Below are 113,093 nucleotides of genomic sequence, written 5' to 3'. Positions count from 1 at the left end.
CACCTACTCCCGCTGGGAGGTCGCCCGCTGGCTGGGCGCGACCCCGCGGGTCCTGGAGTCGCCCGCCGAGGTGCCCGCCGTGATCGACCGCTGGCGGCAGCGCTCGGCCGACCCCCGCTACGGGATCTGGGCCCTGGAGCGCAGGGACACCGGCGTGGTGGTCGGTTCGGTGATCCTGATCCCGCTGCCGGACGAGGACGGCAGCGGCGACGGCGAGATCGAGGTCGGCTGGCACCTGCACCCCGACTCCTGGGGCCACGGCTTCGCCACCGAGGCCGCCGGCGCCGCCCTCGCCAAGGGCTTCGCCGACGGCCTCACCGAGATCCACGCCGTGGTCCGCCCCGGCAACGACCGCTCCGCCGCCGTCTGCCGCCGCCTCGGCATGACCGCACAGGGCCGCACCACCCGCTGGTACGGCGCCGAGTTCGACGCCTTCCTTGCCACCCGGCCCTGAGGCCGGCGGCGCGGGAAGGGCGGCGCGGGAAGGGCCGCGCAGGAAGGGCCGCGCAGGAACGGCGGCCCTCCCGGGCCCGCGCCGGGCCCCTTACGATGGGGCAGCCGACCGGGCACGCACCGGAAGGGGACCGGCACGGGGGCGGCCGGCACGACGGGGGGCGGGGAATGACGGGTCCGGAGCACTCCTCCGAGGTGACGAACACGATCCACGGCTCGACGTTCCACGGGCCGGTGATCCAGGCCGGGCAGGCCACCGTGACCCTGCTACCGCCCGGGCCGCCCGGGCGCCGGTTCCGGCTCTGGCACGGCGCGGTCGCGGTGGTCCTCGCGAGCGCCCTCGCGTTCGGCACCCACGTCGCGCTCAGCACCGACCACGGCGTACCCGGGGTCACCGCCCGGTACCTGCTGGAACAGGCCGACCCTCCCGTCCACACCGTCCTCCCCCGTGCCGCGCGCGCCAACGAGATTCCGGCGGAGGCCGCTGGCTGCTCGGGCAGCCGGACCTGGGCACACCGGCAGGGCGGCATGGACTACGGCACCTCAAGGCTGGCCGTCACCGCAGTCGGCGGCGTGGGACGTTCCGTCGTCATCGACAGCGTCCGGGCCGAGATCGTCGGAGCACCGCGCGACCCCGAGCCCGGCACCGTGCTCGCCTGCCGGGGCCAGGGCGAGGGCGACTGGACCGAACTCGGCATCGACCTCGACTCACCCGATCCCGCCGCTCTGATCGCCGGCTCCGACGGGGTCTCCTACGCTCCGTACTTCCGCAACAAGTACCTCTACCTGGAGTCCCTGAAGCCCGAGCTCATCGGCCTCACCGTGCTCGCGACCGACCACAGCTACGACTACGTGCTGGTCGTCGAGGGTTCGGTCGACGGGAAGCGGCACAGCTGGCGGCTCCAGGACGACGGCCGACCGTTCCGGATCTCCGGCGTCCGCAAAGAACGCGCGAACACCCTGCACAGCATGGTGCTCGGCTGGGCCACCTCCTACGACACCGACTTCGGCGCGGGTGAGCGGTGCAATCCCTGCCACGAGGCGGGCGAGGTCCTTCCCGGGACCGAGGTCAAGGGTGCTCCGAAACCCGCGACAGGCTGGCCCCGGACTCCCCCACCGCCTCCGCCGGCCGGTACGGCACCGGTCCTCGTGGTGGACCGCAGGGACCCCGAGTCGGTCGCGACCGCCTGGGCCGTGACCCGGAGCTCGTTCGATCAGGCGCTCGGCGACCCCGGCCCGGACGGCGGGATCGCTAGGGCCGTGCCGTACCTCGTCCCCGCGCTGGCGGCTTCCCCGGCCTCCGCCCGCCCGGGGCGGGCGGAGGCAGCCACCGGGGCCGAGGACGTACAGAGCCATCGCGCGCGGTCGGTCGTAGCATCGGCCTTCGTCTATCCCGACCGTCCTGACCCCCACCCGACCGGTCAGCTGGACGAGCCCGTGGTCAGGCTCACCGCTTCGGTATGGGGCGCCTACTACGCCGAGGACGGCTGGACCGCGCCGCTTGCCGCAGGTGCGAGCGGAAGCATCGTCTGGAATCTCGTCCTCAGCAGGCAGTCGGACGGGAGTTACCTGATCTCGGCGATCACCTGATCCCCGGTCGGCCGGACCGCCGTCAGCGCGCGCCGTCCGGGTCGGTCCAGGGGGCGGCCGGGTGGCCGGAGGCGCGGTGGGTGAGGGCGGCGACGGCGAGCAGCAGGGCCAGGGCGGCGGTGAGGGCGGCCGGGACGGTGGCGTGCAGGACGAGCACCGCGCCGAGCAGGGCGCCCGCGAACATCCAGGCGGCCGAGGCGAGACGGCGCGGGCCCGCCCGGTCGGCGGCCAGCGCGGTGAGGGTCATCGTCAGCACGGTGGTGGTCAGGTCCGGCACCTTGAGCGCGCGCACCACCGCGTTCTGCAGGCCCATCGCGCCGCCGAGCACGCCGATCAGGGTGTAGCGGACCGGTTCGGCGGTGTGGCCGAGGAACGCGGTGAGGACGGCGCAGCCGGCGAACAGCGCCGCCTGGAGCGCCACGGCGAGCACCAGCAGCCGGCCCCGGTGGCCGGGGCGGCGGCGGGCGAGGTGCCCGCCCGCGAGCGAGCCGGCCAGGAAGGCGGCGAGGGCGGCGAGCGAGGCGCGCGCGGAGAGGCCGGGCGCGCCGGCCAGGGCGAAGCCCAGGAAGATCACATTGCCGGTCATGTTGGCGACGAAGACGTGCCCGAGGGCGAGGTAGCTCACGGCGTCGACCAGTCCGGTGACCACGGTGAGCACCAGCAGCATCGCCACCAGCGGCCCGTGCCGGGGGTCGCGCATCCTCGCCCTCCTGCCGCTGCGCCGGTCCTCGCCTCACGGCAGCCTAAGCCCCGGCGGCCCGGCACGCGCGTGCCGGGCCGCCGGAGGGACCGTCAGACGGCGAGCGCCGGGCGGTGGTGGTCCAGCCAGAGGGCGAGGTCCACGACCCGCTCCAGCCTGAGCCGGTGGCCCCACTCCAGCTGGTCGGCCGGCGTGTCCAGGCTGGCCTTGATCACCGTCTCGTCGGCGATGTCGCGCACGTGCGGCGCGTCCAGCGCCTCGCGGGCGAGCCGCTGCAGTCCGCCGTTGTAGTCGGCGTGGTGGGTCGCCGGGTAGTGGTTCTTGGGCCGCCACAGCACCGAGTCCGGGGCGATGCCCTGGCCTGCCGCGCGCAGCAGGCTCTTCTCCCGGCCGTCGTAGCTCTTCATCGCCCAGGGGGTGTTGAAGGCGTACTCGACCAGCCGGTGGTCGCAGTACGGGACCCGCACCTCCAGGCCCTGGGCCATCGAGAGGCGGTCCTTGCGGTGCAGCAGCTGGCGCAGCCAGCGGGTCATGGACAGGTGCTGCATCTCGCGCTGGCGGTGCTCCTCGGGGCTCTCGCCGTCGGCGTGCGGGACGGCGGCCAGCGCGCTGCGGTAGGTGTCGTCGCGGAACTCGGCGATCCGCAGGTGGGCGGCGAGGTCCGGGTTGATCGGCATGGCCGCCTCGTCGCCGGTGACGAGCAGCCAGGGGAAGGTCTGCGCGGCGAGCGCCTTGGGGTTGTGGAACCACGGGTAGCCGCCGAACACCTCGTCGGCCGCCTCGCCGGAGAGCGCGACCGTGGAGTGCTTGCGGATCTCGCCGAACAGCAGGTAGAGCGAGGTGTCCATGTCGCCGACGCCGATCGGCGAGTCCCGGGAGACGACGACGGCGCGGCGGTGCTCCAGGTCCAGCAGGGTGCGCGGGTCGAGCACCACGGTGGAGTGGTCGCTGCCGATGAACGCGCCGGCCTCGGCGGCGTACGGGGTGTCGTGGCCGGTGCGCAGCACGTCGCCGGTGAACTGCTCGGCCTGGTCGCTGTAGTCGACGGCGTAGGAGCGCAGCTTGGCGTCCGGGCCCTCCTGGAGCCGCAGTTCGTCGGCGACCAGGGCGGTGACGACGGTGGAGTCGAGGCCGCCGGAGAGCAGGCTGCAGAGCGGGACGTCGGCCTCCAGCTGGGCGCGGGCGGCGCGGTTGACGAGCTCGCCGATCCGCTCCTTGGTGGCGTCCAGGCCGTCGGTGTGGGGGCGGGCGGTGAGCTCCCAGTAGCGGGTCTCGCGGATGCCGCTGCGGTCGAGGACGAGCAGCGCGCCGGGGTGGACCTCGCGGACGCCGGCCCAGACCGTGGGGCCGGTGTTGAAGAGCAGGCTGTAGGCCTCGCGCAGGCCGTCGGCGTCCACCGTGGGGGTGATCTCCGGGTGGGCGAAGAGCGCCTTGGGCTCGGAGCCGAAGGCGAGGCCGCCGTCGATCTCGGCCCAGAACAGCGGCTTGACGCCGAGCCGGTCGCGGACCAGCAGCAGGCGCTGCTCGCGCTCGTCCCAGACGGCGAAGGCGTACATGCCCTCCAGCCGCTCGACGAGGGCGTCGCCCCACTCCTGGTAGGCGCGCAGCACCACCTCGGTGTCGCTCCGGGTCTCGAAGCGGTGGCCCTTGGCACGGAGTTCGGCGCGCAGCTGGTGGTGGTTGTAGACCTCGCCGCTGTAGGTGAGGACGACGCCGGGCTCGTCCCGGCGGTCGGGCATCGGCTGGGCGCCGCCGTCGATGTCGATGACGGCGAGGCGGCGGTGGCCGAGGGCGGCGTGGCGGCCGAGCCAGACGCCGCCGGCGTCGGGGCCGCGCAGGGTCATGGTGGCGGTCATCGCCTCGATGACGGGGGCGCTTTGGCGGACGTCCTGGTGGAAGGACACCCAGCCGGTGATTCCGCACATGCGCGAGCACTCCTTGAACGAGCTTGAACGAGCTAGGGCGAGCTTTGGCGAGCTTGGGCGAGCAGACGATCGGATCCGGACCACCAGTCGGGTGAACGCCGCCGGTGGTTCCACGGATTCGGACACATTTCCGGCCATGTCCTGGCGACACCGGCATTTTGAACACGTTCAGGTCGACCGCTAGGGTGCGCACGACCAATCGTTTCGAGGGGGGATCTCGATGAGGATCGTCATACCCGGTGGGACCGGCCAGATCGGGCGCGTCCTGGACCGCGCGCTCACCGCCGACGGCCACGAGGTGGTGCTGCTCACCCGCCGGCCCCGGCGCGACCAGGAGATCTTCTGGGACGGCCGCTCGCTGGGCCGCTGGACCGCCGCGGTCGACGGCGCCGACGCCGTGATCAACCTCGCCGGGCGCAGCGTCGACTGCCGCTACACCGAGGAGAACCTGCGCGACATGATGGACTCCCGGGTGCACTCCACCCGGGCCGTCGGCCGCGCGATCGCGGGCGCCCGGCGCCCGCCCCGGGTGTGGCTGCAGATGAGCACCGCCACCATCTACTCCCACACCTACGGCGCCCCGCACGACGAGGACACCGGCGTCATCGGCGGCGAGGAGCCCGGCGTCCCCGCGTACTGGGAGCGGAGCGTGCGGATCGCCCGCGCCTGGGAGCGCGAGCAGACCGACGCGGCCACCCCGGACACCCGGCGGGTCGCGCTGCGCTGCGCCATGGTGATGAGCCCGGAGGCGGGCGGCGCCTTCCACCAGCTGGTGCGGCTGGCCAGGACCGGCCTGGGCGGTCCGGTCGACGGCGGCGGACAGTACCTGTCGTGGATCCACGACCGGGACCTGGTCCGCTCGGTGCGCTTCCTGCTCGACCGGGAGGACATCGCCGGACCGGTCAACCTCGCCGCGCCGACGCCGCTGCCGCAGCGGGTGTTCATGCAGGCGATCCGGCGGGCCAAGGGCATCCCGGTGGGGCTCCCGGCCACCCGGTGGATGGCCGAACTGGGCGCGTTCGCACTCCGCTCGGACACCGAACTGCTGCTGAAGAGCCGGGCGGTGGCGCCGGGGCGGCTGCTCGCGGCCGGGTTCGGCTTCGAGCACCCGCACTGGCCCGCGGCCGCCACCGACCTGCTCCGGCGGATGCGCAGCTGAGCGCGGACCCGGCGCCCGGGCTCCCGGACCGGGCCCGGCGCCCGGCCTCCGCGGCCGGACCCGGCCGTACGATGGGCGGGCACCGGGCACAGGGACAGGAGACCCGGGGGGCGGGACGGCTGAGGAGCGGACGGGTGCTGCGCGGACTGGGTGATCTGGAGGCCGAGATCATGGACCGGCTCTGGTCCTGGGGCCGCCCGGCCACCGTGCGCGAGGTCGTCGACGATCTGCGGCGGCAGCGCCCGGTCGCGTACACCACCGTCAACACCGTCGCCGACATCCTGAACACCAAGGAGTGGCTGCGGCGGACCAAGGTCGGCCGGGCCTGGGTCTACGAACCGACCTGCACCCGGGAGTCGTACACCGCGCAGCTGATGCACCAGGCCCTGGAGGGCAGTCCGGACCGCGCCGGGGCCCTGCTGCACTTCGTCGACCGGATCAGCGGCGACGAGGCGACGGCCCTGCTCGCCGCACTGGAGCAGGTCAAGGCGCGGGACGACGAACGGTGACCCTGGCCCTGCTGGCACTGCACCTGCTCCTGGTCGGCGTCCTGCTCCCGCGCCGGCTGGCCGGCTCGGCGCGGCTGCGGGCCCGGCTCCAGGCGCGACCCGCCCTCGGTGCGGCGCTCTGGCTCGCGCTGATGGCCTCCTTCGGCACCGGACTGCTGCTGGCGGCGCACCACCTGGTGGCGCCGCTCGGACACGAACCGGCCGGCCTCGTCGGACTGTTCCCGCACCTGGAACCGGCCGTCGCACCGCACGTCCACGACCGGTGGGTCCCGGTCGCGGCCGGCGGCGCGGTGGCGGCGGTCACCGCCGTGCTCGCCGCCCGGGCCGCCGGAGCCCGGCGACGGCACCGCCGGACGCTCGACCTGGTGGCCACCCGGGAACCGGGACTCCGGCTGCTCGTCCTGGAGGACCCGCGGCCCGCCGTCTACTGCCTGCCCGGCCGCCGGGCCCGGGTGGTGGCGACCCGGGGCGCCGTCGACCTGCTGGACGAGCGCGGGCTCGCCGCGGCCGTCGCCCACGAGTACGGGCACCTGCGCGGACGCCACCACCTGGTCCTGCTGGCCGCGGACACCTTCGCGCTCCTCCTCGGCCGCCTCCCGCTCGCCCGGCTCGGGCGGGCCGAGGTGGCGCTGCTGCTGGAGATGGCGGCCGACGACGCCGCGCTCGCCCGGGTGACCCGCGCCGAACTCGCGGGCGCGCTCTGCGCCCTGGCCACCACCGGGCCCGGACCGGCCCCGGCCGCCCTCGCCGCCGCGTCCACCGGCGTGCTCGCCCGGGTCCAGCGCCTCGCCCGGCCCCCCGCGGCCCCGGCGCCCGCCTACCGCCTGGCCGCCCTCGCCGCCCCGCTCCTCCCCTACCTGCTGGCCTGCGCCCCGCACCCGTGACCCGGGGGCAGTCCGGAACGACCGACCAGGGTGACGGCATGGACCTCACCGGTTTCCCCTTCACCGCCACCGACTGGACCCGGGTCGCCGAGGAGCGCAAGCCCGGCGAGCGCGGCGAAGTCACCAGCCGTGTCCAGCGGTTCGGGGACGTCCGGGTCCGGCGGGTCGACTACAGCCCGGGCTACGTCGCGGACCACTGGTGCCGCAAGGGGCACGTCCTGTTCGTCCTGGAGGGCGAGCTCGTCACCACGCTCGACGACGGCCGGGTCGTGGTGACCGGCCGGGGCGGCAGCTACCAGGTGGCCGACGACGCGGAGGCGCACCGCTCGAGCGCGCCGAACGGTGCCAGCCTGCTGATCGTCGACTGAGCACGACCGCGCGTCCGCGCCCGCGCCCGGGGCCCGGGGCCCGGGGCCCGTCAGGGGCGGACCGCGCCGACGTAGGGCATGGCGTCGATCGGGAGGATCTCGACGTTCTTCCCCGTGCGCGGGGCATGGATCATCTTCCCGTCGCCGATGTAGAGGCCGACGTGGTGCAGGTCGCCGTAGAAGAAGACCAGGTCGCCCGGCTGGAGGTCGGCGCGGGCGACGCGGGCGCCGGCGTTCCACTGGGCCTGGGAGACGCGCGGGAGCTTGACGTCGGCCGCGCGGTAGGCGGCGCCGGTGAGGCCGGAGCAGTCGAAGCCGGACGGGCCGGTGGCGCCCCAGACGTACGGCTTGCCGAGCTGCGCGTAGGCGAAGCGGATCGCGGCGGCCGCGCGGCCGGAGGCGGGCACGGCGGGGTCGGGCCGCTCGGCGGCGGAGCGGGAGGCCCGGGTGGCGGCCGCCTCCTGGGCGTTGATCCTGGCCCGGTCGGCGGCGCTGAGCCTGTTGAGCAGCGCCTGGGCCTTGGCCAGCTTGTCCTGGACCGCCTTCTTCTCGCCCGCGAGCGCGGCGGCCGCCTGGTCGAGCTGACCGAGGGTGGCGGTGGCCTCGGCGCGGTCCTGGTCGAGCCGGCGCTGCTCGGCCAGGGCCTGGCGCAGCAGGGCCGCCTGCGAGTCGACGACCTGGTTCTGGGCGGCGGCCCGGGCCAGGTAGGCGCCGGGGTCGGAGTCGAGCATCAGCTGCACGGACGGGTCGATGCCGCCGTTGCGGTACTGGTCGGCCGCGACGCCGCCGAGCTGGGTACGCAGCTCGTTCATCGCGTCCTGGCCCCGGGCCACCTTCTCCTGGATCCGGCTCGCCTCGCCCTGGAGCTTCTGCTGCTTCTCCTGGAAGCCGTTGTAGCGCTCGATCGACTGCTCGGCCTCCTCGTTGAGCCGGTCGACCTCCTCCTTCACGCTGGCGAGGCCCGGCGCGGGCTCGGCCTGGGCGGGACCGGCGGTGAGGACGACGCCGCCGGCCATCGCGGTCGTGAGGACCGCCAGGCGGGCCCGGCTCGGGGGGCTGGGCTTGCGGCGCTTTCCCATGGTGGCGGTCTCCTGGCGACGAGTAGGGACGGGCAGGGGTGACGGTCGAACCGAAGGGCGTGAACACGGGCGGGTGAACGGGCAGGCCGGCGTACGGCGAGGGGTACGGCGCCCTCCGCGGCGCCCTCCGGCGCCCTCCACCCGCGCTCTACTAAGTAACTTAATAGATGACCACCGAGGTTCCGCAAGCCACCCGCCTCCGAAACCGCGCCCCGGACCGCGAGCACCCCCTTCCGGACCCCTGCTCAACCCCTGCTCAACCCCTGTCCCACCCCTGCTCGACCCCCTGTTCGCACCCCCTCTCGCGCCCCCTGTGGCACCGGTAGTGCAACAGAGTGCACAGCGAGGGCAAGGTCACACCCTTCGCCTCTCCTGCGCCCCCGCGAACGGGCGCTAACCTGCGGGGCATGACGGTCCCGCCCGAAGGGCTTCCCCTGGCCGCCGAGTTCCCGGCCGCCCACCGCGAGCAGTGGCAGACCCTCGTCGAGGGTGTGCTCCGCAAGGCGGGGGCGCAGCCCGAGGACGGCGCCGCGGCCGAGCACGCGCTCGGTACCGCGCTCCAGGACGGGCTGCGCGCCCGCCCGCTGTACACCGCCGAGGACGCCCCGGCCGACCCCGGCCTCCCCGGCTTCCCGCCGTTCGTGCGCGGCGCCCGGCCGCAGGGCGCCTCGGTCTCGGGCTGGGACGTCCGCCAGCGGCACAGCGACCCCGATCCGCGGCGCACCAACCAGGCCGCGCTGGCCGACCTGGAGCACGGCGGCGGTTCGCTCTGGCTGGAGCTCGGCGGGGCCGGGCTCCCGGTCACCGCGCTGGGCGAGGCGCTCACCGGCGTCTACCTCGACCTGGCCGCCGTGGTCCTCGACGCCGGCGCCGAGTTCCCCGCAGCCGCCGAGCAGCTGTTCGCGCTGTACCGGGAGCGCGAGGTCTCCCCCGGCTCCGCCGTCGCCACCCTGGGCGCCGACCCGCTCGGCCTGCAGGCCCGCACCGGCGACGCCGCGCGCACCGACGCCCTGCTCGCCGAGGCCGCCGCGCTCGCCGCCCGCTGCGCCGAGGGCTTCCCCGGCGTGCGCGCGCTGGCCGTCGACGCCCTGCCGTACCACGGGGCCGGCGCCTCGCCCGCCCAGGAGCTGGGCGCCTCGGTGGCCACCGGCGTCGCCTATCTGCGCACCCTCACCGCCGCCGGGCTCTCCGTGGACGCCGCGCTCGGCCAGCTGGAGTTCCGCTACGCGGCGGACGCCGACCAGTTCCTGACGATCGCCAAGCTCCGCGCAGCGCGCCGGCTCTGGGCCCGGGTGGCCGAGGCCTCCGGCGCCACCCCGGCCGCCTCGGCGCAGCGCCAGCACGCCGTCACCTCCGACGTCATGATGACCGCCCGCGACCCGTGGGTGAACATGCTGCGCACCACCATCGCCTGCCTGGCCGCCGGTGTCGGCGGGGCCGACGCGGTGACCGTGCTGCCGTTCGACTCGGCGGTCGGCCTGCCGGACGCCTTCGCCCGCCGGATCGCCCGCAACACCCAGGCGATCCTGCTCGAGGAGTCGCACCTGGCCCGGGTCGTCGACCCGGCCGGCGGCTCCTGGTACGTCGAGCGGCTGACCGACGAACTCGCCCACGCCGCCTGGGCCTGGTTCCAGGAGATCGAGCGGGCCGGCGGCCAGCGCGCGGCGCTGGAGTCCGGCCTGGTCGAGGAGCGGATCGCCGCCACCTGGGCCGAGCGCTCGGTCCGGCTCGCCAAGCGGCGCGAACCGGTCACCGGTGTCAGCGAGTTCCCCAACCTCGGCGAGCAGGCACTGGTCCGCGAACCGGCCCCGGCCGGCCCCGGCGGCGGGCTGCCGACGGTGCGGCGCGCCGAGGCGTACGAGGCCCTGCGCGACCGCTCGGACGCGCACCTCGCGGCCACCGGCGGGCGGCCGGCGCTGTTCCTGGCGTCGATCGGCAGCGCGTCCGCGCACACCGCGCGCACCACCTTCGCCGCCAACCTGTTCCAGGCCGGCGGCATCGCCACCAGCGCGCACGAGGGCACCGACCCGGCGGCCTTCGCCGAGGCGTTCGCCGCGAGCGGCGCCGCGGTGGCCTGCCTCTGCTCCAGCGACGCCCTGTACGGCGAGCACGCCGGGGCGGTGGCCGGCGCGCTCAGGGCCGCCGGCGCGCGCCGCGTCCTGCTGGCCGGCCGGCCGGGCGAGAACCCGCCCGCGGACGTGGACGGCTTCGTCTTCGCCGGCGGCGACGCCGTCGCCGTCCTGACCTCCCTGCTCGACGAGATCGGAGTGGCCCGATGATCCCCGACTTCACCGCGATCGGGCTGGACCCGGACGCCGACGGCGCCCCCGCGGACCAGGACACCGGGACCACCCGCCCGGACGCCGGAGCCGACCGCCCGGACGCCGGGACCGGCCGCCCGGAGGCCACCGAGGCCCAGTGGCGCGCCGCCTGGCGGCAGGCCACCGGCAAGGACGTCGACGAGCAGCTCTGGGACACCCCCGAGGGCATCGGCGTCAAGCCGCTGTACACCGCCGAGGACCTCGCCGGCCTGGACTTCCTGGGCACCTACCCGGGCATCGCCCCGTACCTGCGCGGCCCGTACCCGACGATGTACGTCAACCAGCCGTGGACGGTCCGGCAGTACGCGGGCTTCTCCACCGCCGAGGAGTCCAACGCCTTCTACCGCCGCAACCTGGCGGCCGGCCAGAAGGGCCTGTCGGTCGCCTTCGACCTGCCGACCCACCGCGGCTACGACAGCGACCACCCGCGGGTCACCGGCGACGTCGGCATGGCGGGCGTCGCGATCGACTCGATCTACGACATGCGCCAGCTGTTCGACGGCATCCCGCTGGACCGGATGTCCGTCTCGATGACCATGAACGGCGCGGTGCTGCCCGTCCTGGCGCTGTACATCGTCGCGGCCGAGGAGCAGGGGGTGCCGCCGGAGAAGCTGGCCGGGACCATCCAGAACGACATCCTCAAGGAGTTCATGGTCCGCAACACGTACATCTACCCGCCGCAGCCCTCGATGCGGATCATCTCCGACATCTTCGCGTACACCTCGCAGAAGATGCCCCGGTACAACTCGATCTCCATCTCGGGCTACCACATCCAGGAGGCCGGGGCCACCGCCGACCTGGAGCTGGCCTACACCCTGGCCGACGGCGTCGAGTACCTGCGGGCCGGACTGGACGTCGGCCTGGACGTGGACGCGTTCGCGCCCCGGCTGTCGTTCTTCTGGGCGATCGGCATGAACTTCTTCATGGAGGTCGCCAAGCTGCGCGCGGCCCGGCTGCTCTGGGCCAAGCTGGTCAAGCAGTTCGACCCGAAGAACGCCAAGTCGCTGTCGCTGCGCACCCACTCGCAGACCTCCGGCTGGTCGCTCACCGCCCAGGACGTCTTCAACAACGTCGCCCGCACCTGCGTGGAGGCGATGGCCGCCACCCAGGGCCACACCCAGTCGCTGCACACCAACGCGCTGGACGAGGCGCTCGCGCTGCCGACCGACTTCTCCGCCCGGATCGCCCGCAACACCCAGCTGCTGCTGCAGCAGGAGTCCGGCACCTGCCGGGTCATCGACCCGTGGGGCGGCTCGGCCTACGTCGAGAAGCTCACCCACGACCTGGCGAACCGCGCCTGGCAGCACATCCAGGAGGTCGAGGCGGCCGGCGGCATGGCCAAGGCCATCGACGCCGGCATCCCCAAGCTGCGGGTCGAGGAGGCGGCCGCCCGCACCCAGGCGCGGATCGACTCCGGCCGCCAGCCGGTGATCGGCGTCAACAAGTACCGGGTCGAGAGCGACGAGCAGATCGACGTGCTCAAGGTCGACAACTCCGCGGTGCGCGCCGCCCAGCTCGAGAAGCTGCGCCGGCTGCGCGCGGAGCGCGACGAGGCCGCCACCCGCGCCGCCCTGGACGCGCTCACCCGGGCCGCCGAGGCCGGTCCCTCGCGCGGCGGCTCGCTCGACGGCAACCTGCTGCACCTGGCCGTCAACGCCGCCCGTGCCAAGGCCACCGTCGGCGAGATCTCCGACGCCCTGGAGAAGGTGTACGGCCGCCACTCCGGCCAGATCCGTACCATCTCCGGTGTGTACCGAGACGAAGCGGGCCCCTCCGCCCCCCTGCAGCGCACCCGCGACCTGGTCGAGCGGTTCGAGCGGGCCGAGGGCCGCCGGCCGCGCATCCTGGTCGCCAAGATGGGCCAGGACGGCCACGACCGCGGCCAGAAGGTGATCGCCACCGCCTTCGCCGACCTCGGTTTCACCGTCGACGTCGGCCCGCTGTTCCAGACCCCGGCCGAGGTCGCCCGGCAGGCCGTCGAGGCGGACGTGCACATCGTCGGCGTCTCCTCGCTCGCCGCCGGCCACCTCACCCTGGTGCCCGCGCTGCGCGCCGAACTCGCCGCCGCCGGACGCGAGGACATCACCATCGTGGTCGGCGGGGTGATCCCCCCGCAGGACTTCGACGCCCTCTACGAGGCGGGCGCCGCGGCGGTCTTCCCGCCCGGCACGGTGATCCCGGAGGCCGCCTACGACCTCCTGAAGTCGCTCGCCGCCGACCTCGGCCACGAGATCTGAGGCCCGGGTCGGATGCCGCCCCGGACGATCGACCTCGACAGCTACGCGACCGGTGTACGGGAGGGCTCGCGCGCGTACATCGCGCGGGCCATCACCCTCGTCGAGTCCACCCGGCCCGACCACCGCGCGCTGGCGCAGCAGCTGCTGACGATGCTGCTGCCGCACGCCGGCGGGGCGGTCCGGGTGGGCATCACCGGGGTGCCCGGCGTCGGCAAGTCGACCTTCATCGACGCCTTCGGCACCATGCTCACCGGGCAGGGCCACAAGGTCGCGGTGCTGGCCGTCGACCCGACCTCCAGCCGCACCGGCGGCTCGATCCTGGGTGACAAGACCCGGATGGAGCGCCTGGCGGTGGACCCGGCCGCCTTCGTCCGGCCGTCGCCGACCTCGGGCACGCTCGGCGGGGTGGCCAAGGCCACCCGGGAGTCGATGCTCGTGATGGAGGCCGCCGGCTACGACGTGGTGCTGATCGAGACGGTCGGCGTCGGCCAGTCGGAGACCACGGTGGCGGGCATGGTCGACTCCTTCCTGCTGCTGTCGCTGGCCCGCACCGGCGACCAGCTGCAGGGCATCAAGAAGGGCGTGCTGGAGCTGGCCGACGTCATCGCGGTCAACAAGGCCGACGGCCCGCACGAACTCGACGCCAAGGCCGCCGCCCGCGAACTCGCCGGCGCGCTGCGGCTGTTGCAGGCCCCCGACGCGCCGTGGACACCGCCGGTGCTGACCTGCTCGGGACAGGACGGCAGCGGCCTGGACGTGCTCTGGGAACGGCTGCAGCAGCACCGCAAGGTGCTCGACGCGACCGGCGCACTGGCGGCCAAGCGCCGCGACCAGCAGGTGGAGTGGACCTGGGCGATGGTCCACGACCAGCTCCTCACCCGGCTGCACTCCCACCCCGAGGTGACCCGTCTGGTCCCCGAACTGGAACGCCGGGTCCGGGAGGGCACCCTCACGGCCACCCTGGCGGCGGACAGCATCCTGGACGCCTTCGGCCTGCCACCGGTGCCCTGACCCTGCGCGCTACGCCGCCACAAGCCCGAGCGCCGTGCCCCATCCATGGGGGCACGGCGCTTCGCGTTGCTCAGGGAACTCGAACCACACCACCTTGCCGGGGCCTTCGGAGTGCCACCCCCACGCCCCGGCCAAGGCCTCCAGCAGCAACAACCCACGCCCGCCTGTTTCTTCGGCCCCGCGCTCCCGGTCCGGGAGCCCGGGGCACCGGTCGGCCACCTCGACACGGAGACGCCCCGGCCGCCGCAGCACCGTGACGAGGCAGCGGCCCCCGGTGTGCAGCAGCGCGTTGGCGATCACCTCACTGGCACACAGCTCCAGGTCCTGGAGCGCATCGTCCGAGAGCGGCACACCCCACTCCCGCACGATCGCCGCCACCAGCCACCGCGCACCCGGCACCGCCTCCGGCCCCGGCGGCGCCCCCCATTCCAGCGGAACCGGGAACCGGGCACTGCTGAGCGGGCTGACCACCATGAACGCCTCCACGTCGACGGGGCAGGCGAGCTGCCGAGGACCGAACGAATGATCACCAACAGTCAACAAGCCGTGACAGCTGTGGGACGATCGACGATGCGGCGCCCGCATACGCGTATGCGGGCGCCGCATCGAAGCGCGTCAGCGGCCCCGGGTGGGCCCGTAGCTTTGGGTGGGCTGGTGAACTGGAACGCGGCGGTGGTCCGGGAGGCGTCCCAGACCGGAAACTACGGCAAGGTCGTCGAACTGGCACGGATCCAAAAGCGGCTGACCCAGCTGCAGTTGGGTGCGGCATGCGGGTTGTCGCAGTCGGCCGTCTCACGGCTGGAGAAGCGCGGCAGTGGTCCCTATGCCATGGATGTCCTGCTGCGGATCTCACGCCACCTGGACATCCCACCGGCCGTGCTCGGCCTGGCCGGAGCGCCGAACCGGACAACGAAGGGAGGCGACAGCGTGCAGAGGCGTCAGTTCCTGGGCGCGGCGGCGGCGATCGCCGTCGCCGCGCCCGTTGTCGCCGCCCTCGGTCCCTCCTCGGACGCGAGCGAATCGCAGGTGGCCGCGCTCCGGCTCGCCACGACCTCGTACCGAACGCTGGACGGATCGACACCCTCCCGCGAACTCGGCGAGGCCGTTCACTCACACCTGCGGCTGATTCGAGGAATCATCAGCACGGCACCGACCGAGGACCGGCGGATCGCACTCGCCGGGATCGCGAGCGAGGCAGCGAGCCCGGCGGCTTGGCTCGCCTGGGACATGGGCGACCACGGGTCGGCGCGTTCCTTCTACGGGGCCGCGATCCAGGCGGCCCGGTCGAGCCACAACCCACTGCTCACCGCCTACCAGGTGGGAAGCCTCGCCCAGTTCGAAGCGCACACCGGCAACGCCGTCCAGTAGGAAGGGGCACGATGCGGATCGGAATCACGGGGCACCGGGGGCTGGATGCCGAACTGGAGGAACAGGTCCGGCGGCTGCTCGCGGAGGTCGTGGCCGGGGAGGACACGGCCGAGCTCACGGTCGTGTCCTGCATCGCGGACGGGCCGGACGCATGGATCGCCGAGCTCGCGCTCGACCGGGGTGCCCGGCTCGAAGTGGTCGTCCCCGCCCAGCGGTACCGCGAGGGCCTGCCGGAGTGGCACCACCCGGTCTACGACCGCCTCCTCCGGGACGCCTCCGAGGAGCACCACACCGGCCGGGTGGAGTCCGACGAGGCCGCCCACATGGCCGGGAGCGAGCTGCTGGTCGGGCAGGTGGACCGGCTGATCGCCGTCTGGGACGGCCTGCCCGCCCGCGGCTTCGGCGGAACGGCGGACGTCGTTGCGTACGCGCGGCGACTGGGTGTTCCCGTCCAGGTACTCTGGCCCGCCGGTGCCCGGCGCTGACCGATCGAGGAAGGGGAAACCATGGGATTCGGCCTCGTTGTGCGCTTCGTCGCCCGCGATACGGCAGCCGCTCTCGCCTTCGACGAACTGACCCGGGAAGCACTCGAAGGGATTCGTGCCGAGGAGCCCGGCACTCTCGTCTACGTCAGCCACACCGTGCCGGACGAGCCGCGCGTCCGGGTCTTCTACGAGTTGTACGCGGACCGCGAGGCGTTCGAGGAGCACGAGCGACAGTTCCACGTCCGCCGGTTCCTGACCGAGCGCGGCCAGTACCTCGAATCGTTCGAGGTCACGTTCCTCGACGAGATCGACGGCAAGGCGTCTGCCTGACGCGCACGAAAGGGCCCCCGGCCGGTGTGAACCGGTCGGGGGCCCTTCCTTACCTGCCCTGCCCTGGGTCAGGTGTGTGCGGGCGCTTCACCCCTGTGAGGGGTCAGGCGCTCTTGGCCGCCGAGAAGCGGGTCGAGACGTCCTGCCAGTTGACGACGTCCCAGAGCTTGGTGACGTAGTCGGGGCGGACGTTGCGGTACTGCAGGTAGTAGGCGTGCTCCCAGGCGTCGAAGGCCAGCAGCGGGGTGGTGCCCTGGCCGACGTTGCCGTGGTGGTCGTAGACCTGCTCGACGATCAGGCGCTTGCCGAGCGGCTCCCAGGAGAGGATGCCCCAGCCGGAGCCCTGGACGCCGGTGGTGGCGGTGGTCAGCTGCTTCTTGAACGCCTCGAAGCTGCCGAAGTGCTCGGTGATCGCGTCGGCCAGCTCGCCGTCGGGGCGGTCGCCGCCCTCCGGGGAGAGGTTCTCCCAGAACAGCGAGTGCAGCACGTGGCCGGACAGGTGGAAGGCGAAGGTCTTCTGGAGGCCGACCAGACCGCCGAACTGCTCCTTGTCCCGCGCCTCGGCGAGCTGCTCAAGGGTGTCGTTGGCGCCCTTGACGTACGCGGCGTGGTGCTTGGAGTGGTGCAGCTCCAGGATCTCCGCGGACATCGCGCGCTCCAGCGCGGAGTAGTCGTACGGCAGGTCGGGAAGCGAGTAGGTGCTCATCAGGAGACGGGCCCTTTCGGCGAGTTCAACGGTGACGATCGTGCCGGGTCAACACTATTGCGTATCGGTTGCAGAAACTAAGCACCGGCTCCTGCGTATTCCTCCCACCCCGGAGAACTTCGCCACCATCCTTGTTGCACAATAGTTGCAGGTAGGAACTACGAGCAATAAGGGTGAGCAGCGTGGCCGGATCACCGGTGGTCCTGGGGATCGAGTCGTCCTGCGACGAGACCGGCGCGGGGCTGGTGCGCGACGGCGTGCTGCTCGGCCAGGCGGTGGCGTCCTCGATGGACGAGCACGCCCGCTACGGCGGCGTGGTCCCCGAGATCGCCGCCCGCGCGCACCTGCACGCGATGGCGCCGGTGGTCGACGAGGCGCTGCGGCGGGCCGGGCTCACCCTGGGCGACGTCGGCGCGGTGGCGGTGACGACCGGTCCGGGCCTGGCCGGGGCGCTGCAGATCGGGGTGGCGGCCGCCAAGGCGTACTCCTTCTCGCTCGGCGTCCCGCTGTACGGGGTGCACCACCTGGCCGGGCACGTGGCCGCCGCCACGCTCGACGGCGGGCCACTGCCGGACCCGTGCGTCGTGCTGATCGTCTCCGGCGGGCACACCTCGCTGCTGCTGGTCCGCGATCTGGCGCGCGATCCGATCGTCCACCTCGGGGACACCCTGGACGACGCGGCCGGCGAGTGCTTCGACAAGGTCGCCCGGATCCTGCGCCTGCCCTACCCGGGCGGGCCCGCCATCGACCGGGCCGCCCGCGACGGCGACCCCAGGGCCGTCCGGCTCCCGCGCCCCCTGAGCGGGCCGAACGACCCGCCGTACGCCTTCTCCTTCTCCGGCCTCAAGACCGCCGCCGCGCGCTGGGTGGAGGGACAGCGGGCCGCCGGCACCGAGCCGAACGTCCCGGACGCGGCCGCCGCGCTCCAGGAGGCGATCGCCGACGTGCTGACCCGCAAGGCCGTCAGGGCCTGCCGGGACCACGGGATCGACACGCTGGTGGTGGTCGGCGGGGTGGCCGCCAACTCGCGGGTGCGGGAGCTTGCCGAGCGGCGCTGCGCCTCGGCCGGCATCACCCTGCGGGTGCCGCCGCTGCGGCTGTGCACCGACAACGGGGCGATGGTGGCGGCGATCGGCGACCTGCTGGTGCGGGCCGGGGCGGAGCCGGCCCCGGCGGACCTCTCGGTCGACCCCTCGGCGCCACTGGAGGCCGCGGCGCTCACCCCGCGGGCCGTCGCGGCTCGTCCGGTAGCACCCGCCTCCTGAGCCCCAACCCGGACAAAGGCCCCAGCTCGGGGCTCCCTGACAACGTTTCGGTTGCGGCGAACGATAATTCGGCCCCGGATCTTCCCGACGACCGGAGGTGTGTGCCATTTTACATGTCACACATCGAGAGGCCGCGCCCCCCATGCCGCGGCCCCTAACGGCCCCGGAGGCCCCCACAGATGCGTCCCTCCCGGATATCCACGGCCAACGCGCGCAAGCTCCCTGCGCTCGGCGCGGCCTTCTTCATCGCCCTCGGCCTGTTCGCCCCTCAGGCCCAGGCCGCCCCGACCGGCGTCACCACCCCGGCCGGCGCCAGCACCACCACCGCCACGCCGCGGTCGATCCCGGTCCCCAAGTCGCCCGATGCCAAGAGCACCAGCGCCTACAAGATCTCCGCCCAGGACAACGACGAGGTGCACGCCCCGCCGGCCGCCCCGGTCACCGCGCCGGTCAAGGCCGCCAAGGGCTTCTCGGCCGCCGCGGCGGACCCCTGCCCCGACCTGTCCGGCGTGATCAACGCCACCGGCAGCTCGCTGGTCCAGCAGCTCAAGGCCCTGCCACGGGTCGACTGCACGTACGGCCTCTTCAACCTCGACTCCGCCGCCGCGGGCACCGCCTTCCGCGAGGCCAACATGGTGACCGTGGCCAACGCGCTGCGCGACGCCTCCCCGGCCTACCCCGGTGACAACAGCACGGCCGTCGGCCAGCTGGTGCTCTTCCTGCGGGCCGGCTACTACCTGCACGAGACCAACCCGAACGCCGTCGGCAGCTACGGCCCGACGCTGGCCGCCGCCCTCAAGGGCGCGCTGGACGCGTTCTTCGCGAACAACCACAGCAAGGACGCCACCACCGCCAACGGCGAGCTGCTGGTCGAGGTCGTCAAGGTGATCGGCCAGACCGACACCCTCGGCCGCTACGCCGGCTTCTTCAAGTGGCTGCTGAACAACTACAGCGGCACCTGGCCGGAGCGGATGGCGGCGACCGTCAGCGAGTTCGAGTGGGTCCTCAAGGACGGCTTCGCCGCCAAGGACGACAGCAAGGGCTGGAAGGCCGCGCTCGTCGCCGACCCCAGCATCCTCACCTCATGGTCCGGCTTCATCACCCGTAACGACTCCCTGCTGAACCGCTTCGACATCGTCAGCAACATGGGCCGCTACCTCGGCTACGCGCTGCAGGTCCCGGAGCTGAAGACCCAGCTGCGGCCGATCATGAAGGACCTGATCAACCGCTACCCGAACACCGGCCCGACCGCCCCGATCACCATGAACCTGGCGTGGTCCACCCGTGAGTTCGACAAGGGCCACTGCGCCGACTTCGGCATCTGCGACCTGAGCACCCGCCTCATGCCGGTCATCCTGCCGATCCAGAAGGTCTGCAACGACGGTCTGAAGATCAAGGCCCAGGACATGTCCCCCGGGCAGCTTGCGACCACCTGCACCAGCCTGATCAACCAGGATGCCTACTTCCACAAGATCATCGGTGACAAGGGCGCCATCCCCGGCGACGTGAACACCAACCTCGAGGTCGTCGCCTTCGACGACTACGACCAGTACTCGCTGTACGCCTGGGCCTTCTACGACATCGACGTCGACAACGGCGGCATGTACGAGGAGGGCAACCCGGCCGTGCCCGGCAACCAGGCCCGCTTCATCGCCCACGAGGCCTCCTGGATCCGTCCGGAGTTCCAGATCTGGAACCTCAACCACGAGTACACCCACTACCTCGACGGCCGGTACAACATGTACGGCGACTTCGAGGCCGGCATGGTGACCCCGACCATCTGGTGGGTCGAGGGCATCGCCGAGAACATCTCCTACGGTTACCGCAACGTGCGCAACGCCGACGCGATCGCCGAGGCCGCCAAGAAGACCTACAAGCTCAGCGAGCTGTTCGACACCGTCTACGACCAGACCGCCGACGCCGACGAGAACTCCAACCGGGTCTACCGCTGGGGCTGGCTGGCCAGCCGCTACATGCTGCAGCAGCACCGCGCCGACATGGACGCCGTGCTCGCCAAGTACCGCACCGGTGACTGGAACGGCGCCCGCACCATCCTGAAGACCACCATCGGCACCCGCTACGACGCCGACTTCAGCAACTGGCTCGGCGCCTGCGCCACCAACGACTGCGGCCCGCTGCCGGAGGCCCCGACCGGCCCGGTCACCCCGACCGTCCCGCTGTGCACCATCGCGGACACCCGCCAGTTCGACAACAACTGCCGCCGCGACAACCTGGCCGCCGCCACCGGCAACTACAGCTACCACTTCATCAACCTGCCGGCCGGCGTCAAGACGCTGACCATCACCAGCAGCGGCGGCACCGGCAACGCCGACCTCCTCTACGGCGGCTCCAACTGGGCCACCACCGGCAACACCCTCGCCAAGTCCGCCAACCCGGGCAACGCCGAGACCCTCACCGTCACCAACCCCCGGCCGGCTGGGTCTACTTCAGCCTCGCCGCCCAGCAGGACTTCGCGGGCGCGACCCTGTCCGTGCAGTACCAGTAGGCAGTACCGGCAGGAGCCCGCACCACCGGGTGAACCGCTGAACACGCGAAGGCCCCGCCGGTACCGGCGGGGCCTTCGTCATGCTCCTCGGCGGGTCAGAGCAGGGCGTCCGGGGGGAGGCGGTGGACGCCGGGGAGGTGGGAGTCGAGCTCGCCCGGTTCGAAGCGGCACATGCCGACGGCGTGCCAGAACTCGCCCGCGACGTCGCCCTCGCACTTGTAGGCGCCGGAGGGCAGCAGGGCGGCCCAGCCGTCGGGGGTGCCGAGCAGGGTCGCGAGCGCGGTGGGGCGGCCCTCCTCGGGGACGCGCCAGAGCCGGATCGTGCCGTCCTCGCCGCCGCTGGCCAGCAGGGAGCCGTCCGGGCTGAACGTGACGGCGAGGATCCGGCCGGTGTGGCCGCGCAGGCCCGCCACCTCGGTGCCGGAGAGCGGGTCCCAGAGCCGGACCACCCGGTCGTCGCCGGCGGTGGCGAGCAGCGGGCGGTGCGGGTGGGCGGCGGCGGTCCACAGCCGGCCGACGTGGCCGGTCAGCCGGTGCCGGACCGCCCGGTCCACCCAGATCACCGCGGTGCCGTCCCAGGAGGCGCTGGCCAGCCAGGTGCTGTCGGCCGCCGGCGAGACGGCGTACACCCGGTCGGTGTGGCCGTCGAGTTCGGCCACCACCCGGCCGGCGTCGACGTCGGAGATCCGCACCCGGCTGTCGTCGCAGCCGGTCAGCAACTGCCGCCCGTCCGGGCTGAACGCGATCGAGCGGACCCGGCCGCGGTGCTCGCGGAGCGTGGTGAGGTGGGCGCCGGTGCGCCGGTACCAGATCCGGACGGTGTCGTCGTCGTTGGCGGTGGCCACCAGGACGCCGTCGGCGCTGAACGCCTCCGCCCAGACGTGCTCGGTCTCGACGTCCATCTCGCGCAGGTACTCGCCGGTGCGGGCGTTCCACAGGCACAGGTCGCCGTCGTTGGTGGCGGTGGCCAGCACCGCGTCCTCCGGGCTGAACACGGCCGAGACCAGCCGGCTGCTGCGGCCCGAGAGTTCGCGCAGCCGGCGGCCGGTGGACGGCTCCCAGAGCCGGACCCGGCCGTCGTTGCCGCCGGCCGCCAGCAGGGTGCCGTCACCGCTGAAGGTGAGCGATCCGATCCGTCGGCCGTGGCCGCGCAGCAGCTGGCGGCTGCGCCCCGAGGACGGGTCCCAGAGCCGGACCCGGCCGTCGTTGGCGCCGGTGACCAGCAGCGGGTCGCTCTCCGCGCCGCCCCGGCCGGAACCGGGCCGGAACCGGCAGGCCCAGACCGAGCCCCGGTGCTCGGGCGGCTGCCGGCGCAGCGGCGTCACCTCCCGGGCCCCGCCGGTGCCGTCGGCGGGACCGACCCGCCAGACCCGGACGCCGCCGTCGCTGTCGCTGGCCGCGAACCGGGTGCCGGCCTCGTCGAAGGTGACCTGGTAGATCTTGCCGGTGGAGTCCTCCGGGCGGCCGACCGCGGTGCCGTCGAGCGGGTTCCAGAGCCGGATCTGCCCCTCGGTGTCGCCGCTGGCGAGCAGGTCGCCGTCGGGGTGGAAGGCGAGGGTGTAGATCCGTCCGGCGTGGCCGGGCATGCTGTGGCGCAGCCGGCGGGAGGCGACCTCCCAGATCCGGACGGTGCCGCCGGTGCCGTCGTCGGGGCCGCCGTCGGCGGTGGCGACCAGGGTGCCGTCCGGGCTGAACGCGGAGCGGTAGAGGGTGCCGCGGTGGCCGGGGAGTTCGGCGAGCCGGCGGCCGTTCGCGGTGGACCACAGCCGGCCGCCGCCGCGCTGGTCGCCGGTGACGATCAGGGTGCCGTCGGGGCTGAACACGGCCGTGTAGACGGGCGCGGCGTGGCCGGGCAGGCGGTGCCGGGGCTCGCCGGTGGCGGTGTCCCAGAGGGTGACCACCCCGTTCAGGTCGCCGGTGGCGACCAGCCGTCCGTCCCGGGCGAGCGAGAGCGGCCAGACGCCGCCGGGGTGCACGTCCAGGCGGTGGCGGCACTCGCCGGAGACCGGGTCCCAGAGCCGGACGGTGCCGTCGGCGCTGCCGGTGGCGAGGACGTCGTCGGCGAACTTGACCGAGTAGACCCGCCCGATGTGGTCCTTGAGCGTGCGCAGGGCGATGCCGGTGACGGCGTCGCAGATCAGCACGCTGCCGTCCTCGGAGCCGACGGCGAGCAAGTGGCCGTCGCGGCTGAAGGCGACCGGCTCGGGCAGCCGGGTGGAGCGCACGTCGAAGCCGTAGGGGACGCCGACCTCGGAGGGGCTGAAGCCGGCCTCGACCGGGAGTCCGGGGGCGATCGCGGCGGCGCGCAGTTCGGGAGCGGCAAGCACCTCCTCGTCGGTGACGGCGGAGATCAGCGCGGACCGCTGCCAGTGGCTGCCGCGCAGCCGGGCGCCGCGCAGGTCGGTGCGGACCAGCCGGGCGCCGCGCAGATCGGCGAAGCGCAGGTCCGCGCCGGTGAGGTCGGCGGAGTCGAGGCGGGCGCCGGCCAGCCGGGCGCCGCGCAGGTCCGCGCCGGAGAGGTTGGCGCCGAGCAGCCGGGCGCCGCGCAGGTCCGCGCCGAACAGGTCGACGCCGGACAGGTCGCGGTGCGACAGGTCCTCGCCGGCCAGGGTGGCGCCGCGCAGGTCGGTGTGGGCGGGGACGCGCAGCCGGTCGAGCACCTTGACGGCGTTGAGCCGGGCCGCCTCGGTGGCGGTCTCGGGGGTGTCCAGGACGGAGCGGGCCCACCGCTGGCAGGCCTGGTGGTCGGCCAGGTCGCAGAGGAACTCGACCGCGAGCCGGCTGAGCGGGCCGCGGGCGAGCAGGGTGGTGTCCTCGCGGGCCAGCGCCTCGGCGGCGGCGCGGGCGACCAGCCACTCCCCCACCGAGCCGTGGATGAAGTGGAACATGCCCTCGTCGGAGCGGACCAGCAGGCTGCCGGAGCCGACGGCGTGGGCGACCTGGGGGGTGGGCATCCGGTTCTCGGCGAGGCCGCTGAGCACGCCGGCGATGTCGACGATCTCGTCCAGCGGGATGGAGCTGCGGCCGCTCTCCCACAGCCGCAGGGCGAGCAGGGTGACGGCCTGCCAGAGCTGCTCGAGCGCGAGTCCGGGCGCGGCGCCGGGGCCGCCGTGGCCGCGGCGTTCCTCGAACCGCAGCCAGGAGGTGAACACCTCCTCGTACAGGCCGGCGGCGCTGAGCGCCCGTCCGGCGCCGGCGACGGCGCGCAGCCGGTCGTGGTCGAGGTCGGCGACGAAGCTCAGCAGCCGGGGGTTGCGGCAGAGCGCGAGCAGGTCGGGGACGCCCTCCAGCAGCCGCATCCGGCGGGCGGCGGTCTCCTCGTCGCCGTAGCGGTTGCCGAGGTAGCCGCGGATCTGGTGCGGGGTGAAGTCCTGGACGGCGATCAGCCGGCGCTGCGGGAGCAGGCCGACCCGTTCGCCGAGGGCGGTGAGCACCTGCTCGTGGGAGCTGAAGTGCTGGGTGCGGCTGGTGACGACGATCTTGGCGTTGTCGACGGCCGCGTCCAGCAGCACCTGGAGGTGGTCGGCGGCGCGTTCGTAGCTGACCCGGTTGACCAGTTCGTCGAAGCCGTCGAACAGCAGCACCACCCGCCCCTGCCGGAGCATGTAGCGGAAGGCCCGCAGGTCGAGGGTGTCGATGCCGTGCTCGGTGAGGTGGGCGGCGACCAGGCCGTCCAGCGAGTGCGCCTTGTCGAGGGCGCTGAGTTCGATGAACAGGGGTGCCAGGTGCGGGAGTTCGGCGGGCAAGCGGCGGGCCAGCTCGCGCAGGGCGAAGGTCTTGCCGCGGCCGAAGTCGCCGAGCAGCAGCACGAAGCGGCCGTGGTCGGAGTCCAGCAGCCGGAGCAGTTCGTCGACCAGTCCCTCGCGCTCGTCGGCGCCGGGGCGTTCGGCGTCGCGGTAGCGCTGGGGTAGGTAGAGGTCGGGGTGGTACTGGCTGTCGGTGGAGAGGCGTTCGGTCTGGGCGCCGACGTAGCCGCGCAGGTCGAGCAGTCCCTGGAACTCCAGGAAGCTGCGCAGGCGCACGCCGCGGCGGCGGGCCCGGTCGCGCAGCTCGCGGGAGGGCGGCGGGCCGTCGTGCACGAGTTCGGCGTCGAGGCCGGCGCCGTCGGCGTGCACGGCGTCGACGAACTCCTCGACCTCCTGCTCGGTGGGGGTGCCGACGCAGGCAGCCACCCGCTGCTGGCGGACCAGCCCGGACTCGGCCCAGGTGACGAAGAGCTGGGTGGTGGTGCCGGCCACCGGGCGGATCTGGGCGCCGGGGTGGCGGGTTCGGCAGACCTCGGCGACCCGGGCCAGCAGGGCCTCCTGGGGGGAGGCGAGGGCGCGGGTCTCGTGGTCGGTGTCGGCGGGTGCGCCGGGCTCCTCCAGCTGCGGGGGCCCGGAGCGGGGGGTCGGCGCGGGGGCCGGGAAGGCGCGCTCGGCCCGGCGCCAGGGGACGGTGAGGCGGAGCGGGGCGGACGCGGTGCCGGTGGCGGAGGCAGTGCCGGGCACGGGGGCGGTGCCGGGGACGGGTGCGGAGGCGGGCCAGCGGGTCAGGCCGTCGCGGGTGAGCCGGAGCAGCTGGTGGGCGCCGGGGGCGAGGGCGCCGAACACGGGCAGTTCGCCGGCGGAGGTGGCGAGCAGGTGCGGCGGGAGCGGACGCGCGGCGGGCCCGCGGGCGGGACCGTCGGCGTCGGTGGCGGGGCCGTGCAGCAGCAGGTGCAGTCGGGGAGCGGTGAGCCGGGTGAAGCGGTCGGCGTCGCGCAGCGGTTCGACGCCCTCGGCGGGCGGCCCCCCGACGGCGGGGCCGCCGGTCCGGGCACCGGCCGGGCCGGCGGCCGGGGCCGCGACCGGGTGCCTCACCGCGCCGATCCGCAGCCAGCCGTCGTTCTCGTACGGGCGCAGCGCCTGGGCGAACCAGGCCGCCTGCTCGGGTCCGAGCCAGCCGTAGCGGTCCTCCGGCCGGTGGGTCCAGGCCATCGAGGAGTTGAGCCCGGCGACGACGGTGCCGAGTTCGGGCACCGGGAAGAGCGTCCACGGCTGGGCGCTGTCGAAGACCACGTCCAGGCCCTGGTAGAACTCCTGGAACAGCCGGGAGTAGTGCCGCCACTTGGGCCAGTACGGCGCGGCGGGCCGCAGTTCGTCGGCCTCGCAGGTGGCGAAGTAGGCGCGGGAGGCGGCCTGGCTGACGTCCCGGCCGCCGGGCAGGACGGCCACCCGGTGCGGTTCGAGCCCGAGCAGGGAGCGGATCCCGGTGAGGAAGGTCAGCGCCTGCTCGCACTCGCGGGGGCTGCCGGTGGCGGTGAGGTCGCCGGTGACGACGACGAGTTCGGGCGCGGGGGCGCCGGCGTCGGCGAGTTCGACGAGGTCGCCCCAGAGGGCCGACTGGAGGTCCACCGGGTCGGCGCCCCGGCCGAAGGCGGGGCCGGCCAGGTGGAGGACGGAGACCGCCTCGCGTCCGGCAGCGCGGCCGGCGGCCTGCGGGTACTCGGGCCGGGCGGAGGGGCGGCGGCGGCCGGCCCGGCCGCTGTCGCCGCCCGGCCGGGGAGCGGGGACGAGGTCCTGGGCGGTGCCTGCACCGGTGCCCGTCGCCGGGCCGTTCCCGTCGCCCGGGTAGCCGGGGGACAGCTCGGGGCGGGCCCGGCCGTCCATCGCCTGGGCGACCCGGGTGAGCAGCAGCCCGCGGGCGCGGTCCGGCTCGGTGACGCCGACCAGGTCGATGTAGGTGAGGGTGGCGAGCAGGCCGTCGACCGGGATGTCCTCGATCCGGACGGTCACCAGCCGCCGTTCCGGCTCGTCCGGGTCGGCGCGCAGCGCGGCCTGCCACTCCATCCGGCCGTAGCGGGAGCGCTCGTAGTTGCGCGAGAGCAGCGCGATCACCGCGGCGGACTCGGTGATGCCCCGGTCCATGAAGTCGACGAAGTTGGTCCCGGGCACGAAGTCCCAGGCCTGGAGGAAGGCCCGGTAGCCCGCCTCCTCCAAGGTCCAGGCGATCCAGGCCGCCCAGCGCTCGTCGGCCGGGGAGTAGCTGATGAAGAAGTCGATCGGCCCGGGGCCACCCGGGATCGCGTCAAGAGCCCCCATGGGAGGAGCTTATGACCGATCAGGAGGGACTCAACCCTGTTTCACCGCAACGGATCCGGGTGGTTTTTCCGGCACACCGCACGAACACCCGGTCGACCGGTGGCCGGATGTTCGCACGGCGGCCTCGACCCGAAACCCCTCGTGTGCGACCCTGACGTCCGTGTTCGCGTACCGGCCCGCCGTCAAACGGCTTCATCCCCTGGACCTGCTGGCGGCGGGGCTGCTCGCCTGCGGCCTGCTCTTCCTCGCCACCGGGCTCCTCCCGACGGACGCCGCCGGGTCGGCCTTCCAGCGGATCGTGCCGCTGCTGGCCTTCCTCGGCTCGGTGATCGTGCTCGCGGAGCTGACCAGTGCCGCCGAGGTGTTCGACGTGGTCGCGGCCTGGGTGGCACGGGCCGGGCGGGGCAGCTATCCCGCGCTGTTCCTGCTCTGTGTCGGCTTCGCGGCGCTGACCACCACGGTGCTCAACCTCGACACCACGGCCGTGCTGCTGACGCCCGTCATGCTCGCGCTCGCCACCCGGGTCGGCATCGCCCCGCTGCCGCTGGCCATGACCACGGTCTGGCTGGCCAACACGGCGAGCCTGCTGCTGCCGGTCTCCAACCTCACCAACCTGCTGGCCGCCGACCGGGTCGCGCTCTCCCCGGCCGGCCTGGCCCGGGCCATGTGGGCGCCGCAACTGGCCGCGCTGCTGGCCACCATGGCCTGCCTGTGGGCGTTCTACTGGCGGCGCGGACGGCGCGGCGCGGACGACTACCGGCCACCGGCGGCCCACCGGCCCGGGGACCGGGTGCTGTTCCGGATCTGCGCGCTGGCCTGCGCGGGCTTCCTGGTGGCCAGCCTGGCGGCGGTCGTCCCGCTCTGGGTGGCCTCGGGCGCGGCGGCGGCCGTCGTGGTGGCGGCCTTCGCCCTGCGACGGCCGGAGGCGCTGCGGGCCTCGTTGATCCCGTGGCGGCTGCTGGTGATGGTGCCCGGCATGTTCCTGGTGGTGCAGACCGTGGACGCGCACGGGCTGCACCGGCTGCTCGCCGACGCGATCGGTACCGACGGCGGCACCCTCGGCCTGTTCCGGGCCTCGGCGGTCGGCGCGGGCCTGTCCAACCTGCTGAACAACCTCCCGGTCTACCTGGCCGGGGAGGCCGCGGTGCCGGCGGGCAACCACACCCAGCTGCTGGCGCTGCTGATCGGCACCAACGTCGGCCCGCTGGTGGCCCCCTGGGCCTCGCTGGCCACCCTGCTCTGGTACGAGCGCTGCCGGTCGGCCGGCCTGCGGGTGCCGCTGCGGGGGGTGGCCGGGGCGAGCGCGGTGCTGGCGGTCGGCGGCGTCGCGCTGGCGACGGCGGCGCTGGCGCTGACGGCGTGAGAACCCGACCGAGCGCGGTTCGTCAGCCGGCTCCGGCAACCAGACCTCCGGCAACCAGACCGAGCAGGTACGGCAGCAGCTCCGGACGGCCCGCGACATAGCTGCGGGCCGTCTCCGGCTGCCCGGTGCGGGGGCTGAACGGCCCGCCGTCCAGCCCCCGCACCGCCACCCCGGCCTCGGTGGCCAGCAGACAGCCGGCCGGCAGGTCGATCTCCTCCGCCCGGTAGCCGACGAAGCCGTCGATCAGTCCGTCGGCCAGCAGGGCCCAGGTGAGCAGCGGCGCCCAGAGCTGGAGCACCCGGCGGGAGCCGTCCTCCAGCGCGGCCTTGAGCGTCCGCGCCACCGGGTCGCCGCCCACCCCGTGCCCCTGCGTCCAGCCGAGCACCGGGCGGCCGGCGGCGGGCGGCCGGGCCGGTACGCGCAGACGCCCGCCGGGACCGTAGGCCCCCGCGCCGCGCACGGCCCGCCAGGTGCGGCCCACCACCGGGTCGTGCACCACCCCGAGCACCGGCTCGTCGTCCACGCACAGCGCGATGCCGACCACGTACGCGGGCAGGCCGACGACCATGTTGTTGCTGCCGTCCAGCGGGTCGACCAGCCAGGTCCGGCGGGAACCGGGCGGGCCGGCGCGCTCACCGCCCTCCTCGGCCCGGATCCGGTCGGCGGGGAAGCTCCCGGCCAGCCGGCCGACGACCAGCTCCTCGGCGAGCAGGTCGAGTTCGGTGACCACATCGCCGTCCGTGCCCTTGGTGTCCACCCGGAAGGCGCCCCGCGGGGCGCCCGGGGCGCCCGGGAAGCGCGACCTCAGCAGCGCGCCCGCCGCCTCGGCGGCCTCCACCGCCACCCGGCACTCCTCGGCGAACCCGCCCGCCCCGTCACCCGGGGCCGCCGTCGTCCCGTCCACCGATCCTCCTCGCCGCCTCCCCGGCGATCCGGGCCGTCCGGTCCACGTCGCACAAACGCCGCACCACCCGTCGGGCTCCCCCGTCCACCGGCCCCAGCACCACGTCCAACGGGCCCGGCACGGTACGGCCCAGCACCACCGTGGCGGCGGGCTCGTCGTCCGGCAGCGCCGTGACGTGGAACTCCCCCGCCCCCAGGGTGTACGTCTCGCCCCGCGCGCTGACCTCCTCGCCCAGCGGCTCCCAGCGGACCAGCCGCGGTGTCGGCCGGACCTCGTCCACCCCGGCGGCCGCGTCGCTGTACACCTCGAAGGCCCGGTGGCTCGGCCGGTCGGACTCGTCGTGCACGCCGACCCGTTGGTTGCCGATCCGCCCGTACAGCACGCTGCTCTTCAGCTCCCAGCTGTGGCAGTGGATCTCGCGCCGCCCGGCGGCCCTGACCGGGTCGAAGACGTGCACGCACACCCCGAGCACACCCTCGCGCAGCACCGGCAGGCAGTAGAACCCCAGCGGATGGTCCACCGCCCGCAGCACCCGTCTGCCGTCCGCCACCTCCGCCAGCAGCCCGCCCACCAGACCGTCCAGCCCCGGTCCGGCGGCGGTGCGCCCGGCGGCCCGGTCGAGCGTCGTGAAGAGTTCGTTCATCACTCCCCCAAGTGCTCCCCCTCGACATGCTAGGCGTGACCACGAGTTGAGGGCCATAATGCGGACACGCCCGACCGCGTGCAACGGGAGCACGGTCGGCGCGCGAACGGCCCGGGCCCCGGGAAAACGCCCGCGGGCCCGCGACGCGGAGTGCGTCGCGGGCCCGGGGGCGTATCGGCGTTACGGTCAGGCGGTGTTCGGGGTCAGCGTCCAGCGCTGGTTGGCGTTGCCGTAGCACTGCCAGATGCCCACCGCGGTGCCGTTGGCGTCGTTCCAGCCCGGCAGTTCCAGGCAGCTGTCGGAGGCGGGGTTGTAGATCGAGCCGTCCTCGCGGAAGGTCCAGATCTGGCCGCCGCCGGCGGCCCGGCAGTCCGTGATCACGACCGGTGCGCCCCAGTCGGTCCGGTCGTCCTCGACGCCGACGCAGCGGCCGCCGGTGCGCAGGGTGCCGTCGGAGGCGAACCAGAAGTCCTGGCTGGCGCCGTTCCAGCAGTCGTACAGCCGGAGCGCGCTGTTGTTCGACGCACCGTAGTTGTCGAGGCAGCGGCCCTGGGCGTGGATGGAACCGATGTTGTAACCGGCGGGCTGGGCCGAGAGCGCCCGCGGCTCACCGAAGCGCGGCTGGTCGCCCTCCGGGGCGAGGCCCGGGTAGCGCACCTTGCGGCCGTCGGCGAAGGCGACGACGAGGTCGGCGTGACCGTCCGCGTCGAAGTCACCGGGCGAGTCCACCAGCGGGGCGGCACCGGCGGCGAGCCCGAGCGGCAGCACGGTGTGGGTGGCGGGGGCCGTCCACCGGTCGCTCGCCGTGTCCTGGCAGTCGCCGATCACCAGGTGGGTGCCGGGTCCGGCAGTACCGGGCGCGTCGAGGCACTTGGCGGCGTTCGGGTTCATCAGCGTGCCCGGGTGGGGACCGGCGACCCACTTCTGGGCCGGGGTGTTGTTGCAGTCCCACAGGTTGACCGGCGAACCGCTCTCGGTGAGCGCGTCCGTGACGTCCAGGCACTTGCCGAGGACGTGCACCGAACCGTCGGTGCCGAGGGTGAACGCCTGGCTGGACGCCGCACCCTGGTCCGAGCAGGCCGCCAGCACGGCGGCGGTGCCGTTGCCGGTGCGGCCGTGGTCGATGTCGGCGCACAGGCTCGTGCCGCCGTCGCCCGGGAGTGCGGAGACCAGGGGCTTGTGGGCGGGCAGCGGCAGCGGCGTGAAGCCGCTCAGGACCTTGCCGTTGGGGTCGAACGGCAGGACCAGGCTCGCGACGGCGCCGGTCACGGTGTCACGCACCCAGAGGGTGGGGACCCCGCCGATGTCGCCCGGGTACATCAGGGTGAAGCCGCTCCAGTCGTCGCCGGGGGCGCCGAGTTCGACACCGGCGTCGAAACACCGGCTGTCGTTGCTGCGCATGCTGTAGTAGTACCGCAGGTGACCCTGCTCAACGGTGATCAGGCCGGTCCCCCCGGTACCCCGCCGTACAGCGGTCATCCGGGTGATGTGGTCCCAGGTGCCGTCGATGCCCTTGGTGCGGCAGTAGGTCTGGCCGCCCACTGGACCGACGTCGCGGGTGAAGCGACCGAACACCGGGTTCGGCGTCGCGTTCCCGTCGTTGGCGTAGACGAGAAGCTGCTTGGTTTCCTTGTGATAGACGAAGAGCGAGTCGCCCTGCCCGACGACGGCCCCGCGGTGGGCCAGCAGGTAGTTGTTCCAGTTGTCGTGCATGGGGCTGCTCGCGGCCGGGGACACCGTCTCCGGCTCGGACGCGCCGCCGCTGCCACCCCGGAACAGCACCAGCGAACCGTCGGCCGCCGGAGCCAGGAAGTCGGGCACGCCGTCGACGTCGACGTCGCCGGCCACGTCCGGGCGGTCCCTCCACGGGGCGTAGTAGTTGTAACTGGAGATCCGCGGATCGGAGTTGCCGGCTCCGTCGACAGCGCTGACCACCAACTGGTGCGAGCCCCAGTCGTCGGCCCCCACACTGATCGGGACATCGGCGTACGCGGTACCGTCTGCGGCGAAGGAGGCGGGGACGGTGCCGGTGACGCCGGGCCAACCGACGTTGATGGTGTATCGGAACTCACGGACGCCACTGGCGAGGCAGCCGCCGGCGCAACCGCTCGGCACCGGGTCCTTGCTGGTGACTCGGACGGTGATGCCGGGGTCACCGGCGCGGCCGGTGGACGTGGCCCCGCTGCCCGTCGGCGGAAACACCGTCGAGGGCGCGATGGACGCGGGCGTCGGTGCGGAGAGGTCGACCTTGAAAGCGCAGTCCGCCGTCACCGGGCTGTTGACTCCGCCGCCGGTGGTCCAGGCGTTCCAGCCGTACTGGTGACCGTCCGCGAGCGCGCGACCGACGGTGGCCTGGCCCCAGCCTCCGGTGCCGACGACGGTCTGGCTGGTCCGCGTGACGCCACCGGTGTCGCCGGACTCGCCGGCCGTGATGTCCCACACCCGGAAGCCGACGGTGACGGTGCCGACGCCGGGCTGCGCGGTGCCGCTCCAGGCGGACAGGGTGACGTCGGACGTGCCGTCGGCCAGGGGAACGGTCCGACCGATCCAGCCGGGCGCGCCGGCTCCGCAGCCGTCGTCGGCCTGGCCCACGGGCTGCGGCTTGACGGACAGCTTGCTGGGGGCGGAGGGGCCGGGCCCGTCCGCGGCCTGGGCCGGGGCCTGGGCCTGGGCCTGGGCGGCCGTCGGTGCGGCCGTCGGTGCGGCCTCCTGAGCCGTCGGAGCAACGGCCGGAGCCCCGGTCGGGGTACTGGTCGGGGTGCTGGTCGGCACACCGGTCGGCACACCGGTCGGCACACCCGTGGGTGCGCCGGTCGGAGTTCCGGCCGCAGTCTCGGTCGGCGCCGGGGTCGCGCCCGGGTCCGCGAACGCGGCGCCCGGGGCCGCCAGCACGAGGCCGATCGCGAGCAGCGGCGCCAGGTGCCGAGCCGACCGGCCGCGCGGCGGCGCGGATGAGCGGGTTTCTCGCATGAGGTGTCAGTTCGCCTTCGCAGCAGGGACCCCTCGGTCCGCGGCCGATCGCCGGCTGTCCGCCGGCACCGACGTGAACGAGGGGATTTGTCCGAGTGTGGTGCGCGTTCCGATCACGCGTCAGATGACGTGGGCGCGCTTCGACGATCGGTGCGCGGTCGAACGTTAGTGCGTGGCGATCCCGGCTGGCAATCCCGTTTTCGCGGACGCCGGACGTGTCCCGTTCTGTGCATCGGCGCAGGTCACGGGAGGGTCCGGAGACGCCGGCGCCCGCCCCCGGTCGACGGGGGCGGGCGGCGGCGAACGACGGGGCGGGCGGTGGTGGGTGGGGTCGTCAGCGGAGGTCGAAGACCAGGCGGGCGGGGGTCCTGCCGGAGAGGACCTCGTCGAAGCAGGTGTTGACGTCGGCGAGGTGGCGGGTCTCGCGGATGACGCGGGTGCGGCCGAGGGCGTGGAGGCGGAAGACCTCGGCGAGGTCCTGGCGGGTGCCGACGATGGAGCCGATCACCCGGGTGCCGTTCAGGACGGTGTCGAAGACCGGGAGTTCGAGCCTGCCCTCGGCGGGCAGCGCGACCAGGACGAGGGTGCCGCCGCGGCGCAGCGAGGCGTAGGCGGCCTGGAACGAGGCGTTGCTGACGGCGAGGGCGATCGCGGCGTGGGCGCCGCCGAGCTTCCGGACCTCGGCGGCGACGTCCTGGACCCGGGCGTCGAGGACGTGGTCGGCGCCGAGTTCGCGGGCCAGGGCGAGCTTGTCGTCGGTGACGTCGACGGCGATGGTCTCGGCGCCCGACAGTCGGGCGTACTGGAGGGCGAGGTGGCCGAGGCCGCCGATGCCGGAGACCAGGACGCGGGTGCCGGGGCCGGCCCCGGAGACCTTGAGGGCCTTGTAGGTGGTGACGCCGGCGCAGGAGAGCGGGGCCGCGTCCAGCGGGTCGATGCCGTCGGGGACGGGAACGACGTAGTCGCCGTGGGCGAGGGCCTGCTCGGCGTAGGCGCCGTCGACGGAGTAGCCGCTGTTGTGCTGGTGGACGCAGAGGGTCTCCCAGCCGGAGACGCAGTGGTCGCAGCGGCCGCAGGCGTCGGCGAGCCACGGGATCGCCACCCGCTCGCCGACCCGGACGTGCCGGACCTCGGCGCCCGCCGCCTCGACGATGCCGACGCCCTCGTGGCCTGGCACGAACGGCGGGGTGGGCCGGACCGGCCAGTCTCCGTGCGCGGCGTGGATGTCGGTGTGGCACAGGCCGGATGCCTCGAGCCGCACCCGCACCTGGTGCGGGCCCGGCTTCGGGACCGGACGGTCCTCGATCACGAGCGGCTGGGTGAAGTCGTGGACGACGGCGGCCTTCATGTTCGTGCTCCTGCCCTTCGTGCCGCCGGAGCCGCTTCCCGACCCCCCGGGCCCCGGTCACACCTCCATCCCACTCCTCGGGCCGGGCGGACCGCCAGGGCCGGACGGGTGGATCCGGGCGGGCCGATGGTCCCGCGCCCGCCGGGCCGGTGGGCTCCGGCCGGACCGTGGAATTCGGTCGAGCCGGGTCGGGCGGTCCGAGTAGCGTCACCCCCATGGTGAATGAGGAGCGGTACGCCGTGTACCGGGAGGAAGCGAAGGTACTGGCCGCGATCGGCGAGCACGTCCACGCCCAGGTCGGTCGGGTGACGGTACGACTGCCCCGGGCCGTGGCGCAGGCAGCGGTGGACGCCTGGGAGCGCGACGACCCGGACGACGGGCTGCGGGGCGAGACGATCGAGCAGTACGAGGCGCGGGGCCGGGCGGGCGACGTGGCGCTGATCGGCCTCGTCATCTCGGAGCACGGCCGCTGGGAGGACGAGGAGGTCGTCGTCGACCTGGAGGTCTCTGACGCGGGGTCGGCCCTGCTGGCGCACATCGAGGCCGCGGGGACCGACTACCGGCCGAAGGAGCGCCCGTCGAAAACCGCCTGACCCCGCCAGTGGTACCGGCGACACTGGCGCCGTGACCGGTCCCGCGCTGCCGCATCCGCTCCGACCGCATCCACTGCGCCCGCATCCGCTTCGACCGCGTGCCCTGAGGCCCGGGGACCTCGTGGTGATCGCCTCGCTGTCCGGCCCTCTTCCCGCGGAGTACGAACCCGACGTCCAGCACACGGTGGCCGTGCTCGAACGGACGGGATTCCGTGTGCGCCGGGCTCCGCTCCTCCGGGCGGGACAGCAGCACTGGTGGAGCGCGGCGGCTCCGGTGGAGATCGCCGGGGAGCTCAACGGCCTGCTGCGCGACCCCGAGGTGCGCGCGATCGTCGCCAGTGACGGCGCGCAGACGGCGCTCGGCTACCTCGACCTGATCGACATCGAGGCGGTCGGGGCCGACCCGAAGCCGATCCTCGGCTACAGCGACATCTCACTGCTGCACCTGGTGCTCCACGCGCGCACGGGGCTGGTCGGGTTCCACGCCGACATGGCCGTCCCCGGCTTCGGCGGCAGCCGGCAGTCCCTGCCGGCGACGCGCAGAGCGGAACTCGATTCGCTCTACGGCAAGTTGCTCACCAGCACCGAGGCGATCGGCACGCTGCCCACCGGCCCGTCCTGGGAGTGCTGGCGTCCCGGCCGGGTCGAGGGCCCGCTGATCGGCGGGGTGATCAACCGCATCGTGCTGGCGCAGGCGACGCCGTTCGCGCTGCCGCTCGAACGGTTCGACGGCGCGGTGCTCTTCCGATAGGAGACGGGCGGCTTGCCCTCGTACGTGTGGAGCTACCTCCAGGTGATGCGGCGCAGCGGCATTCTCGACCGGATCGCCGGCATGGTCGTGGGCGTTCCGCGCGAGATCGGGGGACTCGGACCCGGCGCCTCCCCGACCCTGTCCGAGCTGGTCCTCGATGTCCTCGGCGACCGTGACATCCCGGTCCTGGGCCAGGTGGACTTCGGGCATGCCGGGCCGAACCTGCCGATGCCGGTGGGCATCCGCGTCGGCCTGGACGCACGGCGGCGGACGCTGTCGTTGCTCGAACCGGCGGTCGCACCGCACCCGGTGACCGCGATCAGCCCGCTGAGTGGGCGTCGGCCCGGTGCGTCGGCCGGGTGGTGACGTGGCGCAGCAGCACCGTCGGTGACGGCATGACGGCGGACCAGGTGTTCGCGCACCTCTCCGCGGCTTCGGCCGGGGCCCAGGCGGCCACCACCGGGAGTTCGCAGTGGTCGCCCGGCTGCAGCGGGGGAAGCGTCCAGGACATGCCGTGGTGGTTGCCGAAGTCCACTCCCCAGGTGGTGAACGAGCGGGCGTACACCTCGTCGGCCAGCGCCGTCCAGCGCCGGGGCGCCTCGCCCGCGAGGGCCGCGCCGCAGATCGCCTCCTCGTCGTTGCCGCCGACGGTGAGCCGGGTGTGATCGTCCTCCACCGTGATCGCGGCCAGCGCCTGCCCGCCGTTCCAGTCCGCGACGGCACCCTCCGGGAGCCGCGCCGGCAGCTCCGCCGAGAACCGCACCCGCCCGATCGGTGCCAGGACGTCGATCCGCCAGACCGCCGCGCGACAGTCGGTCAGCGGCTCCCAGTACTCGGGGTCGAGGTCGGGGTCGTACGGGGTCAGCAGCAGCTCGACGCGGGCCGCAGGACGGACCAGCGGGCCACCGTGCAACCGCTCGGCAGCTCGAAGAGCTCCTCGGGCAACGGGGGGAGGACGGTGTTCCCGAGGGTCGTGCCGAAGGTCAGCGGGCCGAAGGGGGTGCCGACGGCCGGCCGGTCGGCGGGACGCAGGCGGGTGCGCGGAACGCTCGGGAGCAGCATCGCTCCAGCGTAGAGGGCCCGTCGCACCGGGGTCGTCGGGTCGGGGCACCTGCCGCGCAGCGGCTCGACGACGGCTCCACGACGGCTCCACGACGGCTCGACGACGGCTCGACGACGGGGCCGGACCCCGCGCGGCCCGGTGACCCGGTGGCACCGGAGCCGGCCGAGTTCCGTCAGGATCCGCCGGACGGCGCCCGGCCGGGCCGGACGACGCGGTCCGCCTCCCAGGAGATGAGCATCCGCAGGGCGTCCTCGGAAGGACTCCCCGGGTCGGCGGTGTAGGTGACCAGGGCCTGGTCGGGGTCGTCGGCGGAGCGGAGGGTGTCGTAGACCAGCTCCATCCGGCCGACCAGCGGGTGGTGGAACACCTTGTGGCCGGAGGTCTTGTCGCGGACCGGGTGTTCCGCCCACCAGTGGCGGAACTCCTGGCTGCGCACGGAGAGTTCGCCGATCAGTTCGGCGAGCCGGGGGTCGTCGGGGCGGCGGCCGGCCTCCAGGTGGAGGAAGGCGACGTTCTCGCGCGCGCAGGCCACCCAGTCGTCGTAGAGGGTGCGCGAGGCCGGGTCGAGGAAGGTGATCCGGGCGATGTTCCGTTCGGTGGGGGCGAGCGTCCCGTAGTCGCCGAAGAGGGCGACGGCGGCGCTGTTCCAGGCCAGGATGTCCATCCGGCGGCCCATGACCACGGCCGGGACGTCGGGCATCGCGTCGAGCAGCCGGGCCATCGACGGCCGGACCTGCTGCGGGGCGGCGGGACCCCTGCCGCGACCGGGGCGGGCGCGGTCCTGGCGGGTGCGGGCGAGGCGGTGCAGGTGGCCGGCCTCCTCGGGGTCGAGGCGCAGCGCGCGGGCGACCGCGTCGAGCACGACGTCGGACGGGTTGCCGACCCGACCCTGTTCGAGCCGGGTGTAGTAGTCGACGCTGACACCGGCGAGTTGGGCGAGTTCCTCGCGGCGCAGGCCCGCCACCCGGCGGCGGCCGCCGAAGTCGGGGAGGTCCACGTCCTCGGGCCGGAGCCGGGAGCGGCGGGTGCGCAGGAACTCGGCGAGGCCGCTCGGGGTGCCGGTGGCGGCGGTGGTACCGATACCGGTGCCGGTGACAGCGCCGGTGACAACGCTCGCGGCGGCACTGGCGGCGGCGCCGGAGGTGGGGGCGGGGCGGCTCGTTCGGTTCGCGCTCATGCGGTCATTCTGTCCGTTCGGCGCCCGGTCTGCCTGGTCCTGGCAGGACCAGGCAGACCGGGCAGGCCCGGGGGGAAGGGGACGGCCGAGTGTCCGCGTCCGGGCATCACCAGGAGTTCGCGACCGCCACCACACCGCCGTCCACCACGATGTCCTGGCCGGTGATGTAGCCGGCCCGGGGCGAGAGCAGGAAGGCAACGGTCTCGGCGACGTCCGCCGCCTCGCCCAGACGCCCGATCGGCACCTGCGCCCGCACGGCTTCCTGCTGCTCCGGTTCGGTGATCACCTCGTGGAACATCTCGGTGACGATGTAGCCCGGGCTGACCGAGTTGATCCGGATGCCGCGCCCGGCGAAGTCGCTGCCGAGGGTGCGGGCCAGGTTGTGCACGGCGGCCTTGGTCGCCGCGTACACCGGGGCGTTGGGCAGGCCCCGGTGCAGGGTCCAGGAGGCGTTGAGGACGATCGCGGCGCCGCCGCCCGGGGCCTGCTCCAGCAGCGGAAGGGCGTGCTGGACGGTGAAGAAGACGCCCTTGAAGTTGACGTCCACGGTGCGGTCGAAGCTCTCCTCGGTCACCTCGGCCGGGGTCTCGAAGACGCCGACCCCGGCATTGGCGAACACACCGTGGAGGTGGCCGTACCGCTCCCCCACCCGCTCGGCCAGCCGGGCCAGGTCGGACGGGCGGGCGGAGTCGGCGCGCACCGCGAACACCCGCTCACCGGCGGCGAGTCCGGCCTCGGCGCGGGCAAGGCGGGCGTCGTCGCGGCCGGTGATCACCACGTTGGCGCCGCGGTCCAGCAGCACCCGCGCGGTGGCGAGTCCCATGCCGCTCGTGCCTCCGGTGACGAGCACGGTCCGGCCGTCGAAGTCCTGGTCCTGGGTGGTGCGGTCGCTCTCGCCGGCGATGGCGGCGGGTGTGTTCCGGTGGGTATTGGTCATGGGACCAGCCTCGCCGCCGGAAGGAGGGGCGGACCAGGCCCGTTCCGACCCTGGGTCCGGCGGGACCACCCTGGCGGGAGGGCGGAGCTGCCCGGGCGTGCGTCCGCCCCCGCCGGGGGTCGGCGGGGGCGGACGCGGTCGCGCGGCCGCGGCGGGGGGTGGTGTCGGGGGCTCGGCGCGGAGTGCGGTCAGGACTCCCGGCGGGCGCCCGCGGAGGGCACGGCCCGGTAGACGTGCGGCTCGGCCCAACCCTCGGCCAGGAAAGCCTCGGTGACCGCCTTGGCCACCGCGTCCGCGTCGGCCGTCCGGGTCAGGGCGATCACCGAGCCGCCGAAGCCGCCGCCGGTCATCCGCGCGCCGAGCGCCCCGGCCGCGACGGCGACGGAGACCGCGAGGTCCGTCTCCGGACAGGACGTCCGGTAGTCGTCGCCCAGGGAGGCGTGCCCGGCGGTGAGGATCGGTCCGAGGGCCGCCGGACCGTGCTGCTCCAGCTCCCGCATCGTCTGCTCGACCCGACCGTTCTCGGTCACCACGTGCCGGACCAGCGGGACCAGTTCGGCCGGCAGCCGGTCCAGGGCGGCGGGGAGGTCGGCGGCGGCGAGGTCGCGCAGCGCCGGCAGCCCCAGGAGCGCGGCGGCGCGTTCGCAACCGGCACGAAGAGCGGCGTAGGCGCCGTCGGCGAGGTCGTGCTGCACCCGGGTGTCGAGCACCAGGAGGGTGAGGCCCGAACCCGCGAGGTCGAGCGGGACGTACCGGGCGGAGAGGTCGCGCGTGTCCAGGTGGAGGGCGGTCCCGGCGCGGCAGGCCATCGAGGCCATCTGGTCCATGATCCCGCACGGGACACCGACGAAGTCGTTCTCGGCCCGCTGCGCGATCAGGGCCAGCTCGGCTGCTTCCAGGCCGAGTTCGTACAGGTCGTTGTAGGTGGTCGCGACCGCGCACTCCAGTGCGGCGGAGGAGGAGAGGCCGGCGCCGCCGGGCACGTCGCTGTCGAGCAGGACGTCGGCGCCGCCGATCGCGTGGCCCGCCTCGCGCAGCGTCCAGACGACCGCGGCGGGGTACGCGGCCCAGCCGGACACGCCGCCCGGGGCCAGACCGTCGACGGACAGTTCGACGACCTCGCCGGGGACCCGGGTCGAGGCGAGGCGCAGCACGCCGTCGGCGCGGCGGCGGGCGTAGGCGCGGACGGCCTGCGGGAGGGCGATCGGGAGGACGAACCCGTCGTTGTAGTCGGTGTGTTCGCCGATCAGGTTGACCCGGCCGGGGGCCGCCCAGACGCCCTCGGGGGCGTGGCCGTAGAGCTCCTCGAAGGCGGCGGACGGGGAGGTGGGGGGCGTGGGGGTCATCGCTGCGGTTCCTCGTCGGTCGTCTTGGTGGCCGGAGCGGCCGGGGTGGTCGGGGCAGCCGGGGTGACCGGGGCGGCCTCAGCGGCCGGGGTGGTGGAGCCGACCTCACGAAGCCGCCGGGCCGCGGACTCCGGGGCGACGTCGTTCATGAACGCCTCCATGCCGGACTCGGTACCCGCCAGGTACTTGAGCTTGTCCGCCGTCCGCCGGACGGTGAACAGCTCCAGGTGGAGGGCGAGTTCGTCCTCGTGACCGTTCGGGGCCTGGTGCCAGGCCGCGATGTAGGGAGCGCGGACCTTCCGGTTCTCGTCGCTGAAGAGCCGGTCGAAGCGGCGCAGCAGGTCGAGGTAGATCCGGGGGAACTCGGCGCGCTCGTCCTCGTTCAGCCCGGTGAAGTCGGGCACCCGGCGGTTGGGGAAGAGGTGGACCTCGTAGGGCCAGCGGGCGGCGAACGGCACGAAGGCCGTCCAGTACTCCCCCGCCAGCACGACCCGACTGCCGTCGGGGTGCTCGGGGCGCTCGGGGTGCTCGGCGGACGGTTGCCCGGCGGATGCTCTTTCGGCAGCGACGAGGTCGTCGAAGAGGTTGCGGCCGGTGGCGGCGCGGTACCGGGCGGCCTGGTCGATCATCTTGGCGGTGCGCGGGGGGACGAACGGCAACGCGTAGACCTGGCCGTGCGGGTGGGCGAGGGTGACGCCGATCTCGGTGCCGCGGTTCTCGAAGCAGTAGACCTGCCGGACACCGGGCAGGGCGGAGAGTTCGGCAGTGCGGTCGGTCCAGGCGTCCAGCACCAGGCGGGCGCGGTCCTCGTCGAGATCGGCGAAGGAGGCCTCGTGGTCGGCGGTGAAGCACACCACCTCGCACCGGCCGACACCCGGCCCGCGACCGTGCAGCGGGTCGTCGAGGGCGAGCGGCACGGGGTGGGTGCCGGGGTCGCCCGCGAGGGAGGGGAAGCGGTTCTCGAAAACGGCCACCTGGTAGTCGTCGGCCGGGATCTCGCTCAACCGGCCCTCGCGGCTGGGGCAGAGCGGGCACTCGTCGGCCGGCGGGTGGTAGGTGCGCGCCTGGCGGTGGGCGGCGACGGTCACCCAGGCGCCGGTCATCGGATCCTGCCGGACCTCGGAGGAGGGCGCGGCGGCGTCCAGCGGACGCAGGTCGGCAACGGCCCGGCCGGTGGGCGGCGTGCCCCGGTCGTAGTAGATCAGTTCGCGGCCGTCGGCCAGTTCGGTGACCGTCCTGGTCGTCGCACCGGCCTGCCCGCTCGAACCGGCCTGAGCACTCGTACCGGCCTGAGCGCTTGCGTCGGCCTGAACACCTGCGTCGGGGTGCGCGTTCGGGCGGGACGATGCGGCGGCGCCGTTCGTCCCGTTCGCAGCTGCCGACCCGCTCGCGTCGGCCTGGCCGGCCGCGTCGGTCACCGTTGGGGCCATGACGTGCTCCCTCTCCTGGGGCTTCCCTTCAACCACATGAACAAACAATATCGAACATGAATCAACATGCGAGCCCTGGGTCCACCCCGATTCCGAAATCGGCCGCCGGTCGGGCGTCAATGCGCATCCTCCCTGGTCGGCACAGCGGACCGTACGAGGCGACCCGGCCGCCGGGCCTGCCGAGTCTTCCACCCGCCACGGATGCTCACAGACCGACCGAGAGCCGGCGCGCACCACCCGCCCCGCGCGGCCGCCCAGCCTGAACCTCCACCCGGAATCCCCGCTCGGAGCAACGACTTCGACGACCGGACGTCACCCGGACCATGGGGTGCGCACACAGGCCGGACGCGGGTCCGACTGCGGGTCCGGACATGGCCGGGCGCGGCCGGGCGCGGCCGAACGTGCAGCGCCCCCGGGAGCGAAGGCTTCCGGGGGCGCGGTGGGCGGTCCTTGTCAGTGGGCCGCGGGGTGGCGGTGGTGGTGATGCCGGACCAGGGCCCGGCCGGACGGGGCGTGCAGGGGGAGCCGGTGGACGGGTCGACGGACCTGGCGGCGGTGAGGGCGAACCGTCACGGTGATCGCCACCGGGCCGGCGACAGGACCGGCAGCAGGGCCGGCGACAGGGCTGGCGACGGTGGCCCCGGTGCGCCAGGCCCGGGTTGCGAGGACCGCCGACACCAGGGCGAGGACGGCGAGCGCGACCGTGGCCGCGGGGAGCCCGGCGGTGGCACCGAGCCAGCCGGCCAGCGGGTACGCGAGCAGCCAGCAGACGTGAGTGAGCGAGAACTGCGCGGCGAAGGCCGCCGGAAGGTCGGCCGGTGGAACGGCGGACCGCAGCAGGCGTCCGCCCGGCGTCAGGATCAGTGAACCCGCCGCACCGAGCCCGGCCCACAGGGCGAGCAGCGCGGGCCAGCGCCACGCCCCGCCGCCCGCGGTGGTGACGGCCGCCAGGACGGCGAGCAGGCCCGCGACGGCGAAGGCGGCCGGCAGCATCACCGTTCGGTCGGCGACCCGGTCCAGCACCCGGGGCAGCAGCAGCGCGACCAGCATCGAGCCTCCGCCGTACGCGCCGAGGGCGAGCGGGACGTCGCCCGCCGAGCGGCCCAGTTCCTCGCGGACGTAGACGACCGTGTTGACGATCACCATGGCGCCACCGGCCGCCACCGCGAGGTCCAGGGCGAGCAGCGCCCGCAGGCGCGGCACGGAGAGGAAGAGCCGGATCCCGGCCAGGGAGCGTGCGGCGACCGAACGGGCGCCGACTCCCCGGGCGTCGTCGGCATCGACCGGGTCGCGGTTGCTCCGCGCCGCCAGGACCGCACCGGGCAGCACCACCGAGACGACGAGGACCGCCGAGGCGAGGAAGCCGACCACCGTCCCCCAGAACAGCCACCGGTACCCGACCAGCGCCAGCAACGCGGCTGCCAGCACCGGACTGACCAGGGTCTCCGTGTCGTAGGCGAGCCGGGACAGCGACAGCGCCCGGGTGTAGTCGCGCTCCTCGGGCAGCACGTCGGGGATCACCGATTGGAAGGCCGGGGTGAAGGTGGCCGAGGCCGCCTGGAGAACGAAGATCAGCAGGTAGACCTGCCACACCGAGCCGACGAACGGCAGCGCGAGCGCCACGCCCGCACGGGCCAGGTCGGCGGCGACCAGCAGCCGGCGGCGCGGGATCCGGTGCGCGAGCGCGGCCACGACCGGGGCGATACCGACGTAGGCGACCATCTTGATCGCCAACGCCGTGCCGAGCACCGACCCGGCCTCGGCCCCGGCGAGATCGTAGGCGAGCAGACCCAGTGCCACGGTGGCCAGGCCCGTCCCGGCGAGGGCGACGACCTGGGCGACGAACAGGTGCCGGTAGGTGCGATTACGGAGGACGGACAGCATCGGGGACTCCGTTCGTGCGGAGCGCGCCGGGGCGGCGCGGGCCGGTGGGGTCCCCTCCAGGATAGGACAACATGTGCGTACGCGTGCACCCATTGGGCGCGAAAGGCCTCCCAAGAGGCCTCAGGAGGCGGCGCGGCGGGGCTCAGTCGTGCGGCGGCAGTCCGCTGATCTGGTGGTCGGCCGCACTGAGCGCCTCCTGGACCAGCCGCCGCAGGTGCCCGTGCCGCAGCGCGTACACGACCCGGCGCCCGTCCTTGCGCGTGGACACCAGCCCGGCCAGCCTCAGCTTGCCGAGGTGCTGGCTCACCGACGGACGCGCCGCACCGGCCGCCTCGGTCAGGGTCGTCACATCGGCCTCCCCCTCGCTCAACCGCTGCAGCAGCGCGAGCCGGGTCCGGTCGGCCAACAGGGCAAGGATCCCGGCAGCGACATCCAGCCGTTCATCCCCCTCGGCCAACTGCGAGGCATGTGCACCTGATACCTGGAGGCTCCCGCTCATGTCCTCATCGTAGACATCCCACGGGGCCGGCACGTCAAGCCGAGGAGGGCGGTCCGCCGTTGACGATGCGGCCGAGTTCAGCGGTGGGTGCGGCGGACGCGGGTACGCAGGGCGTCCTGGGACTCGACGTACTTCACCATCAGGCGGGCGAACTCCAGCCGCTCACCGTCGGGCCAGTCGGCGGTGATCTGCTCGAAGGCCGAACGCTGGTACTGCCGGAAACGCTCCATCAAGTCCTCGCCCTCCGGACTGAGGAGCAGGACGGTCCGGCGGCCGTCCTGCTGGGAGGCGGCGCGGACCAGATATCCGGCGGAGATGCAGTCCGACACCATGCGACTGCCCACCGAGGGATCGACGCCCAGGTGCTCGGCAACGGCTCCGACGGTCACCTCGTGGCCGTCCTGACCAGTGACATCCTGGACGATTCGCAGAACCAGCGTCCGACTGAGGTCCTTCTGGGAGATCGGGTCCTCGACATCGAGCAGCGAGGAGCGCCGCAGCCGCCCGAAGGCCGGCCCCACGGCGTTCAGGAGGTCCTCACCCTCGCCCGACCCGGGCTTCGTCGTCATGCGGCCAGCCTATCCGTATGCGTGAACCGGCGAAGATATGTGTTGACGCGAAAACATGTGCAAGACATCATGCATATGTACCTGGACACCCATTTTGGCGGGGTGCGCTCACTCGGCCCCCGTCGGCCTCACCACTCGACGAAAACGAACGGACTCCTTCTTATGACCACCACCCTTGTCACCGGCGCCCGCGGCAAGGTCGGCCGGGGCGTCATCGCCCGCCTCCACGCCGCCGGGCACTCCGTCCGCGCTGCCAGCGCCCGCCCCGCCGAGCTGACCGTCCCCGCCGGCATCGAGCGCGCCGACCTCGCCCTCGACCGGCCCGAGTCCTTCGGCGCCGCACTGCGTGGCGTCCAGCAGGTCTTCCTCTATCCCCAGCCCGCCGGCATCCACGCGTTCGCCGAGGCCGCCGAAGCAGCCGGCGTCGAACACGTCGTCCTCCTCTCCTCGTCCTCCGTCCTCGGACCCGACGCCGAGAACGACCCGCTGGCGAGCCACAGCCTCCTGGTCGAGCGCGCCCTCGCGGACTCCGACCTCCATTGCACCTTCCTGCGCCCGGACGCCTTCGCCAGCAACTCCCTGGGCTGGGCGCACTTCATCGGCCAGGGCCTGCCGATCCAACTCGCCCACCCGGATGCTCACATCGCACCCATCCACCCCGAGGACCTCGCCGACATCGCCGCCGAGGCCCTGACCGGCGACTCCCTCACCGGCTCCGCGCCCACCCTGACCGGCCCCGAGTCGCTCACCTTCCGCGAGCAACTCGCCGTCCTCGCCGAGATCCTCGGCCGCGAGATCCCGGTCGAGCGGATCAGCCGCTCCGAGGCCGAGGCGCAGATGGGACGTCACATGCCCGTTCCCGTCGTCACCTCTTTGCTCAATCTCTGGGAAGCCGCGGCCCACGGGCCCGCTCCCGTTCACGACACCACCCTGACCCTCCTCGGCCGCCCCGCGCGGACCTTCCGCCAGTGGGCCGGCGAGAACACCGCCGCGTTCGTCCGGCCCTGAACCGGCACCGCCCTCGATGTCGCGACCGACTCAGGAGGACGACGTGGAACCCATCGGCTACTGGCTCAACCGCACCGACCTGGCCCTCACCACCACCATGAACACCGTGCTCGCCGAGTCCGGCCTCACCCGACTGGCCTGGCAGGTGCTCAATGTCGTCGAGACCCACCCGCGGGTGACCGACACCACCGTCCTCACCACTCTGACCGCCAACGCCTCACCCGCCGAGCTGACCGACGCCATTACCACCGTCCTCGCCGACGGCTGGGCCGTCCGACCGGCAACGGAGCACCTCGCCCTGTCCGAGGACGGCCGCGCCCGCCTCGCCCGGGTCGGCAAGCACGTCGCCGCCTTCCGTGCGGCCTCCGTCGCCGGTATCTCGCCCGAGGAGTACCGGACCGCGGTCGGCGTCCTGAAGCGGATGACTCTCAACCTGGAGTCCGACCAGGGGCACTGAGCCATGACCCGGACTGATCCGCTGCCGCCCGGCGGACCTCGTCCCTCGGCTCGCTCCCCTCCGTCCGTTCACCCCTCCTCTCCGCTCGCCCCTCCGTCCCCCCGAAGGTCCTCGATCCGACGGATCTTGCCGACCGAACGCTCCAAGGTGTACGGGTCCACCACCTCGACGTCCACGCTCACCCCAACGCCGCCCTTCACCCCCCGCACGATCGCCCCGACGGCCTCCTCGCGCTCGCCGGACCCGGCTTCCGGCCGCGCCTCGACCCGCACCGTCATGTGGTCCAGCCGGCCCCGGCGAGTCAGCCGCAACTGGAAGTGGGGTGCGACGGCGGGCACCCGCAGCAGGATCTCCTCGATCTGGGTAGGGAAGACGTTGACCCCGCGCAGGATGATCATGTCGTCACTGCGGCCCGTCACCTTGGCCATCCGGCGGAACGCGGGGCGCGCGGTGCCGGGCAGCAGCCGGGTGAGGTCGCGGGTGCGGTAACGGATCACCGGCAACGCCTCCTTGGTGAGTGAGGTGAAGACGAGTTCGCCGCTCTCGCCGCCCGGCAGCACTTCGTCGGTCAGCGGGTCGACGACCTCCGGGTAGAAGTGGTCCTCCCAGATGTGCAGACCGTCCTTGGTCTCCACGCACTCCTGCGCGACACCCGGCCCCATCACCTCGGAGAGTCCGTAGATGTCCACGGCGTGGAGGTCCATCCGCCGCTCGATCTCCGCGCGCATCTCCTCCGTCCAGGGTTCGGCGCCGAAGATTCCGATCCGCAGCGAGGTGCCGCGCGGGTCGACCCCCTGTCGCTCGAACTCGTCCAGCAGGGTGAGCAGGTAGGACGGGGTGACCATGATGACCTCGGGCCGGAGGTCCTGGATGAGCCGGACCTGGCGGGCCGTCATACCGCCGGAGGCCGGGACCACGGTGCAGCCGGCACGCTCGGCACCCGCGTGCGCGCCCAGTCCACCGGTGAACAGGCCGTAGCCGTACGCGATGTGGACCGTCTGGCCGGGCCGCCCGCCCGCCGCGCGGATCGAGCGGGCCACCACGTCCGCCCAGACGTCCAGGTCGTGCTCGGTGTAGCCGACCACGGTCGGCAGGCCGGTCGTCCCGCTCGAGGCGTGGATCCGGCGGACCTTCTCCTTCGGGACGGCGAACATGCCGAACGGGTACGTGTCGCGCAGGTCGGCCTTGGTGGTGAAGGGGAAGCGGGCGAGGTCGGCGAGGGCACGGCAGTCCTCGGGCGTGACGCCGGCCGCGTCGAACTTCCGCCGGTACAGTTCGACGTTGTCGTAGGCGTGGCGCAGCGTGGCCCGCAGGTGCTTGAGCTGGTGCGCCCGCAGCTCGTCGGCGGTCATCCGCTCACCGGCGTCCAGGAGTTCCGCCGGCGGCGCCTCGCCGAGACGCGCCGGCGCCCGCACCGCTCCTCCCTGACCCGAGGGCGTACCCGGATCCGTCGCTCCGCCGCTCATCGTGCCTCCTTCAGAACTCACTACCGACCATTCGGTCGGCCCTGGCCGGAGCCAAGTAACCCAGTGCCCGAACCACCTGTCAAGGCTCGGCACGCCGGTGCCCCGGCAGGTCGGCGTCCATCGCCTCGCTCAGAACTTTGCCCCCGCCCCTGGGCGCCAACCTGTGCCGATCGGCAGGTTCTCGCTCCGGAAAAAGGCACCGGATCCCTGCCGATCGGCAGATGGCAGGGATCGGCCGAGCGGGAAAGCTGGTCGTCGTCACCCCCCCACCCCCACCCACGACCAGGTGAGCGGAGCAGGAGCACATGAACCGATCCGATGTCACACACCGCCTCGAACCGACCGGCGCCGGGCCGCGGGGCGGAGCCGTCCGTCGCCCCGCCGGCCGGACCTGTCTCCGCACCCCGCCCGCACCACCGGCCCTGCCCCCGCCTCGGTTCCACTACCGCCGGCCACTGCCCGGCAAGACGCGGCCCCAGCTCGCCGACGGCTCGCGCCGGTGGTGGCTCGCGGCGGCCGCCCTCGTCCTGGTCCGCCTCGCCGTGCCGCCGGACCTCGGCGTCGGCGCGGTGCCGCCCGCCGCGCGGGTCTGGCCGGTGCTGGTCACCGCCTTGGTCGGCGCGGGTGTGCTCGTCCGTCCCGCCGCGGCCCGCGACAGAGCCGTCGTGCGCTCCGCGGCCGCCCTGAGGGCGAGTGCCGTCCCGGACCGAGTCGGTTGCCGTTCATCGGGCACAGGAGCCCCGCCGTGCAGCGACCGGACACGGGAACGGGCACCACCGATGCGCATCTCCGCCCGACGTGCGCGGGCCCCGGCCCGGGCGGCAGATGGTCGGACACAGGAAGGCGTGGAGCCACCGACCGGTGATGCGGGGCGAGCATCCAGCCGTCCACGCACGCGTGATCAGCTGGCAGTACGGGTGAAACGCATCGAGCAGCGACGGTAGGCCCCGTCGTCGCTGAAGGCCCACTCCGTCAGGCACCAGCCCGCTGCCTCGATCCGCCGAACATAGAGCGCAAGGTTCCGTTCGGGATGGACCGGGTGGAGGCGAATGCTCCGATGATGCTCTGCGTCTCCCCGTTCCCGGCACCGAACGGCATGGCCGTCCAAGGGGCTGAGACCGCCGGACTCATGGTGGCTCAGGCTCATGCCGGCGATCGTAGGGAGCACCGGAAGCTCACGCACCTGACTTTGTGCAGGCTCCGCTCGCGGCTACCACAACACGAGGAAGGCTGGGGCTCTGTGCGCTCCACCGCCACGACCACACCACCAAGCGGCCGCGCCCGGATGTTGGACGGGAGGTAACAACATCTCCGCTACCGCAAGCCCTTCCGACCGGGCCGCAGCGGTCGGGGCCGCTTCGCAACCCCGTGGACGGCACCGCAACCGACTTGCTGAAATGGGATGCGGCCACTACCGCAGTCGTACGAGTCACCGGGAGGCGGCGATGGCCGGGATCGAGTTGCACCTGTCAGTACGCGACCTCACCGACGCGGACCTTCCGTCCTGCAGTTGGGCCGGCTCCCCCAAGCACGTGCGCGAGCTGGTCCACCAGATCCGCCGTGCCGAAGCGGGCGAGGTCGACTACCTGGCTGTCTGCACGCCGGTCGGGATCCCGGTGGCGGTCGGCGGCATCGACTACACGGTCAGGCCCGGCGCCGGCACGCTCTGGCAGCTCGGCGTCCATCCGGCGCTCCAGTCCTGCGGGATCGGCACGCTGCTGGTCCGCTCCGCCGAGCAGCGGATCAGGACCAGGGGCCTGACCCGCGCCGAGCTCGGCGTCGAGGAGAGCAACCCGCGCGCCCGCGCGCTCTACGAACGGCTGGGCTACCGCGCCTTCGGCCGCGAGCTCGACTCGTGGGACGTGGAGGCCGAGGACGGCTCACTCCGACGGTACGAAACGATGTGCACGCTGATGAGCAAGAACCTTACCTAGCAGTCGATTTCGCGCCGCATCACACGGCCCGCCAGCTCGAGCGCGACGGCTGAGGCAGAGCAACGCGCCCTACGACTCTCCTTCCGGGAGCCGCAGGAGGTCGCCCGATCCTGTGCGAGGCGATCGGGCGACGCCGAGAAGCCGCGGTTCGGCGGGTCAGCCATGTTCGTCCCACTGCCCCGTCCGAACCAGAGCCTCCGTCCGCGCCTTCCGCGCGAGCTCCCGGCCACCGTTGAACACGGTCGCTCGCAACGATCCGGCCGAACCGACCTTGGTGTCCGACCAGGCCTGGACCACCACCGTCCCGCTCGGTGCGGTCGGCACCGAGTACGCGGGTACCGGCCCGAGCGACATGCGAAACGGCCGACCCTCCCGTCGGCCGGGCCGCCTGCGCACCGACACAACATGCCAGCCCACCCCGCTCTCCCGCCCGCCCGCCCGTGCGCCCGTGCGCCCGCCCGCGCCGGAACACCCCGGGGGGGTGTCCAGGCACTGGCACCATTCGACGATGGTGCTACTCTCACTAGCACCATGTTGCTGAAGCTGGAGACCGGGGACTCCCGGCCGTTGCACGAGCAGGTTGCGGGAGCGATCCGGCGGGCCGTCGGTGAGGGCGAGTGCGCACCCGGGGAGCGGTTGCCGCCGGCGCGCGATCTGGCGCGGGCGCTCGGGGTGAACGCGAACACGGCCCTGCGGGCGCTGCGCGCACTGCGGGACGAAGGAGTGCTGGAGTTCCGCCGGGGGCGCGGCATCACCGTCGCCCTCGGCGCCGACCGCCGTGCCGAACTGCTGGACGCGGCGCGTCGGCTGGTCGCGGACGCGGCGCACGCAGGCTTCAGCCGGGAGGAGCTCATCGAGATGATCAGGGGGCTGGAGTGACCGAGGTTTCGCAGGAGAAGGGACGCGACGCCCGCAGGGACGCGGTGGCGCGGGCGATCGGATTGCTCGCGTCGGGGGCGCTCGTCCTCGGGGTGCTGGCACTGCTGCTCGGACTGCCGTGGATGGCGCACGGCCGGTTGCCGGAACCCGTGGCCACCCACTGGAACGGGACGCGTCCGGACGGTTCGATGTCGCTGACGGCCGCGGCGGGCTTCCCCGCCGCGGTGTGGATGGCCTCGGTCGCGGCGGCCGCCGTCGCGACGTGGCGCGGCGGGGAGCACGCGAGGGGCTGGTCGGCGGCCGGCCTCGGCTTCGGGGGCGCGCTGCTGACGGGCGCGCAGGCCGCGATCGTCTCGGCCAACCTGGACCGCCCGACCTGGCAGGAGGCCCGTCCGCTGGGCGCCGAGGTGCTGCTGGTCCTGGTGGCAGCGGTCGCGGCCGGCGCACTGGCATGGTGGCTCGCCCGGCCGCAGGGGCCGGGGCCGCTCTCCGCGACCGTCCCCGACGGCCCGCGCCTGGACCTGCCGGACGGCCAGCGCGCCGTCTGGCTGTCCCGGGCGGTCAATCCCTGGCTGGGACTGCTGGCCGCGGTGACCGGGCTGGGCGCGGCCGGCGCGGCCCTGGCCGGGTTCGCCGGACTGGGCGGGGTGGCCTGGGCGACGGCCGCGCCGCTGGCGGTCGCCGCGCTGGCGGGGCTCGGCTGTTCGTCGGTGCAGGCCCGGGTGACCGAGCGCGGCCTGGATGTGGCGTTCGGCCCGCTCGGCCGGCCGTCCCGGCACTGGGATCCGGAGGAGATCGCCGCCGCCCGGGCCGAGACCCGCACCCCGGCCCAGGTGGGCGGCTGGGGCTACCGGCTGAACGGCCTGGGCACCACGGTCATGCTGCGCCGCGGCGAGTGCCTGGTGATCCGGCCCCGACAGGGCGCGGAGTTCGCGGTGAGCGTGGACGACGCCGAGCGGGGCGCCGCCCTGCTGAACACCCTGGCCGCGCGCCGGGGCGCGTGACCGGCCGAGGGGCACCCGGCCCAGGGCACAGATCCGGCCGAGGGCTCACGGCGCAGGGGCACACGGCCGGCCGGGTCACCAGCCCGGCACGGCCTGCGGAGGAACGTCAGCCGCGCCGCTTCGGGCGGCCGCGCCGAGCGGCCGCCGCGCCACCGGACGACGATCCGGAGCCGCCCCTCGCCCGCCCGCCGGCGGTGGCACGGCCTCCGGCCGCCGGCTTGCCCGAGCCCTTGGGAGCAACACCCTTGGCTGCACCACCCTTGACCGCACCGCCCTTGCCGGTGCCACCCTTGGCACCGCCCGCGCGGCCCGGGGCGGACTTCGCCGCCGGGGCCTCGGCCGAGGCCGTGGCCGCCTGGCCCCGGCCGCGCGAGCTGTTGACCGTACGACCCCGGACGATGCCGATGAACTCCTCCACCAGGTCCGTGGTCTGCTCCTCCGGCCAGGACAGCGCGATCCGGGACTGCGGGGCATCCGCCATCGTCCGGTAGGTGAGGTCGCGCCGGTGGTGCAGCCGCGCCAGCGACTGCGGCACGAGCAGCACCCCGACCCCGGCCGCGACCAGTTCGACGGCGTCGGCCGTGGTCGCCGGTCGCTCGATGGCGGGCCGCCCGGGCAGCTGCTCCCATTCGAGGGTGTCGTCGAGCGGGTGGAAGACCACGTCGTCGGCGAGATCGGCGACGGTGACCTCCTCGGCCGCCGCCAGCCAGTGGTCCTTCGGGAACACCACCACCGTCGTCTCGGTGTACAGCGGGATCGCGCTCAGACCGGTCCGGTCGACCGGCAGCCGCAACAGCCCCGCGTCCGCGTCGCCCGCGCGCAGCGTCGGCTCACCGTCGGCGGCTTCGACCGCGACCAGGGCGAGCGGAACGTCCGGGAGCCGCTCCGACCAGACGCGCGCCCACTTGCCGGGGGTCACGCCCGGGACGTAGGCCAGCCGGAACGAGGGTGTCACCTGCATCTCTGTCACCCGACCAAGGCTACCGACCGTGACAGCGGGCGTCGGCCGCTCGCTTACCCTGGTGACCATGACATCGCTCAAGCAGAAGACCACGCAGACCATGAAGCCGGCGACGGCGGCGAAGAAGCTCGGGGTCTACCTCGGCGCCACCCCTGCCGACTTCCAGTCGGGCGTGATCTCCCGCGAGGAGCTCACCGCCCTGCAGACCGAGCCGCCGCAGTGGCTCCAGGACCTTCGCCGCAACGGCCCGCACCCGCGTTCCGTGGTGGCCACCCGGCTCGGTGTCTCGGCGTCCGGCCTGGCCCGCGGCGGCATCACCGAGGCGCTCACCACCGCGCAGATCGAGGAGCTCCGCGAGGAGAACCCGGAGTGGCTCCGGCGCGAGCGGACGATCCAGGAAGAGGTCCGCAAGGAGTCCGTGCGCGTCAAGGAGAAGCACGAGAAGGAGGAGAAGCAGCGCCAGCAGGCCGCTGCGGCGGCCGAGCGCGAGAAGCGCCGCTGACCTGCGGATTTCCACTGCTCCACGCTGCTCCACCCTGCTCCTCCCCGGCCCCCGGCGCTCGCGCCGGGGGCCGTCGTCCGTCCGGCGACAGGGCACACGGAAGCGGGCCGCGAACGACGACCGGCACAGCGCCCCGAACGGCGTCCGGCCAGGTGTCCGGCAAGATGCCCGGAACGACGTCCGGCGGGGACCTCCGGCCCGTCGGTGCCGACACCGGCACCGGCACCGGCGACGCGCACCGGCACCCGAGTCAAGGGCCCCGGATCCGGTCGAATCTCCACCCGAATGCCGCACACGCACTCGAAAGGGTTCGCACACGTTCGACCCTGTGGGCGCCGTCACCGGACCGGACGGGCCGGTCGGACATCCCGGCGGGCCCGCCCGACCAGCGGGGCGAGAGCCGGTCGGGTGGCGGCGCGGAGCCGGGCGGGTGACCCGCTCGACGTGTCGGCGGGGATCCGGCATACCCGGCGTGCGTCGGTGGGAACGCGCCGCTTCCGAGCGGCGCACGCCCCTGCCCCCGGACCTGAGAGCCGCCGATGCCCCCCGTCGCGCACCTGCGCCGCCTGCTCCCCACCGCCGTGTGCACCCTGGCCGCCGTCCTCGCCGCCCCCGCCGCGGCGCACGCCGCGCCACCGGGCTCGGGAGGCGGAGCGGGCATCGATCGGGGGACCGTGATCGACTGGGAGCGGGTCGCCGCCTGCGAAAGCAGTGGGGACTGGCACATCAACACCGGCAACGGCTACTTCGGCGGCCTCCAGTTCGACGAGCCGACCTGGGAGGAGACCGGCGGCCTCCGCTACGCCCCCCGCGCCGACCTGGCCAGCCGCGACGAGCAGATCGCCGTCGCGAACGCCCTCGCCGAACAGCGCGGGCTCACCCCGTGGCCGGTCTGCGGCGCCCGCGCCGACCGGGACCGTGAGCGCCCCCCGGTCGAGTCGGACACCGAAGCGGGGGCCGCGCCCGGCACCAGCACCAGCACCAGCGCCGGTACCGTCACCGGTACCCCCGCGGCCCCTCCCCCGGCGGACGGCCCCAGCACCTGGACGGTGCGCGACGACGACACCCTCGACAGCATCGCCGAGCAGCTCCGGATCCCCGGCGGCTGGCAGGCGCTGTACGAGCGGAACCGCGCGGCCCTCGGCGAGGACCCCGACCTCATCCAGCCGGGCCAGGAGCTGACCCTCCCCGGCTGACCCGGGCCGCTGGTCCCGGCCTCGAATCCCGGACCCCGGACCCCGGACCCCGGACCCCGGACCCCGGACCTCCGGTCTCGGACCACTAACCCCCACCGTCCCCGACGCAGCCACCGGCCGGTGCCCCGTTCTCCGGAGCACCGGCCGCGGCCGTCCGCCTCAGCCCACCGTGGGCGGCCAGGGACCGTCCTCGGGTCGGGCCTCGGTGGTCGAGCCGTCCGGCCAGGGCGGCATGGTGACCGCGACGATGCGCAGCGGGCCCGGGCTGTCCGGATCGGCACGGAACTGGAACGCCGTTCCCAGGGGCACCGAGACGGACGTGCCCACCCGCAGCACGTCCACGGACTCCCGAGCGGACTGCCGCCGCCAGATCCGGCCCCGGCCGGCGGTCACGTACCAGAGCTCCTGCACGGTGGCGTGCGAGACGGCATGCGTGACGGCGCCCGGCGGGAGTTCGAACACAGCCTGGCTGCCGAGGCCGTCCAGACTCAGCAACGGCCGGACGGTGGCACCGTCCGGGGCGACGACGACCGGGGCGTTCTCGGCCTCGGCGGTGCGGAACGGCTGCTCGTCCATACGATCCCGGCCCCTTTCGACCCGGGCGCCCCCACGCGCCCACTCGCCGATGGGACCACGCCGGGAACCGTCCCGCCAGACCGCCCCGCCGGCCGCCCGGGACCGGTGCCCGGTCACCCCGCTCCGGGAGGGCGCACCCACGGGGCCAGGCGATCACCCGGCGCCGGATCCCCGGGCCAGTACCGGAGGACGGTTCCCCGGACGAGTTCGAGCCCGCCGGCGGCGATCAGCCCGGAAGCGGGTTCCGGGCCACCGGCGGCGGCCTCGAACGCGACTACCACGTCCGGTGTCTCCCCGGTCTGCCGGGAAAGGGCCCGCATCTCCTCCGGCGTCGGCTCGCGGAAGACCGGGTCCTGGAAGGCGGCCGGGCACGAGACGAGGAACGGGTCGCTGAAGACCAGCTCCAGACCGTGGTGGTACGACAGGTCGGAGCCCGCGCCCAGCCGCAACCGGCCGGCGTTCCGTTCGACGACGTCCTAGTCCCACCACGGCCCTTCGGGAAGTTGGATCACGAACCCGCCCCCATCTCGATGATCAGGCAGGCTACCCCTGGGCCCGGGCAGCAAGCCGGGGATCCGGCCGCAGTCGTCCCCGGCGGGCCATCGGCAGTGGTCCTGCCCGGCCCCGACACTCCCCGGAATGACGCCCTCGTGCTACACCCCGACACACCCCCCGACCGGGACCGGGCGCCTGTGCCTGGCCGCTGCGCGGTCGAGGCCGGCCGGCCGCACCCGCGGGCGGGGTCAGTGCGGGAACGGGTGGCCGTCCGGCGTCCAGGGGCGGACGAAGGGGCGGTTGAGGTGGGCGGTGCCGAGCACCGCGCCGGTGCGGCGGGCCTCGCCGAGGAGTTGCTCCCGGCTGCGGCGAGCCGTGTCGGGATCGGCCTCGAAGAGGTAGCGCACGCCGGGGGTGGCCAGTTGGACGGCGTGGACCAGCACGTCCCCGGTGACCAGCAGCCGGTCACCGCCGCCGTCGACCAGGACCGACTGGTGCCCGGGCGTGTGCCCGGGTGTCGGCAGCAGGGTGATCGCGCCCCCTCCGGGCCGGGACCGGCCGGCGAGCACCGTGCGGCCGTCGACCTCGTGCAACTGTCCGGCGCGCAGCAGTGGTTCGACGACGTAGGTGCGCGCCGTCCGGGTCGGTCCGAGCGCCGCGACCTCCGCGTGCTGCACCACGTAGCGGGCGTTCGGGAACACCGGTACACCGTCCGGGGTGACCGACCAGCCGTAGTGGTCCTCGTGGAGGTGGGTCATGACCACCGTCTCGACGTCCGCCGGGGCGATCCCGGCCCGGGCCAGGACGGCGGGCAGCCGACCGGGCACGGGTGCCCAGCCGGATGCCGGGCTGCCGACCGGGCCGATGCCGGTGTCCACCAGGGTGACCCGGCCGCCGGGGCGGCGGACGGCGTAGCAACGGAAGTCCAGCTCCCAGGTGCCGCCCGGGCCGAAGGCGGCCGGGTCGAGGCGGCGGGCGCGTTCCCAGTCCTCCGCCGTCGCCTCCGGGAAGGCCGCCTGCGCGGTGCCGGGGAAGGGGCCGTGCGCGTCGAGCAGCGCCAGCACCTCGTACCGGCCGAAGCGCCGCACCACGACGGCACCGGCCGCACCGGCCGCACCGGCCGCACCGGCGGCGGCAGAACCGGGGGAACCGGCGGGCCCGACGGGCTCGGCGGAGGCGGGCGTCGCCGCGACGAGCGGGCGCAGCACCGTCGCGCCCGCGACGGCCAGGGCGCCGCCCAGCAGGCGACGACGGCCGGGCAGGCCGGGCACGGCCTCGGTGCCGGAGCCGACTCCGGCCTCGGAACCGGGATCCTCGGGGACAGGGACGGCGGGAACGGTCCGATCGTTCAACGGGACTCCTCGGGCAGGACACGAACCGGCTGGGGGCCGAAGGACGATGCTGGGTCGGCGCCCCGACCCCCGTACGGGGCGCCGACCGGTTCCACTGTCCCGCCGTGCCCGCCGCGGCGGCTTGTCGTTTCTTGTGCAGTCCGTTCGCACCTGTGCAATCCGTCGGCGCCGGACAATCCGTTCGCGCCCGGTCGGACACCGTGCGAGCATCGCCGGATGATCGACGAGGACGAGGAACATGTGACGACCGCCGACCTGGTCGGCGCCCGGCTGACCCGGGTGACCACGGCCCGCCGGCACCGGCAGTCCGCCACCGCGTCGCAGCTGTCGCACCTGTGGCTCCACCTGGAGGACCTCGGGCCCGTACTCTTCCGTACCTCCGACAGCGGTCTGTCGTTCCGGGCGGACCCGACCGGGACCACCGACGCACCCGGCCCGACCAGGGCCGGCAACACGCCCGGCCCGACCGGGACCGCCAACACACCCGACCCGACCGGTGATCCGGCGGATCCGGCCGATCCGCCGCTGACGCGCTTCGTCGGACAGTCGATCCGGTCCGTGCACGCGATCGAGTACCGAGGCGACCAGGACGGCCGGCGCGGTCAGGACGGCCAGGACGGCCAGGACGACCGGACCGCCTTCACCGCCGGACTCGCGCTCGGCTTCGAGGGCGGACGCGTCCGGCTGCTCGGTCTGGACGGCGCTCTGCTGACCGTCGGCCCGGAGGAGCACCTGGGTGGCGTCGAGGACCGGCTGCACGAGGACACCGTGCTCGCTCGCGTGGTGCGGACCTGCAGCAGCCACCCGTCACAGTGGGACGCCTGGACCACCGGCGGCCGCTACCTGTACTTCCGGTACCGGCACGGCGAGGGCAGCGTCGAGCACTTCCCCGGCGGCCCGGACCCGGACACCTGGGACGAGGAGGGCTCCGGCCTGCTCGCCCGGTGGCAGGACGGGAGCCGTGGCGGCGCGATCGATCTGGCGGACTTCCTCGGCCCGGCCGGACTCCGGCTCGCGCCGAACTCCGAAGTGCTGGACGGCCGGTGACGGGCGGCGACAGCGGGCGGCCCCGCGAGTAGGGTGCGGGCATGGCGGTCGAACGTGCGTCCCTGTTGAGCGGGGACGACCTGTGTGTCTCCGACGTGTCGTGCCAGGACCCGCCGGACGGCTGGACGGAGTTGCGGCCGGCCCCGGTGTTCGGGTTGGTGATGCTGCGGCGGGGAATGTTCCGGGGGCGGATCGACGGGGTCGACCAGGTACTGGACCCGGCCTGCGTGTACGTCGAACGGATCGGCTGCGAGCAGCAGTTCGCGCATCCGTGCGGCGGCGACCTCTACACCGAGCTGGTGCTCTCCGAGCCGCGGACCGCCGAACTGCTGGGCGGCGATCCGGAGGTGCCGCAGGGGCTGGTGTTCACCACTCCGCGCATGGCGCTGGCGCACCGGATGCTGGTCGTCCGGGCGCGCGGCGGCGCGGACTCGTTCGAACTCGCCGAGCGCGCGGTCGCCTTGGCCGGCGAGGTGCTGACGGCACTGGCACCGGCGAGGGTGGCGAGCGGCCGGCCGGTCCGGGACGCGGCACGCCGTCGGCTGGTGGATGCCGCGCGGGCCGCGCTCGCGGCGGACCTCGGGCTCGGGCTGGAGGAGCTGGGCAGGGCGGTCGGCTGCTCGCCGCACCACCTGAGCCGGATCTTCCGGGCCGCCACCGGCGAGGGTCTCGCCAGCTACCGCAACCGGCTGCGGGTCACGCTGGCCCTGGAGCGGCTGACCGAGGGCGAGACCCGGCTCGCTCTGCTGGCACAGGAGTTGGGATTCAGCGACCAGGCGCATCTGACCCGGGTGGTGCACCGGGCGGCCGGAATGCCGCCCGGCCGGCTCCGGGCCCTGCTGGGTCCGCGCCCGGCCGGGTCCGGCGGGGCGGTCGCCACGGAGCGCGCGTAGGCTCAGCGGGTGCCCACGCCCCCGCCTTCCACCCGCACCCCCGCCGACCCCGCTTCCTCCACAGCACCCGCCGCACCCGCCGCACCGCCCGCGCCGCTGACCAGCCTGCACGACCGGGCGGCGCTCGCCGAGCGGTTCGGGCGGGACCCGGAGCTCCACCTCTTCGAACTCGGCGACCTGGACGAACCGTTCTGGTCCCACACCACCTGGTACACGGCATCGGCGGACGGCCCGGTGGCGCTGCTGTACGCGGTCGGGGACGTCCCCACCCTGCTCGGCCTCGCCCGGCCCGCGCAGGCCGACGGCCTGGCCGGCCTGCTGGACGCGATGCGCCCCGTACTGCCGCGCCGACTGCTCGCCCACCTCACCGAGGGCGGGGTGGACGCCCTCGCGCCCCACTACCGCGCCGAGCACCGTACGGCGATGCTGCGGATGGCGCTGACCGAACCCGCCGCCCTCGCACCGCACCTGGGTGGGGCACCGGACGGGCCAGGACCGGTGGTCCGGCTCGGTGCGGCGGACCTCACCGAGCTGCGCGCGCTGTTCGCCGCCGGCTACCCGGGCAACTGGTTCGACGAGCGGATGCTGACCACCGGCCCTTACGTCGGGGTCCGGGACGCCGGTGGCCGGCTGCTCGCGACGGCCGGTGTGCACGTCCACTCGGCCGCCCGACGGGTCGCGGTGATCGGTAACGTCACCACCCACCCGGAGGCCCGGGGACGGGGGCTCGCGGCGGCCTGCACCGCGCGGCTCTGCGAGGTCCTGGCGGACAGCGTCGACCACATCGGTCTGAACGTCCGGGCCGACCACCCCACCGCCCTCGCCCTCTACCGGCGCCTGGGCTTCACCACCGTGACCGGTTACGAGGAGGCTGTACTCACGGCCTGTTGACGGCCTACCGCTGGACCAGGTCCAGCCGGAACGGACCGCCCGGACTCCCCGGCCGCCAGCCCTGCTCCCGCGCTTCGTGCACCGCGAGCGCCACGCTCGCGGGTGTGGCGACGGCGGCCGGCAGACCGAGCCAGTTGCCCGGATGCGCCCCCGGGAGCCGGACGACGAGCACCGAACCCGGCGCCCCGGCCTGCTCGACGGCGACCGTCAGCGGGGACTGGCCGAGCCCCTGGCCATAGGTGGGACGACGCCTGACGGTCCACCGGTACACCACCCGGTCGACCGTGACGGTCCGGGCGCCCTTCCTCGGCAGCGTCATCGGCCCTCCCGCCCCTGTCGTCCGCCGATCTCCCTCCGTCCACTCTCGCAGATGCGGTCCGCAGACCGGCGGCCGGCCCGGGCCCTGCGGGGCCCTGCCCGGATCGCCCCGGATCCTCCTTCCCTGCCGCGCGAGGTGACTCCTGCGGCGGGCCCCCGGGTGGCCGACTGCAAGGACGACGAGCAACCGTCGACCCGCCCCGGGAACCAGATCGGGCGGGAGTCGCACGGTCGACCGGACGGTTCCTACGTCCTCTGCGCCGCGCTGTAGTTGGCGGTCAGTTCGGCCACATAGGAATCCGGGACGGTCCGGTCGCGGAAGACCTGCGGCAGCCATTCCGCCAGCACTCCGGCTGCGTCGGCGCACGGCCCGTACCTGGTGCGCCAATCGTGCCTCGCGCCCTCGTCGGGGAAGCCCCGGACGACGGCGACCTCCGGATCCCGTTCGCCCCAGCAGCCCCAACGGCCGGAGGGACCAGTCAGTGCGACGGTCCGCGCCGCGACGGTGATCGACTCCAGAGGCTCCCTGCCCGGGCCGAAACCGACCTCGGCCCAGTAGTCGTCCGGCGTGGCCCCGACGGAGAGCGACAGTGCGGGGAAGGCGAGGCCGCCCGCCTCCAGCACGAGCAGGTGGACCTGGCGGTCGCCGTGCAGCCCGGCCAGCGCGGTGAGCGCCGGCCAGGCGTCCGGGGTGAGCAACAGGTCGAAATCGCAGAACACCGCCTCGTCGGCGAGTTCGCGGAAGACCCGCGCGGGAAGTCGGCCGGTCCGGCTTCCCGTGCGGGGCGGCGGTCAAGGCGACTCGGCCGGCCCCGGTCAGCGGGTGACGGGCCAGGAGAGCGAGGCCGTCAGGGCGGCCCGGAGGGCCGGGTCGAGGACGGCGGGGGTGGGGTCGGTGGCGGTGGCGGTCAGGGTGTGGGTCCGGCCGCGCGGGCCGGGGAGCGGGACGGTGCGCAGGTCGACGGTGGTCCGGCCGCGCAGCTGCGGCAGGGTGCGGCCGTCCAGGGACCAGCTGAGGTTGGTGCCGGCCACCGGGAGGCCGACGGTGAGGCGGTCGGACCGGGTGAGCGGGGTGCCGGCCGGGGTGGGGCTGGTGAGCGGGACGGCGTGGCGGTAGAACCCAGCGATCATCGCCTCCCGTCCGGGCAGGTTGAACTCCCGGCCGAGCGAACGCATGATCGAGTTCTCGGTGGGCCGGTACAGCCCCTTGGGGTAGTAGCCGCCACCCTCGTAGCTGCCGACCACGCCCCCGTCGGGCGAGGTCCGGCCGATCCAGCGGTACCACTTGGCGCGGTCGTGGGTGAGCCGGTCGGCGGTGTACATGCTGATGTTGGGCTCGGCCGGTTCGCCCTCCTCGGCCGGGTAGGTGTCGGAGCCGTCGTAGAAGTACTCGTCGGCGAGCTTGCCGAGCGAGTGGCCGGTCTCGTGCACGGCGATCTGCCCGGCCTTCGGGTTGCCGCCCGCGACGGTGGCGATGCCGTCGTAGCCGAGCGGGGAGGCGACGTTGTAGCCGGCCCCGCCGTACTTGGCGGTGTTGGCGACGACGAGCACCAGGTCGGCCTGCGGGGCCTTGACGGCGTAGGTCTCGACGGCCTTGGTGTCGACGCACAGCAGCCGTTCGATGTCCTCGCACCAGAAGTAGGAGCCGAGCGCGGTGTTGCGGACGGTGGCGCGGTCCGGGTCGCCGGTGATGCCGGACTCGGCGGAGACGGTGGCGACGGCCCAGACGTTGAACAGGTTCCGGTAGGCGGCGTAGGGCTCGACGGCGCTGAGCTCCTGCCACTTGGCGGTGGCGTCGGCGCGGAACTTCTCCTGCTCGGCGGCGGTGTAGCCGTCGCCGATGACCACGACGTCGACCTTGGCCGCGCTGTCGCCGCTGCGCAGGATCGGGGTGACCTCGCCGTCCCCGGCGGCGGGGGCGAGGCCGGGGCGGTCGCCGGTCAGGTACGGGGAGGCGGCGGGCACGGTGGCCCGTCCGATCGAGCCGTCCTCGGCGAAGACCTCGACCCGGTGCCGGGAGCCGTCCGTGGCCGCGGCCACCGACGGGCCCTCGACGGCGGCCGGACCCCCGACGACGACCGGGCCCTCGACGGCGGCCGGCCCCGCGGGGGCGACCGGACCGGCGACCGCCGCCGGGGCGGTGCCGAGGGCGGCGAGGGCCAGGGCACCGGTCAGGACGATCGAGCCGAACCTGCGATTGCGCACGGAAGTTGCTCCTCTTCGGGCTGGCGGGCCGGGGCCGACGGACTGCGCTGCCATGCTATGCACCTGACAACCCATTGGCACAGGCCCCGCACCTCCCCGGTTCCCGTACTTCCCCGGTTCCCGTACCTCCCCGGTTCCCCCCTTCGCACCTCAGCCCACGTGGACGCGCGGCCGCAGCGTACGGTCCGGCTCCGCCTCCCGCAGCACCTCGCGGGTCACCGGCGCGACCTCGCCCTGCCCGAACAGGAAGAACCGCAGGAACTGCGCGAACGGATTGCCCTCCGTCCACTCGAAGTAGATGTGCGGCTGCTGCCCGGTGCGGTCCCGGACCGTGAGCAGCAGCGCGGCCAACGCGTTGGGGACGCTGGAGCTCTCCAGCGTGAGCACCCGGTAGCGGTCGTGCAGCACCTCGCCGTGCACGGTGAGCACCGCCTCGAACTCCGAGGGGTCCTTGACCGTCACCTCGACGAAGACCAGGTCGTCCTCGACCGGGATGTCGTTGTCCGCGCGGATCTGGCGCTTCTTCTCCTGGTACTCGACGAGGTCGCGGCTGTTCGGCTCGTTGGCGATCAGGCGCAGCGGCCGGTGGGTGTAGTCGCGCACGAAGCGCTCGGCGGCCTCGTCGAAGACGATGTCGGTGACCCGGAGTTCGAAGGCGCGCTTGAGCCGGGAGAGCAGGGAGACGATCACGATGGCCGCGATGAAGCAGGCGCCGATCTTCACGCCGTCGGGGCGTTCGGCGATGTTGAGGGCCGTGGTGTAGAGGAAGACGGCCGCGATGATCGCGAAGCCGATGGTCCAGCCGGTCTGGCGGGCGGCGCGGGCGGCGATGGTGACGGCGATCGCGGCGGAGCTGATCAGCACCAGGACACCGGTGGCGTAGGCGCCGCCCTGGGCGTCCACGCTGGCGTCGAAGAGCCAGGTGACCAGGAAGGCGATCAGGGTGAGCACGATGACCATCGGCCGGACCGCCTTCGCCCAGTGCGGCGCCATGCCGTAGCGGGGCAGGTAGCGGGGCAGCAGGTTGAGCATGCCGGCCATGGCGGAGGCTCCGGCGAACCAGAGGATCGCGATGGTGGACAGGTCGTAGACGCTGCCGAAGGTGTTGCCGAGGTACTCGTGGGCCAGGTAGGCGAGCGCGCGCCCGTTGGCCTCCCCGCCCTTCTCGAAGGCTTCCTTCGGGATCAGCAGGGTGGTGATGAAACTGGTGGTGATCAGGAACACGCTCATGATCAGCGCGGCGGTGGTGAGCAGCTTGCGGGCGCCGCGGATCCGGCCGGTGGGCTTCTCCTCGGTGTCGTCCGGGTCGCCCTCGATGTGCGGCATGACGGCGACGCCGGTCTCGAAGCCGGAGAGGCCGAGGGCGAGTTTGGGGAAGGTCACCAGGGCGACGCCGATCATGGCGACGACGTTGCCGTGCTCCGCGGTGAGCGCGTCCGCCCAGTCGCTCACCACTCCCGGGGAGCTGAGCACGTGGTAGAAGCCGTTCACGACGACGACCACGTTGAGCCCGAGGTAGATCGCGACCAGGACGACGGCCAGCCCGATCGCCTCGCTGAAGCCCTTGAGGAAGACCCCGCCGAGCAGCGCGATCATCACCAGGGTGATGAGGACCTGCTTGCCGGTCAGGGCGCTGTGCAGATGCGGGTTCTCGACCAGGTGGGCGGTGGCGTCGGCGGCCGACAGGGTGATGGTGATCATGAAGTCCGTGGCCGCGAAGCCGAGCAGCGCGAGGACGAACAGTTTGCCCTGCCAGAACGACAGCAGGCGTTCCAGCATCGCGATCGATCCCTCGCCGTGCGGGCTCTCCCGGGCCACCCGGCGGTAGACGGGCAGGGCGCCGCAGAGGGTGACGACGACGAGGACGACGGTCGCCACCGGGGAGAGCAGACCGGCCGCCAGGGCGGCGATGCCGGGCTGGTAGCCCAGGGTGGAGAAGTAGTCGAGGCCGGTCAGGCACATCACCCGCCACCAGGGGCGGGCCTGTTCGGCGGGGGCCTGGGCGTGCGGGCCGGGGTGCTGCTTGGCCCGGTCGGACAGGCCCTCCAGCAGCCAGGCGCGGAAGCGTGACCCGCGTCCGACGGAGCCGTTCGTTGCCGAGGAAGCCACCTTGCACCCCTTGTCCACGTCCGCGGAACAGGTCCCCGAGCCGCCCGGCCGACGGCAGGGCGACAGGCTATGCGACCGGGTCGCTGACCTCGGGGAACGCCTCGGTGATGTCGCCTCATCGGATCAGCGCCCGGTGCCGGGAGCGCGGACGCGCCGGAGCCCCGGAACCGGGACGGTTCCGGGGCCCCCGGGCGGCCGGGCGCCGGCCGGGGCGCTCAGCGGAAGGTGCGGAGCCGGAGGCTGTTGCCGACCACGAACACCGAGGAGAAGGCCATCGCGGCGCCGGCGATCATCGGGTTGAGGAGTCCGGCGGCGGCGAGGGGTATGGCGGCGACGTTGTAGCCGAAGGCCCAGAAGAGGTTGCCCTTGATGGTGGCGAGGGTCCTGCGGGAGAGGCGGATGGCGTCGGCGGCGGAGCGCAGGTCGCCGCGGACCAGGGTGAGGTCGCTCGCCTCGATGGCGGCGTCGGTGCCGGTGCCCATGGCGAGGCCGAGGTCGGCCTGCGCGAGGGCGGCGGCGTCGTTGACACCGTCCCCGACCATCGCGACGACCCGGCCCTCGCTCTGCAGCCGCTCGACCACCGCCACCTTGTCCTCGGGCAGTACCTCGGCGTGAACGTCCTCGGCGGGGATGCCGACCTCGGCGGCGACGGCCCGGGCGACGGCGCGGTTGTCGCCGGTGAGCAGGACCGGGCGCAGGCCGAGGGCGCGCAGTGCGGCGACGGCCTCGGCGCTGGTGGGCTTCACGGCGTCGGCGACCTCCAGCACGGCGCGGGCGGCGCCGTCCCAGCCGACCGCGACGGCGGTCCGTCCGGCGGCCTCGGCGGCCCGCTTGGCCTCCGCCAGCTCCGCCGGCAGGTGCTGCGCCCACTCGGCGAGCAGGGCCTCGCGTCCGGCGACCACCGCGTGGCCGTCCACGATTCCCTGGACGCCGAGGCCGGGGACGTTCTCGAAGTCCTGGACGGGGGGCAGGGTGCTGAGGCGTTCGGCGGCGGCGCCGGCGATCGCGGTGGCGACGGGGTGTTCGGAGGCGTGTTCCAGGGCGCCGGCCAGGCGCAGGACCTCGTCCTCGGTGGTGTCCCCGGTGGTGCGGACGGCGAGCAGGGTCATCCGGCCGGTGGTGACGGTGCCGGTCTTGTCGAGGACGACGGTGTCGACCCGGCGGGTGTTCTCCAGGACCTCGGGGCCCTTGATGAGGATGCCGAGCTGGGCGCCGCGGCCGGTGCCGACCATCAGGGCGGTCGGGGTGGCCAGGCCCAGGGCGCACGGGCAGGCGATGATCAGCACCGCCACCGCGGCGGTGAAGGCGGCCGTCCATCCCTCCCCGGTGACGAGCCAGTAGCCGAGGGTGGCGAGGGCCAGAGTGATCACGATCGGGACGAAGACGGCGGAGATCCGGTCGGCGAGCCGCTGGGCGGCGGCCTTGCCGTTCTGGGCGTCCTCGACCAGCCGGGCCATCCGGGCGAGCCGGGTGTCCGCGCCGACCCGGGCGGCCTCCACCACGAGCCGGCCGCCGGCGTTCACGGTGGCGCCGGTGACGGTGTCGCCGACGGCGACCTCGACGGGTACGGACTCGCCGGTCAGCATCGAGGCGTCGACGGCGGAGGCGCCCTCGACCACCACCCCGTCGGTGGCGATCTTCTCCCCCGGGCGGACCACGAACCGGTCGCCGACGGCCAGCAGGTCGACCGGCACCCGGACCTCGCGGCCGTCGCGCAGCACGGCGACGTCCTTGGCGCCGAGCTCCAGCAGGGCGTGCAGCGCGGCCCCGGCACGCCGCTTGGAGCGGGCCTCCAGGTAGCGGCCGGCCAGGATGAAGGCGGTGACCCCGGCGGCGGCCTCCAGGTAGATGCTGGACGAGCCGTCGCCCCGGGCGACGGTGAACTCGAAGCCGTGCCGCATGCCGGGCATGCCCGCGTGGCCGAGGAACAGCGCCCACAGGGACCAGAGGAACGCGGCGCCGGTGCCGAGCGAGACCAGGGTGTCCATGGTCGCGGCGCCGTGCTTGAGGTTGGTCCAGGCGGCCCGGTGGAACGGCCAGGCGGCGTAGGTGACGACGGGCGCGGCGAGGGTGAGCGAGAGCCACTGCCAGTTGTCGAACTGGAGGGCGGGGACCATCGCCATGGCGACGACCGGGACGGCCAGCACGACCGCGGTGATCAGCCGCTGCCGCAGCGGGGCGAGGTCGTCGGCGGGCTCTCCGGCGGGGTCGCCGCCCGGGACCGCCGGGCCTGCGGCGGGGGCGGCGGCGTCCGTCCGGGGCGGGGCGGCGGTGTAGCCGGTGGCCTCGACGGTGGCGACGAGGTCGGCCACGCTCACGTCCGGCCCGAACACGACCCTGGCCTTCTCGGTGGCGTAGTTGACGGTGGCCTCGACCCCGTCCATCCGGTTGAGCTTCTTCTCGATCCGGGCGGCGCACGAGGCGCAGGTCATGCCGCCGATCCGGAGTTCCACCTCGGTGGAGGCGGGTGCCTGGGTGGTCATCTGAGCTCCTCGTGCTCGTTGTCGATCGGATCCGGGCCCGGGGCCGATACCCCCCAGGGGTTCGGGACCCCGGACCCGCCGGGATTTCAGGACTGCCGGGCGGGAACGCGGTCGGCGTCGACCTCGGCGTCGGCGTCGGCCTCGGCCTCGGCCTCGGCAACAGGGGCATCGCCCTCGGCGGCGGCCACGACGACATCGGGGGTCTCGGCGCCGGTCGAGCAGGTGCCTTCGGTGGAGCAGCAGGACATGGGATTCCTCCGTCGGTGTCGGCGGCAGTTCCAGATACCCCCCATGGGTATCTCTGCGCGATGAGCTCATTTATACCCCTGGGGGGTATCGAAGGCAAGCACTGGTCCCGCCGCGCAGACGCGACAGGGCCCCGTACCGGAGTCGCTCCCCCGGTACGGGGCCCTGTCACCCGCGCGGTCGCGGCCGCGCGGCCGACCAGCCGGTCAGCCGGTCAGCCGGTCAGCCGAAGTAGCCCAGCGCACCCACCGCGCACAGGCCGCCGGCGCCCATGAACACCGGCATCAGCACCTTGAGCTCCACCCAGCTGCCGGCCCGGAAGCGCATCCCCTTCGGCGGGCCGATCGGGTACCAGCGCTTGCGGCCGATCGGGATCGGCCACAGCACCGGGCAGCCGGAGACGGTGAGCGCGTCACCCAGGCAGTGCACCAGCGCGCCGAGGGTGATCGGCAGGCCGATCCACAGGTACTCCTGCCCGGGCTGGTCGAACAGCCAGAGCGAGCCGTTGCCCGGCTTGTCCAGGACGTCCGTCAGCATCCAGGCGCCCGCCGCGCCGAGCAGCCAGACCAGGACGTCGCTGGAGACCCGGGCCTGGCGCCACAGCAGTCCCTCGATGGCCAGCACCATGTGCACGAAGAGCACCCCGAGCACGCCCCACCGTCCGCCGTATACGGCGACGGCCGACGCGCCCGCGCCGCACAGCGCCGCCCACACCCAGGTGTGGGTCAGCGTGCGGTGGCCGCCGGTGCGGCGGGGGTCCTTCTTGCTGCGGGTCGCCTTGTAGACGGCGTAGGAGAGATGGTCGATCACCTCGCAGAGGACCCGCGAGACCGGGCCGAACGCCCTGGATATGGTGGCCGCCTTGTGGTCGAGGTCCGGCGCCAGTGCGGCGCCCGCGCAGATCAGCGTCCCCGCCAGCAGTACCGGCCAGGGCATCGGTTCGCCCATCCCCGCCGCGATCGCTCCCGCGCCCAGCCACGCCGCCGCGCCGGACAGCGAATGTGCCGGTCCCATCATGTTGTCGGCTCCAACCCTCGTCCCGTACCGCCCGTCGCGAGGGCTTCGCGAGGGCCTGACGGGGCGGCAGCATATCCGCTCAAGATCGGAAAGGTCCGGAGCCACTCCTTCACCCGAACGGCGGAAGTAGTTCACCGCTCCGCATCACGTCGCCGAGCACCGACGGTGACGATCCCTCACCTGTCGGAGTGACGGCGCGGCCCGGGCGGGTCGCGGCGGCCGGAACCGCGAGTGGCCCAGGAAACCCGCGCCGGAGCGGCCCTTCCGAGCGGTCCGGCCCGCCCCTACGCTCGGCCGCGTGACCACTTCAGCCACCCGTGCCGACACCGGTGCCCCGACCAGCACCGTGGACTTCTACTTCGACCCGATCTGCCCGTTCGCCTGGATCACCTCCCGCTGGATCCTGGAGGTGGAGAAGCACCGGGACCTCGACCTGACGTTCCGGGTGATGAGCCTGTCCGTGCTCAACGAGGGCCGCGAGGGCCTGCCCGAACGCTACGAGCGACTGCTCAGCACCGGCTGGGGCCCGGTCCGGGTCTGCGTCGCCGCCGCCGAGCAGCACGGCGTCGGGGTGCTGCGCGACCTCTACACCGCGCTCGGCACCCGGCTCCACGTCGAGGACCGGGAGGTCGACGACGAGCTCCTCCGCGAGGCGCTGGCCGAGGCCGGCCTGCCGGAGGAGCTCGCCGGGGCCGCGCACGGCACCGAATGGGACGAGGCGCTGCGCCGCAGCCACCACGCGGGCATGGACCCGGTCGGCGAGGAGGTCGGCACTCCGACCCTCCACGTCGACGGCACGGCGTTCTTCGGACCGGTGCTGAACGCGATCCCGCGCGGGGAGGAGGCCGTCCAGGTCTTCGACGGCGTCCGGCTGCTCGCCGGGCACAAGGCGTTCTTCGAGCTCAAGCGCACCCGGACGGGGTCGCTCGACTTCGGCTGAGGATCCGCGGACGAGGGCGGGACGGGACGTCGACGGGGGCGGAGACGGGGGCGGGGACGGGACGAGCGCCCCGCCCCCGTCCCCACCCCGCCCGACCCGTCCCGCCCTACCCGTTCGGCCCAGCTCCGATCGTGGTGTCGGCCCGCAGTTCGCAGACTCGGACGCGGGGGACCGAAGAACGGGGCGGGTCCAACCGGAAGAGGCATCCTCATGAACAACGGGCTTCGCCGCACGCTCGCGGCCGCCGCAGTGGTTTCCCTCGGTCTCGCGCTGTCCTCGTGCGGCAGCGCCAAGGAGTCCTCCGGAGGCGGCTCCTCCGGCTCCGCGAGCGGTTCCGCCGGCGGCGGGAGCACGGTCGGCGCGGTCCGGATCGGGCTGCTGCTGCCCGAGACCAAGACCACCCGCTACGAGCAGTTCGACCGGCCCCTGATCGAGCAGAAGATCAAGGAGCTGGCGCCGCAGGCCCAGATCGACTACTACAACGCGAACGAGAACGCCACGACCCAGCAGACCCAGGTCGACACCGCGCTCACCAAGGGCGACAAGGTGCTGATCCTGGACGCCGTGGACGCGAAGTCGATCCAGTCCTCCGTCCAGAAGGCGCACGACGCGGGCGTCAAGGTGATCGCCTACGACCGTCTGGCGCAGGGACCGGTGGACGCCTACGTCTCCTTCGACAACAAGAAGGTCGGCCAGCTCCAGGGCGAGGCCCTGGTCGCCGCCGTCGGCGACAAGGCCGGATCCGGGTCGATCATCATGATCAACGGCTCCCCCACCGACCCCAACGCGGCCGACTTCAAGGCCGGCGCGCACAGCGCGATCGACGGCAAGCTGAAGATCGGCAAGGAGTACGACACCCCCAACTGGGACCCGAACAACGCCAACCAGGAGGCGTCCGCCGCGATCACCGCGATCGGCGGGCCCAATGTGGTCGGTGTCTACTCGGCCAACGACGGCATGGCCGCCGGTATCGCCACCGCCCTCAAGGCGGCCGGCCTCAGCGTGCCGCTCACCGGCCAGGACGCCCAGCTGGACGGCGTGCAGCGGATCCTGGTGGGCACCCAGACGATGTCGATCTACAAGCCGTTCAAGCCGGAGACCGACATCGCGGCGCAGATGGCGGTCACCTTCGCGCAGGGCAAGCCGCTGGACCCGGCGCTGGTGCCGGTCACCGTCACCAACGGCAGCGGCAACCAGGTCCCGGCCAACCTGATCACCCCGGTCGTGCTGACCAAGGACAACATCAAGACCACCGTGGTGGCCGACGGCCTCTACACCGTGGACCAGATCTGCACCCCGGACTACGCGGACGCCTGCAAGGCCGCGGGCCTCCAGTAACCGTGCCCGCCAACCCGGTCGAGGGAGTTGGTCACCGTGACGGGTGAGACCGTCCTGGCCCTGCGCGGGGTCTCCAAGCGGTTCGGCGCCGTCCAGGCGCTCACCGGCATCGAGCTGGAGGTCCGCGCCGGCGAAGTGCTCGCCCTGGTCGGCGACAACGGCGCCGGCAAGTCCACCCTGGTCAAGTCCATCGCCGGGGTGCACCAGCCGGACGAGGGCACGATCGAGTGGCAGGGCCGCCCGGTCAGCGTCCACCGGCCGCAGGACGCACAGCAGCTGGGCATCGCCACGGTGTACCAGGACCTGGCGCTCTGCGACAACCTCGATGTCGTCGGCAACCTCTTCCTCGGCCGGGAGATCCGGCGCTTCGCGATCCTCGACGAGGTCGCGATGGAGAAGCGGTCCCGCTCCCTGCTGGACACCCTCTCCATCCGCATCCCCAGCGTGCGGATCCCGGTCGCCTCGCTGTCCGGCGGTCAGCGCCAGGTGGTGGCGATCGCCCGCGCGCTGGTCGGTTCGCCGAAGGTCGTGATGCTGGACGAGCCGACCGCCGCCCTCGGCGTGGAGCAGACCGCCCAGGTGCTCGACCTGGTCGAGCGGCTCCGCGACCAGGGCCTCGGCGTCATCCTGATCAGCCACAACATGGCCGACGTGATGGCCGTCGCGGACACCGTCGCGGTGCTGCGGCTCGGCCGCAACAACGGCGTCTTCGACAAGCGCCGGACCAGCCAGGAAGAGATCATCTCGGCCATCACCGGCGCCACGGACAACGCGGTGACCCGCCGGGAGGCCCGCGGCACGGAGGGCTCCCCATGACCGAGCAGACCCCCGGCGGCGGCGAGCACCGCCACGCACCGCTCCCCGAGGACAGCATGCCCAAGGGGGGTGTCAACGCCGCCGTACCCGTCGCCGCCGAGGCCACCCCGGCGGTCGACCCGCGGCTGATCGTGCGGCAGGAGGGCGTCAAGGGCTACCTGGGCGAGTTCCGCCGCCGCGTCACCAGCGGCGAACTGGGCTCGCTCCCGGTGGTGCTGGCGCTGATCGTGATCTGGGCCGTCTTCGGGAGCCTGAACAGCTCCTTCCTGTCCGCCCAGAACCTCTCCAACCTCTCGCAGCAGATCGTCGGCACCGGCATGATCGCGATCGGCGTGGTGTTCGTGCTGCTGCTCGGCGAGATCGACCTCTCGGTCGGCTCGGTCAGCGGCCTGTGCGCGGCGATCTTCGCGGTGCTGAACGTGACCCACGGCGTCAACCAGTGGGTCGCCCTGCTCTCCGCCCTCGCGGGGGGCGCGGTGGTCGGCCTGATCCAGGGCGTGTTCTTCGCCAAGGTCGGCGTACCGGCCTTCGTCGTCACCCTGGCCGGCAACCTCGGCTGGAACGGTCTGATGCTCCAGGTCCTGGGCGCCAGCGGCACCGTCAACCTGTCCGGCAAGGACATCGTCTCCCGGCTCTACAGCACCATCTACGGCGACCAGGCCGCGGCGTACGGGGCGGCCGCCGTCGGCGTGCTGCTCTTCCTGGGTGCCTCGGTGCTGGACGCCCGGCGGCGCCAGGCCGCCGGGGTGCCGTCCCGCCCCGTGCTGGACATCGCGCTGCGCACGGCGGCGATCACGGTGATCGCCTTCCTGGCCGCCTACACGCTCAACCAGTACAAGGGCCTGCCGCTGGCCCTGCTGATCTTCCTGGTCTTCATCGTGGTGCTGGACTTCGTGCTGCGGCGCACCACCTACGGCCGGCAGGTGTTCGCGCTCGGCGGCAACATCGAGGGCGCCCGGCGGGCCGGTATCAACGTGTCCTGGATCCGGATCAGCGTGTTCACCATCTGCTCCACCATGGCGGCCGTCGGCGGCCTGTTCCTTGCCGCGCAGATCCAGTCGGCCAGCCAGACCTCGGGCGGCGGCAACCTGCTGATGAACGCCATCGCGGCCGGTGTCATCGGCGGCACCAGCCTGTTCGGCGGACGCGGCTCGACCTGGTCGGCGCTGCTCGGTGCGCTGGTGATCGGCTCGATCCAGTCCGGCATGAACATCCAGGGACTGAGCAACGCCATCCAGTTCATGATCACCGGCGCGGTGCTGCTCGCGGCCGTGGTCGTGGACTCCCTCGCCCGCCGCACCCAGCGGGCGGCCGGCCGCGCCTGACCGACGGGAGCGGGAGCGGGCCGGGCCTCATGCATGAGGCCCGGCCCGCTCCCCTGTCCCAGCCCGGGCGCGGGCCCGTGTCCGTGTCCGGGTCCGGGTCCGGGTCCGGGTCAGCCCAGCTGCTGGCCGTAGACGTGGTCGACGTCGAGCACCATCAGGACCCTCCGGTCGGCCACCATCGCGGCCCGGTACTCGTCCCAGTCCGGGTGCTCGCCGGCCGCCTGCCGGTAGTAGTCGACCAGGGCCTCCACCTCGGGGCCCTTCGGATCGCTGCCGGGCCCGACCAGGGTGACGGTGCCCTCCGCGGTCGCCCAGGCCCGGCCGTCGGCCCGGGTCACCTCGAGGGCGGCGCGCGGGTCGCGGCGCAGATTGGCCGTCTTGGCCCGGCCCTCGGTGATCGAGACGTACAGCCGCTCGGCGGCCCGGTCGTAGAACGGCATGACCGGCGACAACTGGGGCCGCCCGTCGGACTTGATCGTGGCCAGCACACCGAGGCGGGCGGCGTCGAGCAGGGCGCGGGGATCGAAGGTCGTCATGGGGCCATCATCGGCCTTCACACCGGTGTGAAGGTCAAGCGGCGCACCCGGATCAGCGTTCCAGGTGGGCCAGGACGGCGAGGACCCGGCGGTTGTCGTCGGCCGAGGACTCGATCCGCAGTTTGGCGAAGATGCTCGCGGTGTGCTTGGCCACCGCGCTCTCGCTGATGTGCAGGGTACGCGTGATCGCCGCGTTGGACCGGCCCTCGGCCATCAGCCGCAGCACCTCGTGCTCACGCGGCGTCAGTTCGGCGGTGCTGCCCCGGGCGTCCCCGCGCGCCAGCAGCTTCGCGATCACCTGCGGGTCCATCACCGTGCCGCCGCCCGCGACCGTCCGCACCGCGTCCACGAACTGCTCGGTGCGGGTGACCCGGTCCTTGAGCAGGTAGCCGATCGCGCCCCGGCCGTCCGCCAGCAACTCCCGCGCGTAGAGCCGGTCCACGTACTGGGAGAGGACCAGCACCGGCAGGGCCGGCCGGGCACGGCGCGCCTCCAGCGCCGCCCGCAGCCCCTCGTCGGTGAAGGAGGGAGGCAGCCGGACGTCGACCACCGCGACGTCCGGCTCCCGCTCGTGCAGCGCGCGCCGCAGGTCGGGACCGTTGTCGACGGCCGCGACCACCTCGAACCCGTGCTCCTCGAGAGTCCGGATCAGCCCGTCCCGGAGCAGGAAGAGGTCTTCGGCGAGGACGACGCGCACGGTATCTCCAGGGTCACGGTGGTCGGGCCGCCCGGCGGGCTGTGCAGGGCGAGGGTTCCGTCGACGGTACTCAGCCGGCGCACCACGCCGCGCAGTCCGCTGCCCCGGCCGGGGTCCGCCCCGCCCCGGCCGTCGTCCGTGACGACGGCGGTCAGGGTCCCGTCCGCGTGCGCCAGCCGGATCGTCACCTCCCGGCCGCCGCCGTGCTTGGACGCGTTGGCGAGCAGCTCCGCGACCGCGAAGTAGGCCGCCGCCTCGACCGGCGCCGGGAAGCGCCCCGGCAGGTCGACGGTGACGTGCACGTCCAGGAAGCAGTCCAGCGCGAGGGAGCGGACGGCGTCGCCGAGGCCGCGGTCGGTGAGGATCGGGGGGTGGATGCCGTGCACCAGCTCCCGGAGGTCCTGGAGCGCCCGGGTCGAACTCGCCCGGACCTCGCGCAGCAGGTCGCGGGCGCCGTCCGGGTCGGAGTCCAGCAGCCGGGTCGCCGCGTCCAGGGTCATGCCGAGGGAGACCAGCCGGGCCTGCGCGCCGTCGTGCAGATCGCGTTCGATCCGCCGCAGTTCGGCCGCCTGCGCGTCCAGCGCCTCGGCCCTGGTGTCGGCAAGGTGCTCGACCCGGCGGACCAGTTCGGTGCTGTAGGGCGCGGCGAGGGTGTACCGGCTCCACCGGGCGTGCAGCCCGAGCGCCGCGGGCGCCAGCCGCAGCCCGCCCGCCACGAACAGCAGGCCGAGCACGGCGGCGGCGAGCATCGAGGCGGTCGAGTCGACGGGCACGAAGGCGTACCAGTTGCTCGGCCCGAGCAGGCGCCAGACGAAGGGCTGGACGAGCGCGCCGAACAGTCCGAACCCGGCCAGGGTCGGCGGCACGGACACCAGGAACGCCCCCACCCACGGCTCCAGCCAGGCCCAGCGGACATCGCGCCAGAAGCCCTCGTCACCGAGGATCCGGTGGGCCCGCCGCCGACCGTCGGTGGACGTCGGGCCGTCGCCCTCCGGCAGCGGGTCGGGCGGACTGATCCGGGTCCCCGTCCACTCGACCGTCCAGGCGCGGTACCGGTCCGACCACCGCCGCAGCAGCGCCGCCGCGCCCGGCAGCAGCGGCTGCCCCGCACCGACCGGGACCAGCAGCAGCACGAGAACCACGAGGACGGCGACCCCGGTCACGGCGAAGGCCGCGAGGGCGGTGAGCTGGCAGCGGAGCAACGCCCGCACCCCGCCCGCGACTTCTCCCGCCACTCGCCCCCGCACCGCCGCGCCCGCCTGTCGTTCCGTCACCTCAGCGCGCCCCGTGCCGCACCGCCGGGATCCTATCCGGCGCCGTCCGCCGACGGACGCCCGGCCGGGCTGCCCGCCGGGCCCGCAGCACCCACGGCACGGCCACCAACAGGCAGGCGCCGCCGAGCAGAAGCATCGGCAGCACCGTGCCGTCCTCCTCGTCCATCGTCAGCAGCATCCCGAGGTTGACCAGGGTGTGGAAGCCGCCCGCGAGCAGCAGCCGGTGGGCCCGCACCCCCTCCAGGGCGAGTCCGAGCACCACCGACATCGCGACCGTGGCCAGCAGGAACCCGGCCGCGTAAGCGGGCCGTTGGGCGAACACCTGGACGTGCCAGCAGCCCCAGAGCACCCCCACCGCGACGGGGGCGGCGAGCGGACCGAAGCGGGTCCGCAGCAGCGGCTGCAGGTAGCACCGCCAGCCGATCTCCTCGCCGCAGGCGCCGACCAGCTGGGCGAGCACGACCAGCGCGAACGGGTGGGCCAGGGAGCGGGGGTCGGTCAGCCGGGCGTCGCCGTCGCCGAGCAGCGCGTAGGCGCCGGCGGCGAGCGCGATCAGCAGCGGAGCGGTGAGCAGCAGCGGGACGCCCCGGCCCGGGCCCGCCCAGGCGGTGTCGCGCCGGACCCGGACGGCACCGGCCAGCCGGGCGCGGATCCGCTCCGGCCACAGCAGGGCCACCGCCAGCACGCCTGCGGCGGGCCCGAACTGGGTCAGCTGCACCACCTCGTCCGGGATGCCGGTGGCCGGCTGCACGGCGGCCAGCAGCCCGGCCCCGAGGAAGGCGACGGCGAGGAACGCCCCCGTCTCGGCCTTCCACGGCGGCTTCCCGCTCTGTCGTCCGGTCCTCATGTCGTCCGCCTCCGGTCCGCTCGTCCGCGTGTTTCCGTCGACGACGACTCTTCCGGGGCGCGGGCGGCCGGACATTGCGTCCAGGTGCCCGGTGGGGGTGTACCCAGGTACACCCCCACCGCTCAGGACTGCTTCTGCTGCTGCCGGGGCGGTTCCTCCCCGACCGGGTCGGGCGGCCGGAACTCCGCGGGCAGATCACCGAACAGCGGCACCGTGGGCGGCGCGGACCCGGTGATGTCGGTGAGCGTCTCGGAACGGCCGGTGGCGAAGTCCCTGGCGGACACCAGGATCTCGCCGTTGGCGTCTATGTCCACGGTGACCTCGATCTGCAGCAGCCCGGGCGGTGCGAGCGGCAGCCCGGACAGCCGGAGGCTCGCGAGCAGCACGTTCCGGGCCGCGGTCTCCTCCTCGCCCTGGTAGACGTTGATGTTCACCGCCGGCTGGTCCTCCGACGAGGTCGTGAGCATCGCGCTCCTCCTCGTCGGGAGACCCGTGCTCGCCGGCACCAGGACCGTCATCCGCCCTTCCTGGCTCTCGATGCCGATCGCCCGGGCGAGGATGTCCACCCCGAGCACGTCGCGCGCCACTCCGGTCATCATCCCCGCATGGAGCATCGCTCCCACTGCCAGCTGGGTGTCGACCATGGCGACGACATTGACGCCCTGCCGCCCGACGGACCCGCGCACCAGGTCGACCAGACCCGGGATCCGGGATCCCGCGCCCACCAGCAGGACGTGCTCGATCTCCGCCCGGTCGCCGCGCCACAGCTCCGTGAGCATCCGCTCGACCGTCTCCGCGCAGGCACTGCGAAGGCCGGCGGTGATCCGGTCGTACTGCTCGCGGGTGACCGTGGCCTCAAGGGTGGCCGGACCCGCCGGTGTGTTGGCGAGATAGGGAACACGGACGGTGGTCTCCCCGACCGACCGAAGTTCCTCCACCGCCGTCCCCGCCGCCTGCCGCACCCGTCGGTTGACCTCCCGGTCCGCGGCGAGACGCACACCGTGCCGGGACTCGAAGTCCTTCAACAGGTCGTTGGCGAGCCGGGTCACCCAGCCCTCGCTGCCGAGCCCGTCCGTGAGCGCGATCGCATTCACGAAGGTCACGCCGGATCCGACCTCGACCACGGCGACCTCCAGGGACGTCGCCTCCAACCCCACCACGAGCAGGGTCGACTCACGGCCACCCATCTGCCGGTCGAAGGCCATCCCGGCGGCGAGCGAGGCGGAGACCAGCCGCAGCGGCTCGACACCCACGGTCCGGCAGGCCTGCTGGATCCGGCGCCGCTCCGCCTCGGAGGTCGCGGCCGGGACGGCGACCACTGCCCTGGCCACCCGCTCGCCGAGCCGGTCCTCGGTGTCCCGCTTCACCTTTCTCAGCAGCTCGGTGAGCACGCGCTCGGCGGTGACCGGTGCACCGTCGACCAGGGTCAACTCCCCCGCGCCGATACGACCGGCCTCGGCAAGGCGGAACGTGCCGCTCGCGTTGCGCAGTTCCTGCCGTACAGCCGGTGCACCGACCAGCACGCTGTCACCGGTCGCACCGGTGAAGGCGACCACGGCCGGAGTCCGCTCGGCCCCCTCGGCGTTGGGGACGATCTCGACCCGATCACCCTCCAGCGTCGCCACCGTGCAGAAACCGGGGCCCAGTTCGATCCCCACCGTCCGGAAGCCGGTCAGCGGAGCCTGCTCGGGCGGTGGGGGAACGGCGGCCACGACCGCCGCCCGGCGGGCCGCCCAGAAGGCGCGGCTGTGCTGGGCGGCCTCGGCGAGTTCGTCCTTGGGGCCGAACAGTCGGCTCAGCACCTGGGCGACGGCGGCGTAGCCGTCCGCGGCCTCCTCGTACCCGCCGACGTGCCCGGCGCGCTCCTCCTCGTCGAGCAGCAGCCGGCCCTCCCGCAGCGCCGGGTGCCCGGCGTGGCCGGACCGGTCGGCCCGCCAGGAGCCGGTGTCCGGGCGGTACCCGCGGTTGCGGGCGATCACCAGGCGGGCGGCCGTGTTGGTGGCCGTCCTGGTGGGCCGGGGACGCCCGGCCGCGGTGAGTTCGTGGAGCAGGTGCTGATAGACGTTGTCGAGCGTCAACTCCGGTCCGAGCCGTGACGATCCGTCCTGGAGGAGTCCGATCAGCTCCTTGGTGAACGCGGTGAACCGCTCCCCCACCGGTGCCAGCGAGGTGCTGTCGTGCTCGGAGGAGGCCAGTACGAAAGCGCCCTCGATCGCGGTCTGGGTGCGCAGTCTTTCCTGGCCGCCCGCCATGTGGGCGGTGGTGGCCATCCCGGACCAGCAGGCGTCGATGACGACGACCCGGTTGCGGGCCCGGGCGCCGAGCACCACCTTGCGCAGCGTCCGGTACGGCAGCGCGCTGATCGACGGTTCCTCGGGGTCGGTCTCGGTGACCGCGAGGTAGTAGTCGGTGTCCTCGACGATCCCGTGACCCGCGTAGTAGACCAGCAGCAGGTCCTCGGCCTCCAGGACCGACGGCCGCAGGGCGCGGACGACGTCGGCCGCCGTCCGGGGGTCGGGCACCAGGGTGCACTGGGCCTCGTCGAGCCAGCCCTGCTGCGGGTCGGTGAGCGCGGCGGCCAGGTCGGTGAGGTTGTTCCGGACGGCGGGCAGCGGCGGCAGGTCGTCGTGCCGGTAGGCGGCCGAGCCGATCAGGACGATCCGCGAGCCCGGTCCGTCAGGCAGCGCCATGGCCGGTCGCCCGGTCGCGTGGCTGCTCCTGCTCGTGCTCCTGCTGCCCGTTGACGAAGGCCTCGAAGCGGTCGATCAGTTCGCCCGCGTCCTTGACGTTGTCGAGTTCGAGCTCGTACGTCTCGTGCTCGGTCCTGCTCACCCTGATCACCAGGTGGCTGCGCTGCCCTCGCAGCCAGTCCGCCACCACCCGCACCAGCACCGTCCCGGCGCCCCCGGAGGCGAGGGCCACGGTCACCAGCTGGACCACCCCGGCGTTCATCTCCCCCGCCGCCGGGGCGCTGCCGCGCAGCGCCACCCGGCCCCGCAACTCGTCCTCGGCCCGCAGCCGTTGCGCCAACGAGCGCGCCGCCGCCGGCACGGCAGCCCCCGAAGCGCCGTCCACCAGCGCCAGACCGATCTCCACGATTCCCGGTTCCCCTTCCCGTCCCCCACCCGACTCCGGTGTCGGCCAACCTATTCCGGATCACGCTCCCCCGTCCCCCGGATCGCGGGAATCCGGCGAACGGCGGTGCTCCGGCGGACGGCGGTGCTCCGACGGACGGCGGTGCTCCGGCGCCGGGACGGGAAACCTCGTTGCGGACGGGTCGCGAGGGCGGTTAGGGTCCGGCGACTTGTCGCTTCGGGCACGTCCGAACCCGGTTCATGGAGAAGATTTGTCGATTCGCATCACTGCTCTGACCGATCCCGATCACGGCACCCACAGCCGACGGCTGGTGTGGCTGGCGGTGGACGGGGAGGGGAATCCGGTCGGGACGGCCTCGCTGCGGCTGTTCACCGACCCGGGGCAGGCACACCTGGCCGAACTGGCCCTGCGGGTGCACCCGGTGGAGCGGCGTCGGGGGGTCGGGGCGCGGCTGGTGGACACCGCGGTGGCGGCGGCCGCCGCCGACGGACGGCGGGCCGTGGTGGCGGCGGTCGACGACGGGACGCCGGGCGAGGGATTCCTCTCCGCGCAGGGGTTCCGGAAGGCGCTGACCCTGCGGCACGCCAGGCTCGACCTGACCGGGTCGGCCGAGGTGGCGACGTCCGGGGGGACGGAGCGGGCCTACCGACTGGTGGCCTGGGACGGTGCCGTCCCCGACGAGCTCGCCGTGCCGTACGCCGCCGCCCGCCGCGCGATGGACGACATGCCGATGGGTGAGGTCGACCACGGCACGGTGAGCTGGGACGTCGACCGGCTCCGGGCGGTCGCCCGGGTGGTGGAGCTGCGCGGCGAACACCTGCACACGGTGGCGGCGGTGGCCGTGTCCGACGGTTCGATGGTCGGCTTCACCGAACTGGTGGTCCCGGCCGACGGCACCGGCGACGGCCGGCACTACGGCACCGCCGTCCTGCCCGCGCACCGCGGGCACGGCCTCGCCCGGCGGATGAAGGCCGAGGCGATCGCCCTGACCCGCCGCCGGCACCCGGCCCTCGGCGGCCTGCTGACCGACACCGCCGAGGACAACACCTCGATGCGGAGGGTCAACGAGGCGCTCGGGTACCGGCCGACGCACGAGACCCACCAGTACCAGCGGATGCTGTGACCGGCCCGTCCGGCCCGTCCGGCCCGTCCGAACGGGCCGGACCGTCAGAGGTCGAGGAGTTCGACGGTGACGGTGGCGGTGTCACCGGCGTCGAGGTCCTCGGCCTTGCGGACGGCGCGCTTGACCGGGAGCACGTAGGCGCCGTCGGAGGCCGGGAAGATCGACGTCTGCCAGCTGCTGGCGCCGATCGTGACCCGCACCCGCAGCGAGCCGAAGCCGCGCCTCGGCCCGGCGGCGGTCAGGTCGTGGATCTCCTCGGAGGCCTCGACGGGCAGCCTGACGAAGGTCCAGTTGTCGGAGCGCCGGGCTTCCCAGATCCAGAGCTCGGCCTCGAATTCGAACTTCATGGGGTCAGCTTCCCACGCGTCACATCGGCAGCGAGTGCAACCGGAGTTCCCCTGCGGCCCACTCGGCACCGTCGTGCAGCGGGAACCACATCGTGCGCAGCGGCATCGTCGCCGGGCCGGTGGGCTGTTCGACCTCGACCGGGCCCGCCAGTGGCCGCCAGCCGAGGCGGGCGTAGAGCCCGGCCTTGTCCGGGCGGCAGAACAGGACGGCGAAGCGCGGCCCGAGGGTGCGGGCGTGGGCGAGGGCGCCGTCCACCACCTTCCGGGCGAGGCCGTGCCCGCGCCGGTCGCCGGCGACGGCCACACCGCCGAGTCCGACGATCTCGGTCGGGCTCCCGTCGATCGACACCGGCAGGACCACCAGTCCGGCGTGGGCGACCAGCCGGCCGTCCGGCTCGGCGCGGATGCCGAAGTGGAGGTCCTTGGGCCGCCAGACCATTCCGTGCTCGGCGACCTGGAACGGGTCCGGCCCGTCGCCGAGGATCTCGGTGTGGCTGTACTGCTCCAGCGGGACGACCTCGGTGAATATGCTGATCTGATCATCATTCATTACCGCATCATGCCAAGGCCCGCCCCCGGCCGGGCCGGCGGGCGGACCTGCGGCACGGCAACGGCAGGTACTCCCGAGGAGGAAGCGTGGACACTCCCGCGAACGAGCCCGGATCCGGCCACGCGCTCGGACCGCTGGTCCGGGTGGACGGCCGGTGGCTGCTGGGCGACCACCGGGACCGGAACCACCTGGAACTCACCGCCGAGGGCATCGTCCCGTACGCCGACGGGCACCCCGGCGCGGTCGTCGGGTGGGGCCGGTTCATGAGTCTGGGGCTCGCGGTCACGCCCCACCGGTGGACGGGCTCGCGGCGGACCGCGCTGCTCACGCTCGGCCAGATGGCGCCGCTCGGACTGACCGGCCCGCATCTGACTGCGACCTTGCGGCACCCCTACGAGTACTGGACCGGCCGCTTCGGCCACCACCGGGGTCAGCGGTACGCGCCGCACGAACTGGCCGCCGCGGAGGCGCTGTTCGCGGTCGTGGTCGGGACCGGGGAGGCCGCGCTGCTCGGCGACCGCGCCTGGCTGGACAAGGCGGTGGCGCTGATCCGCCCGCTGCGGCGACCGGCCGAGACCCGGGCGGCCCTCGCCAAGCTGGTGGAGGGCACCCGGGCCGACCGGGGGTTGCGGGAACTCTGACGGTACGTGGCGCGCGTCAGCGGACCACGTCGAAGACCTGCTTCTGCAGGCCGTTGGCGTAGGCGGCGTACTCGACCAGCTTCAGCTTCTGGGTGTCCTTGTCGGTGTCGCTGAAGAGCCGCTTGCCCGCGCCGAGCAGCAGCGGGAAGACCAGCAGGTGGTAGCGGTCGATCAGGCCGGCGTCGGAGAGCGCCCGGTTGAGCGAGGCGCTGCCGTGGACGATGATCGGGCCGCCCTCGGTCTCCTTCAGGGCGGCGACCTCGTCGAGCGAGCGCAGGATGGTGGTCTCGCCCCAGTTCGGCACCAGGTCGTCCTCGGCGAGGGTGGTGGAGACCACGTACTTCGGCAGGGTCCGGTAGCGGGCGAAGTCCGCCATGTCCGGCCAGACGGGGCTGAACGCCTCGTAGCTGACCCGGCCCAGCAGCATCGCGGTGGCCTCCTCCTGCTCCCGGCCCTTGATCTCGAAGGCCTCGGGGAGGAACTCGATGTCCTTGAAGGTCCAGCCCGCGTTGCGGTAGCCGGACTCCCCGCCCGGGGCCTCGACGACACCGTCGAGGGAGACGAAGGCGGTGCTGATCAGCGTGCGCATGGTGATTCCTCGGGTTGCTGGTGCGGGTGAACGGGTGAACGGGTGAGCGGTGTCGCCGAGGGCGCTGTCCGGGCGGTCAGGCGAGGAGGCCGGTCAGCCACTGCTGCCAGGAGGCCTCGGCGCCGTCGGTGTCCGGTCCGAAGAGGTGGTGGAACATCAGCACCAGGCCGGCGCTGTGGTGGAAGCCGTACAGGCCGTCGCGGGTGCGGATCGCGAAGCGCTCGTCGTCCGCCCACACCACCTCGCCGTCCAGTGGCGGCAGCCCCGCCGGACGGGCCGAGACCCGGGTGCCGGAGGTGGGTGCGGAGGGCAGCGCGAGCGCGCTCGCCAGCACACCTCGGAGCTCCGCCGCCGGTCGGCCGGGAACCGCCGCGACACCGAAGACGGGCGCTCCGGTACGACCCCGGAAGTGGGTGAGGTACTCGACCAGCGTGTGGAGGTGGAACGGCCAGCCGCGCCGCAGCGCGTCGTACTCGTCCTCCCAGTCGTCGCCCAGCAGACCGCTGTGGACGACGCGCAGCACGGTGGCGGAGCCCTCCCGGCCCTCGACGAGGTACTCGAAGGCCATGAAGCGGCCGTTCTCGGCGGTGGCGGTCCGGGTGGCCAGGCGCTTGCCGGGCTCGTAGGCGGTGATCAGGGCTTCCTCGCGCTGACCGCCGATCTCCATCGCGGCGGTACCGCCCTCGCGCGGGTCCAGCTCGTTGCGGCCCATGAACCAGGAGTCGATGCCCGGTCCGGTGGCGATCGCCTCCCAGACCTCGTCCGGGCTCGCCGGCAGCACCGTCTCCAGCTCGATCTCGAACGGGTGGGTCATCGTGCGTTCTCCTGTCCAGGGCCGGGATCGGGGGCGGTCTCGGTGTCGGTGTCGGGGACGGGGGCGGCGGTGGCGGTGGCGGCGGCGGGGATCTGGTGCAGGCCGACCACCACCCGGTGACTGCGCCCACCGGGGGCGGACTCGTCGTGGTACCGGGCGACCAGGGTGGCGACCGCCTCGGCGAGTCCGTCGGCGAAGGCCGTGCGGTCGGCCGCCGAGGCGAACCGCACCTCCGCGTCGATGCCGAAACTGGCGACCCGCCGCTGCGCCCGGGCGGCGCCGGTCAGCAGCGTGCCGACCTCCTGCACCAGCCGGGAGCCGAGGGCCAGCAGCCAGCGGGCCGAGAGCTGGTCCGGCGAGCGGGTCGGGTCCGGACTCACGGCGGCCAGCACGGCGGGCGAGATCACGTAGGAGGCGGCGGTGGCCCGGTACACCCGTTCGGTGACGTTGCCCTTGCGCCGTTCCTCGGCGAGTTCGACCAGGCCGTGCCGCTCCAGCTCCTTCAGGTGGTAGTTGACCTTCTGCCGCGCCAGCCCCAGGCGGGCGGCCAGCGCGGCGGCCGAGCCCGGCTCGGCGAGAGCGGCGAGGATGCGCCGCCGGATCGGGTCCAGCGAGGCCTCGGCCGCTGCGGGTTCTTCGATCACGGCGACGTCCAACATGCTTCAAGAGTCGCGCCGACAAGAAAATTTGTCAAGGAAAGATTTTTTGTCGGTGCGCCACGGGGAGTCGTCGGCAAGGCACGGGGATGCGGCAACGCCGACGGCCGGCGGCAGGGGAGGTGCCGCCGGCCGTCGGGTCCGGGATGGGTCAGGACAGTTCGCGGACACCGAGCTGCTGGACGAACAGCAGGCTGTCGGCGTTGGCCCAGTACTCGGCCAGCAGGCCGTCCTTGACCAGCAGGGTGTCCGTGCCGGTGAAGCGGACGGGGCGGCCCTCGGCGTCCTGGGAGGCGCCGGGGAAGCCTCCGGCGTAGGTGCCCTCGGCGGCCCAGCGGACCACGAGGTGGTCGTCGGTGGCGATCGGGCCGACCGTGATCTCGAAGCTGAGGTCGCGCAGGATCGTGTGGATGCCGGTCACCCACCCGTTCAGGCCCTCACGGCCGTGGACCGTGTCCTCGCCGGAGCCGGTGAGGGGAGCAGCGTGTGCGACGAAGTCAGGGGCGATGATCTTGTCGGTCAGGGACAGGTCGTTGTTCCACAGGGCCTTCCACGGCTCGGCGAGCAGGGCGTTCGCGGCAGCGGAGGCGGTGGCGGTGACGGACATGGTCGTTCTCCTTCGTGACGGGGGTGAGGTGCGGGGAGAGGCGGCGTACGGCTTCCTGCCGTCCGCGGCAGGCCGGGGCGCGTACGGTGTCGGCACGGGTGCGGCGCCGGTTGCGCTCGTCGGCACGGTGGGCGAGGGCCCGGCGCCCCGATCAGGCGACGTGGTCGGCATCGGAGTCGGGGATCCAGGAGCCGTGGATCCCGGCGGTCACCCGTCGGGGCAGGTGGACGGTGGCGAGGGTGTCGAGCCCGGCCGCGTCGAGGACCAGCAGCTGCGAGGCGTCCTGCTTGAGGTCGGAGACCACGGTGAGCAGGTAGCCCTCGTCCTCGCCGGTGGATCCGGCGGCGGGCACGAACACGGCCTCGCTCGGCAGTCGGGCGTCGCCGACCCGGCGGATCCGGCGGGCGCCGGTGACCCGGTCGTACTTGACGATGCCGTAGCTGCCGAAGCCCTTCTCGTCGGGGAAGGAGACGGCGTACTGGTAGCGGTTCTCGGTGCCGAGGTAGTTCTCGTTGAGGGTGGGGAACTCCACGGGCAGGTCGTCGACGATCCGCTCGTCCACGCTGGCGGCCGCCAGGTCGACCACCCAGCGCCGGGTGTAGGAGCGGGCGTTGGGCTCGGAGCCGCGCCCGGGCGCGCCGATCCACCAGTTCCAGGAGAGCCGGAAGCCCTCGCGATCCACCGTCGGGCCCTCCAGGACGATGCGGCCGCGCTCGTCCTCGTAGGCGTTGGAGACGTGCAGCATGTTGCCCGGCTCGATGGAGAACCACCGGATCCGGGCGGCCCCGTCCGCACCGCGCGGCATGACACCGATCCGGGCGGGCTGCTCGTCGCTCCAGCCGTAGGGGATGCCGGAGTGCTCGGCGGGGTCGAAGGCGACGTTGCCCTCGACGAAGACCACATGGTTGCGGGTGATCGCGAAGTCGTGCTTGAGCGATCCGGTCGCGTCCGGGATCTCGGCGCTGTGGACGATCGCGCCCGAGGCGTCGGCGACGTAGTAGGTGAGGAACGGCGGGAGGGGCGAGGAGGCGAAGAAGTGCAGTTCGCCGGTGAGCGGGTCCTCCTTCGGATGGGCGGTCATCGCGGTGTGCAGCTTGCCCCCGAAGTCGTAGGCGCCGACCGTGTCGAGCTCCCGGGTGAGTTCGAACGGCAGGTTCGCCTCGCACAGGGCGAGCAGCCGTCCGGCGTGCTCGATGACGTGGGTGCCGGCGGCGGAGGCGGTCAGGTCGGGGCCGCGCTCGGTCATGTACGGGGCACCGTCCAGGGCCGGGGTCTTCACCCAGCGGTTGCGGTACCACTCGGCGCGGCCCTCGCGCAGCTGGATGCCGTGCACCATGCCGCTGCCCTTGAACCAGTGGGTGGGGGTGACGCCGGGCTTGGGGTTGTGGCCGTTGCGCAGCAGCCGGCCGTTCAGCTCGGGCGGCAGGGTGCCCTCGACGGTCAGTTCGGTGGCGGTGATCTCGTCGACGACGGGGGTGTAGTGGCCGGTCAGGTACGGGGGCTTCTTGGGGGTGCTCATGACATCTTCCTTTCGATGGAGGTGCGGGGACGGGGTGGTTCGTGGTGGTGCGCCGTCAGACGGCGGGTTCTGCACGGGCGGCGGCTTCCGTCCGAGCGGCACCCGGCGCGGCCGCGGCCTTGCGGCGGCCGGTGCAGCGGGCCAGCAGGACCGCGAGCACCGCGGTTGCCGCCAGGACGACGGCGGAGACCGCGAAGGCGGCGCGGTATCCGGCGGTCTGCGCCTCCAGGTGGGGCCCGTGGGCCGCGCCGGTCACGGAGCCGGCCAGGGTGGTCAGGACGGCGAGCCCGATCGCGCCGCCGACCTGCCGGGTGGTGTTCACCAGTCCGCCGGCCAGGCCGGCCTGCCGCGCCGGGACGCCGTCCACGGCGAGCGCGGTGAGCTGGACGAACGCGATGCCGAGGCCGAGTCCGACCAGCAGGCTCGGGCCGAGGATGTCCGTGACGTAGCCGCCGTCGGCGTCGATCCCGGACAGCCACAGCAGGCCGAGCGCCTCGGTCAGCAGGGCGGCCGTCGTGGTCGCGGTGGAACCGACCCGCCGGGCCAGTCGCGGCGCCAGCGCAGCGCCGAGCATATTGGCGGCGGCGAGCGGGAGTTGGCCCGCCCCGGTGGCCAGTGGTCCCGAGCCGAGGACCTGCTGCTGGTAGAGCGGGAGGAAGAAGAACAGCGCGATCCAGACCGATCCCAGCAGCGCCATCAGCACGTTCCCGGCGGCCACCCGGCCGGTGCCGAGCAGTCCGGGCGGGATCAGCGCGTCCGGGCGGCGGCGCTCGATCGCGACGAAGGCGGCGAGGAGGACGACGGCCGCGGCCAGGGCGCCGAGCACGCCGCCGTCGCCCCAGCCGACGCCGCGTGCGGTGGTCAGGCCCCAGACCAGGCAGGTCAGGGCGAGGGTGACGGTCACGGTGCCGGGCAGGTCGAACCCTGCGGCGGCCCCCGGGGCCCGCCGCCCGGGCCGCACCGCCGTGCCGTCGGCGGCGGGGCCGGCCCCGGAGGGGGTCTTCCGGAGCGACGCCCGGACGGGCTCCGGCGGCACCAGGACCAGCACCGCCGCGAGCACCAGCGCCGAGCCCAGCGCCACCGAGTGGAAGATCCAGGGCCAGCCCCACGCCTGGGTGAGCACCCCGCCGAGCAGGACGCCGCCCGCCCCGCCCGCGCCGGAGACCGCGCCCCACACGCCCAGCGCCCTGCCGCGCCCCTGCCCGCCGGGGAACTGCGTCATCGCCAGGGCCAGCGCCGCCGGGGCGATCGCCGCCGCCGCGAGGCCCTGGACGGCCCGGGCGGCGATCAGCGGCGCCGGGGCGGTGGCCAGGCCCGCCGCCAGCGAGGCCACCGCGAACAGCGCGACCCCGGCGGTCAGCACCCGGCGGCGGCCGAGCAGATCGGCCGCCCGCCCGCCGGCCGGGAGCAGCGCCCCGAACGCCAGGCCGTAGGCGTTGACCACCCAGGTGACGGCACCGTCGGAGACGCCGGTCCCGGCCCGGATCTGCGGGAGTGCCACATTGACGATCGAGGTGGCGAGCATGACGGTGAACTGGGCCCCGGCGAGGGCCGCGAGGGCCGCTCCCGGGGAGCCGGGGCGGCCCGCCGCCGGTGCTTCCGGCGGCGGTACCGGTACCGGTGCATTCGGCGGCGGTGCCGGTTCGGGTACCGGTTCGGGTACCGGTGCCGGTGCCGATGCCGGTGCCGATGCCGGTTCGGGTGTCGGTGCAACGTTCATGGCCACAGATTCGGGCCGACGGCTGTCCACCTGCCAGGCCCGACGGGGTCCGGACACTGTCCACCACTGTCCGCGGCTGTCCACTCGGAGCAGGGAGGGGAACCGCCGTGACCACCACGACCGCCTCGCCGACGGACGGCCCTAGGCGGAGGACGGCCCGTCGGCGAGGCGGTTGTGGTGGTCGATCAGGGACATGTGCGTCTCGGCCCAGTGGCGCAGGGCGGAGAGCGGGCCCTCGAGGGAGAGGCCGAGGTCGGTGAGGCGGTAGTGGACGGCGGGTGGGACGGTGGGTTCCACCCGGCGGGCGACCAGGCCGTCGCGAACGAGGCTCTGCAGGGTGACGGACAGCATCTTCTGGGAGATGCCGGGGATCCGGCGCCGCAGTTCCGCGAAGCGGAGTTCGTCCGGGGCCTCCTCGGCCAGCACCTTGACCGCCATCGACGTCCACTTGGTGCCGATGCGGTCGAGCAGTCGGCGGGTCGGGCAGAGCGGATTCAGCAGATCGCCCCGTTCGCCGGGCTGTCGGCCGGGGCCACCGGGCTGTCGGCCCCGTTCGCCGGACTGTCGGCCGGGCTCGCCGGGCGTCGATGTGGTCACTCGGGGCTCACCACCTGAAGGGGAAGTGCCGTCTTGGAGGCACCACCGTAGTTCCCTAGCGTGAGGTGGTCACCATTCCTCACCACGCCTTTGGAGCCTCACCGTGCCCGAGCTGCGGCGCCTCCCCGTCAACGGTGTCGAACTGAACGTCGCCCTCGCCGGATCAGGCCCGGCCGTCCTGCTGCTGCACGGGTTCCCGCACACCTGGGAGCTGTGGACGGACGTCATGGCCGGTCTGTCCGACCACTACCGCGTCATCGCCCCGGACCTGCGCGGGTTGGGCGCGAGCGGCGGGACCGCCACCGGGTACGACGCGGCCACCCTGGCCGAGGACGCCGCGGCGCTCCTCACCGCGCTCGGCGTGTCCTCGGCCGCGGTGGTGGGCATCGACGCGGGTGCCGCGCCGGCCTTCCTCCTCGCCATGCGCCGCCCCGGCCCGGTCCGGCGCCTGGTCCTCGTGGAAGCCGTTCTGGGCGGGCTGCCCGGGGCGGAGGACTTCCTGGCCGACGGGCCGCCGTGGTGGTTCGGCTTCCACGCCGCCGCGCCCGGCCTGGCCGAGACCGTGCTGGAGGGCCACGAGGCCGCCTACGTCGACTGGTTCCTGAATGCCGGCACGCTCGGCGACGGGGTGCGCCCCGCCCTCCGGGACGCCTTCGTCCGCGCGTACACCGGGCGCCCGGCGTTGGGCCGCGCGTTCTCGTACTACCGGGCACTGCCCGAGAGCGCGGCGCAGATCGGGCGGGCGGTCACTTCGGCCCGTCTGACGGTGCCGACGATGGCAGTGGGCGCCCGGCCGGTCGGCGCGGCCCTGGAACGCCAGCTCCGCCCGGTCACCGACGATCTCACCGGACACCTCGTCGAGGACTGCGGCCACATCGTCCCGCTGCACCGGCCGGACGCCCTGCTCGCGCTGCTGCGTCCGTTCCTGGCGGGCACGACGGGTGACGACCGTGCGGCGTCCGTCCCCGGCGGGCGCGGCGCGTAACGACCGTGCGGCCGGTGGGACCGGTGACGCGGGAGGGGACGCCGAGGACCCCCGCGCCCGGAGGCACGGGGGTCGGTGGCCGCACCCGCACCCCGCTCAGCGCGAGCCGTGCAGCTCCTGCTGCCACAGCGCCTCGCACAGCAGGTCGAGCCCCTGCCGCAGATGCCGCCGGTACGTCCCGTACGGCAGGCCCAGCCGGCGGGCCGCGCCCTCCTGGGTCGGCGCGCCGGAGAAGTAGCCGGCCGTCAGGGCCTCGCGGGCACGGGCGCCGCGCGGGTCCTGGGCGAGGTCCTCCACGGCCTGCCGCAGCAGGCCCCGCAACTCCTCGACCGGATCCTCCAGGTCGGCCGCGAGCCGGGTGCGCAGCAGGGCGCAGACGGCGAACGCGCCCGGGTCGCGCCAGTGCGTGAACGCCTCCCGGACCGCCTGGTCGAAGGCCGTCCTGGAGACCCCGGACAGCCCGGCACGGACCGGCACGGGCGTCGACGTCATGAGGTGGCGCAGCCAGGTCTCGACCGGCACCTGCCGCCAGTCGACGCCGAACACGCCGTAGCTGTGCGCGCCGACGCGGGGCCGGGCACCGGTGTCGGTGAGGCTGCCCCTGACCCGGGCGGCCCAGGTGTCGGCGTCGCGCCAGACCGCGAAGCCGTAGGCGCGGGCCCGGGCGCGGGCGGACTCGGCCTGGGCCCGGGAGGAGCTGAGGTCGATCACCCGCGAGGGCACCTGGTAGCGCTCGGGGTAGACGGTGAAGCGGCTGACGCCGATGTGCTCGCCGGGCCGTACCGGCGCGGTGGCCTCGGTGTACGCCCAGGCGGCGGCCACCACCGGGTCGGTGGCGAGGTCCTCGGGGTCGGCGGGCGCGGAGAGGGCGAGCCGGGCCGTGAACGCCACCACCCGGCCCGTGCTCACCAGCCGGTAGACGCTGAACGCCTCGGGCTGGCGCCGCGCCCAGTAGCGGACCAGTCCGGCGGACTCCGGCCCCTCGGTCTCGGTGGCCATCCGGAGCACCGTGTCGAGGTCGTCGGGGTGCAGCGGCCGGTCGTGCACCTCGTCCTCGCGCGACCAGGTGCGCAGCCGGGCCACCAGCTCGCCGTCCCGGAACAGGTGGAAGAGCTCGTCGGTGACGGTCCAGACCTGTTCCTCGGGGGCCTCGCGCAGCAGCCGCAGGTACTCCTCGGCCAGCCGTCGGCGCACCTCGGCGAAGGCGTTGGGGGCCCGCCAGCGGAGGTCGGCGGCGAGGGTCTCGCGGGCGGCGTCGTGCGGGTACAGGCCGCGGTGGCCGGACTCCATGAACGGCAGGCTCCGGAGCCAGCCGAAGAGCCGGTGGGCGTCCTCGTCGGGCAGGACGGCGGCGAGCAGTTCCTCGGAGGTCGAGTAGGCCTGCGCCGCCACTTCCAGGGCCCGCCGGTGGGCGGCCGTCGGCACCTCGCCGACCAGGCCGGACAGCAGGGTGCGCAGAACGTCGGCGGAGGGCGCCCAGACGCCCTCGCGGCTCCAGTCGTCCTCGCCGGCGGCGGCCGCGAGGGAGAGCGCCAGCGGGTTGCCGCCGGCGAACCGCAGGACGCGTTCGCGCAGTTGGGGCGGCACCCGGGCGGCGCCCAGCAGGCTGCGGGCCTGCGTCTCGGAGAAGGGGCCGAGTTCGAGCACCCGGAGCAGCCCGGACCAGGCGGGGTCGGCGGTCCACTGGGGCTGCGGGGCGAGGCGCCCGGCCAGTACCACCAGGGTGTCGTCGGCGGCGCGGGGCAGGAAGCGCTGCCACAACCAGCCCTCCAGCCACTGGCAGTGCTCGAAGGAATCGACGAACAGGACCGTGCCGGGGACGTCGAGGAACGGCGCGGCGGCGCGTTCGAAGTCGGCCGGGTCGCGGCCGACGAAGCGGCCGTCCAGCTCCAGCAGCAGCCGGCCGGTCGACCTGGCGTGGTCGGCGAGGCGGCGCAGCAGGGTCGACTTGCCGATGCCGCCCGGGCCGAGCAGGTAGAACGCGAACGGCGCCCGCGGGTCGCCGGCCAGTGCCCGGGCGAAGCCGTCGAACTCCTCCTCGCGGCCGACGAAGGCCTGGGTCCGCGCGCTGCTCAGTCTCTGCTTGACGGAGGCCATATGACGGCTCCCCTCCCCTCGTGCCGGCGCCGGGTCGCGGCGGCCGCCGTCGTGACGGCCGCTGTCGTGACGGCCGCTTTCGTGACGGCCGCTTTCGTGACGGGGCCCGCCGGCGTGACGGGGCCCGCCGCCGTGACGCGGCCCCGCGCCCCGTCCGCGTGGTCCGATCCGCGCGGGCTCACCTGATCGATCCCAGGTCGCGGTCGTCCTCGTCCCCGGCGAGGAGCAGCGTGGTCTCCTCGACCCGCTCGAACCGCCCGTCGGCGGCGAGTTCGGCGAACAGGTACACCTCGATGCGGGAGGTGCGGCCGTCGTTCCTGGTGACGGTGACGGTGTGGCGGTCGGCGTAGCGGGTGCCGTCGCGGAGTTCGTCGTGCACCTCGACCCGGCCCTCGCGCACCAGGGAGCGCAGCTTGGCGATGTGCTCGACGAAGCCCGCCCGGTCGCTCCACACCCCGTTGGTGCGCTGGCGGTAGTCGGGGGTGAAGTGCCGGGCCACCGCTTCGTCGAGCGGGAGGTCCGGGTCCGGGGCGAACAGCAGGTCGTCGAGCGCCCGGCCGATGTCGGTGGTGGTCATGGCGGTCGTCCTCCAGGAGGGTCGGGAGCGGGATCAGTGGTGGTTCGGGAGGGCAGCCGGGCCGCGGACGGGGGTGAAGTCCAGGGACAGCGCGACGGGGCCCCGGGTGTAGAGGCCGCTCTCCCGGTAGCCGGAGCCGGGGGTGGGACGGACCTCGTCCAGCAGCGGCAGCAGCAGCGCGGCCACCGTCTCGATCTCCGCGCGGGCGAAGGCCGCGCCGACGCACTGGTGCAGGCCGGTGCCGAAGGCCAGGTGCTGGGCGGCGGCGGTGAACGAGCGGGCGGCGCCGAGGTCGGGGCGGTGCAGGTCGAAGCGGTCCGGGTCGGTGAAGGCCTCGGGGTCGCGGTTGGCGGCGCCGATCATGCAGAAGACGGTGGCACCGGCCGGGACGACGGTGCCGGCGAACCCGGTGTCCCGCTCGGCCTGCCTGGGCACCAGCTGGACGGGCGGGGTGAACCGCAGGGTCTCGGCGATGGCGGCGGGCAGCAGCGACGGGTCCCGGCGTACGTCCGCGAGCTGCTCCGGGTGGTCGATCAGGTGCTTGAGGAGGAGGCCGAGGGTCTTGTCTGCGGGCTCGACGGCGGCCACCAGGACGTTCACGATCAGCGCGACCACCTCGCGGGTGCTCATCGCCACGCCGTCGAACTCGGCCGCGCAGAGCGCGGATATCAGGTCCGCGCCGGGGTGGCGGCGGCGCCGTTCGACGATCGGGGTGAGGTGGGCCTCCAGCTCCCCGGCGAGTTCCAGGCAGACCCGGCGGCGTTCCTCGGTGAGGGTGACGGCGGTGACGAACTCGCCGACCCCGGCCACCCATCCGGCGACCCGCCGCCAGTCCTCCCGGTCCAGGCCGAGGACGTCCAGCGCGGCCCGGACGGCGAAGGGCTTGCCGAAGTCGTTGACGAGGTCCATCCGGCCCCGGGCGAGCAGGGGCTCGAGGAGTTCGACGGCGTTGGCGCGGAAGGTGCGCACCTGCTCCTGGAGCGCCGGGCCGGTGAACGCCCGCACGACGATCCGCCGCTTCGCGGTGTGCTCCGCCCCCGTCATCTGCGCCAGCACCGGGCCGCGCATCACCGGCTCGGCACGGACCTGCAGCGTCTCGGTGGTGAACGCCTCGTGGTCGGTCAGCACCCGGCGGACGTCGCGGTGGCGGGAGAGGAACCAGGCGTCGACGGCCGGCTCGTGGTGCACCGGCGCGTGCTCGCGCAGCCGGCCGAAGTGCCGCTCGGGTGCGGCGGCGAACTCCTCGGACAGGATGCTGAAGCGGGTCTCGGCCATGGGGTGGGGCGGGCCTCTCGGGGGCGGGCGCCCGGGGGCGCGGGGACGACGAGGTGCTCGGGCGGCGCGGGGCGCCGGTGGCGCGGGCTGGGGGGACGCGAACTCGATTCGTTCGATGCCCTGATGACGAGTACTCGGGTGACGGGTGCTCGGGTGACGTGCGCTCGGGTGACGGGTGCTCGGTTGACGTGAACGGTCGGCACGGGGAAGCGGCGACGCTCCGGGCCGACGGCGAGCGCGGGGCCGAGGGCCGTGCGCGGGGCCGACGGCGGGGCGCTCAGGCCGGGGTCAGGGGGAACGAGGATCTCCGGCGGCCGGGCCGGCCGGAGGCGGCGGGAGGACGCGGACGACGGCCCGGGGCTCCGCACGGCGCGACCCGGCACCGGAGCGCCGGGCTCCGTGTCGCGGCCGTTCCGGCAACTCGCTCTCGGGGCAACGTGGTCGGTTCCTGTCTCGGGGCGGTCCCGGGGCGGTACCGCGGCGGCCCCGGGCTGTCAGGGACGGCCCCGGGGCGGTCCGTCGGGTCCGCCGCGGGGACGGCAGCCCGTGGCCGGCCCTCCCCCGGGCGTTGACGTGGGCACTATAACCCGAAGCCCGAGCGGCGCGACCTGCGGGTTTCGGCGCCAAGGATGGTTCGTGCCGGGCCCGTTCCCGGAGGGCGGGAGACCTGCTCGGCCGCCCAGGACGGACAGGTCCGGACATCTGCGGACAGTCGTGGGCGGCAGTGGGCGGCGGTGGACAGCCGGGCACGGCAGCGCTGCCACCTGCACCGACCGCGGTCCGGAAGGTTCCCGCGGCGGGCCGGACCACTCGCACGAGTGAACTACTGGGGCACGGGAATGTGCCTGTGAAGCCCGGGTGTTGGCGAGGTCAAGGATCGTACGAACGGGGAGAGACAGCATGGCCGGAGCAGTGATCGTGGGAGCGGGGCCGGGGATCGGACAGGCGGTGGCGCTGCGGTTCGCGCGGGAGGGCCTGCCGGTCGGCCTGGTCGCGCGGAGCGGGGCGACGGCCGAGGCGGTGGCCGGGGCCGTGCGGCGGACGGGCGGCAAGGTCGCGGTGCGCACCGCCGACAGCACGGACGAGGTGGCGCTGAGGTCCGCGCTCGACGGGCTGGCGGAGGAGCTGGGGCAGCCCGACGTCCTGGTCTACAACGCGGCGCTGATCCGGCCGGACGCCGTCGGGGAGTCCTCCGCCCGTGACCAGTTGGACGCCTGGGCGGTCAATGTGGTGGGCGCGCTGACCGCCGCCGCGCATGTCGCGCCGGGGATGGCGGAGCGCGGGCGGGGCACCGTGCTGCTGACGGGCGGCATGCCCGAGCCCGTACCGGAGTACGTCAGCCTGTCCCTCGGCAAGGCGGGCGTGCGCACGCTCGTCACGCTGCTCGACCGGACGTACGGCGCGGCGGGCGTGCACGCCGCCAGTGTGACGGTGGCCGGCGCGGTCGCCCCCGGCACCGCCTTCGACCCGGACGACATCGCGGAGCACTACTGGCGGCTGCACACCCAGCCGCGCGGGGCCTGGGAGCAGGAGGTGGTCCACGGGGGCTGACACCGGATCACGAGGTCTCCGGCCGCAAGGCATCGCGCAGGCGCAGCAGTTCGCGGTGGCGGGCTCGCGCGCGCCGCAGCGCGAGCCCGGCGGCGGCGACGAGGACGAGGCCGGTCACGGCCGTGACCAGCACCTCCACCGGGGTGCCGCGGAGCACGGCCAGCACCGTCCCCGCTCCGGCGGTCGCCGTGGCCGCCGCCAGCGCGAGCCGGCCGGCCAGCACCCGGTCCCGGGCGTACAGCGGCCGCTTCCTGGTCAGCGTCCAGGTGGCGAAGGCCGCCCAGGCGAGGCCGAGGGCGATCAGTCCGGCGAACGCGATCCGGGTGCGGACCGGCAACGGCTGCGGCTCGGTGGCCCACAGCACCGCGACCAGGGCCGCCGCGCCGCCGCCCGCCAGGCCCACGGCCAGGCTCCGCACCCGGGCGGCCAGGGAGACCTCGGCCGCGAGCGCGCGTGCCAGGCCCTCCGGCACACCGGCCCGTCCGGTGGCGGTGTTCCGCTCGCTCATGCTCCGTACCCCTTTTCGACGAGGGCGCTCCGCAGCATGCGGCGGGCCCGGTGCAGTCTGCTCTTGACGGTGCCGGTGGGAACGCCGAGGACGTCGGCGCACACGGCCAGCGGCAGGTCCTCCAGGTGGAAGAGGATGAGTACCTCACGCTCCTGCGGCGGGAGGTCGACGAGTCCTGCCTCCACCTGCATGGTGGTGAGGACGTCGTCGAGCAGCTGGTCGGCACCGGCACCGGTCCCGGCCCTGAGCTCCGCTTCGGCATCCGCCGCGGCACCGGGACCGGTGGCCCCAGCGCCGGCGCCGGCCCCGGTCCAGGTGGCCCACGGCCGTGCGGCGGTCTCCAGTGCCTGGTACTCCTGCCGGAGGTGATTGGTGAGCGTGCGCCGGGCGATGGTGAACAGCCAGGGCGCGAACCGCTCCGGCTGCCGGAGCCCGGGCAACCCGCGCACCACGGCGACCCATGTCTCCTGAGCGAGGTCGTCGGCGAGGTGCGGGGAACCGCCGGACACACCCCGCAGGTAGCGCCGGAGCGGCGCGTGCCAGACGTCGACCAGCTCGCCGAACGCGTCCCGTTCGCCCAGCTGGCAGCGCACCACCAACAGCGCGTCGCGCCGCCGGTCGCCGCCGCCTGCTCCACAGGCATCTCCGCCGGCGTCTCCACTGGCGTCTTCGCCGCCCATCGCGCCTCCCCTCTCCTTCTTCCCGGTCCGTCCGCCTCACCAGGACAGTCGGCGATTCCGGCGGAAAGGTTCGCGGAAGCGCGGGCGGGCGCGGCGGGCGGAGGCGGCGTCACGGGCCGGGGTGGCACAGCGCGCGAACGCCCGGCGGGATGCTTCCGGCCGGGCGCAGCGCGTCTGCAGGTACCGGGCGGCCGCCCGCGCAGGCACGGAGGAGGAAGGCGCAGAGGTGGAGACCCGGCGGCGGAGGGCCGGCGACTCAGCCCACCGGGACCATGCCCAGCAGCTCGGCCAGCCGTCGGACCGTGGCGGGCGACTCGCGGTGCAGTCCGGCGAGGTCGAGGCCCTCGTCGCCCAGGATCATCAGCAGCGCCCGGTCCCCGATCGCCAGCACCACGACGTAGCCGCCGTCGCAGCGGGTGACCACCTCCCGCAGCCCGCCCACGCCGACCTCGGCGGCGGTGCGGCGGCCGAGACCGAGCATCGCCGCCGACAGGGCCGCGGCCGACTCGGGGTGGACGGCGGCCGTGTCGGCGGCCACCAGCAGGCCGTCGGCGGTGGAGACGACACTCTCCGAGATGCCCATGACCCGCTCACGAAGGGACTTCAACTCGTCGACCAGCACGGCGGTCGGCGTCTGGCTGCTCATGGTGCGCTCTTCTCGGTCGTCACTGTCATCGCTGTCATCGCTGTCGTCACTGCCGTCGTGCTCGTCACTGTCATCGCTGTCGTCGTGCTCGTCGCGGTCGTCACTGCCGGCGCGGTCGTCACTGCCGTCGCGGTCGTCACTGTCGTCGTGCGCGTCGCGGTCGTCATGGGCGGCCGGGTCATTGCGGAGCGCCCGGCGAGCCCGCTCCGCCCGGGGTCCGTGCGCCGGGGACGCGGCGCGGCAGGGGCTGTCCGGTGTCGGCCGGGAGCGGTTCGCCCGGCGCTGTCCGGGGGGCGACGCTCGGCGCCATCGGGACGGTGTCGGCCGGTTCCCGGTGGAGCAGCTGCCGGGCGTCCATCCGGACGAGGTCGAGCAGCACCGCGAACACGCCCCGCCCCAGTGCGAAGCCGATGTCGCGCGCGGTGCGGCGGCCGGTCGCGGCGGCCAGGATCTCCCGGTGGCGGGCCGGCATCCGGACGACAACCCCTGCCGGCACTGCGGTGGGCCGGATCCGGGTGCGGGCCAGTTCGCCGGGCGGGCCCCAGGCACGGGTCAGCAGCGCCGTCCGGCGGGCGGTCTCCTCGAAGAGCCGCTTCGGCTCGATCCCGGACCGCAGCGCGAGCCCGGCGGGCGGGGCGGCTGCGACGGTCTCCCAGGCCCCGGGCGGGCTCAGCACCAGCGCGAAGGCACCGTCGAAGACGGCGGAGGCGCAGACCGCTTCGAGTTCGGCGGCGCCGATCGAGCCCTGCGCGACCAGGGCCGCGCCGAGGTCGCCGGCGCCGACGGAGGAGGCGGTCGTCTCCGCCGCCGCCCAGTCCGCCTGGCCGATGCGCCCCGACTTCAGCAACAGCGTCTCGGCGGTCGGGGCGCCGGGGGTCTCGATCGCCGTGATCAGACCGTGCTCCAGGTGGATGGTGCCGCCGGGTGCGCTGGAGACGACGACCGAGCCGGTGAAGTCCTGGTCCCGCAGTGCCAGCAGGTGCGCGGGCACATTGCGGACGGCCGGACGCCGGCCGGAGTGGGCGCGGTCGTGGGCGTGGGCACGGTCGTGAGCGTGTGCGTGGAGGTCCGGACTCATGACACAAAGCCCCGTGCGCCGTCCGCGGTCTGGCGCAGCGCCAGTGCCAGGTTGACCCGCGTCCGGTCCAGCACGGTGGCCAGCAGCAGCGGATCGCCCTGACGGGGCAGCACCTGGACCACCTCGTGGTGCCGGGTGCTGGTGACGACGACGCTCTCCAGCTCCCCGTCGGCCCCGGCCTCGCACAGCCGGTCGCCGATCAGGGCGGCCAGCTCCGCCAGTTCGGCCCCGGGGCCGAACAGCCGTTGGTCGCCGACCGCCCCGTAGGTGAGGCCGGTGGCGGCGTCGACGAGCGCGGCGCCGAGCACGCCGGTGGAGCCGAGCACACCGGAGAGGGAGGCTTCGAGTGCGCGCACCGGTACCCCTTCGTGTTCTGAACTGTTGGCAGCGTACTTTATTCCATCATTTCCGCGACGGGGCCGATGCGGGGGACTTCTTGCTACTTTGTTCCCGCACACGGGAGTTCTGCCCCGCAGTTACGCAAAGGACGAACAGCGCATGAACATTGACGACGCACTCAAGGACGCGATGGCCATCGAGGGCGCGATCGGCGTCGCCGTGGCCGATCACGAGAGCGGTATGTCACTCGGTTTCCTCGGCGGGGGCCGGAGCTCGACCTGGAGGTCGCGGCGGCCGTCAACACCGAGGTCGTGCGGGCCAAGGTGCGGGCGCTGGCCGCGCTGTCGATCGACGACGTCATCGAGGACATCCTGATCACCCTGGGCGGCCAGTACCACCTGATCCGCCCGCTCACGAGCAGCCACGGCTCGCTCTTCCTCTACCTGGCACTGGACCGCTCGCGCGCCAACCTCGCGCTCGCCCGGCACAGCCTCAAGCGCATAGAGACCTCGCTCCAGGTCTGAGCGGTCACCCGGTCCGCTCCCCGATCCGCTCCCCGGTCCGGCGTCGTTCCGCCGTTCCGGAATTCCGCGCCGGACGAACGCGAAGCGTGATGAACCGGCCACGGCGCCACGGCCGTAGGAATTGGTCCGCGAATAGCCGCAGGTACACCTCAATCATCGAATTTCGTAATCCTTCGGTGACTGGGCGTCATTCTCGCGGCATCCGGTCGCGCCGGCCGGCGGAGTGGAAAGTCGGCGCCGTCGACGTTCCACTCCGAGCGGCGGACGGACGGCCAGGAATTCGCCGGGCAATTGATCGGCTTCGCGGAGTGACCGAGCGGCGCAGCTCCCCGGACCGGCACATCTCGCCGCCGTGTCCCGCCCGCACCGCCGAACGTCCACAACTCCGTCACAACGACGCCGAGTTGCTCCCCGGCGACCGGCGGCTCCGGCAGCATCCCTACTGGGCACCGGGGCGGTGCCGGGGCGCGATCGTGGGGGCGGCGATGGAGACGTGGATGAGGGATCCGGGGGCGTCCGGCGGCAACCGGCGGGCGCGGGCCTCCCTGCCGACGGGCGCCCTCCTGGTCCAGGGGCTCCTCGTGCTGGCGGGGCTGGCCGTCACCGTGCTCGGCTTCGGACTGTTCCTCGACGTCCACGACGAGATGCACGGCTACCGGACCGCCCCGGTCTGCGACGCGGCCGCCGAGCCGGGGCCGGACTGCAACCGCTACGAGACCGGCAGGGTGACGGCGCGGAAGGACAACGGCGACCACTGGCTCACCGTGGCGCGCGAAACCGCATCCGCGGGCATGTACAGCGTCGACCAGGACTTCTACGACGACGTGCAGATCGGTACGAGCGTGCGGGTGACGGTCTTCCGCGCACGAGCGGTCGAGATCTCCTACCGCGGGCACCGTGCCGACACCTTCCGGGACCCCCACCTGCCCGCTCTCGGGGTGGCCGCCCTGGTCACGGTGGGGTCGGCCCTGACGGTGAACGGCCTGGCCCGGTCGCGCAACCGTGACGCCGGCCTGGGCTCCGGACCCGGCATCGGCCTGCTCTCCTTCATCGGCGCCTCCGTGCTGCTGCAGGGGCCGCTGCCGTTCGCGGCCACCTTGGGCATCCCGCTCGCCGGCTGGATCGCACTGATCGCCACCGCAGCCACGTTCGCCTGAGCCCCGCTGTCACCCGGCAGCCGCTCAGGCCCCGGACAGCAGCCGGACCTCGGCACCGTCCGACCGCGCACCCGGCTTGCTCCACCAGTGGTCGTACCGGCGGTAGACGTGCGGTTCGCGGTCGGCGAGCAGTGCCGTCAGCGAGCGCGCCTCGGCGGCGAGCTGCTCCCACGCCGAGTCCGGCAGCGGGTGGAACGCCGTCGCCTCGACCCCGCCCTCGACCGTGCGCCACACCCCGGCCACCCGGCCGTCCACGAGCAGGGTCGGCAGCACATCGCCGTTGCGCTTGACCACCAGGGCGCGGTACTCGGGCGGGATGATCCGGCTCCGGTCGGCGTAGGCCAGCAGGACGCTGTCCCACATCGCCATCAGCCGGGCCGGCACCGGCAGGTCCGCGTCCGGAACCGACGCGCCCGGGAGGTCGAACAGCTCCGCACCGTCCGGCCCCACCAGGCGCTCGACCCCGCCCTCGGCCGCCAGCACCCGCAGCGCCTCCCTGGCCCGGCCGCGCTGCACCAGCGCGAACTGCGCCACGTCCGCCACCGAGGCCGGACCGAAGCCGGCCAGGTAGCGCCGCACGAGCGTCCGCAGCGAGGCCGCGTACACCTCCGGATCTCCGAGCACCGGCCGGACCGGCGGGGCGACGTAGGAGAGCCGGTGGCCGAACGACCAGTGCCCCTCCCCCGGTGCGCGCAGCAGCGGCGCCACCTGGCGCAGCCCCCACCAGGCCGGCGGCGCAGCTTCGGCCCCGAGCCGCTCGGCGAGCCAGGTCTCGAACTCCGGGGCGGCGCGCGGCCGGTCGCCGAAGTCGAGCACGTCCGCGACCAGCGCGTCCCCCTCGGCGGCGGTCAGACCGGAGGCCGTGAACCGGTCGTCGCCCAGCCGGGAGCCCCGGACCGACGGATGGACGGCCTCCCGGAACGGCGCGAAGTCGTCGGCGTGCACGGCGTGCAGAGTGATCCGCATCAGCGTGGACCGTACGATCCCCAGCTCCGCGAAGGCCCGGTCGAGCTCGGCCGGGTCGAAGCGGGCCACCCGGTTCCACAGTGCGAGGTAGGGCGAGGCCGGCTGCTGCGCCTGCAGCGCGACCACCCGCCGCACCGCCTCGGCGACGCCGATCTCCTCCCGCCGCACCAGCAGTTGCCGTTCGAGGGTGGCCCGGTTGAGCTGCCCCGCGGTGATCGTCACGTCCGTGCCCCTCTCGTCGTCCGCCCGCCCGGTACGCCGCCGGCGACAGTCGGAATCGGAGCCTAGCCCCCGGGTCCGACAATCCCGCCGTCGCCGAACCCCGGGCGCCCCTCCGGGCCGGGAAGAATCGACGCCACGATTCGTCGGCGAATCCCGTGGAGCGGAAACCCGGAATGCGGCACCACCACCCGGCAGGGCGCCGACATGCCCGGACCGCACCGCCGCCCACCAGGGCTTCCGCGCTCGGCGCGGCCCGTCACAGGGGGGGATCTGTCGCTCCGTGACGCTCCGGTGACCGAAGTCCGGAATTGGCCGGGACAACTCAAACGTCCCTGCCGGACGTGGCTTGACGATAAGTCATCGCACCACGGATACTCCGTTTGCCCTCGATGATCAACGCCTGCGGCGGGTGGGCTCCCCACCGGATCGCGGGGCATTCCGACCGCTCGTCCGAAACGGGGTTGTCCATGAAGATCCGCAACAAGGTCGCCGCCGGGGTGCTCTCCATAGCCGCCCTCGGCTTCGCCGTCGCCACCGCCGCGCCCGCCTCCGCCTCCAGCGGCGGGTGCGCCTCGTACGACGCCTGCCTGTTCTACAGCCCCAACTTCCAGGGCGCCTACTTCGGCGACGGCGACGGCAGCAGCCGCGGCTACGAGACCTACCAGGTCAACTCCACCTACACCTTCGGCGGCGGCGGCGCCGGCAACGGCCAGTACGTCCGGAACAACGCGGCTTCGGTCTTCAACTACAACCAGAACTACAGCGTGACGATCTACTACAGCCCCGGCGGCTACGGCGTCAGCCAGTACATCAAGCGCGGCACCGGCGCCAACCTGATCCCGCAGCTGCGGAACAACAACGCCTCGCAGTGCTTCGACTACTTCGAGGCCTGCCGCTGACCTCGGGTCGGCCCGCGATTCCCCTGGCGGTGGTGCCGCGCAGCCCCCGGCGCGCGGCACCACCGCCGTTCCCGCCGGAAGAAGAGTTCACATGCGAAGTGCAGCCCCCGCGCCGGTACGGCGGTCAGTACGGTCGGTCGGCGCGCCGGTGATCGCCGCACTGCTCGCACTGGGCGGGGCCGTCACCGGCTGCGCGTCCTCCGGCCCGGCGCCGGCCCCGGCGGCCGCACCTTCCGTCGACGCGGTCCCGACCCTCGCCACCGCCGACGGCCGGGCCCTGCCCATCGCCAGGTTCCTGATCAGTCCCGACGAGGACCGGCGGATCGAGGCGGCCCGCACGGCCCTGATCGGATCGTGCATGAAGCGCTTCGGCTTCGACTACGCGCCGCCGGCGCTCGGGACCAAGCCGGACCTGATGACCCGCCGGTACTACCTCACCGACGCCGCGAGCGCGGCCGCCCAGGGCTACCACTGGGGCCCGTCGGCGGACCAGCGGCAGCCGTCCGCCGCCCCGCAGCCGCCCGCACCGGAGTTGCAGGCCGTCCTGGGCCACGGCCGGGGCGGCCCGGACAGCTCGACCGAGCCGGCCGGGCGCACCCACAACGGCGTCGCGATCCCGCCGGGCGGCTGTCTCGGCGAGGCGGACGACACGCTGACCCGGGGCGGCGGGATCCTCCAGGACGACGCCGGGGCACTGGAGATCAACGGCCGGGGGTTCACGGACTCCATGGCCGACGGACGGGTGAAGGCGGCCTTCGCCGCGTGGTCGCGCTGCATGAAGGAGAAGGGGCAGACCTACGCCAGTCCCGTGGACGCGGTGCGCGACGAGCGCTGGTTCTCGTCGCCGACGGCGACCGCTCCCGAGATCGCCGCCGCGACGGCCGACGTCGACTGCAAGCAGCGGAACAACGTCGTCGGCATCTGGTTCGCCGTCGAGACCGCCTACCAGAACCGGGCGGTCCAGGCGGATGCGAAGCGCCTGGAGCAGGCCCGGAAGGCGATCGACGTCACGCTCGCGAACGCGGCGGCCGCGAAGGCCCCGTGACGTCCGGGGACGTCCGGGACGCCCGGGGACGCCGTCACCGCCCGAGCGGCTCGGTCAGCACCCGGGCGAATCCGTCCAGCAGCGCCCGGTTGACGGCGGCCGCCTGCGGGGTGTCGGCGTGGATGGTGTTGACGAACAGGCCCTCGTCGGTGCGGTGCAGCCAGTGCAGGATCCCGTTGCAGCCGGACACCCACACGTGCATCCGGGCCCGCTGGGCGGCGTGCCGGTCCGCGCCGGGCAGGCGGCGGCAGTCGATGTAGGAGAAGAAGTTCACCGCGTGCGGCCAGTACCGCAGTGACGCGTACTCGGCCGGGGCGAGCAGCTTCCACGCCTTGACGAAGTGCACCGCCGCATGGGCCCGCACCTGCGCGTAGGCCTCCTGGGCGGCGGCGAGCACCTCGCCGAAGCCGGCCCGCGGACCGACCGGGAACTCGACCGGCAGGGTGTTGATGAACCAGCCCATCGACTCCGCGTACTCGCCCCGGCCGCGTTCGTTGAACGGCATCAGTCCGCGGTACACCTCCGGCCCGCCCTGCTCCCGGAGCGCGAGCGCGAGGCCCGCGAGCAGCCCCATCGACAGCCGCCCGTCCAGGGCCCGGCAGACCGCACCGAAATCCTCGGTCTGCCGGCCGGTCAACAGGCGTTCGGTACTGGTCACCGGCGCGTACAGCTCCCCCGGCCGGACACCGAGGTCGAGCGGGAAGCGCGGGAAGAGGCCGCCGTTGCGGTCGCGGAACGCCCGCCAGTGGTCCAACCGAGCGTCGTCGGCGCGCATCGCCCGGTTGGCCCGGCGCTGGGTGCGGCTGAACTCCAGGTAGCTCCCCGGACCCGGCTGCGGGGCCGTCCCGTCGGTGGTACCGGTGGCGGTCGCGGTGGCGGGCGCGGTGGCGGGCGCGGGCGCGGTGGCGGCGGCGGTAGCGGTGAGGTCCCGGTAGGCGGTGGCGATGTCGTTAATGGCGATCGCGGTGGAGAGGCCGTCGGTGACCAGGTGGTCGCAGGAGAACCAGACGGTGGTGGATCCGGTCCGCACCACCGCGCCCATCGTGATCAGCGGCCAGGAGAGGGTGTCCACCTCCCGGAACGCCTCCTGGAGGTGCGCGGTGACCTGCGCCGGCGTCTCCAACGGGCCGCCGTAGACGTGCTTCAGGGCCACCTCGTCCGGGGTGAGGACCTCGCAGCCGAGGTCCCCGGCCAGCGGCTGGTAGACCGCCCGGAGCACCTCGTGCCGTCGCACCAGCTCGAGCAGCGCGCCCGCCAGGGCGTCCAGGTCCACCGGGCCCGCGAGTTCGAAGCTCGCCGCGACGTAGGAGCGGATCGGGTCGTCGACGCTCTGCGCGTACTGGGCAACGGTGAAATGTTTCGCCTGGTTGTAGCCGGTCATCCGGCGCGGGGCCGGTCCGTCGGCACCGGTCAGGGGGACGAGATGCCACCGGTGGGCCTCACCCGGGCCGATCTCGGAGTCCTCGACTGAGATCTGGAGCATGCCGCTCTCTTCTGCCGCTGTTGTTGTCGGGGGTGGTGCCGGGGCGGTCGTCCTGCCCACCGCCCTGCCACCGGGGGACATGGCAGCACAGCTTCCGGGCGATCCGATAACCGCCTCGGCCGATCGGGTGACGTGGTTGCGGGCGCCGGAGAGGGAGCCGGAAGTCGGCTCCGTCGACTTCCGGTGCGCGACCGGACGGGCGGCGCGTCCTCAACACGGGGCCCCGAGCAGAAATCCGTTCGGGGCCCGTCGGTCCGGTCTCGGCCGGGGTCACGCCAGTGCCGCTCCCCCGTCCAGGGTCAGCACCGTGCCGGTCGCGTAGCCGTTGCCCAGGAGGTGGAGGTAGGCCGCCGCCGCCTCCTCGGGGGTGCCGACTCGCTGCACGGGAAGGCCGTTGCCCTGCGCCCGGAGGAAGGCCTCCGGGTCCGGCACGCTGCTGTCCCAGAGTTCGGTGCGGATCGCGCCCAGGCGCACGGCGTTGACCCGCAACGGGGCGAGTTCCAGGGCCAGGGCCCTGGTCAGCCCCTCGACGGCCGCGGTGATGCTCGCCCCGAGCAGGGCACCGGGGACCGGCCGGGTGGCGAAGGCGCCGGAGGTCAAGGTGATCGAACCACCGGAACGGAGCTGCGGCGTCGCGTACTTGACGGCGAGCAGCGCACCCCAGAAGCGACGCTCGAAGAACGCCCGCGCCTCGCCCGCGGCGAGCTCGGCGAGCGGCTTCAGCACCAGGGGCTCGCCGGCCGTGTAGACGAGGTGATCGAACTCGCCGATCCGGTCGAAGAAGACGGCGAGCGCTGCGTCGTCGGCGACGTCCAGCACGAAGCCTTCCGCCGAGCCGCCGAGCCTCTCCACCGCCAGCTCGACCCGGTCCTGACGACTGGAGGCGACGACCACGTTCGAGCCCCGGGCCGCCGCGGCCCGGGCGACGGCGAATCCGACGCCGGAGGTACCACCGATGACGACGACACGCTGGGTGTCCGCTGTGTTGTTCATGCCGAGGACGCTACGGCTCGCCCAGCAGGACGGTGAATGACATGAAGTCTTGATTCTCTGTCCGATCGTCTCCGGATCAACGCGCTAGGGTGGGCGGATGGACATCCTCAGCGACACGCTCGCGGCCCTGCGCACCGGGCGCCCGTCCGTTGTCCGCACCGAGGCGCGAGCACCGTGGGGTGTGCGCTTCCAGCCCGTCTCGGGGGCCGGGTTCCACGTCGTCGTCGAGGGGCGCTGCGTGCTGCTGCCGGTCGACGGCGAGCCGATCGCCCTGGGACCGGGGGACGTGGTGTTCCTGCGGCGCGGCACCGGTCACGCCATCTGCGACGCGGTCACCAGTGAGCCGGTGGCCTTCGTGCCCGCCCGGGTCGACACCTCCTCGCCGATCGGGTCGTTCACCGTCGAGGGCGGCGGCACTCGGAGCGTGCTGGTGTGCGGGGCCTACCACCTCGACACCGACCGCCCGCATCCGCTGCTCGGCGACCTGCCGGAGATCGTCCATCTTCCGGCGAGTCCGGGCCGTCATCCGGTGCTGCGTTCGGCGGTCGACCAGCTCTGCGCCGAGATCCACGAACCCCGGCCGGGTTCGGACGCGGTGGTCGCGGCGCTCGTCGACCTGCTGCTGCTCTACATTCTGCGGTCCTGGTACGACGAGGTGTCCGGGGACCGAACGCGGGGGTGGGCGTCCGCGCTCAACGACCCTTTGATCGCCCCGGCGTTGAGGGCGATCCACGACGACCCGGCACATCCGTGGACCGTCGAGTCGCTGGGGAACCGGGCCGGACTGTCACGCGCCGCGTTCGCCCGTCGGTTCGCCTCGGTGGTCGGCGAGCCTCCGCTGAGTTATCTGACGACGTGGCGGATGGCGATCGCGGCGCGGATGCTGCGCGAGACGGGAGACTCATTGAACGAGGTGGCCGAGAACGCCGGCTACACCTCGGAGTTCGCGTTCGCGCGGGCGTTCAAACGGCACTTCGGCGCCCCGCCCGGGGCGTACCGGAGGGAGTGGCGGACGGCTTCGGCGCTCTGATGCGTCAGACGGCGCCGAACTCCCCTGCCTGGACGGCGAGGAGGAACGAGCGCCAGGACTCGGCGGGGAAGGCGAGGGTGGGGCCGGAGGGGTCCTTGGAGTCACGGACGGGGACGAGGCCGGGGGCGTCGAGCGCGATCTCGAGGCACTCGCCGCCGTTGTTGCTGTAGGAACTCTTGCGCCAGGTCACAGGGGTCATGCCGCCCACGGTAGCCCCGTCTCCCCAACACGGGGCCCCGACCAGGAATCCGGTCGGGGCCCACGGTCGATTCAGGTCAGACGGTGCCGAACTCGCCCGCCTGCACACCGGCGACGAAGGAGCGCCAGGCGTCGGCCGGGAAGACGAGGGCCGGGCCCTCGGGATCCTTGGAGTCGCGGACAGGAACCGCGCCCTGGAAGCTCGCGGAAACCTCGACGCACTGACCGCCGTTGTCGGAGTACGAGGACTTGAACCAGGACCCACCAGACGTGTTGAGGTTCATGGAGTGAGCTCCCTTCGAGCCTTGTGGACCAGTGCCAGGGATGCCGCCTTGGGCAGGGCTTCCACCACCAGCTGATCGTACTCCCTCTCCCACACCGAGACGATTTCACGCCTGCGTTCAAGGCTTCCGCGAGCGTACGATTCGGCGTAGCCGACAACCGTCCCGTCCGGCAGGTCCAGCAGGGTCGCCGGCATCTTGAACGGCAGGTTCTCCCCCAAGGAGAACGGCGCCACCTGGATGGTGATGTTGGGGCGGGCTGCCAGTTCCACGATGTGGTCGAGCTGCCTGCGCATGACGTCCCGCCCACCGACCGTGCGCACCAGACAGTCCTCGTCGAGCACGAGATGGATCCGCGGCGGCTTCTTCCGATCGAGCACACGCTGACGAGCCAGCAGGAACTCCACTCGCTGGTCGGCCTCGGACTGACTGATCGCCCCACGCGCAACCGCCGCCAATGCCAGCGCCTCGGCGTACTCCTGCGTCTGGAACAGGCCGGTGACGATGGTCAGCGCAAACTCGCGCAGGCGCCGGCACTTCGCCTCCTCGTCGGCGAACTCCTCGAAGCCCTCCAGCAGGCCCTCTTTCGCATGCCTGCACCAGAGTTCGTAGAACGTACCTCCGGTTTCGAACACCGTGTCGGCTTTAACAGCGAAGTTTTTTGTTGGAGGACGCTTCGCTCGTTCGATGTACGAGATCAGGGTGTTGGAGTACCCCATGCGCTTCCCCAGTCCGACCTGCGACCAGCCTCGCGCCTCCCGCAGCCTGGAAAGTTCCTGACCGAAGCGCACGGCCGGGGATGACATTTCGTCAATTACGGGCTCATCCATGAACGTCGGCACCTTTCACACGCCCGATTGGTCAACGTTCAGACCCTGGCCATCGTAAGCACAGGGGGGCACCATGGCTACACCCCGTGAGAGATCCGGGACCCTGAGCAATCAATGGAGCCAACATGCCCTCGCAGCCGCGCATTCCCGTGTACAAGCCCGCCGTCGGCGAGATCGTCCGCGACCTCGCGCACCGGGACACCTCCGGCAAGCCCCTCGAAGCGGTCTACATGGACACCCTCGCCGGGCTCGTCTACCTGCGCCACGAGGGCGGCGGCTGCGAGTGGACCACCAAGCCCGCCCACATCCAGGCCCTCCCCGCGCCCCGCTTCCTCACCGTCCAGCACCCCAGCCGTCCCCGCGCCTCCGATCTGACGTGAACCGTTCCCTCCGGCTGGTTCTCGCCGCCCTCGGGGTCCCCGCCCTCAGCGCCCTCGCCGCCGCCCTCGTCTGCTGGCCCATCCACGACGGGCCCCTCGGACCCCAACTCCTCATCTTCGGCCTGATCCTCGCCACCGGCATCAGCGCCGGACTCCCCGCCTGCCTCACCTGGCTCGACCCCGACAAGCCCGACGACTGACCACCCCCAGGAGCCCCACCGTGCTGCACCACCTCCCCACCCTCCACACCACCCCGCCCCGCCGACGCCACCACCACCACGCCCTGATCCTCAACCGCGACGGCGCCATCCTCGCCATCGGCACCGCCCACCAGTCCGGCCTGGTCCTCCCCGGCGGACCCGCCGAAGCGAACGAACTCCCCCACCACGCCGCCCGCCGCCACACCGAGACCCAGACCGGGCTGGTCCTCCCCCTGTCCCGCATCCTCGCCACCGACCACACCGAGGCCCGGCTCCTCCCCGAAGCCCTTCACCTCGTCCACTGGGGCGGCTGCCTCACCCTCGCCCAGGAATCCACAGCTGCCCGTCACCGACCGCCCCACACCGTCACGGCCGTCCACTGGCTCCACCGCGCCCAACTCGCCGACGCCATGCACCCCGACCACCACCGCCGCACCACCCACGCCCTCGGCGCCCTCACCCGAGGTGCCCACCTCCCCCTCCTCCACCACGGCGCCCCCGCCGAATAGGCCACGCCCGGCCGTCGAGCGCCGACGGCAATTCGATTGCCGGGCCACTCCTCGATCCCTAGGGTCGACCCATGCCGCAGCCTGATCAGTTGCCTCCAGGGACCGCATGGGCCGAACCGCTGGTGCGGGAGGTGTTCCCCGAGGCCGAGGTGATCGAGCTGCTACCCCGCACGGGGGGCCAGTTGAGCACGGTGTACGAGCTGCGGTGCGCCGATCCCGCCCAGTCCGTGATCCTCAAGGTGTACGCACCCGAGTGGGCGTGGAAGCAGGCCAAGGAGGTCCACGTCTACCGGATCCTCGCCGGCCTCGACACCCTCCCGGTACCGCGAGTGCTCCACCACACACCGGCCGGAGCACCCGACGGCCGGGCCGTCACCATCCTGAGCCTGCTGGACGGCCGCCCCCTGTCGGAGGCGTCGAAGGATCTGGGCGCCGAACAAATCCCGCCGTTCTACCGGGAGATGGGCGCCGCCCTCGCCACGATCCACCAGGTCGGCCAGGAGGCCTACGGATACCTGACCGACCGCATCCTCGACCCTCGGCCCGACAACGGCACTTACATGCGACACCAGTTCGCGAAGAAGCTCGCGGAGTTCAAGGCCCTGGGCGGCGACGACCGACTCCACGACGCGGTCGCACGGCGGATCGAGCGCGACGGCGCACTGTTCGACAACTGCCGCGCCGCCGTGCTCTGCCACAACGACCTCCACGAGGGCAACGTCCTTGTCACCACCGGCGACGCCACCCGCGTGACCGGCATCATCGACGTCGAGAACGCGATCGCCGCAGACCCCCTGATCGACCTCGCGAAAACCGACTACTACGCCCTCGGCCGCGGCGAACCCGAACGCCGAGCCCTCCTCGCCGGCTACGGCCCGCTCCCCACCGACGCCCCCGAACGCCTCGACCTCTACCGGCTTTACCACGCCCTGGAGTTGTGGGACTGGTTCCGCTCGATCGGCACCGAAGGCCCCTTGAACGCCATCGCCGCCGACATCGCCCGCCTGGCGGGCCACCGCTCCGACACGCCTTCATGACCTGACCCCAGAGGCATCCCGCCTGACGAGCGGACACGGAGGAACAGAGCGACGACGGCGCACAGCCTGCCGCCAGAGCTGACCGACTTGCCCAGCCGGCCTGAGCTACCACCTTTCCCGCGGCCGGGCCGGCGCTCCCACGGATGCCCCCACCGAACCCGCACCCTGGGGGGTTTCGAGGAACCCGCCACCCGCCGGGTCCGGTTCTCTTACGCTCCGTCATAAGCCGGTTGTCGCAACGACGGAGGTATCGAAGTGAGTGGCGAGATCGTCCAGCTGGTCGAGCAGGCCAGCCCCTACCTGACAGCAGCCGTGAGCGCCTACGGCGGGGCTGTCCTCGCCCGGGCCGAGGACACCGCCGTGGAGGCCACCGCCAACCTCGGCCGGCGCATCCTCCAGACCGTCTGGCGCCGCCGCACCGAACCCCAACAGACCGCCCTCGAAGCCGCCGTCCACGACGCCGCCGAAGCCCCCGACGACCCCGACGCGGCGGCCGCCCTGCGCCAGCAGATCAAGCGAGCCCTGCGCGAGGACGCAGAACTGCTCGCCGAACTCGCCGCCCTCCTGCCCGCACCGACCGCCGGCAGCGTCACGATCACCGCCTCCGGCCAACGGTCCATCGCCGCACACACCATCACCACCGCGATCACCGGCGACGGCCACCGCACCGACCAGTGACCGACTCCTCCTACGATGCCTCCGGCAACAGGTCTATCGCCGCACACACCATCGGCCACGCCCACACCGGCGACGTGATCGGACTGCCCGCCGACATCCTCACCGCCGCCCGCGACGTACCCGCACCACCTGGTCTCGCCAACCTGCCACCCCTGCCCCTGTGTCTGGGCCGCCACGACGACCTCACCCACCTCCGCAGCACCCTCACCGAACAGACCGGGACGGCGATCACCCAGGCGTCCACCGTCCACGGCCTCGGCGGCATCGGCAAAACCACCCTCGCCCTCGCCTACGCCCACCGCAACCGCCACACCTACAACCTCGTCTGGTGGATCAACGCCGACTCCCCCACCCGCCTCGAACAGTCCCTCGGCGACCTCGCCCTGAAACTCTTCCCCGCCTGGGCCGGCAACGCCAACCAGGACCAACGCTCCGCGTGGGCAACCACCTGGCTGCAATGGCACCCCGGCTGGCTCCTGGTCTTCGACAACGTCGAGAACCCCACCGACCTCAACCCCTACCTCGGTTCCCTCGACGGCGGCCACCACCTCATCACCAGCCGCCGCTCAACCGGCTGGCCCCGCACCATCCACACCCTGGCACTCGGCACCCTCCACCCCGACGAAGCCGCCGACCTCATCTGCGCCCACGCCATCACCGGCCGCACACCCACCCCGCGCGACCGACAAGCGGCCCACGCCCTGGCCACCGAACTCGGCCACCTCCCCCTCGCCCTCGAACAGGCCGGCGCCTACCTCGCCCAGAACCCCACCCTCACCATCGACACCTACCGCCACCGCCTACCCGCAAAACTCGACAAAGCCGCCGACGGCCTCAACACCCAACGCACCATCGCCCGCATCTGGACCCAGACCCTCCACGCCCTCACCGCACGCAACCCACTCGCCGTCGACATCCTGCACACCATCGCCTGGCTCGCCCCCGACAACATCCCCGTCAGCCTCCTGGCGGGCCTCAGCACCGACACCGACGACCTCGCCGAAGCACTCGGCCTCCTCAGCGCCTACAGCATGGCCACCCTCACCCCCGACACCATCAGCATCCACCGCCTCCTCCAGACCGTCCTACGCACCACCGCATCCGGGAACCCTCCCGCAGGGCGCCGCGAAGCCGAACACGCCCTCACCCACGCCCTCACCGCCCTACCCGAACCCACCACCGGCCCCGCCCCCGGATGGGACACCCTCATCCCCCACCTGATAGCCCTCGCCGCAACCACACCCCCCGACCACCACAACGACCCCACCGCGCCGCTGTACTACACAGCCGCCGACTACCTCTACCGCCAGGGCCACGACGCCCGCACCATCCCCCTGCGGGAAGCCGCCCTCACCCAGTGCGAGCAGACCCTCGGCGACACCCACCCCGACACCCTCACCAGCCGCAACAACCTTGCCTGCGCCTACGGATCCGCCGGGGACCTCAACCGCGCCATCCGCCTCTACGAAACCACCCTCACCCAGAGCGAACGGCGCCTCGGCGACACCCACCCCCACACCCTGTTCAGCCGCAACAACCTCGCCTACGCCTACCGGATCGCCGGGGACCTGGACCGCGCCATCCCCCTGTTCGAGACTACCCTCACCCAACGCGAACAGACCCTCGGCCACACCCACCCCAACACCCTGGACACCCGCAACAACCTCGCCCACGCCTACCGGGCCGCCGGAGATCTCGACCGCGCCATCCCCCTTCACGAGACCACCCTCACCCAGTACGAACAGCACCTCGGCGACACCCACCCCCACACCCTGGACGCCCGCAACAACCTCGCCTACGCCTACCAGGCCGCCGGGACCTGGACCGCGCCATCCCCCTGTTCGAGACCACCCTCACCCAACGCGAACAGACCCTCGGCCACACCCACCACTCCACCCTGAACAGCCGCAACAACCTCGCCCACGCCTACCGGGACGCCGGGGACCTGGACCGCGCCATCCCCCTTCACGAGACCACCCTCACCCAGTACGAACAGCACCTCGGCGACACCCACCCCTCCACCCTGACCAGCCGCAACAACCTCGCCGGCGCCTACCTGGCAACCGGGGACCTGGACCGCGCCATCCCCCTGTTCGAGACCACCCTCACCCAGTGCGAGGAGCACCTCGGCGACACCCACCCCAACACCCTGATCGGCCGCAACAACCTCGCCAGCGCCTACCAGGCCGCCGGAGACCTGGACCGCGCCATCCCCCTGTTCGAGACCACCCTCACCCAGTGCGAGGAGCACCTCGGCGACACCCACCCCAACACCCGGACAGTACGAGCAAACCTGGCCGATGCCCGCGATGCCGCACGACACCGTCAGCAGTGAATGACAGGCACACCCACCGGACAGCCACCCCAGCTGTCCGGTCACTGTCCGGCCGATTCCCCCAGGTCAGACCACATGGCCGGACACCCGGACAGCCCGGACACCAGCAAACCGCCGCGCTGTCCGGCCCCACACCCAAGACGGCACGCCCACCCAGACAGCGAACCAGCAGGCGCTGGACCCGACCAGCCCGACTGCTCCGCACCAGCCGGTCAAGGCACGTTGACCCACAGCTTTACAGACCACGCACGGCAGTTGGCCTGACCTGCCACCTCTCCCACGACCGGGCCGACGATCCCACGGATGTCCCACCGGAACCGGCCCCTGGGGTTTTGAGGAACCCGCCACTCGCCGGACCCAGCCCTCCTACGCTCCGTCATAAAGCTTTCATCGTCATGACAGAGGTGCCGAAGTGAGTGGCGACATCGTCCAGTTGGTCGAGCAGGCCAGCCCTTACCTGACAGCAGCCGTGAGCGCCTACGGCGGGGCCGTCCTCGCTCGCGCCGAGGACACCGCGGTGGAAGCCACCGCCAACCTCGGCCGGCGCATCCTCCAGACCGTCTGGCGCCGCCGCACCGAACCCCAACAGACCGCCCTCGAAGCCGCAGTCCAGGACGCCGCCGAAGCCCCCGACGACCCCGACGCCGCGGCCGCCCTCCGCCAGCAGATCAAGCGGGCCCTGCGCGAGGACGCAGAACTGCTCGCCGAACTCGCCGCCCTCCTGCCCGCACCGGCCGCCGGAACGGTGACCATCACCGCCTCCGGCGACCGATCCATCGCCGCACAACACATCGGCAACGCCCACACCGGCGACGTGATCGGACTACCCGCCGAAATCCTCACCGCAGCCCGCGACGTGCCAGCTCCCCACGGCCTCGCCAACCTGCCGCCCGTGCCCCTGTGCCTCGGACGCGACGAGGCTCTCAGGGAGGTTCGTGCCACCCTCGCCGAGCAGAACGGGACGGCGATCACCCAGGCGTCCACCGTCCACGGCCTCGGCGGCATCGGCAAAACCACCCTCGCCCTCGCCTACGCCCACCAGCAGCGCCACACCTACAGCCTCGTCTGGTGGATCAACGCCGAC

The 113,093-nt window shown here is 73.6% G+C and carries 107 protein-coding genes and 2 pseudogenes (2 of these 109 cut by a window edge); 49 read left to right on the top strand and 60 right to left on the bottom strand.

From position 1 onward, the window contains the following. Together BLU95_RS32390 and BLU95_RS32385 are read left to right on the top strand one after the other, a co-directional pair. Positions 1-454: the 3' portion of a GNAT family N-acetyltransferase gene (locus BLU95_RS32390; protein ID WP_197698644.1), read on the top strand. The gene continues 71 nt to the left of window position 1, outside the view; the window shows 454 of its 525 coding nt (coding positions 72-525); its start codon lies off the left edge, out of view; the stop codon is at positions 452-454. A 194-nt stretch (positions 455-648) separates the two neighbouring features. Further along, the gene (locus BLU95_RS32385; RefSeq protein ID WP_159425074.1) at positions 649-2,043 is read left to right on the top strand and encodes a hypothetical protein; all 1,395 of its coding nucleotides are present in this window, start codon (positions 649-651) and stop codon (positions 2,041-2,043) included. 22 nt (positions 2,044-2,065) lie between these two features. Here BLU95_RS32385 and BLU95_RS32380 read toward each other — a convergent pair whose 3' ends face one another. Next, positions 2,066-2,743: a YoaK family protein gene (locus BLU95_RS32380; RefSeq protein WP_093863099.1), complete on the bottom strand. Its 678-nt coding sequence runs from the start codon at positions 2,741-2,743 to the stop codon at positions 2,066-2,068. Positions 2,744-2,835: 92 nt separating this feature from the next. Next, entirely contained in the window at positions 2,836-4,668 is a 1,833-nt protein-coding gene (asnB, locus tag BLU95_RS32375) for an asparagine synthase (glutamine-hydrolyzing) (RefSeq protein ID WP_093863098.1), read from the bottom strand. Between the two features lie 220 nt (positions 4,669-4,888). Here asnB and BLU95_RS32370 point away from each other — a divergent pair, with 220 nt between their 5' ends. The 4 genes from BLU95_RS32370 (at position 4,889) to BLU95_RS32355 (ending at position 7,588) form a co-directional block, all read left to right on the top strand. Continuing rightward, positions 4,889-5,827, top strand: a complete 939-nt coding sequence (locus BLU95_RS32370) for a TIGR01777 family oxidoreductase (protein ID WP_093863097.1) — start codon at positions 4,889-4,891, stop codon at positions 5,825-5,827. Between the two features lie 137 nt (positions 5,828-5,964). Next, entirely contained in the window at positions 5,965-6,336 is a 372-nt protein-coding gene (locus BLU95_RS32365) for a BlaI/MecI/CopY family transcriptional regulator (RefSeq protein ID WP_093865285.1), read from the top strand. Beyond that, positions 6,333-7,220 carry a M56 family metallopeptidase gene (locus tag BLU95_RS32360; RefSeq protein WP_093863096.1) on the top strand — a complete coding sequence of 296 codons (888 nt, stop codon included), beginning with the start codon at positions 6,333-6,335 and terminating at the stop codon, positions 7,218-7,220. The genes BLU95_RS32365 and BLU95_RS32360 overlap by 4 nt, the downstream gene beginning before the upstream one ends. A 38-nt stretch (positions 7,221-7,258) precedes the next feature. After that, positions 7,259-7,588 carry a DHCW motif cupin fold protein gene (locus tag BLU95_RS32355; RefSeq protein ID WP_093863095.1) on the top strand — a complete coding sequence of 110 codons (330 nt, stop codon included), beginning with the start codon at positions 7,259-7,261 and terminating at the stop codon, positions 7,586-7,588. A gap of 50 nt (positions 7,589-7,638) precedes the next feature. Here the strand turns inward: BLU95_RS32355 and BLU95_RS32350 are convergent, their stop codons facing one another. Next, positions 7,639-8,667 carry a C40 family peptidase gene (locus BLU95_RS32350; RefSeq protein WP_093863094.1) on the bottom strand — a complete coding sequence of 343 codons (1,029 nt, stop codon included), beginning with the start codon at positions 8,665-8,667 and terminating at the stop codon, positions 7,639-7,641. A 407-nt stretch (positions 8,668-9,074) separates the two neighbouring features. Between BLU95_RS32350 and BLU95_RS32345 the strand changes: the two genes are divergently transcribed. The 3 genes from BLU95_RS32345 to meaB are packed head-to-tail and all read left to right on the top strand — an operon-like array spanning position 9,075 to position 14,236. Further along, a complete protein-coding gene (locus BLU95_RS32345) occupies positions 9,075-10,946 on the top strand; it encodes a methylmalonyl-CoA mutase subunit beta (protein ID WP_093863093.1) in 1,872 nt (623 codons plus the stop codon). Further along, complete coding sequence (scpA, locus tag BLU95_RS32340; RefSeq protein ID WP_093863092.1) at positions 10,943-13,225, top strand: methylmalonyl-CoA mutase; 2,283 nt, start codon at positions 10,943-10,945, stop codon at positions 13,223-13,225. Before BLU95_RS32345 ends, scpA begins: the two co-directional genes overlap by 4 nt. A gap of 12 nt (positions 13,226-13,237) precedes the next feature. Then, positions 13,238-14,236, top strand: a complete 999-nt coding sequence (meaB, locus tag BLU95_RS32335) for a methylmalonyl Co-A mutase-associated GTPase MeaB (RefSeq protein ID WP_093863091.1) — start codon at positions 13,238-13,240, stop codon at positions 14,234-14,236. Positions 14,237-14,245: 9 nt separating this feature from the next. Here meaB and BLU95_RS32330 read toward each other — a convergent pair whose 3' ends face one another. Continuing rightward, on the bottom strand, positions 14,246-14,710 hold the full coding sequence (locus BLU95_RS32330; protein ID WP_159425073.1) for an ATP-binding protein: 465 nt from the start codon (positions 14,708-14,710) through the stop codon (positions 14,246-14,248). Positions 14,711-14,890: 180 nt separating this feature from the next. On the opposite strand from BLU95_RS32330, the gene BLU95_RS32325 reads away from it, so the two are divergent. From BLU95_RS32325 to BLU95_RS32315, 3 genes are read left to right on the top strand one after another with little or no spacing between them, the layout of a single operon-like run. Beyond that, positions 14,891-15,604, top strand: coding sequence for a helix-turn-helix domain-containing protein (locus tag BLU95_RS32325; RefSeq protein WP_159425072.1), 714 nt, complete (start codon positions 14,891-14,893; stop codon positions 15,602-15,604). A gap of 11 nt (positions 15,605-15,615) precedes the next feature. Beyond that, a complete protein-coding gene (locus BLU95_RS32320; RefSeq protein ID WP_173862180.1) occupies positions 15,616-16,089 on the top strand; it encodes a hypothetical protein in 474 nt (157 codons plus the stop codon). Positions 16,090-16,110: 21 nt separating this feature from the next. Beyond that, complete coding sequence (locus BLU95_RS32315) at positions 16,111-16,419, top strand: putative quinol monooxygenase (RefSeq protein ID WP_093863089.1); 309 nt, start codon at positions 16,111-16,113, stop codon at positions 16,417-16,419. 103 nt (positions 16,420-16,522) lie between these two features. Here the strand turns inward: BLU95_RS32315 and BLU95_RS32310 are convergent, their stop codons facing one another. Further along, positions 16,523-17,125, bottom strand: a complete 603-nt coding sequence (locus BLU95_RS32310; RefSeq protein ID WP_093863088.1) for a superoxide dismutase — start codon at positions 17,123-17,125, stop codon at positions 16,523-16,525. 182 nt (positions 17,126-17,307) lie between these two features. Between BLU95_RS32310 and tsaD the strand changes: the two genes are divergently transcribed. After that, positions 17,308-18,390: a tRNA (adenosine(37)-N6)-threonylcarbamoyltransferase complex transferase subunit TsaD gene (gene tsaD / locus BLU95_RS32305; protein WP_093865282.1), complete on the top strand. Its 1,083-nt coding sequence runs from the start codon at positions 17,308-17,310 to the stop codon at positions 18,388-18,390. 179 nt (positions 18,391-18,569) lie between these two features. Continuing rightward, a pseudogene (locus tag BLU95_RS32300) lies at positions 18,570-20,762 on the top strand (collagenase); the annotation flags it as partial. A gap of 229 nt (positions 20,763-20,991) precedes the next feature. Here the strand turns inward: BLU95_RS32300 and BLU95_RS32295 are convergent. Next, complete coding sequence (locus BLU95_RS32295; RefSeq protein ID WP_093863087.1) at positions 20,992-26,958, bottom strand: WD40 domain-containing protein; 5,967 nt, start codon at positions 26,956-26,958, stop codon at positions 20,992-20,994. A gap of 160 nt (positions 26,959-27,118) precedes the next feature. Between BLU95_RS32295 and BLU95_RS32290 the strand changes: the two genes are divergently transcribed. Then, positions 27,119-28,321 (top strand): ArsB/NhaD family transporter, encoded by a 1,203-nt coding sequence (locus tag BLU95_RS32290; protein WP_231977937.1) that lies wholly within the window; start codon positions 27,119-27,121, stop codon positions 28,319-28,321. 22 nt (positions 28,322-28,343) lie between these two features. On the opposite strand, the gene BLU95_RS32285 is transcribed toward BLU95_RS32290, so the two are convergent. The 4 genes from BLU95_RS32285 to BLU95_RS32270 all read right to left on the bottom strand — a co-directional run bounded on the left by BLU95_RS32285 (position 28,344) and on the right by BLU95_RS32270 (position 34,186). After that, entirely contained in the window at positions 28,344-29,225 is an 882-nt protein-coding gene (locus tag BLU95_RS32285) for an inositol monophosphatase family protein (protein ID WP_093863086.1), read from the bottom strand. Then, the gene (locus tag BLU95_RS32280; protein WP_093863085.1) at positions 29,197-29,868 is read right to left on the bottom strand and encodes a hypothetical protein; all 672 of its coding nucleotides are present in this window, start codon (positions 29,866-29,868) and stop codon (positions 29,197-29,199) included. The genes BLU95_RS32285 and BLU95_RS32280 overlap by 29 nt, the downstream gene beginning before the upstream one ends. Before the next feature lie 186 nt (positions 29,869-30,054). After that, the gene (locus BLU95_RS32275; protein ID WP_093863084.1) at positions 30,055-32,838 is read right to left on the bottom strand and encodes a ricin-type beta-trefoil lectin domain protein; all 2,784 of its coding nucleotides are present in this window, start codon (positions 32,836-32,838) and stop codon (positions 30,055-30,057) included. A 334-nt stretch (positions 32,839-33,172) separates the two neighbouring features. After that, the gene (locus BLU95_RS32270; protein WP_093863083.1) at positions 33,173-34,186 is read right to left on the bottom strand and encodes a zinc-dependent alcohol dehydrogenase; all 1,014 of its coding nucleotides are present in this window, start codon (positions 34,184-34,186) and stop codon (positions 33,173-33,175) included. 215 nt (positions 34,187-34,401) lie between these two features. Between BLU95_RS32270 and BLU95_RS32265 the strand changes: the two genes are divergently transcribed. From BLU95_RS32265 to BLU95_RS44530, 3 genes are all read left to right on the top strand, one after another. Further along, complete coding sequence (locus BLU95_RS32265) at positions 34,402-34,779, top strand: hypothetical protein (protein WP_173862179.1); 378 nt, start codon at positions 34,402-34,404, stop codon at positions 34,777-34,779. Positions 34,780-34,903: 124 nt separating this feature from the next. Then, positions 34,904-35,530: an LD-carboxypeptidase gene (locus tag BLU95_RS44535; RefSeq protein WP_231977936.1), complete on the top strand. Its 627-nt coding sequence runs from the start codon at positions 34,904-34,906 to the stop codon at positions 35,528-35,530. 12 nt (positions 35,531-35,542) lie between these two features. Beyond that, the gene (locus BLU95_RS44530) at positions 35,543-35,896 is read left to right on the top strand and encodes a hypothetical protein (RefSeq protein WP_231977935.1); all 354 of its coding nucleotides are present in this window, start codon (positions 35,543-35,545) and stop codon (positions 35,894-35,896) included. On the opposite strand, the gene BLU95_RS32255 is transcribed toward BLU95_RS44530, so the two are convergent. The 9 genes from BLU95_RS32255 to BLU95_RS32215 all read right to left on the bottom strand — a co-directional run bounded on the left by BLU95_RS32255 (position 35,850) and on the right by BLU95_RS32215 (position 44,435). Next, a complete protein-coding gene (locus BLU95_RS32255) occupies positions 35,850-36,443 on the bottom strand; it encodes a hypothetical protein (RefSeq protein WP_093863082.1) in 594 nt (197 codons plus the stop codon). The two genes, BLU95_RS44530 and BLU95_RS32255, sit on opposite strands and share 47 nt — an antisense overlap. Further along, positions 36,392-36,592, bottom strand: a complete 201-nt coding sequence (locus BLU95_RS32250) for a hypothetical protein (protein ID WP_093863081.1) — start codon at positions 36,590-36,592, stop codon at positions 36,392-36,394. The genes BLU95_RS32255 and BLU95_RS32250 overlap by 52 nt, the downstream gene beginning before the upstream one ends. A gap of 173 nt (positions 36,593-36,765) precedes the next feature. Next, entirely contained in the window at positions 36,766-37,770 is a 1,005-nt protein-coding gene (locus BLU95_RS32245; RefSeq protein ID WP_093863080.1) for a helix-turn-helix domain-containing protein, read from the bottom strand. A 106-nt stretch (positions 37,771-37,876) separates the two neighbouring features. Further along, positions 37,877-38,707 (bottom strand): SDR family NAD(P)-dependent oxidoreductase, encoded by an 831-nt coding sequence (locus tag BLU95_RS32240; RefSeq protein WP_093863079.1) that lies wholly within the window; start codon positions 38,705-38,707, stop codon positions 37,877-37,879. A 188-nt stretch (positions 38,708-38,895) separates the two neighbouring features. Beyond that, entirely contained in the window at positions 38,896-40,053 is a 1,158-nt protein-coding gene (gene galK / locus BLU95_RS32235; RefSeq protein WP_093863078.1) for a galactokinase, read from the bottom strand. Then, the gene (galT, locus tag BLU95_RS32230) at positions 40,050-41,483 is read right to left on the bottom strand and encodes a galactose-1-phosphate uridylyltransferase (RefSeq protein WP_093863077.1); all 1,434 of its coding nucleotides are present in this window, start codon (positions 41,481-41,483) and stop codon (positions 40,050-40,052) included. The genes galK and galT overlap by 4 nt, the downstream gene beginning before the upstream one ends. A gap of 453 nt (positions 41,484-41,936) precedes the next feature. Next, complete coding sequence (locus BLU95_RS32225; RefSeq protein WP_093863076.1) at positions 41,937-43,367, bottom strand: MFS transporter; 1,431 nt, start codon at positions 43,365-43,367, stop codon at positions 41,937-41,939. Positions 43,368-43,509: 142 nt separating this feature from the next. Further along, positions 43,510-43,866 carry an ArsR/SmtB family transcription factor gene (locus BLU95_RS32220; RefSeq protein ID WP_093865279.1) on the bottom strand — a complete coding sequence of 119 codons (357 nt, stop codon included), beginning with the start codon at positions 43,864-43,866 and terminating at the stop codon, positions 43,510-43,512. Positions 43,867-43,943: 77 nt separating this feature from the next. Then, complete coding sequence (locus BLU95_RS32215; protein ID WP_093863075.1) at positions 43,944-44,435, bottom strand: MarR family winged helix-turn-helix transcriptional regulator; 492 nt, start codon at positions 44,433-44,435, stop codon at positions 43,944-43,946. Between the two features lie 162 nt (positions 44,436-44,597). Between BLU95_RS32215 and BLU95_RS32210 the strand changes: the two genes are divergently transcribed. Both BLU95_RS32210 and BLU95_RS32205 read left to right on the top strand, forming a co-directional pair. After that, positions 44,598-45,443: an NAD(P)H-binding protein gene (locus tag BLU95_RS32210; RefSeq protein ID WP_093863074.1), complete on the top strand. Its 846-nt coding sequence runs from the start codon at positions 44,598-44,600 to the stop codon at positions 45,441-45,443. 43 nt (positions 45,444-45,486) lie between these two features. Continuing rightward, entirely contained in the window at positions 45,487-45,900 is a 414-nt protein-coding gene (locus BLU95_RS32205) for a winged helix DNA-binding protein (RefSeq protein ID WP_173862177.1), read from the top strand. Between the two features lie 68 nt (positions 45,901-45,968). On the opposite strand, the gene paaK is transcribed toward BLU95_RS32205, so the two are convergent. After that, positions 45,969-47,366, bottom strand: coding sequence for a phenylacetate--CoA ligase PaaK (gene paaK / locus BLU95_RS32200; protein ID WP_093863072.1), 1,398 nt, complete (start codon positions 47,364-47,366; stop codon positions 45,969-45,971). Between the two features lie 1,445 nt (positions 47,367-48,811). On the opposite strand from paaK, the gene BLU95_RS32195 reads away from it, so the two are divergent. From BLU95_RS32195 to BLU95_RS32180, 3 genes are all read left to right on the top strand, one after another. Further along, the gene (locus BLU95_RS32195; protein ID WP_093863071.1) at positions 48,812-49,300 is read left to right on the top strand and encodes a GNAT family N-acetyltransferase; all 489 of its coding nucleotides are present in this window, start codon (positions 48,812-48,814) and stop codon (positions 49,298-49,300) included. A gap of 531 nt (positions 49,301-49,831) precedes the next feature. After that, positions 49,832-50,179, top strand: coding sequence for a GntR family transcriptional regulator (locus BLU95_RS32185; protein ID WP_093863069.1), 348 nt, complete (start codon positions 49,832-49,834; stop codon positions 50,177-50,179). Continuing rightward, positions 50,176-51,183, top strand: coding sequence for a DUF1648 domain-containing protein (locus BLU95_RS32180; protein ID WP_231977934.1), 1,008 nt, complete (start codon positions 50,176-50,178; stop codon positions 51,181-51,183). Before BLU95_RS32185 ends, BLU95_RS32180 begins: the two co-directional genes overlap by 4 nt. Positions 51,184-51,289: 106 nt before the next feature. Here BLU95_RS32180 and BLU95_RS32175 read toward each other — a convergent pair whose 3' ends face one another. Then, on the bottom strand, positions 51,290-52,153 hold the full coding sequence (locus tag BLU95_RS32175; RefSeq protein WP_162497197.1) for a LysR family substrate-binding domain-containing protein: 864 nt from the start codon (positions 52,151-52,153) through the stop codon (positions 51,290-51,292). 58 nt (positions 52,154-52,211) lie between these two features. Between BLU95_RS32175 and BLU95_RS32170 the strand changes: the two genes are divergently transcribed. Both BLU95_RS32170 and BLU95_RS45285 read left to right on the top strand, forming a co-directional pair. Next, complete coding sequence (locus tag BLU95_RS32170) at positions 52,212-52,646, top strand: DUF5997 family protein (RefSeq protein ID WP_093863067.1); 435 nt, start codon at positions 52,212-52,214, stop codon at positions 52,644-52,646. A gap of 539 nt (positions 52,647-53,185) precedes the next feature. Continuing rightward, positions 53,186-53,842 (top strand): LysM peptidoglycan-binding domain-containing protein, encoded by a 657-nt coding sequence (locus BLU95_RS45285; protein WP_093863066.1) that lies wholly within the window; start codon positions 53,186-53,188, stop codon positions 53,840-53,842. A gap of 159 nt (positions 53,843-54,001) precedes the next feature. Here the strand turns inward: BLU95_RS45285 and BLU95_RS32160 are convergent, their stop codons facing one another. From BLU95_RS32160 to BLU95_RS32150, 3 genes are all read right to left on the bottom strand, one after another. After that, the gene (locus BLU95_RS32160; RefSeq protein WP_093863065.1) at positions 54,002-54,418 is read right to left on the bottom strand and encodes a cupin domain-containing protein; all 417 of its coding nucleotides are present in this window, start codon (positions 54,416-54,418) and stop codon (positions 54,002-54,004) included. A gap of 113 nt (positions 54,419-54,531) precedes the next feature. Next, positions 54,532-54,867 carry a hypothetical protein gene (locus BLU95_RS32155; RefSeq protein ID WP_093863064.1) on the bottom strand — a complete coding sequence of 112 codons (336 nt, stop codon included), beginning with the start codon at positions 54,865-54,867 and terminating at the stop codon, positions 54,532-54,534. A 294-nt stretch (positions 54,868-55,161) separates the two neighbouring features. Next, positions 55,162-56,265 carry an MBL fold metallo-hydrolase gene (locus tag BLU95_RS32150; RefSeq protein WP_231977933.1) on the bottom strand — a complete coding sequence of 368 codons (1,104 nt, stop codon included), beginning with the start codon at positions 56,263-56,265 and terminating at the stop codon, positions 55,162-55,164. Between the two features lie 216 nt (positions 56,266-56,481). On the opposite strand from BLU95_RS32150, the gene BLU95_RS44515 reads away from it, so the two are divergent. From BLU95_RS44515 to BLU95_RS32135, 3 genes are read left to right on the top strand one after another with little or no spacing between them, the layout of a single operon-like run. Beyond that, positions 56,482-57,312, top strand: a complete 831-nt coding sequence (locus tag BLU95_RS44515; RefSeq protein ID WP_231977932.1) for a hypothetical protein — start codon at positions 56,482-56,484, stop codon at positions 57,310-57,312. Between the two features lie 41 nt (positions 57,313-57,353). After that, positions 57,354-58,205 carry a helix-turn-helix domain-containing protein gene (locus tag BLU95_RS32140; protein ID WP_093863063.1) on the top strand — a complete coding sequence of 284 codons (852 nt, stop codon included), beginning with the start codon at positions 57,354-57,356 and terminating at the stop codon, positions 58,203-58,205. A gap of 9 nt (positions 58,206-58,214) precedes the next feature. Next, complete coding sequence (locus tag BLU95_RS32135) at positions 58,215-59,096, top strand: GNAT family N-acetyltransferase (protein WP_231977931.1); 882 nt, start codon at positions 58,215-58,217, stop codon at positions 59,094-59,096. A gap of 4 nt (positions 59,097-59,100) precedes the next feature. Here the strand turns inward: BLU95_RS32135 and BLU95_RS32130 are convergent, their stop codons facing one another. The 7 genes from BLU95_RS32130 to BLU95_RS32105 all read right to left on the bottom strand — a co-directional run bounded on the left by BLU95_RS32130 (position 59,101) and on the right by BLU95_RS32105 (position 67,474). Beyond that, positions 59,101-59,415: a hypothetical protein gene (locus BLU95_RS32130; protein ID WP_093863062.1), complete on the bottom strand. Its 315-nt coding sequence runs from the start codon at positions 59,413-59,415 to the stop codon at positions 59,101-59,103. A gap of 245 nt (positions 59,416-59,660) precedes the next feature. Then, positions 59,661-60,134, bottom strand: a complete 474-nt coding sequence (locus BLU95_RS32125; protein WP_093863061.1) for a hypothetical protein — start codon at positions 60,132-60,134, stop codon at positions 59,661-59,663. A 96-nt stretch (positions 60,135-60,230) separates the two neighbouring features. After that, positions 60,231-61,619, bottom strand: coding sequence for a M64 family metallopeptidase (locus BLU95_RS32120; protein WP_231977930.1), 1,389 nt, complete (start codon positions 61,617-61,619; stop codon positions 60,231-60,233). Positions 61,620-61,769: 150 nt separating this feature from the next. Beyond that, entirely contained in the window at positions 61,770-63,728 is a 1,959-nt protein-coding gene (locus tag BLU95_RS32115) for an APC family permease (protein ID WP_093865274.1), read from the bottom strand. A gap of 215 nt (positions 63,729-63,943) precedes the next feature. Then, positions 63,944-66,211: a heavy metal translocating P-type ATPase gene (locus BLU95_RS32110; protein ID WP_093863059.1), complete on the bottom strand. Its 2,268-nt coding sequence runs from the start codon at positions 66,209-66,211 to the stop codon at positions 63,944-63,946. Between the two features lie 86 nt (positions 66,212-66,297). Further along, positions 66,298-66,459, bottom strand: a complete 162-nt coding sequence (locus BLU95_RS42575) for a hypothetical protein (RefSeq protein WP_159425071.1) — start codon at positions 66,457-66,459, stop codon at positions 66,298-66,300. Positions 66,460-66,679: 220 nt separating this feature from the next. Beyond that, positions 66,680-67,474 carry a metal-dependent hydrolase gene (locus tag BLU95_RS32105; protein ID WP_093863058.1) on the bottom strand — a complete coding sequence of 265 codons (795 nt, stop codon included), beginning with the start codon at positions 67,472-67,474 and terminating at the stop codon, positions 66,680-66,682. 298 nt (positions 67,475-67,772) lie between these two features. On the opposite strand from BLU95_RS32105, the gene BLU95_RS32100 reads away from it, so the two are divergent. The 4 genes from BLU95_RS32100 to BLU95_RS32085 all read left to right on the top strand — a co-directional run bounded on the left by BLU95_RS32100 (position 67,773) and on the right by BLU95_RS32085 (position 71,893). After that, positions 67,773-68,414, top strand: coding sequence for a mycothiol-dependent nitroreductase Rv2466c family protein (locus BLU95_RS32100; protein ID WP_093863057.1), 642 nt, complete (start codon positions 67,773-67,775; stop codon positions 68,412-68,414). A 210-nt stretch (positions 68,415-68,624) separates the two neighbouring features. After that, positions 68,625-69,752 carry a sugar ABC transporter substrate-binding protein gene (locus tag BLU95_RS32095; protein WP_093863056.1) on the top strand — a complete coding sequence of 376 codons (1,128 nt, stop codon included), beginning with the start codon at positions 68,625-68,627 and terminating at the stop codon, positions 69,750-69,752. 36 nt (positions 69,753-69,788) lie between these two features. Next, on the top strand, positions 69,789-70,568 hold the full coding sequence (locus tag BLU95_RS32090; protein ID WP_173862175.1) for an ATP-binding cassette domain-containing protein: 780 nt from the start codon (positions 69,789-69,791) through the stop codon (positions 70,566-70,568). A gap of 56 nt (positions 70,569-70,624) precedes the next feature. Then, positions 70,625-71,893, top strand: coding sequence for a sugar ABC transporter permease (locus tag BLU95_RS32085; RefSeq protein ID WP_093865273.1), 1,269 nt, complete (start codon positions 70,625-70,627; stop codon positions 71,891-71,893). A gap of 110 nt (positions 71,894-72,003) precedes the next feature. On the opposite strand, the gene BLU95_RS32080 is transcribed toward BLU95_RS32085, so the two are convergent. The 6 genes from BLU95_RS32080 to BLU95_RS32055 form a co-directional block, all read right to left on the bottom strand. After that, positions 72,004-72,429, bottom strand: a complete 426-nt coding sequence (locus tag BLU95_RS32080; protein WP_093863054.1) for a PPOX class F420-dependent oxidoreductase — start codon at positions 72,427-72,429, stop codon at positions 72,004-72,006. Positions 72,430-72,481: 52 nt separating this feature from the next. Beyond that, positions 72,482-73,126 (bottom strand): LuxR C-terminal-related transcriptional regulator, encoded by a 645-nt coding sequence (locus BLU95_RS32075; protein ID WP_093863053.1) that lies wholly within the window; start codon positions 73,124-73,126, stop codon positions 72,482-72,484. Then, positions 73,078-74,361: a sensor histidine kinase gene (locus tag BLU95_RS32070; protein ID WP_093863052.1), complete on the bottom strand. Its 1,284-nt coding sequence runs from the start codon at positions 74,359-74,361 to the stop codon at positions 73,078-73,080. Before BLU95_RS32070 ends, BLU95_RS32075 begins: the two co-directional genes overlap by 49 nt. A gap of 40 nt (positions 74,362-74,401) precedes the next feature. Next, the gene (locus BLU95_RS32065) at positions 74,402-75,247 is read right to left on the bottom strand and encodes a CPBP family intramembrane glutamic endopeptidase (protein WP_093863051.1); all 846 of its coding nucleotides are present in this window, start codon (positions 75,245-75,247) and stop codon (positions 74,402-74,404) included. A 122-nt stretch (positions 75,248-75,369) separates the two neighbouring features. Continuing rightward, positions 75,370-77,937, bottom strand: a complete 2,568-nt coding sequence (locus tag BLU95_RS32060) for a caspase, EACC1-associated type (RefSeq protein ID WP_093863050.1) — start codon at positions 77,935-77,937, stop codon at positions 75,370-75,372. Continuing rightward, the gene (locus BLU95_RS32055; protein WP_093863049.1) at positions 77,924-78,343 is read right to left on the bottom strand and encodes an effector-associated constant component EACC1; all 420 of its coding nucleotides are present in this window, start codon (positions 78,341-78,343) and stop codon (positions 77,924-77,926) included. The genes BLU95_RS32060 and BLU95_RS32055 overlap by 14 nt, the downstream gene beginning before the upstream one ends. A 250-nt stretch (positions 78,344-78,593) precedes the next feature. Between BLU95_RS32055 and BLU95_RS32050 the strand changes: the two genes are divergently transcribed. Next, positions 78,594-79,466, top strand: coding sequence for a GNAT family N-acetyltransferase (locus BLU95_RS32050; protein WP_093863048.1), 873 nt, complete (start codon positions 78,594-78,596; stop codon positions 79,464-79,466). A gap of 44 nt (positions 79,467-79,510) precedes the next feature. On the opposite strand, the gene BLU95_RS32045 is transcribed toward BLU95_RS32050, so the two are convergent. Together BLU95_RS32045 and BLU95_RS32040 are read right to left on the bottom strand one after the other, a co-directional pair. Beyond that, on the bottom strand, positions 79,511-79,813 hold the full coding sequence (locus BLU95_RS32045) for a DUF1905 domain-containing protein (RefSeq protein ID WP_093863047.1): 303 nt from the start codon (positions 79,811-79,813) through the stop codon (positions 79,511-79,513). A 19-nt stretch (positions 79,814-79,832) separates the two neighbouring features. After that, positions 79,833-80,363 (bottom strand): GNAT family N-acetyltransferase, encoded by a 531-nt coding sequence (locus BLU95_RS32040; protein WP_093863046.1) that lies wholly within the window; start codon positions 80,361-80,363, stop codon positions 79,833-79,835. An 86-nt stretch (positions 80,364-80,449) separates the two neighbouring features. Between BLU95_RS32040 and BLU95_RS32035 the strand changes: the two genes are divergently transcribed. Further along, positions 80,450-81,004: a hypothetical protein gene (locus BLU95_RS32035; protein ID WP_093863045.1), complete on the top strand. Its 555-nt coding sequence runs from the start codon at positions 80,450-80,452 to the stop codon at positions 81,002-81,004. Between the two features lie 16 nt (positions 81,005-81,020). Here BLU95_RS32035 and BLU95_RS32030 read toward each other — a convergent pair whose 3' ends face one another. From BLU95_RS32030 to BLU95_RS32000, 7 genes are all read right to left on the bottom strand, one after another. Then, the gene (locus tag BLU95_RS32030) at positions 81,021-81,593 is read right to left on the bottom strand and encodes a dihydrofolate reductase family protein (protein ID WP_093863044.1); all 573 of its coding nucleotides are present in this window, start codon (positions 81,591-81,593) and stop codon (positions 81,021-81,023) included. Positions 81,594-81,669: 76 nt separating this feature from the next. Next, complete coding sequence (locus BLU95_RS32025) at positions 81,670-82,407, bottom strand: SRPBCC family protein (protein ID WP_093863043.1); 738 nt, start codon at positions 82,405-82,407, stop codon at positions 81,670-81,672. Continuing rightward, positions 82,404-83,066 (bottom strand): ArsR/SmtB family transcription factor, encoded by a 663-nt coding sequence (locus BLU95_RS32020; RefSeq protein WP_093863042.1) that lies wholly within the window; start codon positions 83,064-83,066, stop codon positions 82,404-82,406. The genes BLU95_RS32025 and BLU95_RS32020 overlap by 4 nt, the downstream gene beginning before the upstream one ends. A gap of 148 nt (positions 83,067-83,214) precedes the next feature. After that, positions 83,215-83,670: an ester cyclase gene (locus tag BLU95_RS32015; protein WP_159425070.1), complete on the bottom strand. Its 456-nt coding sequence runs from the start codon at positions 83,668-83,670 to the stop codon at positions 83,215-83,217. 151 nt (positions 83,671-83,821) lie between these two features. Further along, on the bottom strand, positions 83,822-85,189 hold the full coding sequence (locus BLU95_RS32010; RefSeq protein ID WP_093863040.1) for a carotenoid oxygenase family protein: 1,368 nt from the start codon (positions 85,187-85,189) through the stop codon (positions 83,822-83,824). 55 nt (positions 85,190-85,244) lie between these two features. Further along, the gene (locus BLU95_RS32005) at positions 85,245-86,909 is read right to left on the bottom strand and encodes an MFS transporter (RefSeq protein ID WP_197698643.1); all 1,665 of its coding nucleotides are present in this window, start codon (positions 86,907-86,909) and stop codon (positions 85,245-85,247) included. Between the two features lie 141 nt (positions 86,910-87,050). After that, a complete protein-coding gene (locus BLU95_RS32000; RefSeq protein ID WP_231978891.1) occupies positions 87,051-87,410 on the bottom strand; it encodes a winged helix-turn-helix transcriptional regulator in 360 nt (119 codons plus the stop codon). Between the two features lie 199 nt (positions 87,411-87,609). Between BLU95_RS32000 and BLU95_RS31995 the strand changes: the two genes are divergently transcribed. Then, the gene (locus tag BLU95_RS31995; RefSeq protein WP_093863037.1) at positions 87,610-88,491 is read left to right on the top strand and encodes an alpha/beta fold hydrolase; all 882 of its coding nucleotides are present in this window, start codon (positions 87,610-87,612) and stop codon (positions 88,489-88,491) included. 96 nt (positions 88,492-88,587) lie between these two features. Here BLU95_RS31995 and BLU95_RS31990 read toward each other — a convergent pair whose 3' ends face one another. The 3 genes from BLU95_RS31990 to BLU95_RS31975 all read right to left on the bottom strand — a co-directional run bounded on the left by BLU95_RS31990 (position 88,588) and on the right by BLU95_RS31975 (position 92,440). Beyond that, positions 88,588-90,588, bottom strand: coding sequence for an ATP-binding protein (locus BLU95_RS31990; protein ID WP_093863036.1), 2,001 nt, complete (start codon positions 90,586-90,588; stop codon positions 88,588-88,590). Positions 90,589-90,766: 178 nt separating this feature from the next. Next, positions 90,767-91,165 carry a nuclear transport factor 2 family protein gene (locus BLU95_RS31980; protein WP_093863034.1) on the bottom strand — a complete coding sequence of 133 codons (399 nt, stop codon included), beginning with the start codon at positions 91,163-91,165 and terminating at the stop codon, positions 90,767-90,769. A 33-nt stretch (positions 91,166-91,198) separates the two neighbouring features. Next, positions 91,199-92,440 (bottom strand): cytochrome P450, encoded by a 1,242-nt coding sequence (locus BLU95_RS31975; protein ID WP_093863033.1) that lies wholly within the window; start codon positions 92,438-92,440, stop codon positions 91,199-91,201. Between the two features lie 900 nt (positions 92,441-93,340). Here BLU95_RS31975 and BLU95_RS31970 point away from each other — a divergent pair. Beyond that, entirely contained in the window at positions 93,341-93,991 is a 651-nt protein-coding gene (locus BLU95_RS31970) for an SDR family NAD(P)-dependent oxidoreductase (RefSeq protein WP_093863032.1), read from the top strand. Positions 93,992-93,998: 7 nt separating this feature from the next. Here BLU95_RS31970 and BLU95_RS31965 read toward each other — a convergent pair whose 3' ends face one another. From BLU95_RS31965 to BLU95_RS31945, 5 genes are all read right to left on the bottom strand, one after another. Beyond that, complete coding sequence (locus BLU95_RS31965) at positions 93,999-94,499, bottom strand: transmembrane transport protein (RefSeq protein WP_093863031.1); 501 nt, start codon at positions 94,497-94,499, stop codon at positions 93,999-94,001. After that, positions 94,496-95,179 carry an RNA polymerase sigma factor gene (locus tag BLU95_RS31960; protein ID WP_093863030.1) on the bottom strand — a complete coding sequence of 228 codons (684 nt, stop codon included), beginning with the start codon at positions 95,177-95,179 and terminating at the stop codon, positions 94,496-94,498. Before BLU95_RS31960 ends, BLU95_RS31965 begins: the two co-directional genes overlap by 4 nt. A gap of 256 nt (positions 95,180-95,435) precedes the next feature. Beyond that, positions 95,436-95,825, bottom strand: a complete 390-nt coding sequence (locus tag BLU95_RS31955; RefSeq protein WP_093863029.1) for a roadblock/LC7 domain-containing protein — start codon at positions 95,823-95,825, stop codon at positions 95,436-95,438. A gap of 178 nt (positions 95,826-96,003) precedes the next feature. Further along, entirely contained in the window at positions 96,004-96,903 is a 900-nt protein-coding gene (locus tag BLU95_RS31950; protein ID WP_231977929.1) for a hypothetical protein, read from the bottom strand. Beyond that, positions 96,900-97,259: a hypothetical protein gene (locus BLU95_RS31945; protein ID WP_093863028.1), complete on the bottom strand. Its 360-nt coding sequence runs from the start codon at positions 97,257-97,259 to the stop codon at positions 96,900-96,902. The genes BLU95_RS31950 and BLU95_RS31945 overlap by 4 nt, the downstream gene beginning before the upstream one ends. A 142-nt stretch (positions 97,260-97,401) precedes the next feature. Between BLU95_RS31945 and BLU95_RS31940 the strand changes: the two are divergent. Together BLU95_RS31940 and BLU95_RS31935 are read left to right on the top strand one after the other, a co-directional pair. Next, positions 97,402-97,766: pseudogene (locus tag BLU95_RS31940) on the top strand (hypothetical protein). A 497-nt stretch (positions 97,767-98,263) separates the two neighbouring features. Continuing rightward, entirely contained in the window at positions 98,264-98,923 is a 660-nt protein-coding gene (locus BLU95_RS31935) for a hypothetical protein (RefSeq protein ID WP_159425069.1), read from the top strand. A gap of 24 nt (positions 98,924-98,947) precedes the next feature. Here the strand turns inward: BLU95_RS31935 and BLU95_RS31930 are convergent, their stop codons facing one another. Continuing rightward, positions 98,948-100,111, bottom strand: a complete 1,164-nt coding sequence (locus tag BLU95_RS31930; protein ID WP_093863026.1) for a winged helix DNA-binding domain-containing protein — start codon at positions 100,109-100,111, stop codon at positions 98,948-98,950. A 467-nt stretch (positions 100,112-100,578) separates the two neighbouring features. Here BLU95_RS31930 and BLU95_RS31925 point away from each other — a divergent pair, with 467 nt between their 5' ends. Beyond that, positions 100,579-101,010, top strand: coding sequence for a hypothetical protein (locus BLU95_RS31925; protein ID WP_093863025.1), 432 nt, complete (start codon positions 100,579-100,581; stop codon positions 101,008-101,010). 91 nt (positions 101,011-101,101) lie between these two features. Continuing rightward, positions 101,102-102,055: a hypothetical protein gene (locus BLU95_RS31920; protein ID WP_159425068.1), complete on the top strand. Its 954-nt coding sequence runs from the start codon at positions 101,102-101,104 to the stop codon at positions 102,053-102,055. Positions 102,056-102,089: 34 nt separating this feature from the next. On the opposite strand, the gene BLU95_RS31915 is transcribed toward BLU95_RS31920, so the two are convergent. After that, a complete protein-coding gene (locus tag BLU95_RS31915) occupies positions 102,090-103,538 on the bottom strand; it encodes a condensation domain-containing protein (RefSeq protein ID WP_159425067.1) in 1,449 nt (482 codons plus the stop codon). Between the two features lie 270 nt (positions 103,539-103,808). Beyond that, a complete protein-coding gene (locus tag BLU95_RS31910) occupies positions 103,809-104,531 on the bottom strand; it encodes an SDR family oxidoreductase (protein ID WP_093863022.1) in 723 nt (240 codons plus the stop codon). Between the two features lie 97 nt (positions 104,532-104,628). Between BLU95_RS31910 and BLU95_RS31905 the strand changes: the two genes are divergently transcribed. Then, positions 104,629-105,561 (top strand): AraC family transcriptional regulator, encoded by a 933-nt coding sequence (locus BLU95_RS31905; protein WP_093863021.1) that lies wholly within the window; start codon positions 104,629-104,631, stop codon positions 105,559-105,561. A 4-nt stretch (positions 105,562-105,565) separates the two neighbouring features. Here the strand turns inward: BLU95_RS31905 and BLU95_RS31900 are convergent, their stop codons facing one another. From BLU95_RS31900 to BLU95_RS31890, 3 genes are all read right to left on the bottom strand, one after another. Further along, entirely contained in the window at positions 105,566-105,760 is a 195-nt protein-coding gene (locus tag BLU95_RS31900; RefSeq protein WP_093863020.1) for a DUF397 domain-containing protein, read from the bottom strand. A 76-nt stretch (positions 105,761-105,836) separates the two neighbouring features. Then, positions 105,837-106,043 (bottom strand): DUF397 domain-containing protein, encoded by a 207-nt coding sequence (locus BLU95_RS31895; RefSeq protein ID WP_093863019.1) that lies wholly within the window; start codon positions 106,041-106,043, stop codon positions 105,837-105,839. Next, complete coding sequence (locus BLU95_RS31890) at positions 106,040-106,870, bottom strand: helix-turn-helix domain-containing protein (RefSeq protein WP_093863018.1); 831 nt, start codon at positions 106,868-106,870, stop codon at positions 106,040-106,042. The genes BLU95_RS31895 and BLU95_RS31890 overlap by 4 nt, the downstream gene beginning before the upstream one ends. Before the next feature lie 125 nt (positions 106,871-106,995). On the opposite strand from BLU95_RS31890, the gene BLU95_RS31885 reads away from it, so the two are divergent. From BLU95_RS31885 to BLU95_RS41705, 8 genes are all read left to right on the top strand, one after another. After that, positions 106,996-107,250 (top strand): hypothetical protein, encoded by a 255-nt coding sequence (locus BLU95_RS31885; RefSeq protein WP_093863017.1) that lies wholly within the window; start codon positions 106,996-106,998, stop codon positions 107,248-107,250. Then, positions 107,247-107,450, top strand: coding sequence for a hypothetical protein (locus BLU95_RS42570; protein WP_159425066.1), 204 nt, complete (start codon positions 107,247-107,249; stop codon positions 107,448-107,450). The genes BLU95_RS31885 and BLU95_RS42570 overlap by 4 nt, the downstream gene beginning before the upstream one ends. A 20-nt stretch (positions 107,451-107,470) precedes the next feature. After that, the gene (locus BLU95_RS31880) at positions 107,471-107,959 is read left to right on the top strand and encodes an NUDIX domain-containing protein (RefSeq protein ID WP_159425065.1); all 489 of its coding nucleotides are present in this window, start codon (positions 107,471-107,473) and stop codon (positions 107,957-107,959) included. Positions 107,960-108,030: 71 nt separating this feature from the next. Further along, entirely contained in the window at positions 108,031-108,996 is a 966-nt protein-coding gene (locus BLU95_RS31875) for a phosphotransferase family protein (RefSeq protein ID WP_093863015.1), read from the top strand. Between the two features lie 255 nt (positions 108,997-109,251). Beyond that, the gene (locus tag BLU95_RS31870; RefSeq protein ID WP_093863014.1) at positions 109,252-109,674 is read left to right on the top strand and encodes a hypothetical protein; all 423 of its coding nucleotides are present in this window, start codon (positions 109,252-109,254) and stop codon (positions 109,672-109,674) included. Beyond that, the gene (locus tag BLU95_RS31865; protein WP_093863013.1) at positions 109,671-111,575 is read left to right on the top strand and encodes a tetratricopeptide repeat protein; all 1,905 of its coding nucleotides are present in this window, start codon (positions 109,671-109,673) and stop codon (positions 111,573-111,575) included. Before BLU95_RS31870 ends, BLU95_RS31865 begins: the two co-directional genes overlap by 4 nt. After that, positions 111,494-112,009, top strand: coding sequence for a tetratricopeptide repeat protein (locus BLU95_RS45655; RefSeq protein ID WP_353653593.1), 516 nt, complete (start codon positions 111,494-111,496; stop codon positions 112,007-112,009). Before BLU95_RS31865 ends, BLU95_RS45655 begins: the two co-directional genes overlap by 82 nt. A 412-nt stretch (positions 112,010-112,421) precedes the next feature. Continuing rightward, positions 112,422-113,093, top strand: partial view of an NB-ARC domain-containing protein gene (locus tag BLU95_RS41705; protein ID WP_107452621.1) — the 5' portion only. It continues 1,050 nt past the right edge of the window; only the first 672 of its 1,722 coding nucleotides appear in the window; it begins with the start codon at positions 112,422-112,424; its stop codon lies off the right edge, out of view.

It is taken from the genome of Streptomyces sp. TLI_053 (assembly GCF_900105395.1).
Classification (GTDB): domain Bacteria; phylum Actinomycetota; class Actinomycetes; order Streptomycetales; family Streptomycetaceae; genus Kitasatospora.
Note: the sequence above shows the minus strand (reverse complement) of the source record. Positions and strands in the feature narration are given on the sequence as shown.

Coding starts and splice junctions, on each gene's coding strand:
- BLU95_RS32250 (WP_093863081.1), bottom strand. CDS start 36,592: ATGCTGCTCCCGAGCGTTCCGCGCACCCGCCTGCGTCCCGCCGACCGG.
- BLU95_RS32275 (WP_093863084.1), bottom strand. CDS start 32,838: ATGCGAGAAACCCGCTCATCCGCGCCGCCGCGCGGCCGGTCGGCTCGG.
- BLU95_RS31895 (WP_093863019.1), bottom strand. CDS start 106,043: ATGAACCTCAACACGTCTGGTGGGTCCTGGTTCAAGTCCTCGTACTCC.
- BLU95_RS31915 (WP_159425067.1), bottom strand. CDS start 103,538: ATGCTCCAGATCTCAGTCGAGGACTCCGAGATCGGCCCGGGTGAGGCC.
- BLU95_RS32330 (WP_159425073.1), bottom strand. CDS start 14,710: ATGGTGGTCAGCCCGCTCAGCAGTGCCCGGTTCCCGGTTCCGCTGGAA.
- BLU95_RS31890 (WP_093863018.1), bottom strand. CDS start 106,870: ATGGATGAGCCCGTAATTGACGAAATGTCATCCCCGGCCGTGCGCTTC.
- BLU95_RS32370 (WP_093863097.1), top strand. CDS start 4,889: ATGAGGATCGTCATACCCGGTGGGACCGGCCAGATCGGGCGCGTCCTG.
- BLU95_RS32060 (WP_093863050.1), bottom strand. CDS start 77,937: ATGGCGCTGCCTGACGGACCGGGCTCGCGGATCGTCCTGATCGGCTCG.
- BLU95_RS32245 (WP_093863080.1), bottom strand. CDS start 37,770: ATGAGCGCGAACCGAACGAGCCGCCCCGCCCCCACCTCCGGCGCCGCC.
- BLU95_RS32160 (WP_093863065.1), bottom strand. CDS start 54,418: ATGGACGAGCAGCCGTTCCGCACCGCCGAGGCCGAGAACGCCCCGGTC.
- BLU95_RS44515 (WP_231977932.1), top strand. CDS start 56,482: ATGATCGACGAGGACGAGGAACATGTGACGACCGCCGACCTGGTCGGC.
- galK (WP_093863078.1), bottom strand. CDS start 40,053: ATGACCCCCACGCCCCCCACCTCCCCGTCCGCCGCCTTCGAGGAGCTC.
- BLU95_RS31920 (WP_159425068.1), top strand. CDS start 101,102: ATGCGAAGTGCAGCCCCCGCGCCGGTACGGCGGTCAGTACGGTCGGTC.
- BLU95_RS31960 (WP_093863030.1), bottom strand. CDS start 95,179: ATGGGCGGCGAAGACGCCAGTGGAGACGCCGGCGGAGATGCCTGTGGA.
- BLU95_RS32005 (WP_197698643.1), bottom strand. CDS start 86,909: ATGAACGTTGCACCGACACCCGAACCGGCATCGGCACCGGCATCGGCA.
- BLU95_RS32130 (WP_093863062.1), bottom strand. CDS start 59,415: ATGACGCTGCCGAGGAAGGGCGCCCGGACCGTCACGGTCGACCGGGTG.
- BLU95_RS32280 (WP_093863085.1), bottom strand. CDS start 29,868: ATGAACGAACTCTTCACGACGCTCGACCGGGCCGCCGGGCGCACCGCC.
- galT (WP_093863077.1), bottom strand. CDS start 41,483: ATGGCCCCAACGGTGACCGACGCGGCCGGCCAGGCCGACGCGAGCGGG.
- BLU95_RS32080 (WP_093863054.1), bottom strand. CDS start 72,429: ATGACGACCTTCGATCCCCGCGCCCTGCTCGACGCCGCCCGCCTCGGT.
- BLU95_RS32040 (WP_093863046.1), bottom strand. CDS start 80,363: ATGAATGATGATCAGATCAGCATATTCACCGAGGTCGTCCCGCTGGAG.
- BLU95_RS32240 (WP_093863079.1), bottom strand. CDS start 38,707: ATGACCAATACCCACCGGAACACACCCGCCGCCATCGCCGGCGAGAGC.
- BLU95_RS32085 (WP_093865273.1), top strand. CDS start 70,625: ATGCCCAAGGGGGGTGTCAACGCCGCCGTACCCGTCGCCGCCGAGGCC.
- BLU95_RS31905 (WP_093863021.1), top strand. CDS start 104,629: ATGGACATCCTCAGCGACACGCTCGCGGCCCTGCGCACCGGGCGCCCG.
- BLU95_RS31925 (WP_093863025.1), top strand. CDS start 100,579: ATGAAGATCCGCAACAAGGTCGCCGCCGGGGTGCTCTCCATAGCCGCC.
- BLU95_RS32310 (WP_093863088.1), bottom strand. CDS start 17,125: ATGAGCACCTACTCGCTTCCCGACCTGCCGTACGACTACTCCGCGCTG.
- BLU95_RS32170 (WP_093863067.1), top strand. CDS start 52,212: ATGACATCGCTCAAGCAGAAGACCACGCAGACCATGAAGCCGGCGACG.
- BLU95_RS32350 (WP_093863094.1), bottom strand. CDS start 8,667: ATGGGAAAGCGCCGCAAGCCCAGCCCCCCGAGCCGGGCCCGCCTGGCG.
- BLU95_RS32095 (WP_093863056.1), top strand. CDS start 68,625: ATGAACAACGGGCTTCGCCGCACGCTCGCGGCCGCCGCAGTGGTTTCC.
- BLU95_RS31980 (WP_093863034.1), bottom strand. CDS start 91,165: ATGACCACCACCGACATCGGCCGGGCGCTCGACGACCTGCTGTTCGCC.
- BLU95_RS32355 (WP_093863095.1), top strand. CDS start 7,259: ATGGACCTCACCGGTTTCCCCTTCACCGCCACCGACTGGACCCGGGTC.
- BLU95_RS32265 (WP_173862179.1), top strand. CDS start 34,402: ATGGTGAATGAGGAGCGGTACGCCGTGTACCGGGAGGAAGCGAAGGTA.
- BLU95_RS31990 (WP_093863036.1), bottom strand. CDS start 90,588: ATGGCCTCCGTCAAGCAGAGACTGAGCAGCGCGCGGACCCAGGCCTTC.
- meaB (WP_093863091.1), top strand. CDS start 13,238: ATGCCGCCCCGGACGATCGACCTCGACAGCTACGCGACCGGTGTACGG.
- BLU95_RS32220 (WP_093865279.1), bottom strand. CDS start 43,866: ATGAGCGGGAGCCTCCAGGTATCAGGTGCACATGCCTCGCAGTTGGCC.
- BLU95_RS31955 (WP_093863029.1), bottom strand. CDS start 95,825: ATGAGCAGCCAGACGCCGACCGCCGTGCTGGTCGACGAGTTGAAGTCC.
- BLU95_RS32320 (WP_173862180.1), top strand. CDS start 15,616: ATGCGGATCGGAATCACGGGGCACCGGGGGCTGGATGCCGAACTGGAG.
- BLU95_RS32065 (WP_093863051.1), bottom strand. CDS start 75,247: ATGAGGACCGGACGACAGAGCGGGAAGCCGCCGTGGAAGGCCGAGACG.
- BLU95_RS32315 (WP_093863089.1), top strand. CDS start 16,111: ATGGGATTCGGCCTCGTTGTGCGCTTCGTCGCCCGCGATACGGCAGCC.
- BLU95_RS31875 (WP_093863015.1), top strand. CDS start 108,031: ATGCCGCAGCCTGATCAGTTGCCTCCAGGGACCGCATGGGCCGAACCG.
- BLU95_RS31950 (WP_231977929.1), bottom strand. CDS start 96,903: ATGAGTCCGGACCTCCACGCACACGCTCACGACCGTGCCCACGCCCAC.
- BLU95_RS31975 (WP_093863033.1), bottom strand. CDS start 92,440: ATGGCCGAGACCCGCTTCAGCATCCTGTCCGAGGAGTTCGCCGCCGCA.
- BLU95_RS32270 (WP_093863083.1), bottom strand. CDS start 34,186: ATGAAGGCCGCCGTCGTCCACGACTTCACCCAGCCGCTCGTGATCGAG.
- BLU95_RS31965 (WP_093863031.1), bottom strand. CDS start 94,499: ATGAGCGAGCGGAACACCGCCACCGGACGGGCCGGTGTGCCGGAGGGC.
- scpA (WP_093863092.1), top strand. CDS start 10,943: ATGATCCCCGACTTCACCGCGATCGGGCTGGACCCGGACGCCGACGGC.
- BLU95_RS31935 (WP_159425069.1), top strand. CDS start 98,264: ATGAGGGATCCGGGGGCGTCCGGCGGCAACCGGCGGGCGCGGGCCTCC.
- BLU95_RS32030 (WP_093863044.1), bottom strand. CDS start 81,593: ATGCGCACGCTGATCAGCACCGCCTTCGTCTCCCTCGACGGTGTCGTC.
- BLU95_RS32345 (WP_093863093.1), top strand. CDS start 9,075: ATGACGGTCCCGCCCGAAGGGCTTCCCCTGGCCGCCGAGTTCCCGGCC.
- BLU95_RS32210 (WP_093863074.1), top strand. CDS start 44,598: ATGACCACCACCCTTGTCACCGGCGCCCGCGGCAAGGTCGGCCGGGGC.
- BLU95_RS32185 (WP_093863069.1), top strand. CDS start 49,832: ATGTTGCTGAAGCTGGAGACCGGGGACTCCCGGCCGTTGCACGAGCAG.
- asnB (WP_093863098.1), bottom strand. CDS start 4,668: ATGTGCGGAATCACCGGCTGGGTGTCCTTCCACCAGGACGTCCGCCAA.
- BLU95_RS31970 (WP_093863032.1), top strand. CDS start 93,341: ATGGCCGGAGCAGTGATCGTGGGAGCGGGGCCGGGGATCGGACAGGCG.
- BLU95_RS32195 (WP_093863071.1), top strand. CDS start 48,812: ATGGCCGGGATCGAGTTGCACCTGTCAGTACGCGACCTCACCGACGCG.
- BLU95_RS32225 (WP_093863076.1), bottom strand. CDS start 43,367: ATGCTGTCCGTCCTCCGTAATCGCACCTACCGGCACCTGTTCGTCGCC.
- BLU95_RS32295 (WP_093863087.1), bottom strand. CDS start 26,958: ATGGGGGCTCTTGACGCGATCCCGGGTGGCCCCGGGCCGATCGACTTC.
- BLU95_RS32105 (WP_093863058.1), bottom strand. CDS start 67,474: ATGATGGGACCGGCACATTCGCTGTCCGGCGCGGCGGCGTGGCTGGGC.
- BLU95_RS32380 (WP_093863099.1), bottom strand. CDS start 2,743: ATGCGCGACCCCCGGCACGGGCCGCTGGTGGCGATGCTGCTGGTGCTC.
- BLU95_RS32025 (WP_093863043.1), bottom strand. CDS start 82,407: ATGACCCACCCGTTCGAGATCGAGCTGGAGACGGTGCTGCCGGCGAGC.
- BLU95_RS32020 (WP_093863042.1), bottom strand. CDS start 83,066: ATGTTGGACGTCGCCGTGATCGAAGAACCCGCAGCGGCCGAGGCCTCG.
- BLU95_RS42575 (WP_159425071.1), bottom strand. CDS start 66,459: ATGTCCTGCTGCTCCACCGAAGGCACCTGCTCGACCGGCGCCGAGACC.
- BLU95_RS31910 (WP_093863022.1), bottom strand. CDS start 104,531: ATGAACAACACAGCGGACACCCAGCGTGTCGTCGTCATCGGTGGTACC.
- BLU95_RS45285 (WP_093863066.1), top strand. CDS start 53,186: ATGCCCCCCGTCGCGCACCTGCGCCGCCTGCTCCCCACCGCCGTGTGC.
- paaK (WP_093863072.1), bottom strand. CDS start 47,366: ATGAGCGGCGGAGCGACGGATCCGGGTACGCCCTCGGGTCAGGGAGGA.
- BLU95_RS32015 (WP_159425070.1), bottom strand. CDS start 83,670: ATGTCCGTCACCGCCACCGCCTCCGCTGCCGCGAACGCCCTGCTCGCC.
- BLU95_RS32010 (WP_093863040.1), bottom strand. CDS start 85,189: ATGAGCACCCCCAAGAAGCCCCCGTACCTGACCGGCCACTACACCCCC.
- BLU95_RS32215 (WP_093863075.1), bottom strand. CDS start 44,435: ATGACGACGAAGCCCGGGTCGGGCGAGGGTGAGGACCTCCTGAACGCC.
- BLU95_RS32110 (WP_093863059.1), bottom strand. CDS start 66,211: ATGACCACCCAGGCACCCGCCTCCACCGAGGTGGAACTCCGGATCGGC.
- BLU95_RS31885 (WP_093863017.1), top strand. CDS start 106,996: ATGCCCTCGCAGCCGCGCATTCCCGTGTACAAGCCCGCCGTCGGCGAG.
- BLU95_RS32140 (WP_093863063.1), top strand. CDS start 57,354: ATGGCGGTCGAACGTGCGTCCCTGTTGAGCGGGGACGACCTGTGTGTC.
- BLU95_RS32045 (WP_093863047.1), bottom strand. CDS start 79,813: ATGAAGTTCGAATTCGAGGCCGAGCTCTGGATCTGGGAAGCCCGGCGC.
- BLU95_RS31900 (WP_093863020.1), bottom strand. CDS start 105,760: ATGACCCCTGTGACCTGGCGCAAGAGTTCCTACAGCAACAACGGCGGC.